The organism is Streptomyces sp. NPDC029836 (assembly GCF_055574495.1).
Genome location: NZ_JBVHZI010000008.1, coordinates 115344 through 228502 on the forward strand (window position 1 = coordinate 115344; position 113159 = coordinate 228502).

The window sequence follows — 113159 nt, forward strand, 5'->3', positions numbered from 1 at the left end:
TGATCGGCGCCGTCCTGTGCTTCGCCTTCTTCTCCTGGTACCCGATGGTGCGGGAGTTCCTGCTGGCCTTCCAGAAGACGGAAGGCGGAACCACCCGCTGGGTCGGCTGGGACAATTTCGCGTACGTCTTCGGGGACCCGAGCTTCTGGCAGGCCTGGCGCAACACCCTGCTCTTCACGGGACTCGCCCTGGTGCTCGGCTTCGCGGTCCCCTTCGTGATCGCGCTCGTGCTCAACGAGCTGCGCCACGCGCGTGGTTACCTGAGGCTGCTCGTCTACCTGCCGGTGATGATGCCGCCGGTGGCCTCGGTCCTGCTGTTCAAGTACTTCTATGACCCCGGGTACGGCCTGTTCAACCGGGCGTTGGAGTTCCTGCACCTGCCTCCGCAGGACTGGCTGCAGTCCACCGACACCGCGATGCTGTCCGTGGTCATCGCCTCGACCTGGATGAACATGGGCGGCGCGACCCTGATCTACCTGGCCGCCCTCCAGGGCATCCCCGGCGAGCTGTACGAGGCCGCGGAGCTCGACGGGGCGGGCCTGTTGCGCAAGATCTGGCACGTCACGATTCCGCAGACCAAGCTGATCCTCTCGCTGATGCTGCTGATGCAGGTCATCGCGACGATGCAGGTGTTCGTCGAACCGTTCCTGCTGACCGGCGGCGCCGGCCCCGAAGGCTCGACCACCACCGTCGTCGTCCTCATCTACCAGTACGCCTTCAACTTCAACCAGTACGGCGGCGCCGCGGCCATGGGCCTGTGCCTGCTGGTGCTCCTCGCGGGCTTCTCCGCCTTGTACGTCCGCCTCAGCCGCGACAACGAGAGCTGACCGGGAGCCTTCGGTCGACCGCCGACCGTCGAGTATCGCCCGCCGACCGTCGAGTATCGCCCGCCGAGCACCGACCGCCGACCACGAGCGCCGACAAGGAGTCCTTCCCGTGGCAGAGCGCACCCTGATATCGCCCGTCCGCCTCGGCCGCGCCCGGGGCAGGATCCTCTACTGGACCGTCCTCGCGCTGGTCGTCGCCGGCTTCACCCTCGTCTTCCTCGGACCCCTCTACTGGATGGTCGCCAACGGCCTCAAGAGCACCGAGGAGTTCGCACTGGTCCCGCCGACCCTGGTCCCGGACTCCCTGCACACCGCGAACTACACGGCCGCCTGGAAGGTCATGGACCTCGCGAAGCTGCTGTTCAACACCCTCTACTACGCCTTCGGCGCGCTCGCCTTCCAGCTCGTCCTGGACGTGGCCGCCGCGTACTCGCTGTCCAGGCTGCGCCCGGTCTTCGGCAAGGCCGTGCTCGGCATGATGCTCGCGACGCTGATGATCCCGGCGACCGTCCTGGTCGTCCCCCAGTACCTGACCGTCCTGGACATGCCGATCATCGAGCGGAACCTGATCAACACGCCCTGGGTGATCTGGCTGCCGGCCGTCACCAACGCCTTCTCCATCTTCCTGCTGAAGCGGTTCTTCGACTCCATCCCGAAGGAGATCCTCGACGCCGCCGCCATCGACGGCGCGAGCGCCCTGCGCATCCTGCGCTCGGTGGTCCTGCCGATGTCCCGGCCGGTCCTCGGCGTCGTCTCGATCTTCGCGATCGTCGGCGTCTGGAAGGACTTCCTCTGGCCGATGCTCACCCTCCCCGACCCCGCCCTGCAAACGCTCAACGTCGGCATCTACTCGCTGGCCAGCGGCGTTCCCGAGAACCACCTCATCGCCGCCCTCGCGATGGCCTCCGCGCCGACCCTCGTCATCTTCCTGATCTTCCAGCGCAACATCATGAGCGGCCTGACGGCCGGCTCCCTCAAGGGCTGACCGACCGTTCCGGGACCACCGCCGAGCCGCCCGGTTGCCCGCACCCGCCGTGAAAGGACCCTGACGTGGCCGACCTCCCCCTGCCCGACAGCGACGCCGACTGGTGGCGCTCCGCGGCCATCTACCAGGTGTACGTACGCAGCTTCGCCGACGGCGACGGGGACGGCACCGGCGACCTCGCGGGCGTCCGGGCCCGCCTGCCGTACCTCTGCGAACTGGGGGTGGACGCCCTGTGGTTCACGCCCTGGTACCTGTCCCCGCTCGCCGACGGCGGCTACGACGTCGCCGACTACCGCACCATCGACCCCGCCTTCGGCACCCTCGCCGAAGCGGAGAAGCTCATCGCCGAAGCCCGCGCGCTGGGCATCCGTACGATCATCGACATCGTCCCGAACCACGTGTCCGACCGGCACGCCTGGTTCCGCGCCGCTCTCGACGCCGGCCCCGGCAGCCCCGAGCGGGAGCTCTTCCACTTCCGCCCCGGCCGCGGCGAGCACGGCGAACTGCCGCCGGGCGACTGGCCCTCGCAGTTCAACGGCGCCGCCACCTGGACCCGCGTACCGGACGGCGAGTGGTACCTGCACCTGTTCACCCCACAACAGCCCGACCTCAACTGGGACCACCCCGAGGTACGGCGGGAGCACGAGGAGGTGCTCCGCTTCTGGTTCGAGCGGGGCGTCGCCGGCGTACGGATCGACTCCGCTGCCCTGCTGGCGAAGGACCCGGCCCTGCCCGACCTGGCCGGCAGGCCCGCCGGGCCCTGGACCGGGGAGCCCCACCCCTTCATCGACCGCGACGACCTCCACGCCATCTACCGCTCCTGGCGGGAGATCGCCGACGCGTACGGAGCCGTCTTCGTCGGCGAGGTCTGGCTGCCCGACTCCGAGCGCTTCGCCCGCTACCTGCGCCCCGACGAACTGCACACCGCCTTCAACTTCTCCTTCCTCAGCTGCCCGTGGGACGCCGAGCGGCTGCGCACCTCCATCGAGGAGACCCTCGCCGAACACGCCCCCGTCGGGGCCCCGGCCACCTGGGTGCTGTGCAACCACGACGTCACCCGGACCGTCACCCGCTACGGCCGCGCCGACACGGGCTTCGACTTCGCCACGAAGGCGTTCGGCATCCCGTCCGACCCGGCGCTCGGCACCCGACGGGCACGCGCCGCCGCCCTGCTGACCCTCGCCCTGCCCGGCTCCGTGTACCTGTACCAGGGCGAGGAACTGGGCCTGCCCGAGGCCGACGTCCCGCTCGACCGCATCCAGGACCCCATGCACTTCCGCTCCGGCGGCACCGACCCCGGCCGCGACGGCTGCCGGGTGCCGCTGCCCTGGAGCGCCGAGCCCTGGCAGGAACCCTGGCTGCCGCAGCCCGCGCACTGGGCGACGTACGCCGCCGACCGGCAGGACGGCGATCCGGAGTCGATGCTCACCCTCTACCGCACCGCCCTGCGGCTGCGCCGGGACGCGGCCGGGTTCGGTGGCGGCGGCCTGCGCTGGCTGCCCGCCCCGCCCGGAGTGCTGGCCTTCGCCCGCCCCGACGGCCTGCTCTGCGTGGTCAACCTCTCCCGCGACCCGGTGCCCCTCCCGGCCCGTACGAGACTCCTGCTGAGCAGCGCCGCCCTCGACGCCGAGGGGCTGCTCCCGCAGGACACGGGGGTCTGGCTGCGGACCTGACGCCGCAGCCGGACCGCCCCCGGCCGGTGGTCCCGCCCGTCACGGCAGCGGCTGCGGCGGGCGGGGTCCCTGGTACTGCCCGCTCGGCCGCATCCGCAGCGGCCGTTCCTGGTACTCCTCCAAGGCGTGCGCGATCCAACCCGCCGTCCGGGCCACCGCGAACACCGTCTCCCCGGCCTCGGCGCGCATCCCGCAGGACACCGTCAGCACCGCCAGCGCGAGGTCCACGTTCGCGTGCAGCCCGTGCCGGGCCATCACCGCCGTCACGTCCCGCGCCGCGGCGAGCGCCGGTGCCGCCTGCGGCAGGTCCGCCAACCGCCCGAACAGGGCTCCGGCCCGCGGGTCCTCGCCGCGGTACAGCCGGTGGCCGAGCCCGGGCACCGGGCGTCCCGCCCGCAGGTACTCCGCCACCACCGGCGCCGCGCCGCCCCGTTCCAGCACCTCTACCAGCATCCGGTGGGCGAGCCGGCCGGCGGCGCCGTGCAGCGGTCCCTCCAGTGCGCCGAGTCCGGCCGAGACGGCCGCGTACGGATGGGCCCGGGCCGACGCCGCCACCCGTACGGCCAGCGTCGAGGCGGCGAGGTCGTGGTCGGTCAGCAGCCCGAGGGCCAGGTCCAGCACCTCCAGCGCCCGCGGCTCCGGGTCCGCCGTGGTCAGCCGGGACCACAGCTCCCGGGCGACCGGTGCGCCGTCCCCGGCGGGCGCGCCCAGCTCGGGCAGGGCGCCGGCCAGCGTCGGGACCAGGGAGCGCGCGGAGCCCAGTACGGCCTCCTCGGACAGGTCGAAGCGCAACGGGTCCGTCACCGCGGCGGCGGCCACCGCCACCCGCAGCCGGTCGACGGGGCCGCTGTGCTCGGGAAGCGCGGCCACCGCCCGGCGGGCCGCGGCGAGCGCCTCCGGGGGAGCGGTGAAGCGGGCGCCGGGCCGCGGTCCGCCCGTCCAGAGCCACTCGGCGACCTCCTCGTACGGATACCGGGAGGCCAACTCGACGGCGTCCACGCCCCGGAACCAGTACCGGTCGTCCTCGATCAGGGTGAGCGAGGTGCGTACGGAGAGCTCCCCGGCCGGAGCCGCCGCCTCGCGCCGGCTGCGCAGGGCCAGGGCCTCCACCTCGCCCGCGTCGAAGGTGCTGCCGCGCCCGACCGGGTCGCGGCGGCTGGTGAGCTGGCCGCGGCTGACGTACGCGTACACGGTCGCCGGCTTCACGCCGAGCGCGCGGGCGGCCTCCTGGGTGGTGAGGCGGCGCGCGGTGTTGGCAGCGGGCTCATCGTTCATGACACACAGCCTATACAGATTGATGCGATCAACATTGACAAGGATTGATTCAAGGGTGGATGGTCGATCCATGAACACCACCGTCGCAGTACCCCGCGGCCTCGCCGGAGTCGTCGTCACCGAAACCCGACTCGGCGACGTCCGCGGCCAGGAGGGCTTCTACCACTACCGCGAGTACTCGGCCGTCGAGCTCGCCGCCGGCCGCACCTTCGAGGACGTGTGGCACCTGATGTTCCACGGCACGCTGCCCGCGGACGCCGCCGAACGCGCCGCCTTCACCGCGCGCGTCGCCCCGCTGCGCCGGCTGCCCGCCGCCGTCCGCGACGCCCTGCCCGGCCTCGCCCGCGCCACCGCCGCCTCGGGACCCCTCGCCGGACTGCGCACCGCGCTCTCGCTGCTCGGCGCCTCGGCCGGCTTCCGGCCCGTCTTCGACCTCGACGCCGACCGCCGCGCCGCCGACGCCCTCGCCGCCTGCGCCGCCGTACCCACCCTGCTCACCGCCCTGCACCGACTCGGCCGGGGCCTGGAACCGGTGGATCCGCGCGACGACCTCCCGTACGCGGCCAACTACCTCTGGATGCTGACCGGGCGGGAACCGGACCCCGTGCGCACCCGCGCCGTCGAGCGGTACCTGATCTCCACCGTCGACCACGGCTTCAACGCCTCCACCTTCACCGCCCGCGTGATCGCCTCCACCGGGGCCGACGTCGCCGCCTGCCTGACCGGTGCGATCGGAGCGCTGTCCGGACCGCTGCACGGCGGCGCCCCCAGCCGCGCCCTGGACACCCTCGACGCCATCGGCACCGTCGACCGCATCCGGCCCTGGATCCGGGAACGGGTCCTCGCCGGGGACCGGATCATGGGCTTCGGACACCCCGTCTACCGCACCGAGGACCCGCGCTCACGGATGCTGCGCGAGATCGCCCAGCAGTTCGGCGGGCCGCTGGTGGACTTCGCCGTCGAGGTCGAACGACAGGTGGAGGAGATCCTCGCCGAGCTCAAGCCCGGCCGCGAACTGCACACCAACGTGGAGTTCTACGCGGGGGTCGTCATGGAACTGTGCGGACTGCCCCGGGAGATGTTCACCCCGACCTTCTGCGCCGCGCGCGTGGTCGGGTGGAGCGCGAACGTCCTCGAACAGGCCGCCGACTCGAAGATCATCCGCCCGGCCGCCCGCTACATCGGCCCCACCCCGCCCCGGCCCGTGCCGCTGCTCGGCTGACCGGTCCCGCTGGCCATCGGCTGCTGGTTACCATCGGCCGGGTGAACAGCAGGCAGCCCGAGCGGACCGTCCCCGTCGTCGTCCTCGCCGGATTCCTCGGATCCGGCAAGACCACCGTGCTCAACCACCTCCTCGGCAACCGGGGAGGAACCCGGATCGGGGTCGTCGTCAACGACTTCGGATCGATCGAGGTCGACGCGATGTCCGTGGCCGGTCAGGTCGGCGACTCGATGGTCTCCCTCGGCGGCGGCTGCCTGTGCTGCGCGGTCGACGGCAGCGAACTCGACGCCTACCTGGACCGGCTCACCGCGCCCGCGCACCGGATCGACGTGATCGTCATCGAGGCCAGCGGGCTCGCGGAGCCGCAGGAGATGGTCCGGATGCTGATGGCCAACGAGAACCCGGCCGTCCGCTACGGCGGCATGGTGCACGTCGTGGACGCGGCCGAGTTCGACGCGACCCGCGAGAAGCATCCGGAGACCGACCGCCACCTCGCCGTCGCCGACCTGATCGTCCTCAACAAGTCCGACCGGGTCGACGCCGCCGAACGGACCCGGATCGAAACGGAACTCGACGCGCTCCGCGCCCCCGGGACCGCGGTGATCGCCACCGAACACGGTCGGATCGACCCGGAACTGCTCTTCGACCGCCGGCCCTGGACGGAGACCCGCGGCCAGCTCTCCTTCGAGGACCTGCTGGCCGAGGCGGACGAGGACACCCACGACCACTCGGCCCACGCGCACGCCGCCTACGAGAGCGTCGAGTTCACCTCCGACGAGCCCCTCTCCCCGCGCCGCCTCATGGACTTCCTCGACCGCCGCCCCGCCGGCCTCTACCGGATCAAGGGCTTCGTCCGGTTCGGCGTCCCCGGCCACGAGGAGCGCTACGAGGTCCACGCGGTCGGCCGCTTCCTGAGTTTCGAGCCCGGCCCCTGGCCGAAGGGCGAGCCCCGCCGGACGCAACTCGTCCTGATCGGCTCCGGCACCGACGGACCGGCCCTGCTGCGCGGGCTGGAGGCCTGCCGCGAGCAGGCCCCGCAGGACGCCCGGCCGGAGAGCATGTGGGGCGTGCTGCGGTACGTCCCGCGCAAGGGACCCGCGGAACCGGGGGAGGAGCCGGCGGACGAGCCGGACACCGACCGGCTCCACCCGCCCGAGACGGCCTAAGCCACGTCCACGCCGTACTCGCGCAGCAGGTCCTCCAGGCCGCCCCGGTAGCCCTTCCCGCCGATGACGAACTTCCAGTCGCCGTTCGGCCGCCGCCGGAAGGAGCCCAGCACCAGCGCGGTTTCGCCGGCCCGCCCGTCGGACACCTCCAGCCGGTCGATCTCCTCGCCGGCCGCGCCGAGCAGCCGGATCCGGGCGTCGGTGAACCCGGCCAGGTCGGCGTCCGGATTGACCTCGGGATCGATCGCGGCGACCAGGACCAGGCGGTCCGCGCGCTGCGGGAGGTCGTCGAAGCCGACCTCCACGGCGGCCTTGTCGGGGCCCCGGTGCGGGCGCGAGCGGACCGCGCCGTCCGGGGTCCGCGGGTTGTTGAAGAACACGAAGTGGTCCTCGCTCAGCACCCGGCCGCCCTCGCAGACCAGCGCGCACACGTCCAGCGCGACGGACCCCGCCCACGACATGCCCAATACGTTGCGGTCCGGCGCGAGGGCCTCCGGCTCGGCGGCGGCCCGCTGGGCGGGCACGCTCCGGGAGGCCGCCGCGGTCGGGCCGGTGGAAGCGCCGTCGCCCAGCCGGCCGCGCAGCCCGTACCGGTGCAGCAGGTCCACCAGCTCGACCCCGGGAACCAACTCCAGCGGTTTTCCGTTGGCGAAGGTGTACGACCCCGGTCCGAAGGACGAGGTGGTGACCAGCACCCCCTTGTTCGCCCCCGCGTCCTGCACGGTCCCGTACAAGTCCCGCACGGCCGTCGGCGGGACGGTGTTGCGGTAGCGCTTGACCTGTACGACGATCCGCCCGCCCCGGATCGGCGCCGGGTCCAGCGCCTCGACGTCGACGCCGCCGTCGCCCGACCGCTGCGTCGTCACCGCCTCCATGCCCATCGCCCGGAACAGTTCCCCGACCAGGTTCTCGAAGGCGATCGGGTCCATCGAGAACAGGTCGGGCTCCTCCTCGGCGCCCTCGCCGTGGCCGCCGTGCCGGACGACCCCGCTTCCCACCTCGCCGGGCCCCCGGCCCGCCCGTACCGCCGTCAGCTGGTCCGGCCGCGCCGACAACTGCCCCCGCAACCCGTCCACCAGGCAGTCCACCGCGCTCACCTGCTCCAGGCGCAGCCCGGAGAACGCCGTGCGCGAGGCCAGCACGGTGGCCAGTACGATCTGCGCCTCGCGTCCCGTCACCGGATCGTGGTCGTCCACGAACCCGTTGACCACCACCGAGTCCAGCGCGCCGAACTCGTCCGCCGCGTACAGCTCGCGCAGCACCAGCAGCACGCACTGGGCCAGTACGTCCCGGTACACCGCCCGGCGCTGCGTGGCCGGCCGGGCCGTCTCCTTGTCCTGGTCGGTACTCGGCAGGTACCGCACCGACTTCGCCTCCGGTACCACCGCGAAGCCCGGCAGCTCCCAGTCCAGCACCAACTGACGGGCCGCCGGATCGTAGGCCGCCGAGACCTGGCGGGGCAGGTCCTCGGGCCAGGCGGTGGAGGCGTACAGGGCCGCCGAGAAGTACTCGACGGCGGCCTCGGCATCGCCGGCGCCCAGCGCGCCGGCCAGTTCGGCGAGGCCGCCGTTGTGGCGGCGCACGTCGGCGAGCTGTCCGGCCGCCCACCGGTCGTACTGCTCCCGGTACGCCGCCAGCTGCCGCAGGCGCTGCTGGTCCGCGGCGTGCGCGGCCTGCCAGGCCTGGGTGTAGCGGTCGTGGGCCTCGCGCTCCGCCTGGGCGCGGCGACCCGCACCGAGCCCCCAACCGCCGCTCTGCTGCTGGAACTGCTGGAGCTGCGGCATGGGCAACGGATGGGCCAGCGTGCCCGGGTTGAACGGCTCCACCTGTTCGGAACGGACCAGGGCGGCCATCCCGAAGGCCGGCGCCCGGCACCCCGCGGCCAACATCCCCTGCAGGGCCGCCACCTCGGCTTCGAGCTCTTCCGTCCGGCGACGGGCCTCGGCCTCGCGGTGCTGCTTGTAAGCGGCCTGCTGTTCCCGCCGGCCCCGCGCCACGTCCCGTTCGTACGCCCGCTGCCGGCGCTCCGCCTCGCGCTGCTGGATCAGCTGCGCCCGCTGCTGCTGCCGTTGGGCCTCGGCCCACACCCCGATCAACCCGCTGGACCGACGACTCATCAGCTGTGTTCTCCCCCCACCCGCGTGTACGGGGAAAACAGTAGTCGGGGCACGGGGTGCGGGGTGAGCCCAACGGCCCACCCGGCGCAACCCGCGCCCCGCCCGTGCTACAACACGCCCCCCGCGAGGGCTTCGACGACCGCCGGCAGCGCCACCCCCGAGCCGTCACGACGCGGGTCCACCGCCGGCAGCGCGGCCGGGGTGCCGTTGGCCGACGCGGCCCGGACCGGCGCCCCACCGGCCCAGGCCAGCACCAGGACGTCCTCGCCCTTCAGGAAGCGCTGGCAGCGCACCCCGCCCGTGGCCCGACCCTTGCGCGGGTACTGGTCGAAGGGGGTGAGCTTGCCGGAGCGCACCGAGTCGTCCAGCGTCCCCTGCGATCCCGCCACGGTGAAGACCATGGCGTCCCGGGCCGGGTCCACGGCCGAGAAGTGGATCACCTTGGCGTTGTCGGCGAGCTTGATGCCCGCCATGCCGCCCGCCGGGCGGCCCTGGGGGCGCACCTGGGCCGCCGGGTAGCGCAGCAACTGGGCGTCGTCGGTGATGAAGACCAGGTCCTCCTCACCCGTGCGCAGCTCGACCGCGCCGACGATCCGGTCGCCCTCCTTGAGGGTGATGACCTCCAGCTCGTCCTTGTTCGCCGGGTAGTCCGGCACGACCCGCTTGACGACGCCCTGCTCGGTGCCCAGGGCCAGCCCCTGGGAGGACTCGTCGAGCGAGGTCAGGCAGATCAGCGTCTCGTCGGCCTCCAGCCCGGACAGGAACTCCGAGACGGGGGCGCCACCGGCCAGGTTCGGCGCGGCGTGCGTGTCCGGCAGCTGCGGCAGGTCGATCACCGACAGGCGCAGCAGTCGACCGTACGAGGTCACCGCGCCCACGTCGGCCCGTGCGGTCGCCGCGACCTGGGAGACGATCAGGTCGTGCTTGGCGCGGCCGCCGCCCTCCTCCTCGGGGAGCGGGTCGCCGTTGGCCGTACGGGCGAGCAGGCCGGTGGAGGACAGCAGCACGCGGCACGGGTCGTCCGCGACCTCCAGCGGAACGGCCGCGATGGCCGTACCCGCCGACTCCAGCAGCACCGTCCGCCGCTCGGTACCGAACTTCTTCGCCACCGAGGCCAGTTCGGACGAGACCAGCTTGCGCAGTTCGCCGTCCGAATCCAGGATGCCGGTCAGCTCGTCGATCTCGCCGGTGAGGCGGTCGCGCTCGGACTCCAGCTCGATCCGGTCGAAGCGGGTCAGGCGGCGCAGCGGGGTGTCGAGGATGTACTGCGTCTGGATCTCGCTGAGCGAGAAGTGCTCGATCAGCCGCTCCTTGGCCTGCGCGGAGTTGTCGCTCTCGCGGATCAGCCGGATGACCTCGTCGATGTCGATGAGGGCCACCAGCAGGCCCTCGACCAGGTGCAGCCGGTCGCGCCGCTTGGTGCGGCGGAACTCGCTGCGCCGGCGGACGACCTCGAAGCGGTGGTCCAGGTAGACCTCCAACAGCTCCTTGAGGCCCAGCGTCAGCGGCTGGCCGTCGACCAGGGCGACGTTGTTGATGCCGAAGGACTCCTCCATCGGCGTCAGCTTGTAGAGCTGTTGCAGCACGGCCTCCGGGTGGAAGCCGTTCTTGATCTCGATGACCAGGCGCAGGCCGTGCGAGCGGTCGGTGAGGTCCTTGACGTCGGCGATGCCCTGGAGCTTCTTCGAACCGACCAGGTCCTTGATCTTCGCGATGACCTTCTCGGGGCCCACCGTGAAGGGCAGTTCGGTGACGACGAGACCCTTGCGGCGCGGGGTGACGTCCTCCACCGCGACCGTCGCGCGGATCTTGAACGTGCCGCGACCGTTCTCGTAGGCGTCCTTGATGCCGGAGAGCCCGACGATCCGGCCGCCCGTGGGCAGGTCGGGACCCGGCACGAAGCGCATCAGCGCCTCCAGGTCCGCCTCCGGGTGACGGATCAGGTGGCGGGCGGCCGCGATGACCTCGCCCAGGTTGTGCGGGGCCATGTTGGTGGCCATGCCGACGGCGATCCCGGAGGCGCCGTTGACGAGCAGGTTCGGGTACGCCGCGGGCAGGACGACCGGTTCGCGTTCCTGGCCGTCGTAGTTGGCGTTGAAGTCGACGGTGGCCTCGTCGATCGACTCCGTCATGAGTGACGTGGCGTCGGCCATCCGGCACTCGGTGTAACGCATCGCGGCCGGCGGGTCGTCGTTGCCGAGGGAGCCGAAGTTGCCGTGGCCGTCGACCAGCGGCAGGCGCATCGAGAAGGGCTGCGCCATGCGCACGAGCGCGTCGTAGATCGACGCGTCGCCGTGCGGGTGCAGCTTGCCCATGACCTCGCCCACGACACGGGCGCACTTGACGTAGCCGCGGTCGGGACGCAGGCCCATCTCGTTCATCTGGTAGACGATGCGCCGGTGCACCGGCTTCATGCCGTCCCGGGCGTCCGGCAGGGCACGGGAGTAGATCACCGAGTACGCGTACTCGAGGAAGGAGCCCTGCATTTCGTCGACGACGTCGATGTCGAGGATCTTCTCCTCGAAATCCTCCGGCGGCGGGGTCTTCGTGCTGCGGCGGGCCATCGCTGCGCGGCTCCTTAACCAAGAAATCGGGTGTACGGGGTGTACGGGGTGTACGGGACGTACGGGTTCCGGCCGGGCGGTCCGGCAGGGGCGACGCGGACCATTGTGGCCCGGGCCGCCGACAATGCCGACTCCGACCCCGGGGGTCCCCCGGACGGAGTCCGCAGGCGGCATCCGGGAACTTCTCCGGTGGCCGACGCGCTTGCATACAGTGGCAGGTCTGACAGAAATCTCTGCATCGCGATCGAAGGGACCACATGCCCATGGGTCACACGGCCACAGCTCAGGCCGGCTCCGGCGGCCTGACAGCGACCGAGCACCGGCTGGCCAACGGCCTGCGCGTGGTGCTGTCCGAGGACCACCTCACCCCGGTCGCCGCCGTCTGCCTCTGGTACGACGTCGGCTCGCGCCACGAAGTCAAGGGGCGGACCGGTTTGGCTCACCTTTTCGAGCACCTGATGTTCCAGGGTTCGGCGAGCGTACCGGGCAACGGACACTTCGAGCTCGTCCAGGGCGCCGGCGGTTCCCTGAACGGGACCACCAGCTTCGAGCGCACCAACTACTTCGAGACCATGCCGGCGCACCAGCTGGAACTCGCCCTGTGGCTGGAGGCGGACCGGATGGGTTCGCTGCTGGCCTCGCTGGACGACGAGTCCATGGAGAACCAGCGCGACGTCGTCAAGAACGAGCGTCGCCAGCGCTACGACAACGTGCCCTACGGGACCGCGTTCGAGAAGTTGACCGCCCTCGCCTACCCCGAGGGCCACCCGTACCACCACACCCCGATCGGTTCGATGGCCGACCTGGACGCCGCGTCCCTGGAGGACGCGCGCACCTTCTTCCGTACGTACTACGCGCCCAACAACGCCGTCCTGTCGGTCGTCGGCGACATCGACCCCGAGCGCACCCTGGCCTGGGTCGAGAAGTACTTCGGGAGCATCCCGTCGCACGACGGCAAGCAGCCCCCGCGCGACGGCACGCTGCCCGAGGTCATGGGCGCGCAACTGCGCGAGGAGATCGTCGAGGAGGTCCCGGCCCGCGCGCTGATGGCCGCCTACCGCCTCCCGCACGACGGCACCCGCGAGTGCGACGCCGCCGACGTGGCGCTGACCGTGCTGGGCGGCGGCGAGTCCTCCCGGCTGCACAACCGCCTCGTGCGCCGCGACCAGAGCGCCGTCGCGGCCGGCTTCGGCATGCTGCGGCTCGCCGGCGCGCCCTCGCTGGGCTGGCTGGACGTCAAGACCTCCAGCGGCGTCGAGGTGCCCGCCATCGAGGCCGCCGTCGACGAGGAGCTCGCGCGGTTCGCCGCCGAGGGCCCCACGGCCGAGGAGATGGAGCGCGCCCAGGCGCAGCTGGAGCGGGAGTGGCTGGACCGGCTGAGCACGGTGGCCGGCCGGGCCGACGAACTGTGCCGCTTCGCGGTGCTGTTCGGCGACCCCCAGCTCGCCCTGACCGCCGTACAGCGCGTCCTGGACATCACCGCCGAGGAGGTGCAGGCCGTGGCCGCGGCCCGACTGCGCCCCGACAACCGGGCGGTCCTGGTCTACGAACCGCCGGCCGGGTCCGACGACGAGACCGACGCGAACGAAGCCGAGAACGAAGGGGCGGAGCAGTGAGCGACACCGCAGCCGTCACGATGACCTTCCACCCGCAGCCCCAGCCCGGCGAGGCCAAGCCGTGGGCCTTCCCGGCCCCCGAACGCGGCGCGCTGCCCAACGGCCTGACCGTGCTGCGCTGCCACCGCCCGGGCCAGCAGGTGGTCGCGGTCGAGGTCAACCTCGCGGCCCCGCTGGACGCGGAGCCCGAGGGCCTCGACGGGGTGGCCACGATCATGGCCCGCGCCCTGTCGGAGGGCACCGACAAGCACTCCGCCGAGGAGTTCGCCGCCGAGCTGGAGCGCTGCGGCGCCACGCTGGACGCGCATGCCGACCACCCCGGCCTGCGGGTCTCCCTGGAGGTCCCGGCCTCCCGCCTGCACAAGGCGATGAGCCTGCTCGCCGAGGCGCTGCGCGCGCCCGCCTTCGCCGACGGCGAGATCGACCGGCTGGTGCGCAACCGGCTCGACGAGATCCCGCACGAGCTGGCCAACCCGCAGCGGCGCGCGGCCAAGCAGCTCTCCAAGGAGCTGTTCCCGGCCTCCCTGCGCATGTCCCGACCGCGCCAGGGCACCGAGGAGACGGTGGCCCGCATCGACTCCGCGGCCGTCCGCGCCTTCTACGAGGCCCACGTACGCCCCGCCACCGCCACCGCGGTGGTCGTCGGCGACCTGACCGGCATCGACCTGGACGCCGTCCTGGCCGACACGCTGGGCAGTTGGACGGGCAACACCGCCGAGTCCCGCCCGGTGCCCCCGGTGACCGCCGACGACACGGGCCGGGTGGTCATCGTCGACCGGCCCGGCGCCGTCCAGACGCAGTTGCTGATCGGCCGGATCGGCGCGGACCGCCACGACCTCGTGTGGGCCCCGCAGGTGCTCGGCACGTACTGCCTCGGCGGCACGCTCACCTCGCGCCTGGACAAGGTGCTGCGCGAGGAGAAGGGGTACACGTACGGCGTGCGCGCCTTCGGTCAGGTGCTGCGTTCCACGGCCGACGGCAAGGGCGCCTCGATGCTCGCCATCAGCGGCTCGGTGGACACCCCGAACACCGGCCCCGCGCTGGAGGACCTCTGGAAGGTGCTGCGCACCCTCGCGGAGGGCGGTCTGACCGACGCCGAGCGGGACGTGGCGGTGCAGAACCTGGTGGGCGTGGCCCCGCTGAAGTTCGAGACGGCGTCCTCCGTGGCGGGCACGCTGGCGGACCAGGTCGAGCAGGAGCTGCCGGACGACTACCAGGCGCGGTTGTACGCGCGGCTGGCCGAAACCGGTACGGCGGAGGCGACTTCGGCGGTCGTGCGCGCCTTCCCCGTGGACCGTCTGGTGACGGTGTTGGTGGGCGACGCGGCGCAGATCGAGGAGCCCGTACGGGCGCTGGGCATCGGCGCCGTAACCGTCGTCACCAACTGACCCGTGGTCGACCGGGAATCGAGCGGCGGGCGACCGCCCCTCCACCGGTAACCGGCCGTTTCTGAAGGGGCTCTGATGGATTATCCGTCAGGGCCCCTTTTGTCCGATTAGTGGTTTGGTTGCTCGTATGCGGTGTGGCGTACGCAACAAAAGTGCTCGTGTGTTTGGCGATCCACTGATGATCCGCCTAGCGTCGGCCCTGCTGTTCGTCAGTTGTGCCCGCCGCACCCGCGGCACCGAACAGTGATCGCCGAGTCCCCGTCAGGCGCGAGCCTGGGGAGCCGGGGACCCACAGTCCCTGGGGTGAATCGGACCGCCTCGCAAGAGGAGGCCCGTAGGAGACCTTCCTGCTCCGAACCCGTCAGCTAACCCGGTAGGCGAGAGGGAAGGAAAGGACCACCCCCTTCATGGCGTTTGGCAGTCGTCCCACCGGCTCCGGCAAGCACCGCGGCTCCAGCCGTCTGAGCCGCAAGACCGCCGGCTACGCCGGTATAGCCGCCCTCGCCACCACGGGCGTGGTCGGCACCCTCGCCGCCCCGGCCTTCGCGGCGGACAACCCGGGACCCTCCATGGAGGACACCGGCCAGAACCCGGTGGTCGTCGCGAACGACCTCCAGGGCGACATCGTGGCCCAGGCCGATCTGCAGCAGCGCGCCGCCGACGCCGTCGCCGCCCAGGCGCAGGCCGAGGCCGACGCCAAGCAGCGCGCCTCCGAGGCCAAGCGCGTCGCCGAGGTCGCCGAGGCCAAGGCGAAGTCCGAGCGGGAGACCGCCGAGCGCGTCGCCCGCGAGGAGGAGCGCAAGCGCCTCAACACCTACGTCTCGCCCATCGCGGGCTCCTACGTCAGCACCTCCTACGGTGCGGGCGGCGCGATGTGGTCCTCCGGTAGCCACACGGGCATCGACTTCCACGCCTCCCTCGGCACCTCGGTCCGCACCGTCGGCGCCGGCACCGTCGTCGAGGCCGGCTGGGGCGGCGCGTACGGCAACAACGTGATCATCAAGCACAACGACGGCACCTACACGCAGTACGGCCACATGGACTCGCTGAGCGTGTCCGCCGGCCAGCAGGTCGCCCCGGGCCAGCAGATCGGCCTCGCCGGCACCACCGGCAACTCCAGCGGCGTGCACCTGCACTTCGAGGCCCGCACCAGTGCCCAGTACGGCTCGGACATCAACCCGCTGGCGTACCTGCGCTCGCACGGCGTGAACCTCTGATCCGAGCGGCACCGCACCACCACTTCCACGGAAGGCCCCGGCTCCCCGAGCCGGGGCCTTCCGCGTTCCCGGGAGCCGGCTCGCCTGCGAAGCCGGCCCTTGCCCTCGTCGGCTGCCCCGCTCACCCCTCACCGCTCCCCGCTGCGTGAAATGTTTCGGATTTCCAGCCGTCCTCGGAAATATTCGCGTGTTGCAATAGAGTCGCGACACGGTCACGATTCCGGCGACGGCGCCGGCAGCCGAATTCACGCGGAGGTCCGGTCTTGCGAATTCCCGCGCACGCGGTGTGCACAGCGATCCGCGACGATATCGTCTCCGGCTTCTTCGGGCCGGGCGGCCGCCTCACCGAGGAGGTCCTGGCCCGCCGCTACGGGGTCTCCCGCGTCCCGGTGCGCGAGGCCCTGCGCACCCTGGAGTCCGAGGGCTTCGTCACCACGCGCCGCCACGCGGGCGCCTGCGTGGCGGAGCCCACCGAACAGGAGGCGGCCGACCTCCTGGAGCTACGGATGCTGCTGGAGCCCCTCGCGGCCTCCCGGGCCGCCCGCCGGCGTACGGACGCCCACCTGAAGGTGCTGCGCGGGCTGGTCCGGCTGGGGCAGGAACGGGCCCGCAGGGGCCAGGGGGAGGATCTGCGGGACCTGGGGGGCTGGTTCCACGAAACCCTCTCCCAGGCCTCCGGCAGCCCGGGCCTGATCGCCCTGCTGACCCAGACCCGGCGCAAGATCGCCTGGATGTACACCGTGGAGGCCCCCGCGCGCCCCGTGGAGTCCTGGGCCGAACACGGGGGCATCGTCGACGCGGTGGCCCGCGGGGACGCCGAACGGGCCCGGACGCTGACCGCGCAGCACGCGGCGCGCGCCGCCGAGGCGCACCGGCCGCGGGTGAGGACTCCGCAACCTGCCGTAAACATGTCGAGCGTCCGGCATTAACACGGGCCGTATACAAAGGTGAGCGGATATTCTGCCGGCGCCGGCCGGTTCACGGTCCCGCGCATTTCTCGTGCTCCCATTCCGGATTCTTCTCCCGCGGGATTCCGGCTTTCGCGTCCGGCGTCGAATTCCCGCCTGCGCGGCCGAAAACAGAAGAGCCGCAGCCTCCGGGATCACCGGGGGCTGCGGCTCCGCCGCTCGTTCGAGGTGGTACCGGACCCGAAGGGTCAGACGGTCTCCGGAAGCTCGTCGAGGCCCTCGGCGACCAGCTTCGCGAGGCGGTCCAGGGCGGCGTCCGCACCCTCGGCCTCGGAAGAGAGGACGATCTCCTCGCCGCCCTGCGCGCCCAGGCCCAGGACCGCCAGCATGGAAGCGGCGTTGACGGGGTCGCCGCCCGCCTTGGCGATGGTCACCGGGACGCCGGAAGCGGTCGTCGCCCGGACGAAGATCGAGGCGGGACGAGCGTGCAGGCCCTCGGCCCAGCCGACGTTGACGCGGCGCTCTGCCATGGTGATGCCCTTCAGGTTCTTACGGTTGTCTAGACCAGTCTCTCACGGCGCCCCGAATGCTCGGACCGGCCTTCGGCCCCGATCCACCGCCGTTCGACCTTCCCCAGCTTGCACCGCTTCGCCCCGGACTGCCGCGTTCGCCGCGCGCTCGCGTCCGGGCCGGTCCGCACGGCCCGTCCGCCCCTTAGGGTGAGCCCATGACGACCGCGTCGGACCCCTCGTACCCGGCCCACTGGGAAGCGGACGTCGTGCTGCGCGACGGCGGCACCGCCCGCATCCGTCCCATCACCACCGAGGACGCGGGACGGCTGACCAGCTTCTACGAACAGGTCTCCGACGAGTCGAAGTACTACCGCTTCTTCGCGCCGTACCCGCGCCTGTCCGACCGCGACGTGCACCGCTTCACGCACCACGACTACGTGGACCGCGTCGGCCTCGCGGCGACCATCGGCGGCGAGTTCATCGGCACCGTCCGCTTCGACCGGATCGGCCCCGACGGCCGGCCGGCCTCCGTCCCGGCCGACGAGGCCGAGGTCGCCTTCCTCGTCCAGGACGCCCACCAGGGCCGCGGCGTGGCCTCCGCGCTCCTGGAGCACATCGGGGCCGTGGCCCGGGAGCGGGGCATCCGGCGGTTCGCCGCCGAGGTGCTGCCCGCCAACAACAAGATGATCAAAGTGTTCACGGACGTCGGCTACCAGCAGAAGCGCAGCTTCGAGGACGGCTCCGTCCACCTCACCCTCGACCTCGAACCCACCGCCGAATCCCTCGCCGTGCAGCGCGCCCGCGAACAGCGCGCCGAGGCCCGCTCCGTCCAGCGACTGTTGTCCCCCGGCTCGGTCGCCGTCATCGGGGTCAGCCGCTCCGGCTCGGGCGTCGGCGCGGCGGCCCTGCGCAACCTGCGCGACGGCGGCTTCCACGGGCACCTCTACGCCGTCAACGAAGCCCGCGCCCCCGGCATCGAGGGGGACCTGCTGGACGGCGTACGGGCCTACCGCACCGTCGCGGACATCGGCGCGCCCGTCGACCTCGCCGTGATCGCCGTCCCCGCCGAACGGGTCCCGGACGCCGTCGCCCGCTGCGGCGAACACGGGGTGCAGGGCCTGGTCGTGCTCTCCGCCGGCTACGGGGAGAGCGGCCCGCTCGGCCTGGCCCGCCAGCGCGAACTCGTGCGGCAGGTGCGCTCGTACGGGATGCGGCTGATCGGCCCCAACGCCTTCGGGGTGATCAACACCGCCCCCGAGGTCGAGCTGAACGCATCCCTGGCCCCCGGCCCCACCGCCCGCGGCCGCATCGGCCTGTTCACCCAGTCCGGAGCCATCGGGATCGCGCTGCTGGCCGGACTGCTCCGGCGCGGCGGCGGCCTGTCGTCCTTCATCTCCGCCGGGAACCGGGCCGACGTCTCCGGCAACGACATCCTCCAGTACTGGTACGACGACGAGGCCACCGATGTGGCCCTGCTCTACCTGGAAACCCTCGGCAACCCGCGCAAGTTCACCCGCCTCGCGCGCCGCACCTCCGCCGTCAAACCCGTCGTCGTCGCCCGTGGCGGCCGCCACACCCCGGCCGGCCACGTCGTCCCCGGTACGCGGCTCACCGACAGCACCGTCTCCGAGCTGCTGCGGCAGGCCGGCGTCATCCGGGTCGACACCGTCACCGAGCTGGTCGACGTCGGCCTGCTGCTCGCCGGGCAACCGGTCCCGGCCGGCCCCCGGGTGGCGATCCTCGGGAACTCCGAGTCCCTCGGCGTCCTCACCTACGACGCCTGCCTGACGGAGGGGCTGCGCCCGCGCCCCCCGCTCGACCTGACCACCGCCGCCGACCCCGCCGACTTCCGCGCCGCCCTGGCCACGGCCCTGGCCTCGCCCGACCACGACGCCGTCATCGTCACGGCCATCCCCGGGGTGGGCGAGCAGGCCCTGGCCGACGACCTCGCCGCCGCCCTGCGCGAGGCCGCCGCCCAGACGCCGGGCAAGCCCGTCGCGGTGGTCCACGTGGAACTCGGCGCCCTGGTGGAGGCCCTGTCCGCCGCGCGGGCCACCTCCCCGACCGCCGCCGCCCCGCGCGGCCCCGCGTGGACCGCGCCGGGCACCCCCGACCCGGGCCCGGCCCCCGACGCCGAAACCCCGACCCCCCGCACCGGCCCGATCCCGACCTACCCCGCCGCCGAACGGGCCGTGAAGGCCCTCGCCGAAGCCGTCCGCTACGGCCAGTGGCGCCGCGCCAACGCCGAGGGCGGCCAGGTCCCCGAGTACGAGGACATCGACGAAGCCGGGGCCGCCGGCCTGCTCGCCCGCCTCCTCGCGGACGTCGCCCCGGCCTCCGTCGCCACCCTGGACGAAGCCGACGGGCGCGACCTCCTCGGCCGCTACGGCATCCGCGTCCTGCCCGTCCTGCCCGCCCCCACCCCCGACGCCGCCGCCCGAGCGGCCCGCGTCCTCGGGTACCCCGTCGCCCTCAAGACCACCGCCCCGCACCTGCGCCACCGGGCCGACCTGGGCGGCGTACGCCTGGACCTCACCACCGAAGCCGAGCTGCGGCGCTCGTACGAGGAACTCACCGACACCCTCGGCAAGCCCGCCGAGCTGCTCCCCGTGGTCCAGACGATGGTGCCGCGCGGCGTGGACACCGTCGTCCGCTCGGTCATCGACCCCGTCGGGGGCGCCGTCCTCACCTTCGGACTCGCCGGCGTCGCCTCCGAGCTGCTCGGCGACACCGCCCACCGGCTGGTTCCGGCCACCGACCGGGACGCGGCCGCGCTGATCCGCTCCATCCGCACCGCCCCGCTGCTCTTCGGCTGGCGCGGCAGCGACCCCGTCGACACCCGCGCCCTGGAGGAACTCCTGCTCCGGCTGTCCCGACTCGTCGACGACCACCCCGAGGTCGTCGGGGTTTCCCTGGAGCCGGTCGTCGTCGCCACCGAGGGCCTCTCCGTGCTGAGCGCCACCGTCCGCGTCGCCCACCCGCCCGCCCGCAGCGACCTCGGCCCGCGCACCCTGCCCAGCTACTGAGCGCCGGGCAGGTAGGGGGACCCCGGAGGGGCCTTAGGATGGACCTCATGGCGAAATCCGGTACGACGACCCAGGGGCTGCGCGCGGCGATCGAGCGCAGCGGCTACTACCCGGCCCTCGTGGCCGAGGCGGTGGAGGCCGCCGTGGGCGGCGAGCCGATCTCGTCGTACCTGGTCCACCAGGAGACCACCTTCGACTCCAACGAGGTCCGCCGGCACGTGACCGTGCTGGTCCTCACCGGCAACCGCTTCATCGTCAGCCACACCGACGAGCAGGCCGCCGACGCCGGGTCCCCCTCCCCGTACGCGACCACCTCCACCGAGTCGGTCAAGCTCAGCAGCATCTCCTCCGTGGTACTCAGCCGCGTCGTCGCCAACCCGGAGTCGTACACCCCGGGCACCCTGCCGCGCGAGGTCGTGCTGACGATCGGCTGGGGCGCCGTCTCGCGCATCGACCTGGAGCCCGCCGCCTGCGGCGACTCCAACTGCGACGCCGACCACGGCTACACCGGCAACTCCACCGCCGACGACCTCAGCCTGCGGGTCAGCGAGGCCGGCGACGGCCCCGAGACCGTGCGCCAGACCCTGGTCTTCGCCCAGGCGCTGTCCGAGGCGACGGCCGCGACCTCCGGTCCCGCCCGCTGATGTCGTACTCCGCGCCGCCGAACTGGCAGGACGAACCGGAACTGCTCGACCTCGCCGGCGCCCCGGTCCCGCACTACGGGACGGGCTCGCTCGCCGACCTCCTGCCGACCCTCGCGGCCGGTCAGGGGGTGCCCGGCCTCGCCGCCGGGATCGCCGAGCTCACCCCGGCCGACCGGAACTGCGTCTTCCTCGTCGACGGCATGGGCTGGGAGCAGATCAAGGCCCACCCGGACGAGGCCCCGTACCTCACCTCCCTGCTCGCCGGCTCGCGCGGCGGCACCGGCCGCCCGATCACCTCGGGCTTCCCGGCGACCACCGCCACCTCCCTGGCCTCCGTCGGCACCGGCCTGCCGCCGGCCCGCCACGGCCTGCCGGGCTACGCGGTGCGCAACCCGGCCTCCGGCGAGCTGATGAACCAGCTCCGCTGGCAGCCGTGGACCGCGCCCAAGCCCTGGCAGCCCTACCCGACCGTGTTCCAGCTCGCGGACGCCGCCGGGGTGCACACCGCCCAGGTGTCCTCGCCCACGTTCCGCACCACCCCGCTCACCAAGGTCGCGCTCAGCGGGGGCACCTTCCACGGCCGGATGACCGGCGAGGAACGCATGGACCTCGCCGCGATCCAGCTCGCGGCCGCCGAACGGTCGCTCGTGTACACGTACTACAGCGAACTCGACGGGGCCGGACACCGGCACGGCGTGGACTCCGACGCCTGGCGCGGCCAGCTGATGTTCGTCGACCGCCTCGTGCAGCGCCTCGCCGAGCAACTGCCGCCGCGCACGGCGCTGTACGTGACCGCCGACCACGGCATGGTCGACGTCCCCTTCGACGAGGACTCCCGGATCGACTTCGACGACGACTGGGAGCTGGGCGCGGGCGTCGCCCTCCTCGGCGGCGAGGGCCGGGCCCGGCACGTGTACGCCGTACCCGGCGCGGAGGCCGACGTCCTCACCGTGTGGCGGGAGGTGCTCGGCGACCGCTTCTGGGTCGCGAGCCGCGAAGAGGCCCTGGAACTCGGCTGGTTCGGCGCTCCGGGGGAGTGCGACGAACGCGTGCTCGGCCGGATCGGCGACGTGATCGCCGCCGCCCAGGCGGACGTCGCGATCACCGCGTCCCGCAACGAGCCCAACGAGTCGGCGCTGGTCGGCATGCACGGCTCCATGACCGCGGCCGAGCAGCTGGTCCCGCTGCTCGAAGTCCGCACCTGACCGACCCCACCCCCTCCCCCCTCGCCGCCCACGACCCGAAAGGCCCCGTCCTGCCATGCCCGAGCTGGTGTTCTTCTCCGGAACGATGGACTGCGGAAAGAGCACCCTGGCGCTCCAGATCGCCCACAACCGGGACGCGCGGGGCCTGCAGGGCGTCATCTTCACGCGGGACGACCGGGCGGGCGAGGGCAAGTTGTCCTCGCGCCTGGGGCTGGTGACGGAGGCGGTCGAGGCGCCGGAGGGCCTGGACCTCTACGCCTACCTGGTGGCCCAGCTCTCCCAGGGCGGCAAGGCCGACTACGTGATCGTGGACGAGGCGCAGTTCCTGGCCCCCGACCAGATCGACCAACTGGCCCGGATCGTGGACGACCTCGGCCTGGACGTCTTCGCCTTCGGCATCACGACCGACTTCCGCACGAAGCTCTTCCCCGGCTCGCAGCGCCTGATCGAGCTGGCGGACCGCCTGGAACAGCTCCAGGTCGAGGCCCTGTGCTGGTGCGGCGCCCGCGCCACGCACAACGCCCGGACGATAGACGGGGAGATGGTGGTCGAGGGCGCGCAGGTCGTCGTCGGCGACGTGAACCGCCCGGCGGGGGAGATCGGCTACGAGGTCCTCTGCCGCCGCCACCACCGCCGCCGCATGACGAGCGGTTCAGCCCGGGCCGGAGCCCTCTCCCCGGATGTCCTCCCGGTCAACCACGCTTGACAGCCCGCCGCATGATCGTTCCCGGGGTGATGTGCTCGCCGGGGACGGCAGCGTGTGGCCGAGTGCCTAGAAGACACCTGGTGTGTGCCGGGACGATACGCCTCTGACCTGTACGAACGCTGCGGCACACGACCAGTCGCCGAATCCTTCCGCCGTTCTCGGGAAACCGAAACCCTCGTCCGGTCCTGCGGCCCCACCTGCATTGTCAGTGGCTAGGGCTAGCGTCCATCCCGCATGGATTCGAGGGTGGGAGGGTGCTCGTGGGAGCCAAGACAGGCCTGCTGGCGTACGCGGACGGGGACATCCAGGCCGCTCCGCGTCTGGTGACCGCAGCCGGAATCGCGGAGACGACCGAACTCGTCGGGCGGCTGTACCCGGGCTGGGGCATGGAGGCCGCGGAGGGCGAGATCTTGGTTGAGAGCACCTATCCCGCCGACGGACTCACCTACGCCGCGAGCTTCCCGGGCGTGGACATCGTCTGCGACCGGCGCCTGATGATCGACCGTCCGTCGCAGCTGCCCGAGCACCTGGTCGCGGCGAGTGCCGGACGCAGGATGGTCCTGCACGCGATGCACAGCGTGGTGGACTGGCTCGCCTTCGCGGTCTGGGAGGACGGCCGGCTCGTCCGCTCGCTGAGCCTGTCGCCTGAGAGCGGCGTCATCGAGGACATCGGCGAGCCGTTCCCCTTCGAGGCTCCGTACTGGGCCGGTGACCACCCGGTGGGGATGGACCCGGACTGGGAGGACGAGGCACCGTATCCGCTGCCCTTCCACCCACTCGAACTCGGGGAAGAAGCTCTCCGCGCATTCTTTGGCTTCATCCTGGAAGGCTGGTCGGCCCCCGACGACATCGACGCGGACGAGCTTCGGCTCCACGGCTTCCGCCTCATGGCGCCAGGCGGCACCATGCCGGGAGCGTCCACTCGCTGACCATGGGTCACTACGTTTGTGTTGCCCGCCAGGCATCGGTGACGCAGCCCTCCTCCACGTGCCACCACTCCCTCGCCACACCGTGATTGAGAAGCCTCTGCACCTTGGCCAGGTCAGCCTCCGGCGGTACGTCGAGAGCCACCATGCCGAACCGGTCGATGCCCTCGCCGCCCACACCCAGCTCCGCGAACGTGTTGAGAACGCTCTGCCGAGCCGCGCCGGAGCCGTTGTCGCGCAGCACGATCAGCCGGATCGTGCAGTTCTGCGATGGCTGGAGCACCTTGCCGGCCCACCGGAGGCCGTCCTCGTCGGCGTGGGCGGAGAGGATGTCACCGGTGGCCACACCGCGTACGAACCAGGGCGTGTTGTCCAGCTGCACGGTGCCGTCGCGACGGTCTATTGCCCACGGGCTCTCCACTGAGGCAGGCGGCCAGTCACCCTTGACTTCAAGGCGGAAGTGCACCTTCACGTGCTTGGCCACGGGCTCCGTCTTCGGGCCAGGATGCATGATGGTTACTCCACTTCCGCAATGGCCTAATGGCGTGCCAGAGGATACGAGCTGGGGCCATCCGGGCACCGTTCGGGCGGGGTAGCAGCTCTGAACTTGGAGGAGCATTGCAGCAGCTCTACGTGGTGGGATTTGAAGTGACCAGTGTGCCGTCTACGGTTGATGCGCAGGGTCGCCAAGGGGCGGCCTTCGAGCAAGTTATAGCCCACGTGGCGCAGCACGCCGGGCCGGGCCATGGTCTGTCTCTCATGGACGGGCCGGGCCAGGTTGTGCGCGCAGGTCACGGGCCCGGCCGGCCCGAACAGCACGTGCGCTGGGTGCCGACGATCGTCAATACGTCCACGCGTGCACTGCGGATGGAGATTGAAAACGACCTATCGGCGGGTGGCCGGTTCTCATGCCAGATGACAGTCAGCGAAGCCGACGCAACTACAGGATTCCGAGTCGTGATGGGGCGACAGAGCGGGGGGCCTCTCGCACCTGCGACGGTGGAGACCCTGAAGCCCCCGAGAGCTCTGACAGCAGTCACACTGGACCCCTCACTCCGCTGCAAGGACGCCAACGACATCGTCGCCGCCTCGGTCGCGACGGCCCTGACGGCGCAGGTCCCCTCCATCCACGCCCATTTGGCCGACCCCCTCCGGCGCCTCCCCGTTCTGGTTGTTTCCTCCATGCGACCTACCGGTCCGTCTGCGGCTTTGGCACGTAAGGCGGCAGTTCGCCTCGTGGGGCTGGCGCACGTGGTCGTTGTCTCTGGATGGCTCGCCTTCGACGTCTTCAACTCGGGCAATGCTGGGCCGCTTCTCCCGCGGGAAGGTGCGCGACTCTATTGGCCGGGAACGGGTTCACTTCGATCCCCGTGGTGGGACTCTGCCGCCCTATCCGGTGACCACGAGGTGGTGCTCCGTGACCTGACACGGCTGTTGGCCCCACTCAGCGTGGCGGCCCGGGGTCGGGACCGTATCTGGGGGGCTGTGCGCGCGGCTCGGACTGATACGGAAACCGAAGCGCTGCTCGTAGAGCTTACGAAGGACGCAGCCAGCGCAGTTGACAAGGTTCGTGCCCTCCTGGAGGACGAGCGTGAGGATCAGCTCCACCTCCTCGAGAAGAACGAGGCCCTTGAGAAGAGGGTTGGCGACCTCGAAATTGACGTTGCGAATCTCGAGGCCAGGCTTGGAGCGGCGATCGAGCCGGCGGCAACAGAGCCCGAGACCATGCCGGTGCAGGCGTCTGCCGCGCAAGCCCGTGACTTCACCGATGACTGGGGTCGGTGGCAGCGGGAGTCTGGCGGGGCGATGGCCTTCACTGAGAGAGCTGTGGATGGCTGGGCCAAGTGCACGTACCCCATGCCGGAGCGGATGAGGGAAGCGCTGGACTCCTTGGCTGACCTGGCTGGCGAATGGAAGAGGCGGCGGGGGAAGGTCGGCACGTCGTTGGTCTCCTGGATCGGAGATCAGACTGCTCTGGTCTACGCGCCTTCAGACGAACGACTGCGCAGGAGCGGGAGACACGAATTCGACTTCGAGGGTCAGACGTGGGACCGGCAGCCGCACATCAAGCTGGACGACCATGTCACCCCGGACCGCGTGGGGCGGATCTACTTCGCCATCGACAGTGGCGGGCTCAGGTGGATCGTGGACCACGTGGGGTTGAAGCTTTACGGGCTCTGATCCTGGACTCGTGAGGAGCGCCGCTGCTTTCGGCTCGGGCTGTGAGGCCATCAACGCCCGCGCCACGCACAACGCGCGGACGATGGACGGGGAGATGGTGGTCGAGGGCGCGCAGGTCGTCGTCGGCGACGTGAACCGCCCGGCGGGGGAGATCGGCTACGAGGTCCTCTGCCGCCGCCACCACCGCCGCCGCATGACGAGCGGTTCAGCCCGGGCCGGAGCCCTCTCCCCGGATGTCCTCCCGGTCAACCACGCCTGATAGCCCGCCGGTGCCGCCCGCCGATGTCGATCAGGATATTGAGGGCGGGGAAGGCCGCCAGGGCGGAGGCCCGGCTCGCAGGCCGTCCCGACCCCGTCCCACCGGCCCCGCCCGGGCCCTTAGGATGCGGTGTTCATGATCGTCAGGGGGGCGATGCCGTGCGCACCTACGCGCGCAGGACCAGAAGACCGCGGAACGACGACGCCCGTTCGGGGTGCGTCGGGTTCCTCATGCTGCCGTTCGTGTTCGCCGCCCGGGTGCAGCGCCCCGCGCGGCACGGGCGGCTGATCGATCCACAGATCGAGGCCGCCAAGGTGGCCCGTACCGTCATCGGCCTGGTGGCCACCGGATGGCTGCTCTACTCGTACCCGCTGAGCCGGTCGGCGGGCTCGGTGGTGCAGGACAAGTTCGTCGAGTTCTTCCTCAGCGCGGGCGTGCTGCTGGTCCTCGTACCGATCGCGCTGGCCGCCTTCGTCCTCGGCGCCCGCCCACCCGGCCCCGCCTTCTACCGGGCGCGGCTGCGCGGACCGCTCTCCGCCCTCGGGGCGCTCTTCGGAACGGTCCTGCTCCTCCTGCTGGCCGGACCCGCCGGCACTCTGATGACGGCGGACTTCATGGGCGCCGCCGGGTCCGTCCTGAGCATCGTGTTCGGCGCCGTCTACCTGTTCGCGCTGCCCTTCGGCCTGGCCTCGGTCATGTACGGGGTCCACCACACCTTCCGCACCGCCGACGTCCACGAGGTGCTCCCGCCGCTGATATCGCCGGCCCTGGTGTGGGCGATGTGCGCGGTCCAGGTCTTCGACGCGCCGCCCGTGCACGCCCCGCTCGCCGTCCGGCTCCTCTTCCTGATCGGCCCGCCGCTGTCGGTGACCGCGCTGTCGGTGTGGGAACTGCGCCGGCTGCGCGTCCAGTACGGGCTCACCCTGCGCTCCGCGCTCGGCCGATAGGGGGAACGGCCCCGGCGGGCGCTGCCGGGGCCCGCAACCCCGGGCAGGGATCGGGCACCGGCCCGACCGAGGGGGAGCGCGCATGGACCGGCTGCGGGAGCACGTCTTCGAGCCGTACCCCGAGCTCCTCGTCTTCCTCACCGTCGCCGTCGGGTTCCAGATCGGGCGGATCCGCTACAAGACCTTCGCCGTCGGCGCCGTCACGGCTGCCTCGTCGCCGGACTGATCATCGGCTCGCAGACCCACGTGGAGATCACCGGGCCGATCAAGTCCCTCTTCTTCCTGATGTTCCTCTTCGCCCTCGGCTACGACGTCGGCCCCAAGTTCTTCCGTTCGCTGCGCAAGGACGCCGTCCCCCAACTGCTGCTCACCCTGGTCGTCCGCATCGGCGGCCTCGCCGGCTGCCGGCTGCTCGCCTCCCTGCTCGGCTACGGCCCGGGCCTGGCGGCGGGCCCGCGGACGGTGCTGATGGCGACGGTGTCGCCGAGGCGCAGCCGGGTCTCCGTGTCGTGCTCGATGATCTGCCCGGCGCGACGGACGCGGGTGATGCAGATCCGGCGACCTCGTCGCCTTCGACGTGCGCACCAGCGCGGCGACACCCTGGTTCGGTGATGCCGGGCGGTGCGCGCCTGCGGCGCACTGCCCGGCATCACCGGACCGGCCCCGCGTCACCTCACGCCGGACCGCCCTCGCCGTAGGACCGGATCAGGGAGAACACCGCCCCTTCCGGGTCCGCCACCGTGGCCAGCCGACCCCGGATCCGGTCCCGGGCGGGGGTGACGATCCGTCCGCCCAGGTCCACCACCCGATCGGCGGCCGCGTCCGGGTCGCTCACCTCGAAGTACGTCATCCAGTGCGGCCCCCGGTCGCTGGGCAGCGCCCGGCCGACTCCGTGCACGGCGGCGACCGGCCGGCCGGCCAGCAGCAGCGTCAGGTAGTCCAGGCCGCCGGGGCCCTCGGCGTACCGCTCGGCGTCAGGGCCCTTGTACTCCTCGGCCTCGTGCCCGAAGACGTACGCGTAGAACGTGCCGACCGCCACGCTCTCCCGGGTGAGCAACTCGTTCCACACCGGCGTGCCGGGCAGCCCGAACGGCCGCGCTCCCGGCCGGCCCCCGGCCTGCCAGATCCCGAAGATCGCGCCCAGCGGGTCGGAGCAGATCGCCATCCGCTCCACCGGCCCGGCGTCCAGGGGCCCCACCGCGACCGTGCCGCCGCAGGACCGGATCGCCTCGGCGCTCGCATCGGCGTCGTCGGTGGCGAAGTACGTGGTCCAGGCGACCGGAAGGTTGCTGTCCGGCGGCAGCTGGCCGATGCCCGCCACCTCGTCGCCGTCGAGGAACGCCCGGACGTACGGGCCGAGGTGCTGCGGCCCCGGCTCGTACTCCCAGCCGAAGAGGTCGGCGTAGAAGGCCTCGGTGCTCCCGAGACCGTGCGCCATGAGGCTCACCCAACAGGGTGTGCCGGGCGGGCGCCGCGAAGCCCGCGCTGCCTCGGTCATGTCAGCAGTCTCCTCCGTCTCGTCCCCGTACCCGCCCGATGCTTGCACCCCGGGACACCCGTCGCGCCCCGACCGGGCCGGGTCGTCCGGACCTGGCGGAGAGATGACCGAATCCCTGCGGCCCACTGGTGTCGGCCTCGGTACGCGGGCCCCGCGATGGGTGCAGGATGAGCCCATGACTGCGATTGTTTCGGCCTCCGAACTGATGGACGAGCTGGCAGGCCCCCGGCCCCCGGTGCTCCTGGACGTCCGCTGGCAGCTGGGCGGCCCCGACCAGCGCCCCGCCTACGAGGCGGGCCACCTCCCCGGCGCCGTGTACGTCGACCTCGACCGCGAACTGGCAGGTCCGCCCGGGTCGGGCGGACGCCACCCGCTGCCGGACCCGGAGGCCTTCGCGGCGGTCATGCGCCGCGCCGGCGTGGGCTCCGAGACCCCGGTGGTCGTCTACGACGGGGGTCAGGGCTGGGCCGCCGCCCGCGCCTGGTGGCTGTTGCGCTGGACGGGCCACCCGGCCGTGCGCGTCCTCGACGGCGGTCTCGCCTCCTGGACCGCGGCGGGTGCGGCGGTGACCTCCGACGTTCCGCACCCCACGGAAGGCGATTTCAAGCCAAACCCGGGTGCCCTGGACCTGCTGGACGCGGACGGGGCGGCCGCGCTGGCCCGCGCCGGACTCCTCCTGGACGCCCGGGCGGGGGAGCGCTACCGAGGCGAGGTCGAACCGATCGACCGGATCGGCGGTCACATCCCGGGCGCGGTCTCGGCCCCGACCACGGAGAACGTGACGCCGGACGGCCGGTTCCTGCCGACCGGAACGCTGCGCGCCCGCTTCGAGGCCCTGGGCGCCGACGGGAACACCCCGGTGGGCGTGTACTGCGGCTCGGGCGTCTCCGGGGCCCACGAGGTACTGGCCCTGGAGGTGGCCGGAATCCCGGCGGCCCTGTACGCGGGCAGCTGGTCCCATTGGTCCTCGGACCCGGAGCGCCCCGTGGCGACGGGGCCGGACCCGCAGTAGGGCGGGCGCCGGCCGGTGGGAGGCAGGCCGTGCCGCGGCGCCGCCGACGGGCGGCGGCACGGCACGGACCGCGCTACTCCTGCTTCTTGCGTCGGGTGCCGAAGACGATCTCGTCCCAACTGGGGACCGCGGCGCGGCGGCCCGGTCGGACCCCGTCGGCCTCGGCCTGACGGTCGGTCGTCCCGGTGAGCCGGTCGCGGTGGCCCGCCACCGTGCGCGGCATCAGCACGTCCGCGTACGCCGCACCGGCACCCGCCGACGCCGCCGGGGCCGGCGGCTCCTCCGCCTCGATCTCCTCGACCGGGGCCTCGACGCGTTCCGGGACGACCATGTCGCCGCGGAAACTCGGGACGGCTTCCAGCAGGCTGGTCAGCGTGTCCCGTTCCTCCTCGGGCTCGGGCGGGGGCGGCGTCCGGGTGTCGGGCCGCTCCAACTGGCGGTCCAGGGCCCGGTCCAGCGGCCGGTCCCGGGGAAGCCGGGCGATCCGCGGTACGAACGGGAAGCTCGGCTCCGGAGTCGCCGGCAGGTCGTCGGACTCGCCGATCAGGGACCGGGCCTCGTCGTCCACGGCCACGACCAGCCGGCGCGGCGGGTCGTACGTCCAGCTCGCCGAGTGCATTTCGGTGGCGACCCGGTAGACGAGGAGGACCTCCCAGGTGCCGTCGTCGCGGCGCCAGGAGTCCCATTGGACGGATTCCTTGTCGGCCCCGCGCAGGGTGAGCCGTTCCTGTACGGCCTCGCCGAGTTGGGGTCCGGTGTTCTCGCCGGGGCGGCGGACCGGCGTCTTGCGGGCGCGCTCGGCCATGAAGGCGCGCTCGGCCAGTACGGGGCCCTCGAAGCGGCGGACCCGGTCGACGGGGATGCCGGCGAGCTGGGCGACCTCCTCCGCGGAGGCACCGGCTCGTATGCGGGCCTGGATGTCTCGGGGGCGGAGGTGGCTCTCCACCTCGATCTCGATCTGGTTCAGGCGCGCGCGGTCATTGCGCACGGCAGCCCGCAGCCGCTCATCGATCGGAAGCGTGTACTCCGTGCTGTCCGCAGCCTTGAGCACCAGTCGTGTGCCGTCATTTGAGACGGCCACGACACGCAGTTCGGGCATGGGGACCTCCCGGGTGGTGCCTGCCGACGTCACGTGCGTCGCTGCTTCCGCTAGTCGAGTGTGGCCTGCCCGGGTGCAGCCTGCCACAACCTTGCCGTGTTAAACCGGCGTGTCGGGCAAGCGCCCTTGATCGACGTTATGGCACGGTTACCTGTTGGGCACGCACAGTGACCGCTTGATTACTGTGCGCAGCAGGAATCCGAGCAATACCGCGGCATCACCGGTCTTGAGTGCCGTTTCTCCATCAGTCGGCTCCCTCTCCCGAGCCCGGACATCCGAAAGGAAGGACGGCCCCAGGGCTCGCCACAGTACTCCATTCGGGCCACCGGGGTGGACCGCCGCGCCGCCGAAGTTGTCCCGGGCGGCGGGAGTTGGGCTGCCCGAAATCGGCTCCGAATCCGTGCCGGCCTGCGGGCGCGCCCGATTTCGGGTGTTGTGCTTCACAGAATCCCCAAAAACGGAACTTTCCCCTTCGCTCAGGTGTCAGTAACTGCTGACGGACCACGAGCGCGAGAGGCGTGACACACAGGGGATGGCGATGGGTCAGAAGACGGCAGGGGAAACCGGACCGGAGCAGGCGGACGAGGTCAAGAAGCTCGATCTGAGCGTCGCCCAGATCGCGGGGACCTCACTCGCCACGGTCGGCGCGGCGCTGCTCGCCTCACAGCTCGGCGTCTACGGGACCATCGTCGGCGCCGGCGTGGTCAGCGTGGTCGCCACCGCCGGCGGGCCCGTCATCGGACACGTCTTCCGGCGCACCGGCGACCAGTTGCGCGAGGGCGCCCGCCCCAGGGGCCGTCAGGTCCCGCCGCTGCCGGGGCCGGACGCCCGGACGGCGGTGCTGCCGGCCGCCGCCGAGCCGGCGGGGGAGTTCGGCGAGGCCACCGTGCACGGCACCCGCGTACGGGGCTGGAAGCGCACGGCGGTGGCCTCGGCGGCCGCCTTCGTCGTCGCCATCGGCGGACTCGGGACGTACGAGGCCCTCGCCGGCACCTCCGTGAGCAAGGGCGGCGACACCCTCCTGTCCGCCGGTACCCGCAAGGCCGCCGACCACCGCCCAGCCCCGCCCGGGACGGGGCCGGGCGCGGGGGAGGAGGACGGCGAGCGGGGCGGCGGCGGGAAGGAGACCGGGGACGGGCGGAGCCCCGGGTCCGGGAGTTCGCCGAGCCCCTCGCCCTCGCACGGCGACGGGAGCCGCAGCCCCGAACCCGGCACCTCCCCGTCGGGCGACCCGTCGCCGCCGGTGTCCCCGAGCCCGTCGCGCACGCCGAGCGGCAAGTCGTCGTCCCCGTCGGCCCCGGGGCCGACGCCCGGCGCTTCGGGCGGCGCCACCGGCGGCGCCGGTTCCGCGCCGGGGGCGCCGGAGCCGAGCGGCTCCTGACCGACCGTCGGCGCGGTCAGGCTCCCAGGACGCGCCGCAGGTAGTCGTTGCCGAACAGCCGGTCCGGGTCGAGCCGGTCGCGCAGCGCGGTGAACTCGCCGAAGCGCGGGTAGACCCCGGCGAGGTACTCCGCGTCCCGGGTGTGCACCTTGCCCCAGTGCGGCCGACCGCCGTACTCGGTGAAGATCCGCTCGGCCGCCGTGAAGTAGGCCTGGTACGGGGTCCCCCGGTACATGTGCACCGCGATGTAGGCGCTCTCGCGCCCCGAGGCCGTCGACAGGGTGATGTCGTCCGCCGGAGCCGTGCGCACCTCCACCGGGAAACTGATCCGCAGCCCCGAGCGGTCGACCACGGACTTCAGCTCCCGCAGCGCCTCGACGGCGCGCTCGCGGGGCAGCGCGTACTCCATCTCCACGAACCGCACCCGGCGCGGGCTGGTGAACACCTTGTACGGGATGTCCGTGTAGGTGCGGGCCGACAGGGCGCGGCTGGCCACCTTGGCGATGCCGGGGATGGCCGCGGGCACCGCGCGACCCAGGGAGTTGACGGCCTGGAAGACGCCGTTGGACAGCAGCTCGTCCTCGATCCAGGCGCTGACCGGTCCGGGCGGGGCCGCGGGGCCCTGGCTGCGGTTGTTCCGCTTGGTGTTGCAGTTGCCGGTGTGCGGGAACCAGTAGAACTCGAAGTGCTCGTTCTCCGCGACGTGCTCGTCGAACTCGGCGGTCACCCGGTCGAAGCCCATGGGCTCCTCACGGGCGGTCAGGAAGAACAGCGGCTCCACGGCGAGGGTCAGCGAGGTGATGACGCCGAGCGCGCCGATGCCGAGCCGGGCGGCGGCGAAGACGTCCGGGTTCTCCTTCTCGGAGCAGTGCAGCAGCCGCCCGTCCGCGGTGACCAGGTCCAGGGCACGGATCTGCGCGGCGATGGAGGCGGAGTCGCGGCCCGTACCGTGCGTGCCGGTGCTGGTGGCGCCGGAGACGGTCTGCTCCATGATGTCGCCCATGTTCGTGAGCGACAGGCCCTGCGCCGCGAGGGCCAGGTTGAGGTCCTTCAGGACCGTGCCGGCCGCCACCGTGACGGTGCCGGCCGTCCGGTCGACCTCCTGGATGCCGGCCAGCGACTGCGGCCGCAGGAGCACGCCGTCGGTCGCGGCCGCCGCGGTGAAGGAGTGGCCGGTGCCGACCGCCTTCACCCGAAGCCCCTGTTCGGCGGCCCGGCGGACCGCCTCCTGAAGCTCGCCGACCGAGGTCGGTGTCACCACGCGGGTGGGCCTGGACCGGACGTTGCCCGCCCAGTTACGCCACTCGCCCGGCCCGCTCTTCCCCGCCGTCCGCACTGTCGGTGTCTGCGCCATCGCTAGAGGGCTCCTCCCCTTGCGCCGGCCTCGTCAGCCGGCGGTAACCCGCGAACGCCACCGCCGCCGCGGCCGCTCCCGCCGTGATGGAGACGACGTACCCCCGCTGCGCGCCGGCCGCGTCGATGACCAGACCGGTCACCGAGGAGCCGACGGCGACGCCGACCGCGAGCCCGGTGCTGATCCAGGTCATGCCCTCGGTGAGCTTCGCGCGAGGTACGTGCGCCTCGATCAGGGCCATCGTGGTGATCATCGTGGGAGCGATGGCGAGGCCCGAGACGAAGAGCGCCGCGGCCAGAAACGGAAGGTTCCCGGCCAGTAGGAGGGGGATCATACTCACGGCCATCGCACATACGCCCAGTACCCAGCGGGGTTCGGTCCGCCCCTTGAGATGGAGCAGGCCGAACACGATTCCGGCGAGGCAGGAGCCGAGGGCCCAGATGGCCAGCACGAAGCTGGCCGAGGACTTGCTGCCCTGCTCCTCGGCGAAGGCCAGGGTGGAGACGTCGATGGAGCCGAAGATCGCTCCGGTGGCCACGAACGTGGCCGTCAGCACCTGGAGTCCGGGGGAGCGCAGGGCCGAGGTGCGGTCGGTGTCCGCGCCGCGCGGGTGCGGCTCGGGCTCGGTGTCCCGCTGCGCGGTGAGCAGCCAGACGCCGACGAGCAGGCAGACGGCGGCGATCAGCGGGCCGGCCTCGGGGAACCAGATGGTGGACAGCCCGATGGCGAGGATCGGGCCGAAGATGAAGCAGACCTCGTCGATCACGGACTCGAAGGAGTACGCGGTGTGCAGCTCGCGCGGGGAGTCGCGGTAGATCGCGGTCCACCGGGCCCGGATCATCGAGCCGACGCTGGGCACGCAGCCGGCGACGACGGCGCACACGAACAGGGTCCAGTCCGGCCAGCCGTTGGCCGCGGCCAGCAGCATGACGGCGACGGCCAGGACGGAGACCAGCGTGGCGGGCCGCAGCACCCGGCGCTGCCCGTACTGGTCGACCAGGCGGGAGATCTGCGGGCCGAGGACGGCGGCGGAGAGGGCGAGCGCGCCGGTCAGGGCGCTGGCCATCGCGTAGCGGCCGGTGATCTCGGAGATCATGGTGAGGATGCCGACGCCCACCATGGAGAGCGGCAGGCGGCCTATGAGGCCCGCGGCACTGAACCCCTTGGTGCCGGGAGCAGCGAAGATCGCGCGGTAGGGACTGGGCAAGGGATCTCCGTAAGGGACGTCGTTCGCCCCCACAGATTACGGGCGGCGACGCGGAGCCCGCACGGGGACCGCCCGGCGGCCGACGTCCCGGGCGACTCGACCTGATGTTTCTTAGGTTCACCTTACCTGCGACGCGTCCGGGACGCGGCCCCGGCCGCTTCTCGTCGGCGGAGCCGTGGTGGCAGGATTCGAGGCATGTCAGACCAGCTCCGTGCCCCCGAAGCGCCCGTGGCCGAAGGCCCCGCCGCCCCCTACGACGCCCTCCTGCTGCTGTCCTTCGGCGGCCCCGAGGGACCCGACGACGTCGTGCCGTTCCTGGAGAACGTCACGCGCGGGCGCGGCATCCCGCGCGAGCGGCTGAAGGAGGTCGGGCAGCACTACTTCGGCTTCGGCGGGGTCAGCCCCATCAACGGGCAGAACCGTGAACTGCTGGACGCGCTGCGCAAGGACCTCGCCGAACACGGGCTGGACCTGCCGGTGTACTGGGGCAACCGCAACTGGGCGCCGTACCTGACCGACGTGCTGCGGGAGATGGCCGCCGACGGCCGTCGCCGCATCGCGGTCCTGGCGACCAGCGCGTACGCCTCGTACTCGGGCTGCCGGCAGTACCGGGAGAACCTGGCCGACGCCCTCGCCGCGCTCGCCGACGAGGGCGTGACCGAACTGCCCCGGGTGGACAAACTGCGGCACTACTTCAACCACCCCGGCTTCGTGGAGCCCATGATCGACGGGGTGCTCACCGCGCTGGCCGCCCTGTCCGATCAGGTGCGCGACGGGGCCCACCTGGTGTTCACCACGCACTCCATCCCCACCGCCGCCGCCGACGCCTCCGGCCCGACCGAGGAGCACGGCGGGGGCGGCGCGTACGTCAAGCAGCACCTGGACGTCGCGAAGGTGATCGTGGACGCCGTGCGGGAGCGGACGGGCGTCGAACGGCCCTGGGAGCTGGTCTACCAATCCCGCAGCGGCGCCCCGCACGTCCCCTGGCTGGAGCCGGACATCTGCGACCACCTGGAAGCGCTGCACGCCGCGGGCGCCCCGGCGGCGGTGATGGTGCCGATCGGCTTCGTGTCGGACCACATGGAGGTCCTGTACGACCTGGACACCGAGGCGACGACGAAGGCGGCCGAACTGGGCCTGCCGATCGCCCGTTCGGCCACGGTCGGCGCCGACCCGCGGTTCGCCGCGGCGGTCCGAGACCTCGTCCTGGAGCGGGCGGCCGGCGAGCGCGGCGAGCGCGTCGAGCGGTGCGCGCTCGGTCTGCTGGGGCCCTCTCACGACCTGTGCGCCGTGGGCTGCTGCCCGGCGCGGGCACCGCGGCCGGCGGCCGCGGGCGCCGACAGTCCCTACGCGTAGCCGACCAGGGGAGAAACGTTGATTTCCGAAGAGCTCAAGGCCGAACTGCTCGACGTGGGCCTGGAGGCCGCCCGGCGCGCCGGTGAACTCCTGCGGGACGGCCGACCCGCCGACCTGGCGGTGGCCGCCACCAAGAGCAGCCCGATCGACGTGGTGACCGAGATGGACATCGCGGCCGAGAAGCTGATCACCGGCATCCTCGCCGAACGCCGGCCCGCGGACGGCCTGCTGGGCGAGGAGGGCGCCGACAGCGCCGGCACCAGCGGGGTGCGCTGGGTCATCGACCCGCTCGACGGCACCGTGAACTACCTCTACGGGCTGCCCAGCTGGGGCGTGTCCATCGCGGCCGAGTACCGGGGCGAGACCGTGGTCGGCGTCGTGGAGGCGCCGATGCGCGGGGAAACGTTCCGGGCCGTCCTCGGCGGCGGGGCCTGGCTGGGCGCCGCCCGACTGGCCTGCCGGCCGGCCGCGCCGCTGGACCAGGCGCTGATCGGGACCGGCTTCGGCTACGTCCAGACCCGACGGGCCCACCAGGCCGCGGTCGCGGCGCGGATCATTCCGCGGGTGCGCGACATCCGCCGGGGCGGATCGGCGGCCCTGGACCTGTGCGACGTGGCCGCCGGCCGCATGGACGGGCACTACGAGCGCGGGCTGAACCCCTGGGACCTGGCGGCCGGCGACCTGATCGCCCGCGAGGCCGGCGCCCTCAGCGGCGGCAGGCCGGGCGAGCGGGCCTCCACGGAGCTGGCGCTGGTGGCCTCGCCGGCCGTCTTCGCCTCGCTCCAGCCGCTGCTGGAGGAAGCCGGCGCCTGGCACGACTGACGCCGGGACCGGGAACGAGTCGGCCCCGGCTGCCGAATGCGGCGGCCGGGGCCGGAAGCTGCGGGTCACGAGGTGCTGCGGTGGTGCGGCTCTCGATGGTGCGGGCCGTCCCGGTGGTGCGTACCGCTGGGGTGCTTGGGGTCGCGTGGTCAGGCCGCCGTGACGGGGACGCCGTGCTCCGCGGCGAGGCGCTGGAGATCCTCCAGTTCGGCCTGTTCCACGTCCGCGAGGAAGTCGTCGCCCGTTTCCCGGGCCTTGCTGAGGTCCGACTGGGTGTTCCTGATGCGCTGCAGGAGACCCGAGCTGAATGCGTCCATGGTGGGTGCGCCCCCTCTTCGTGGGCCGGCGGCGGACGAGCGCGTGTCGATCCGCCGTCAAGGAATGGTTGGGGTGTGGTGAGGTCCTCCCCGGCGCCCTGGTCCCAGAAACCTCGTAGGACGAGGGAATCCTCACGTCCGCGGCCCCCTCCCGGGCCCCCGCGGGGGCGCCCAGCGGCGCCTTACAGCCGGTTTACGGCTGAAACCGGCAGGATGGGCGGGCCATACACGTGTGCCCTTCTGGGCTCGAAGGAAGGAAACGACGTGCGCGTACTCGTCGTCGAGGACGAGCAGCTGCTCGCCGATGCGGTGGCCACCGGCCTGCGCCGGGAGGCCATGGCCGTGGACGTCGTGTACGACGGCGCCGCCGCCCTGGAGCGCGTCGGGGTGAACGACTACGACGTCGTCGTGCTCGACCGTGACCTTCCGCTGGTGCACGGCGATGACGTCTGCCGGAAGATCGTCGAGCTGGGCATGCCCACCCGGGTGCTCATGCTGACCGCCTCCGGCGACGTAAGCGACCGGGTCGAGGGCCTGGAGCTCGGCGCCGACGACTACCTGCCCAAGCCCTTCGCCTTCACCGAGCTGACCGCCCGCGTGCGCGCCCTGGGGCGGCGTACGACGGTGGCGCTGCCGCCCGTCCTGGAGCGGGCCGGGATCAAGCTCGACCCGAACCGGCGCGAGGTGTTCCGCGACGGCCGGGAAGTGCAACTGGCGCCGAAGGAGTTCGCGGTGCTGGAGGTCCTCATGCGCAGCGAGGGGACCGTGGTGTCCGCCGAGCAGCTCCTGGAGAAGGCCTGGGACGAGAACACCGACCCCTTCACCAACGTGGTCCGGGTGACCGTCATGACCCTGCGCCGCAAGCTCGGCGAGCCGCCGGTCATCGTGACCGTCCCCGGTTCGGGATACCGGATCTGACGCGGGTGGCAGCGACCCCGGCGCCACCGGCGGCGCCACCGAAACCCACCTGGGACCCCGGCCAGGCCGAGGGTCCCTTCCCGTGGCTGCGCCCGACCATCCGGATACGGCTCACCCTGTTGTACGGCGGCATGTTCCTCATCGCGGGCATCCTGCTGCTGTCGATCATCTACCTGCTGGCCGCGCAGGCCCTGCGGGAGGGCAACGCCCTCCCGTTCAAGATCGTCGGCGGCCAGAAGGTCGAGGTGTCCAGCAGCACATGTCCCGGTGTGGTCGGCATCGACCAGTCCTTCGACCAGTTCAACGCCGCCATCGGCAAGTGCATCATCGAACAGCGCCGGCACGCGCTGGACGATCTGCTGAGCCGGTCGCTGATGGCCCTGCTGGGCTTGAGCATCATCGCCTTCGCCTTCGGCTACGCGATGGCCGGCCGGGTGCTCTCGCCGCTGGGCAAGATCACCCGTACCGCCCGCCGGGTCGTCGGCTCCGACCTGACCCGGCGGATCGAGCTGGACGGGCCGGACGACGAGCTCAAGGAGCTCGCCGACACCTTCGACGAGATGCTCGACCGCCTGGAGCGGGCCTTCACGGCGCAGCAGCGCTTCGTGGCCAACGCCTCGCACGAGTTGCGGACCCCGCTGGCCATCAACCGGACGTTGCTGGAGGTGCACCTCTCGGATCCCGGGGCGCCGGTGGAACTCCAACAGCTCGGCAAGACGCTGCTGGCCACCAACGAGCGCAGCGAGCAGCTCGTCGAGGGCCTGCTGCTGTTGGCCCGCAGCGAGAACCAGATCGTCGAGCGCAAGCCCGTCGACCTGGCGGAGGTCGCTTCGCGCGCCATCGACCAGGCGCGCGGGGAGGCCCAGGCCAAGGGCGTGGAGGTGCGCGGCGAGCGCGCGTTGGTCGTGGTGCAGGGCAACGGCGTCCTGTTGGAGCGGATCGCCCTCAACCTGGTGCAGAACGCCGTCCGGTACAACGTCCCGGAGGGCGGCTGGGTGGAGGTCACGACCGAGGCCCAGCACGGCCAAGCGGTGCTCCTGGTATCGAACACGGGTCCCGTTGTTCCCGCGTACGAGGTGGACAACCTGTTCGAGCCCTTCAGGCGGCTGCGTACGGAGCGAACGGGCAGCGACAAGGGTGTGGGCCTCGGTCTGTCGATCGCGCGCTCCGTGGCCCGCGCTCACGGCGGTCGCATCCAGGCGACGCCCCGCGAGGGTGGTGGCCTGGTGATGCGTGTCACGTTGCCCCTTTGATCCACTGGGGGTGCGTTCGCTGTGAGCGGAACCACCCGGGAGGATGGTGGACGGTAGTTGTGTGATCGATCACATTGTCGAGTGTCGGGTCATGTGCGTTCAGTGACCCCGAGGCGGCCGGAAAGCCCGGGAAGTCCGGGTTTCCGGCCCCCCTGATGGCGGGAATCACACGGGGTGGCGTTTGTGCATGACGCCCCCCGGACCGTGTACGGTCCCGCTCGTCATCCCAGCTACAAGCCCTTCGGGCGTGCGGCTGGGTGTCGATTGAGTAACAGACCTTGATGTGAGGCAAAATCTCCGCCTCAGGTCGGGCACAAGTCCGGCCTCTCGCGCGTTACGTGCGCTGAGACACCGCTAAATCCCAGAGGGGGAGAGCGAAAAAATGGCAACGGACTACGACACCCCGCGCAAGACCGATGACGACGTCGACAACGACAGCATCGAGGAGCTGAAGGCCCGGCGCAGCGAGAAGTCCTCGTCAGTCGTCGACGTCGACGACTTCGACGGGGCCGAGAGCCTCGAACTGCCCGGCGCGGACCTTTCCAACGAGGAACTGGCCGTCCGGGTGCTGCCCAAGCAGGCCGATGAGTTCACCTGCATGAGCTGCTTCCTGGTGCACCACCGCAGTCAGCTGGCGCGCGAGAAGAACGGTCAGCCGATCTGCCGCGACTGCGACTGAGGCCTCGGCCGTGACGGGCTCGACGCCGTTTCGGAAGCGACGCTTCCGTAAATCTGGCGGTCAGGCGGAGACGCAGGCGGCAGCCACGGACCCGGTAACGGGCCCTGGGGCCTCCGGCGGCTCGGCCATCGAGAGGACTGCCGTGCCCAGCGACACCGCCCCCGCGGTGCCGTCGGACACGGACGTCGACGACAAGCCCCGGCACCTGTCCGGGGTGCGTCCGGTGCAGGCCGTCAGGAACGGCGTGCGCAGGGGCGGCGAGAGCGTGAAGGCCGCCGCCCTGTACATCAGCGACCGGATCATCGAGAACGCCCCGCGCGTTCCGGTGCGGGACCTCGCGACACTGCGCGCGCAGTTCCCGGACCTCGGTCCCGATCAGCTCGCCGACAAGCTGATCGCCGGCGCCGCCAACGCCACGTCCACCGTGGGCGCGGGCATCGGCGCCGCGGCGATGCTGCCGGTTCCGCCCGCCATGCCGGCGGAGCTGGCCGCGGAGATCACCGGCGTGGCGGTGATCGAGCTGAAGCTCATCGCCGAACTCCACGAGGTCTACGGACTCCGCCCGCCGGGGAACCTGAAGGAGCGCAGCCTCGCCTACCTCACGTCGTGGACGGAGGAGCGCGGGGTGGACCTGACCAAGCCGACGACGCTCAACGTGGCGCTGGGCGGTCAGATGAAGCGCGAACTGCGCCAACAGATCATGAAGCGGATGTTCCGCAACCTGCCGAACCTGATGCCCTTCATGGTGGGCGCCGCCGTCGGCGCCGTCATGAACCGCAAGGACACTAGGAAGCTCGCCGAGAAGGTGCGTGGGGACCTGCGCGGTCGCGCCGTGCCCTGGAGTGCCCTCCCGGCCCTGCCGCCCCTGGAACGGCCCTCCGGGCCCCTTCCCGAGGCCGCCAGGATCGCACTGGAAGGCCCCCCGGCACGCGGCGACGACTGAGGCCGGCCCCCGAGGGCGCCGGCCCCCGCGTTCAGGCCCCGGCGGGGGCCGCCTTCGCCGCCCGGATCGCCGCCGACAGGGCCTGAGGCTCCCGGGTGGAGAGGTAGACGTACGGGGTCGGGTCCGCCGGGTCCGTCACCTCGACGCGGACCGCCGTCGGCACGTAGCTGCGCATCAGCATGAACGCGCGGGTGTCGGCCTTGTACGTGCGCCAGGCGCGGGCTTCCTCCGCGTCCAGGACCTCGGGCTCGCCCAGAGCGCTCACCGGGATCCGGGCGGTGCCCGCCGCCAGCGAACCGTTCACCACGCGCACGCGCGCGGAACCGTACGAACTCACCAGCAGGCCCGTCAGCGCCGAGCCGCCGATCAGCCCCGCGAGCAGCGGCGTCGTCCCGAGCGGGAAGAGCATCAGCGCGCACGCGAGGCCCGCCAGCACGACGATGCCCCACCAGGAGCGGGGAGCGGACAGGCGTTCGTCGTGGTGCGCGGGGGAGAGCTGCATACGGGCAAGCCTGCCACGAGGCGACCGGCGGGTAGCCGCGCGGGTAAGGTCTGCGGCTGTGAGTGGACGAAACACAGCGTTGACGCCCCCGGCCGATGCCGCCGCACCGGTCCGGCACCCCGACGCGCCGGCACCCGGCGAGCTCCTCGGCGCGCACTACGAACACTGTTTCGGCTGCGGCGGCGGACAGCCGCACGGCCTCCACCTGGAGGCCCGCGCCGGCGAGGGCGTACGCGTCACCGCCGAGTTCACCGTCCGTCCCGCTCATCAGGGCGCGCCCGGCCTCGCCCACGGCGGCGTGCTGGCCACCGCGCTCGACGAGACGCTGGGCTCCCTGAACTGGCTGCTGCGGCTCATAGCCGTCACCGGCCGGTTGGAGACCGACTTCCTGCGGCCCGTCCCCGTGGACACCGTGCTGCACCTGGAGGCGGAGGTCACCGCCGTGGCCGGGCGGAAGATCTACTCCACGGCCGTCGGCCGGATCGGCGGCCCGCAGGGCCCGATCGCGGTCCGGGCGGACGCCCTCTTCATCGAAGTGAAGGTCGACCACTTCATCGACAACGGTCGGCCCGAGGAGATCCGGGCGGCGATGGCCGACCCGGACCAGGTCAGGCGCGCACGCGCCTTCGAGGTGAACCCCTGATGTCCCAGAACACCCATGCGCCCCGCCATGACGTCGACGTGCTGATCCGCAGGGTCGACCCCGAGGTGCCCCTGCCCGCCTACGGCCACCCCGGTGACGCGGGCTGCGACCTGGTCACCACCGTGGCCGCGGAACTGGCGCCCGGCGAGCGGACCGTCCTGCCCACCGGTGTCTCGATCGCCCTGCCCGATGGGTACGCCGCGTTCGTCCACCCCCGCTCCGGCCTGGCCGCCCGCTGCGGGCTCGCGCTCGTGAATGCCCCGGGGACGGTGGATGCCGGGTACCGTGGGGAAATCAAGGTGATCGTGGTCAATCTCGACCCTCGCGAGAGCGTCAGGTTCGAGCGTTTCGACCGCATTGCCCAGCTGGTTGTCCAGCGGGTCGAGAAGGTGCGCTTCCACGAGGTGGAGGAGCTTCCCGGCTCGGCCCGGGCCGACGGGGGGTTCGGCTCCACCGGCGGTCATGCGGCCGTGGCCGGATCCGGCGCTGGTCAGCAGGGTGGGAATGGCTACGCTTCGGTCGTAACCGACCGGGAAGGACAGTGACGTGTTCGGACGTCGCAAGAAGAACGACTCCGTCAAGGACGGCGGCGCGGCCGAGCAGGTCGACGGCGTGCGCGCCGATGAGCCGGACGACGCCGACGAGCTCGGCTCCGCCAAGCCGCGCAGGATGAACCTGCCGCCGGCCCCGCGGCCCGACGGCCCGTGGGACGTCGCCGAGGTGCTCGGCGACCCGGCCGACGGCCGCGTCGACCTGGGCGGCATCCTCGTGCCCGGTGTCGAGGGCATGGAACTGCGCGTCGAGGTCGCCGGTGACGCGATCGTGGCCGCCACCGTCGTCCTCGGGGACAGCGCGGTGCAGTTGCAGGCCTTCGCCGCCCCCAAGAAGGAGGGCATCTGGGGCGAGGTCCGTGACGAGATCGCCACGGGCATCACCCAGCAGGGCGGCATCATCGACGAGGTCCAGGGCCCCCTCGGCTGGGAACTGCGGGCGCAGGTGCCCGTACCCCTGCCGGACGGCCAGACCGGCGCCCAGCTGGTGCGATTCATCGGCGTCGACGGTCCCCGCTGGTTCCTGCGCGGTGTCATCTCCGGCCAGGGCGCGGTGCGCCCCGAGTCGGCCGGTGTGCTGGAGCAGATCTTCCGGGACACCGTGGTGCTGCGCGGCGACGGCCCGATGGCCCCCCGTGACCCGATCGTCCTGAAGCTGCCGAACGACGCCCAGATGGTGCCGGACGGCGTGCAGACCGCCGAGGACCAGGAGGGCTCCCGCTTCTCCGGCGGCATGGGCCAGCTGGAGCGCGGCCCGGAGATCACCGAGGTCCGCTGATCCCACGAGCAGTCCGCCGGCGGGCGGGTCGCGCTCCCTTCGGGGGGCGGGCCCGCCCGCGCGCGTTTTCGGCCACCGCCGGCGCCCGCGGCGGCGGGCGGGCGCGCGTCAGGGATGCGTCAGGGATGGGCGCACGGCGGCCCATCGGTGCGTGAACAGCGGTGACGTCCCCGAGAATGGGCGCATGGGACGCGGCAGGCTCAGGATCTATCTCGGCGCGGCGCCCGGCGTGGGCAAGACGTACGCCATGCTCTCGGAGGGCCACCGCCGGGTGGAGCGGGGCGGCGACTGCGTCGTCGGCTTCGTCGAGCACCACGGGCGACCGCGCACCGAGGTCATGCTGCACGGCCTCGAACAGGTCCCGCGCCGGGAGCTGCTCCACCGCGGCGCCGCCTTCACGGAGATGGACGTGGACGCGCTGCTCGCCCGCCGACCCGCCGTGGCGCTGGTGGACGAACTGGCGCACACCAACGTGCCCGGCTCCCGCAACGCCAAGCGCTGGCAGGACGTCGAGGAGCTGCTGCGGGCCGGCGTCGACGTGGTGTCCACGGTCAACATCCAACACCTGGAGTCCCTCGGGGACGTGGTCGAGGCGATCACGGGCGTCCGGCAGCGGGAGACGGTGCCGGACGAGGTGGTGCGGCGGGCCGACCAGGTCGAGCTCGTCGACATGTCCCCGCAGGCCCTGCGCCGGCGGATGGCGCACGGGAACATATACAAGCCCGACAAGGTCGACGCGGCCCTGTCCAACTACTTCCGCCCCGGCAACCTCACGGCGCTGCGCGAACTCGCGCTGCTGTGGGTGGCCGACCGGGCCGACGAGTACCTCCAGCAGTACCGGGGCGAGCACGACATCCGCTCCACCTGGCAGGCGCGCGAGCGGATCGTCGTCGGGCTCACCGGCGGGCCGGAGGGGCGCACGCTGATCCGTCGCGCCTCCCGGGTGGCGGCGAAGGGCTCCGGCAGCGAGATCCTCGCCGTCTACATCGCCCGCAGCGACGGCCTGACCTCCGCCTCCCCGAAGGAACTCGCGGTTCAGCGGACCTTGGTCGAGGACCTTGGCGGAACGTTTCACCATGTGATCGGGGACAACGTCCCCGACGGCCTCCTCGCCTTCGCCCGCGGGGTCAACGCCACCCAGATCGTCCTCGGCTCCAGCCGCCGCAAGGCCTGGCAGTACGTCCTCGGTCCCGGAGTCGGTGCCACCGTGGCCCGCGACTCGGGTCCCGACCTGGACGTCCACATCGTCACCCACGAGGAGGTCGCCAAGGGGCGCGGACTGCCCGTCGTCCGCTCGGCGGCCCGCCTCGGCAGGCCCCGCATCGTGGCCGGCTGGCTGGTCGGGGCGCTCTGCCCGGTCCTCCTGTGCCTCCTGCTCACGCACATCGACACCGATCCCGGCCTCGCCAACGACATGCTGCTGTTCCTGGCGCTGACCGTGGCGTCCGCGCTGCTCGGCGGCCTGTGGCCGGCCCTCGCCTCCGCCGCCATCGGCTCGTTGCTGCTGAACTGGTTCTTCGCCCCGCCGCTGCACCGGCTCACCGTCGCCGACCCCCGCAACATCATGGCCATCGCGGTGTTCTTCGGAGTCGCCGTGTCCGTCGCCTCCGTCGTTGACCTGGCCGCCCGGCGCACCCACCAGGCCGCGCGGCTGCGCGCCGAGTCCGAGATCCTCTCCTTCCTCGCCGGGAGCGTGCTGCGCGGCGAGACCGCCCTGGGGGCGCTGCTGGAGCGGGTACGGGAGACCTTCGCGATGGAGTCCGTCGCGCTGCTGGAGCGGCAGGGCGACGTCGAACCCTGGACCCGGGCCGGCAGCGTCGGACCCAACCCGGCGGCCCGGCCCGAGGACGCCGACGTGGACATGCCGATCGGGGACCACATGGCACTGGCCCTGTCCGGGCGGGTCCTGCCCGCGGAGGACCGCCGGGTGCTCGGCGCCTTCGCCGCCCAGGCCGCCGTCGTACTGGACCGCCAGCGGCTCGTCGGAGAGGCCGAGGAGGCCCGCCGGCTCGCCGAGGGCAACCGGATCCGTACCGCGCTGCTCGCCGCCGTCAGCCACGACCTGCGCACGCCGCTCGCCTCCATCAAGGCGTCCGTCAGCTCCCTGCGCTCCGACGACGTCGAGTGGTCCGAGGAGGACCGGGCGGAACTGCTGGAGGGCATCGAGGACGGCGCCGACCGGCTCGACCACCTGGTGGGCAACCTGCTCGACATGTCCCGGCTCCAGACCGGGACGGTGACCCCGCTGATCCGCGAGATCGACCTCGACGAGGTGGTCCCGATGGCGCTGGGCGGCGTACCGGAGGACAGCGTGCTGCTCGACGTGCCCGAGACCCTGCCCATGGTGGCGGTGGACCCGGGGCTGCTGGAGCGGACCGTGGCCAACGTGGTGGAGAACGCCGTCAAGTACAGCCCGGTCGGGCAGCCCGTGCTCGTCGCCGCCAGTTTCCTCGGCGACCGGGTCGAGGTACGGGTCGTCGACCGCGGCCGGGGGGTCCCCGACGAGGCCAAGGACCGCATCTTCGCCCCCTTCCAGCGCTACGGGGACGCCCCCCGCGGCGCCGGCGTGGGCCTCGGCCTCGCCGTCGCCCGGGGCTTCGCCGAGGCCATGGGCGGCAGCCTCGCCGCCGAGGACACCCCCGGCGGCGGGCTGACGATGGTGCTCACCCTGCGCGCGGCCGGCCGGGACCGGCCGCCGCCCGACGGCCCGCCGGCCGCGACCCGGGCCGGATCCCCGCGTGTGGACCCGGCAGCCGACCCCGAACGACAGAAAGCAGGACCCCGATGACCCGGGTGCTCGTGGTGGACGACGAACCGCAGATCGTCCGGGCCCTCGTGATCAACCTCAAGGCGCGTCGCTACGAGGTCGACGCCGCCTCCGACGGCGCGGGAGCCCTGGAGCTCGCCGCCGCCCGCCACCCCGACGTGGTCGTCCTCGACCTCGGGCTGCCCGACATGGACGGGATCGAGGTGATCAGGGGGCTGCGCGGTTGGACCCGGGTGCCGATCCTCGTGCTCTCCGCCCGCCACACCTCCGACGAGAAGGTCGAGGCCCTCGACGCGGGCGCCGACGACTACGTCACCAAGCCCTTCGGCATGGACGAACTGCTGGCGCGGCTGCGCGCCGCCGTCCGCCGGGCCGAACCCGCGGCCGGCGCGGGCGGGGACGAGGTGATCGTGCGGACCGAGGGGTTCACCGTCGACCTCGCCGCCAAGAAGGCGGTGCGCGCGGGGCGCGACGTACGCCTGACCCCCACCGAGTGGCACCTGCTGGAGGTGCTGGTCCGCAACGGCGGGAAGCTGGTCAGCCAGAAGCAGCTCCTCCAGGAGGTCTGGGGGCCCTCCTACGGCACGGAGACCAACTACCTGCGGGTCTACATGGCCCAACTGCGCCGCAAGCTGGAGGCCGACCCCTCGCACCCGCGGCACTTCATCACCGAGCCGGGCATGGGATACCGCTTCGAGAGGTAGCGGGGGCGCCGGTAGGCTTCCCGTATGAGTGCTGAACCGCGTCCAGACAAGCCCCAGAAGCCGGCCAGGCCGGCGGGCCGGTTCCGCCGGATGATGGAGCGGCTGTCCACCTCCCAGGAGGAGCTGCATTCGGCGGAGCTGCAGGAGGACGCAGAAGCGGCTGGGTGCACGCGGATCTGCGACTGCCACGACCGCCAGATAGTCAAGGTGACGGGCACCCTGCGGACCGTCACCCTGAGGCCGCGCGCGGGAGTGCCCGCACTGGAAGCGGAACTGTTCGACGGCTCGGCCGCGCTGGACGTGGTGTGGCTCGGACGTCGCTCGATCGTGGGAATCGAGCCCGGGCGGCGCATGATCGCCTCCGGGCGGATCTCGATGAGTCATGGGCGCCGGGTGCTCTTCAACCCGAAGTACGAACTCCGACCGCTCGGACAGGAGCACTGACGGTGACGTCACTCGACAAGCCCACCACGCCCGAGGGCCCGGTGGGGGACGACCAGAAGGCCGTGACGCAGGCGGCGCTGTTCGACGCCTTCGGCGGCATCCGCGGGACCGTGGAGACGATGCTCCCCGGCCTGCTGTTCGTCATGATCTACACGATCAACAAGGACGTGAAGTCGTCCGCCATCGCGGCGGGCGCGGTCGCGGTCCTCCTCGTGGTCGTGCGGCTGTTGCGCAAGGACACCGTCAAGCACGCCTTCAGCGGCGTCTTCGGCGTCGGCGTGGGCGTGGCCTTCGCCCTGTTCACGGGCGACGCCAAGGGCTTCTACCTGCCCGGCATGATCTACGGCGCCGGTCTCGGCGTCGCGTTCACCGTCTCCGCGCTGGCCGGCTTCCCGTTGCTCGGCGTCATGCTCGGACCGGTCTTCAAGGAGAACCTGTCCTGGCGCACCCGCAACCCCGGGCGCAAGAAGGCGTACACGAAGGCCAGCCTGGCCTGGGGCCTGATCTTCCTGGCCAAGTACGCGATCCTCTTCCCGCTGTACTGGTGGGGCGACGCGACCCAGCTGGGCTGGGTCCTGATCGCGCTCAAACTCCCGCCGATGGTGCTGGCCGTCTACTTCACCTGGCTGTTCCTGGCGAAGGCGCCGCCGCCGATCGACGTCATCGCCGAGTACGAGGCCGAGGAGGCCGCCGAGAAGGCGGCCAAGGCGGCGCGCGAACGCGGGGTCTGACGCGGCCCCGCACCGCGGGTGTACGCCGAAGGGGCGGAGCGGCCGACCGTCGCCGAAGGGGCGGAGCGGCCGACCGGCTGCTCCGCCCCTTCGGCGTACGCGGGTTCGGGTTCCCCGGCCCCGGTTCCTAGTTCCGGGCCTGGAGGAGGTCCTCCAGCTGTTCCTCGCGGGCCTGCGCCGCGACGAACAGCAGTTCGTCTCCGGGCTCCAGGGTTTCCTCGCCGTGCGGGGTGAGGACCCGGTTGCCGCGGATGATGGTGACGAGCGAGGTGTCCTCGGGCCAGGTGATCTCGCCGATCTGGGTGCCCGCGACCGAGGAGTCCGGGGGCAGGGTCAGCTCGACCAGGTTGGCGTCGCCGTGGCTGAAGCGCAGCAGCCGCACCAGATCACCGACGCTGACGGCCTCCTCGACGAGGGCGGACATCAGGCGGGGCGTGGAGACGGCCACGTCGACGCCCCAGGACTCGTTGAAGAGCCACTCGTTCTTCGGGTTGTTGACGCGCGCCACGACCCGGGGGACCCCGTACTCGGTCTTGGCGAGCAGGGAGACGACGAGGTTGACCTTGTCGTCACCGGTGGCGGCGATGACCACGTTGCAGCGCTGCAGCGCGGCCTCGTCGAGCGAGGTGATCTCGCAGGCGTCGGCCAGCAGCCATTCGGCCTGCGGCACCCGCTCCACGGAGATGGCGGTCGGTGCCTTGTCCACGAGGAGCACCTCGTGGCCGTTCTCCAGCAGCTCGCCCGCGATGGAACGACCCACGGCGCCGGCTCCGGCGATCGCGACCCTCATGCGTGTGCCTCCTCAGGCCCCTCGGCGAAGGCCGCCTCCACCTTGTCGATCTCGTCCGTACGCATCATCACGTGGACGAGGTCGCCCTCCTGGAGGACGGTCTGTGAAGTCGGCAGCATGGCCTCGCCCAGCCGGGTGAGGAACGCGACGCGGACGCCGGTCTCCTCCTGGAGCCGGCTGACCTTGTGCCCGATCCACGCGGCGGAGGTGTGCACCTCGGCGAGCTGCACACCGCCGCTCGGGTCGCGCCACAGGGGTTCGGCACCCGACGGCAGCAGCCGGCGCAGCATCTGATCGGCGGTCCACCGTACGGTCGCGACGGTGGGGATGCCGAGCCGCTGGTAGACCTCGGCGCGCTTGGGGTCGTAGATGCGGGCGGCGACGTTCTCGACGCCGAACATCTCGCGGGCCACGCGCGCGGCGATGATGTTGGAATTGTCACCACTGCTGACCGCCGCGAAGGCTCCCGCGTCCTCGATCCCGGCCTCTCGCAGCGTGTCCTGGTCGAAGCCGACACCGGTGACGCGACGGCCGCCGAACGATGCTCCGAGCCGGCGGAATGAGGTGGGGTCCTGGTCGACGACGGCGACCGTATGCCCCTGCTGTTCCAGGGTCTGCGCGAGGGCAGAGCCCACTCTTCCGCAGCCCATGATGACGATGTGCACGGCCGTCCTTCCGGCTGACAGCGACTCGCTGGTTTCCAGCCTCATTGCATGCTCTGGCTAAACAGGGTCTCAGACCATGGGCCAAGCTACACACGGGCGGTCACCAGTGTGACCATTTGGGGTCCAGGCGGTGCCTCATTGCCCCGAGAACGGGCGGGGGGTTCGTCAGCCCGATTTCGAACGCTTACGATCCTCTGCGTGTCCAAACTGACCGACGTGCCCAAACGGATCCTGATCGGCCGGGCGCTACGCAGCGACCGCCTCGGGGAAACGCTCCTCCCCAAGCGGATCGCCCTGCCCGTGTTCGCATCCGACCCGCTGTCCTCCGTGGCATATGCCCCCGGTGAAGTGCTGCTGGTCCTGTCGATCGCGGGTGTGTCGGCGTACCACTTCAGCCCCTGGATCGCGGCCGCCGTCGTCGTCCTGATGTTCACCGTGGTCGCCTCCTACCGGCAGAACGTCCACGCGTACCCCAGCGGGGGCGGCGACTACGAGGTGGCCAACACCAACCTCGGACCCAAGGCCGGCCTCACCGTGGCGAGCGCCCTGCTCGTCGACTACGTCCTCACCGTGGCCGTGTCGATCTCCTCCGGAGTCGAGAACCTCGGCTCGGCCGTCGATTTCGTCATCGAGCACAAGGTGCTCTCGGCGATGGTCATGATTCTGTTGCTCACGCTGATGAATCTGCGCGGAGTCAAAGAATCCGGAAACCTCTTCGCGATTCCGACGTACATCTTCGTCGGCGCCGTCTTCGTCATGATCGCCTACGGCGCCTACCGGGGCATCGTCCTCGACGAGACCATGAAGGCGCCCACGGCCGATCTGGAGATCAAACCCGAGCACCAGGGACTCGCCGGATTCGCCCTCGTCTTCCTGCTGCTGCGCGCCTTCTCCTCCGGCTGCGCCGCGCTCACCGGCGTCGAGGCCATCAGCAACGGCGTCCCCGCCTTCCGCAAGCCCAAGAGCAAGAACGCGGCCACCACCCTGGCCCTGATGGGCGCCCTGGCCGTCACGATGTTCTGCGGCATCATCGGCCTGGCCATGGCCAGCAACGTGCGGATGGCGGAGAACCCCGCCGCCGACCTCCTCCAGGACGGCGTCCCGGTCGGCTCCGACTACGTCCAGCACCCGGTGATCTCCCAGGTCGGCGAAGCCGTCTTCGGCGAGGGCAGCTTCCTGTTCATCGTCCTGGCGGCGGCGACCGCGCTCGTCCTCTTCCTGGCCGCCAACACCGCCTACAACGGCTTCCCGCTGCTCGGCTCGATCCTCGCCCAGGACCGGTACCTGCCGCGCCAACTGCACACCCGCGGCGACCGGCTCGCCTTCTCCAACGGCATCGTCCTGCTCGCGGGCGCCGCCATGCTGCTGGTGTGGCTCTACGACGCCGACTCCACCAAGCTCATCCAGCTCTACATCGTCGGAGTCTTCGTCTCCTTCACGCTGAGCCAGATCGGCATGGTCCGGCACTGGAACCGCCACCTGCGCACCGAGCGCGACGTCGCCGCCCGCCGCCGGATGCACCGTTCCCGGGCCATCAACACCTTCGGCGCCTTCTTCACCGGCATGGTGCTGGTCGTCGTCCTCGCCACGAAGTTCACCCACGGCGCCTGGGTCGCCCTGCTGGGCATGGTGATCTTCTACGGAACGATGACCGCGATCCGCAAGCACTACGACCGGGTCTCCGCCGAGATCGCGGCGGCCGAAGGCCCCAGCGACGACAGCGTCCGCCCCTCGCGCGTCCACTCCATCGTCCTGGTCTCCAAGGTCCACAAGCCCACGCTGCGCGCCCTCGCCTTCGCCAAGCTGACCCGCTCCGACACCCTCGAAGCGCTGAGCATCAGCGTCGACCCCGTCGAGACGAAGGCCCTGCGCACCGAGTGGGATCGGCGCGGGATCAACGTCCCGCTGAAGATCCTCGACTCGCCGTACCGCGAGATCACCCGGCCGGTCGTCGAGTACGTGAAGGGCCTGCGCAGCGAGAACCCGCGCGACGCCGTCAGCGTCTACATCCCGGAGTACGTCGTCGGCCGCTGGTACGAGCACCTGCTCCACAACCAGAGCGCGCTGCGGCTCAAGGGCCGGCTGCTGTTCACGCCGGGCGTGATGGTCACCTCCGTGCCCTACCAGCTGGAGTCCTCCGAGCTGGCGAAGCGGCGGGCCAAGAAGCGGCAGGAATGGAACGCCCCGGGCGCCGTCCGCCGCGGACCGGTCGACACGCCCCGACCGCCCCGGCCGCCGAAGCCGCCGCGGTCGCCGCGGTCGAAGGACTCGGCGGGGAAGTAGCGGCGGCGGGGGGCCTGGCGCCGGTGGTGAAGTAGCGGCGACGGGGGCCCGGCGCCGGTGGTGAACGGCCGGACGAGATCCACGTAAACTGGTGGGTCAGTCGTCCGGCCGTTTTCCTTTTGCCTTCCCTTGATCTCCTGGAGCCTCCCCACCATGACCGAGCAGAACGAGAAGCAGTCACTGGTCGGGGAGGAGTTCGAGGTCGAGGTCGGGCCCGTCGCGCACGGAGGCCACTGCATCGCGCGCAACGCGGACGGCCGGGTCCTGTTCGTCCGCCACACCCTGCCGGGCGAGAAGGTCATCGCGAAGGTCACCGAGGGCGACGTCGACTCCCGCTTCCTGCGCGCCGACGCCATCACCGTGCTGGACGCCTCCAAGGACCGCGTCGCGGCCCCCTGCCCGTACGCCGGCCCCGGCAAGTGCGGCGGTTGCGACTGGCAGCACGCCAAGCCGGGCGCCCAGCGCCGCCTCAAGGGCGATGTCATCGCCGAACAGCTGCTGCGCCTCGCCGGGCTCACCCCGGAGGACGCCGGCTGGGACGGCACCGTCATGCCCGCCGAGGGCGACAAGCTCCCGGCCGGCGAGGTCCCGCAGTGGCGCACCCGCGTCCAGTTCGCGATCGACGACGACGGCAACGCCGGCCTGCGCAAGCACCGCTCGCACGACATCGAGCTGATCGACCACTGCATGATCGCGGCGGCCGGGGTCTCGGAACTCGGCATCGAGAAGCAGGACTGGCCGCAGATGGCGTCGGTGGAGGCCATCGCGGCGACCGGCTCCCAGGACCGTCAGGTCGTCCTGACCCCCCGCCCCGGCGGCCGTCTCCCCCTCGTGGAGCTGGACAAGCCCGTCTCGGTGCTGCGCGTCGAGGAGAAGGACGGCGGCGTCCACCGCGTCCACGGCCGCCCCTTCGTGCGCGAGCGCGCCGACGGCCGCACCTACCGCGTCGGCATGGGCGGCTTCTGGCAGGTCCACCCGCAGGCCGCCGACACCCTGATCAAGGCCGTCATGCAGGGCCTGATGCCGCGCAAGGGCGAGATGGCCCTCGACCTCTACTGCGGCGTCGGCATCTTCGCGGGCGCCCTCGCGGAGCGCCTCGGCGAAACGGGCGCCGTGCTCGGCATCGAGTCCACGAAGCGCGCCGTGGAGGACGCCCGCCACAACCTGGCGGACTTCCCCCGGGTACGCATCGAGCAGGGCAAGGTCGAGCAGATCCTCCCGAAGACCGGCATCACCGAGTGCGACCTCGTCGTCCTCGACCCGCCCCGCGCCGGCGCCGGCAAGCAGACGGTCCGCCAGGTCGCCGGCCTCTCCCCGCGCCGCATCGCGTACGTCGCCTGCGACCCGGCGGCCCTGGCCCGCGACCTGGCGTACTTCGCCGAGGCGGGCTACAAGCCCCGCACCCTCCGCGCCTTCGACCTCTTCCCGATGACGCACCACGTGGAGTGCGTGGCGATCCTGGAGCGCGTGGCCAAGGACGCCTGAGCTGCAGGGTGGAGCAGTGCGCACGATGTGCGCTGTGCGCGTTGAGGGTGATGTCGTGACGCCCGGTTGACGCACACGAAGCGTTCTCTGATGGATCGTCAGTACGAAAAGCCGTCTCCCGCACCCGGGCTGCAGCCCGGGTGCGGGAGACGGCTTTTCCGCTGTTGGTGGCCCCGACGGCCGCCATGACGCCCAACCACCTCGGCCGCATCGACTACATCGACAAGTACGGTGTCGCGCTCCCGGAACCGAGGGACGCGCCCCGTTTCTGTTCACTGGTCCTGGAGTCGGCCCCGCGGTGGCTCGATCTCGTGCTGTCGGTACGCGACCGGGGGCTCGGTCTCCCTTCGGGTTCGGCTCCCAGGAACGGAACTACGGCCGGCCGGTCCACCTGGCGGTGGGGCGCAAGTTCGGGCCCCTGGTCATCGAGTCCGTGTCGCCGGATCTGGTGGTGTGCGGCCATACCGACAAGCACTTCGTGTTCCGGTCGTTGTTCGAGGTCGACCCGGTGCGCCAGTGCGGCAGCTTCACCACCTAGGTCAGGCGTCGATGGTCAGGGCCGCGGGGCCCGTGACACCCATCTTCGGCTCGCTGCCCCGGAGCTGGTCCTTGCCCTCCGAGCGCAGCTGGCGGATCGACTCCAGACCGGCTTCGGCCGCCGGGTCCTCGGCGGAGACGACCGTCGCGAGGGTCGTCTTCCCGTCCTTGGAAACCGCCTCGGGCGAGGTCGCGACGTTCCTCAGGGTCTCGTACCGTTTGGTCTGAAGGTCTCCGGTGATCTTCGCGACGGTGGCCTTGTCGGCATCCGTCAGTGCGGCGCCGTCGTTGCGCTGGAAGACCACGATGGCTGCCGGAGTCTCCTGCTGGGGGCCTTTGGAAGTGGATTGGGTGCGAAGCCGCGGGTTCGCGGCAGGTCAGCACCATTGGCCGCCCGTTGTCAGGGCGGCAGCGGCACAATGCTGGGCGCCAAGTCTTGGGCGATGGGACGGAATTGAAGGATCCGAGCTTGGTTGCCGACAGGTTGTTGACAGACACCCCGGAACTCCGGGGCCCCGTTCCTGGCGGTCTCGGCCCTCGCGTACCACCGGCGCCGGACGGTCGCGTCCCCGCGGCCGGAGCGGGTGCTCGAGCACCACTGAGCGGCAAGCCCTGCGGCGCCATTTCCGTCCGGCGCGGTGAAGCTCCATATGGAGGTATTCGATGGACGAATGCGCCACGACTGGTTGATATCCAGGGTTTAACCCATGTCGACTGACCTGCGGCGGTCCGAATTTCCGGTTCCCCGGGGCGGGGGCGAGAGGATTTCGCACACGCAGCGGCCTGGTCCGAGTGCCGCGGGAATACCCCGGGCCTGCCGTACCGCTGCTCAACGACCAGGGCACCGGGTATCCGATCGCGTGTCCTGAGTCCTCGATCATCAGCGCCGCCCGCACGGCGGCCTCCGCGGCCCTCGAGGCGGATGCTTTCACCCGGCACCACGGTCGCCCCCGCAGGGTCGGCTTCCTCGGCGTCCGCCTCATCGCGCGCTACGTCCACCTACCTCGCCGCCACGGGCTGGACGTCGGAGCCGAGGAAGCCACCCCGCACGACCGGGCCGAGGAGCTGATCCGCGGGTCCGACCTGGTGGTCTTCGCGATGGTGCCGGGGTCCCCCACGTCACGGATCCCGCGTGGTTCGACCACAACCCGCTGGTGCTGCACGTCTGCCTGAGGGACCTGTCGCCGGAGATCCTGCTGGCCTTGACCAATATCATCGGCGACGTCGACCACTGCCTGAGCTCAGCCGCTACGGGTCGGGGGGCTGAGACGTGCCCATCGTCGACGCCCCTGAGCAGCTCAAGACCTGCACTCCACGGTGGACCTCCTGGAGGGCCGCACCGGCCCCGTCACCTTCGGCTGAACCGCCCCGCCGTGGCGCAGGGGCCCGGTCAGCCGTCCACGTCCGGGTGCGACGTCGCGGCGGCGGCTGTTTGGTGCGTCGGGTGGGCTGAGGGATTCTTGTGGGGTGGGGAGGGGGAGCTGATGCCGGGGAAGCGTTATGACCAGCGGGTGTTGGTGCTCGTCGAGGTGCGGGGGGAGCGGCGCGACTGGGACGAGGCGGAGCGGGGGTTCGAGCTGCGGGGCTGGCCCGTCGTCGATTCCTTCGCGCGGGGCGAGGGCGCGTCGCGGGGTGTCCTGAGCGCGGACGTCCCGGCCCGGCTGTACTGCGTCGAGGTACGGTTCTTCGGGGCGCGCAATCGGCGTACCGAGCAGGCGGCCGTCTGGCAGGTGCAGCGGCTGGCCCGGGCGGCCAAGCTGGAGATGTACGCCCGGCGCAGTGATCCGATGGACCGGGATCGGGAGCAACTGACCGGCTGGCGCGCGCATACGGTGGCCGGCAGGCCGAGCCGGGTACCGGTTCCGAGGCCGGTGACACCGACGGAACGACTGCGCCGCGCCGGGGCGGTGGCACGTGCTCGATTCTCGGAGGGGCGCGGCCGGCGCGACACCGGAACGGTGGTGACGGGCACGGCCTCGGAGGCTCGCCGGCTCTCCCGCATGACGCTGCCCGGCGGTTCCGCCCACGACGCCGACACCGACGTGAGGGCGCAGTACGGCCGGGAGCGCCCGCACATCGTGATGCGTCGCGAAGAGGACCAGCACCGTCGCACGGCGCGCGTGATGGCCTGGACCCTCGCCATGATCTTCTGTGCCGTGGTCGCCCGGCAGCACGATGGGGTGCGGACGTGGGTGTGGTCGGGCCTCGCGGCGTGGTGTCTTGTCCGGGGCGCCCGACTCGCGCACGGCGTGTTCGCGGCCGGGGGCCGCGCGGGGAGCCTCCTGGTGTGGGGCGCCGCAGCGGGGTTCCTCCTCGCCGTCGCCTTCGGCGCGGACATGGGGGACAGGCGGGGCTGGACTCCCGTGCAGATAGTGTCGGTCGTCGCCGTCGCGGCGACGACCGGGGGAATCTGGCTGTTGGTCCGCCAGTGGACGTGGGGCGAATGGCTCGCCTGGGCGGCGCCGGTGGCGTTCGCGCTCGTGGCGTCCTGCGTGGTGGCCTCCGGGTCGGTGATGCACGCAATGTACGCGGACAGTCTCGATGTGACCCCCGATGACCTCGATGTCCCCGCGATCTGGCAGGCCGCTTCGGCGTTGAAGCTCCTGAGCCTGCTGAGCTTCATCCTGTTCGTACCGGCGGTGTGGGGCATCGCGAAGCACGTGCACGCGCCGATCGTCAGCCCCATCGAGCGGCTCGGGGTCCCCCTGTACGTCGTCACTCAGGCGGTGGTGGTGGTGTTGTGCGGGCTCTGGGCGTTGGACTCGGCGGGCGACGCGGTGAAGGACCTGCGCGCCGCCGCGGCGCAGAAGGCGGACCTGCCCTCCTACTTCGGCGTGGAGCCGGAGTGGATGTGCGTGGAGCCGACCGTCCCCGCGGCGAAACTCAGCAGCCGGGGCGGCACCCTCAACCCTGAGCGGCCGTACGTCTCGTTCGGCGAGGCCGGGGGAACGGTGTCGCTGTGGGACGAGCCGGCGGGCAAGGCGCTCCAGATGCCGGCGGAACAGGTACGCCTCGTGCCCGCGGGGGACGGTCGGGTCCGGTGCGCGTTCTCCTACGCGAGCCTGCCCAAGGGGGACTGACCCACCCTGCGGTCCCCGGGGCCGGGGCGTTGGACGGCGTGGCCGCGGTCGGGGCCCCCGTCGCGCTCGACTGACGGGCCTCGGACGGGGACGCGTAGCGTGGGGGGATGCGCAGACTTCCTTTGCTTGCCGTGGTGTTCGACCGGGGTTCCGCCAGCGCCGTTGAAGTGCTGGCCTCCGCACGCAAGTTGTGTGGTGTGGTGTTTGTTTGTGACGACGCGGGGGTCGCGACGGGGCTCGGGGAGGTGGGTGAGGTGTTGGACGTCTCCGGGCTCGGGGCGGAGAAACGGGCCAAGGCGCTCGCCGAGTTGGGCGTCGAGGGGATCACGACCTTCAGCGAGTACCGGCTGGCGTGGACGGCGGAGTTGGCCGCGGCCTGCGGGTTGGTGTTTCACAGCCCGGAGGTCGTCGAGGGGCTCGTCGACAAGGAGCGACAGCGGGCGCGGCTGCGGGAGGCCGGGGTGCAGTCGACGCGGTGCGTGGCCGTGAGGGTCGTGGAGGAGGTGCCGGGGGCCCTGGCCGAGGTCGGGCTGCCGGCGGTGATCAAGCCGCGGAGCGGCGCCGGGAGCGTGGACACCTGTCGGGTCGACACCCACGAGCAGGCGATGGAGCGGGCGGGTCGGTTCCTGGCGGGCGGGGAAGCGGAGTTCGTGGTGGAGGAGTTCCTGGCCGGGGATCCGGGGGCGGCCGGGCCGGGGTTCGGGGACTACGTGTCGGTGGAGTCGGTCAGTTCGGGCGGCGTGCTGCGCCACGTGTGCGTGACGGGGAAGTTGCCGCTCGCCGAGCCGTTCCGGGAGACCGGCATGTTTCAGCCGGCCTGTCTGTCGGGCGAGCTGGAGCGGGAGGTGTACGCGCTGACGGAGGCCTCCGTGCGGGGGCTCGGCATCACCGACGGCGTGACGCACGTGGAGATCAAGCTGACGCCCGACGGGCCGCGCCTGATCGAGGTCAACGGTCGGATGGGCGGCTACGTCGGCGCCCTGTTGCGGAGGTCGGCCCGCTTCGACCTGCTGCGGGCCGCGCTGCGGGCGGCGCTCGGGATGCCGTTGGAGGTGCCGGAACCGTCCTTCGGCGGCGTCGAGTTCGTGTACTTCGTGACCCCGCCGGCGACGGAGGGCGGGCAGACCCTCGCGGGGGTGCGCGGGCTGGACGAGGTGGCCGCGCTGGAAGGGGTCTGGCAGGTCAAGGTGGATGCCGAAGCGGGTCGGGAACTGCACTGGCGGGCCGGTACGGAGGGCCATCTCGGCACGGTGCACGGGGCCGTCGCCGACCACGCGGCGCTGCGGGAGACGGTCGCGGCCGTCGATGCCGCGATCGTGTTGGAGTACGTGTAGTCGACGCCGCACTCGGCCCGCACCCGGGCCGGCTGCGGCGTCGACCGGAGCTCCCCCCGCCCCCTACAGCGGGATCGTCGGGTCCAAGGGGTCGCGCAGCCGGCGGGTCACCAGGGGGCGGACCGGGGCGGCCCAGGGGGTGACGCGCCACCACGTGGTCGGGAGCATCGTGCGGAAGAGGCGGAAGTTGCGGCGGGCGGTGGGCGTCGGGCGCAGCGGGACGCAGGAGACCAGGAGGGCCGCGCGCAGGGCGCGCAGGTGGGTGGCGGGCCGGCGCGAGGCCAGCAGGGTCTGGGCGAAGGCGTTGCGGTAGGCCCACCACATCATCTCGTGCTGCTCCGCGCCGATCTGCTGGCGCGTGTTGGGCTCGCCGGCGTGCGGGTCGGCGGAGTGCGCGAGGTCGGCGGCGAGGTGGTGGACGTACCGGTAGCGGTCCGCGATGCGCCACAGGAGGGTGCCGTCGAGGCCGAGCCCGTGACTGAAGTCGAACGGCAGCCGGTTGGGGAGTACCTCCTCGAAGGCGTCGAGCAGGTCGGCGCGCCGGGCGAGGGTGCAGGAGGCGCTGACCGGTACCTGGTCCTCGACGGTGGCGGAGCGGATCAGGAACTCGAGGGAGTCCATGGGCCCCTCCTGCCGCCGGTAGCAGGTTTCGGGCTCCTGGTAGTGCCATGTCATCGCCGTGAAGACGAAGCCGGTGCGGGGCTCGCGGTCGAGGACCTCCACCGAGCGGGCGACGGCCTCGGGGGAGATCCAGTCGTCGGAGAAGAGCAGCTTGACGTATTCGCCCTCGGCGAGTTCCACGGCCCGGCGCCAGTTCCGCACCCGCGATATCACGGAATCGTTCCGGTATGCCCGGACACGCGGATCAGATGTGGCCAATTTGGTGATGACATCCCACGTGGAGTCGGTGCTCGCGTTGTCGACGACGATGACTTCAATGTCGCTAAAGGTCTGTTCGAGGGCGCTCCGCACCGCTCGCTCCACCTCCTGCGGGCGGTTGTACACCGGCACGCAGACGCTGACCCTGGCCATTTACGACACTCCTCGACTCGTGGGGCGTCATCTAACCACAGGAGCGTCAACCCTCCCCGGGTGAAGCGGTCTTGGTGATCCCTCCATGGATGATCTTGAGGTCTTGACCTTTCGTTCACCGCATGTTTGGTTTGGTCCGCACTCGGTTCGCACTTCTCCGTCCTGATTCGACCTAAATGGACGGATGGTTGTGTGCGGACCGTTGTCCATTTCTTGGGGGAAAGTCTCTTGCCGTCTGCTGATAATTCCTTCGCGTTCGTATTCTGTGGCGGCGGACCCGCCGGACTCGGACCGATCGTCACCGCGGCGAGGAACGGCCGGCTCGGCGAACTCCTCGACCGGGGAATCGCCCTCGTGGAGCCCGGACCGCTCGGCCCCGGCGGCCTCGCGCACTACCGCATCGGCGCGAACTCGCTCGGCGGCCCCTTCCTGGAGTGTCTCGACGGACTCGGGGACGACTCACCGTTCGCCGCGCTGCGCGACCTGCCCGAGACCGCGCTGCTGCGCGGGCACGCCGACGAACACCCGCCGCTGTCGGTCGTCGCGCCGTTCCTCACCCGCCTCGGCGCGGTGGTCCGCGCACTGCTGGAGGCCCACCCGCGCTGCGCGTACGTCGCCGACCGGGTCGACGCGATCGCCCTCACCGATGACGACGGGGTCGTCGTCACCACCGGCGAAGGTCGGCAACTGCGGGCCCGCCGTGCCGTGATCGCCACCGGCGGCCGGCCGCTCGCCGGGTTCGACCGCGCGGAGATCGTGCCCGGGCTGAGCCTGGCCCCGCACCAGGACCGGGTCTTCCACTCCGAGTCGTTCATCGACGCCCGCCGCCGGCTGCCCGCCGCGCACGGTCGGGCCGTGGTCGTGGGCGGCTCCCACAGCGCCTGGTCCGTCGTCGACCTGTTGGCGTCCGACGCGGCCGAGGTCACCCTGATCCACCGCAGCGACCTGCGCCTCTTCTACAGCGGCGCCGAAGAGGCGCGGGCCGACGGCTACGCCTTCGACCCGGTCCTCGACGTCTGTCCGGCCAACGGGCGCGTCAACCGCTACGGAGGCCTGCGCGGCCGGGCCCACGAGCTCGCCGCCGCCGCCCTCGGCCTGCGGGGCCCGGGCCCCGCCCCCGTACGCCTGGTCCGGGCCGGGGCGCCCGGGGCACCGGACGCCGCCCGGCAGGCCCTCGCCGAGGCCGACGTCATCGTCATGGCCAACGGGTTCGAGGCGAACCTGCCGCGACTCAGCCACCCGGACGGCGCCGTGCTCACCGCCGCCACCGGCCCCACCGGCACCGAGGTCACCGACCAGGGACACCTGGTCGACGTCCACGGAGTCCCGCACCCGCGCCTGATCGCCTACGGGCTCGGCGCCGGACTGGCCCCGTCCGCCGAGGTGGGCGGCGAGCCCAGCTACACCCGTCGGGCGGACGGCGTCTGGCTCTACCAGCACGACATCGGCGAGATCGTTCTCGCCGACCTGCTGCACCACGTGACGACTACGGGGGAGATCCACGCATGAACAGGCCCACCAAGGCCGTTGTCCTGGCGGCCGGCCTGGGCCGCCGACTCGGACTCGACACCGCCAAGCCGCTGCTGACGGTGGCCGGCAAGCCGATCCTGATCCGCACCCTGGAGAACCTCGCGGCGGCCGGCGTGCGCGAGGCCGTGCTCGTCGTCGGCTACCTCGCCGACGAGGTACGGACGACCGTCGGCGAGAGCTTCGCCGGCATGGACGTCAGCTACATCGAGTCCGACGCGTTCCGCACCACCAACAACGCGTACTCGCTGTGGCTGGCGCACAAGCACCTCGACCAGGACGTGTACCTGGTCGAGGGGGACGTCGTCTTCGACGGCGAACTGCTCGGCGCGCTCGTCGGGGCCGAGGGCGACGTGGTCACCGCCGTCGCCCCGTTCCGGCCGACCATGAACGGCACCGTCGTCACCCTCCGTGAGGACGGCACCGTCGAGGAGATGCTGCTGCCCGCGCGACAGGGACCCGAACTCGACCTGGCCACGACCTTCAAGACCGTCAACGTGCACCTGCTGCGCGAGCGGTACCTGCGCGAGGAGTTCGTACCGGCGCTGGAGGCCCTGATAGCCGACGGCGGGCACGGCGCCTACTACGAGTTGGTCATCGCCGACACCGTCACCGCCGGTCGCTTCCCGGTGCGCGGCGTCGACTGCGGGGCGGTGCGCTGGTACGAGGTCGACGACCTGACCGACCACGGCGCCGCCGAGTACCTGTTCTCCGCCTCCGACGACCGCCTCACCATGCTGGAGAACCTGCACGGCGGCTACTGGCGCTACGACCTCATCGACCACCGCCTGCTCTACAACCTGTACTTCCCGCCGACCGAGCTCGTCGACGAACTCGCGCGGGACTTCCGCGACGCGCTCGTGCACTACCCGATGGGCCACCAGGCGCTCCAGCGGCTGCTCGGCGCGGTGGTGCGCCAGCCGTCCGAACGGCTCGTCGTCGCCAACGGGGCCTCGGAACTCATCAAGATCCTGGGCGGTTTGCTCGGCCGCGTCGGGTTGGTCGTGCCCGGCTTCAACGAGTACGAGGCAGTCTTCGACGAGGCCGACATCCACCGCATCCACCTGCCGGCACCCGCCTTCACCATGGACGCGGCCCTGGTCGCCGAGGAGGCCCGCCGGGCCGGTGTCGCCGCGGTCATCATCACCTCGCCCAACAACCCCACCTCCATGGCCGTGCCCCGTGCCGACCTCGTCGACCTGGCCCACCGCCTCGCCGATCACGACATCCGCCTCGTCGTCGACGAGTCCTTCGTCGACTTCTGCGCGCCCGGCCACAGCCTGGAGCCGGACCTCGCCGAGCTCCCCGGCCTGACCGTGGTCAAGAGCATGAGCAAGGTCTACGGCATCGGCGGACTGCGCCTGGGCTACCTGCTCTCCGCCGACCTCGCGTTCGTCGCCGCCGTCCGCGCCGCGCTGCCCATCTGGAACGTCAACGGCTTCGCCGAGTGCTTCCTGCGCCTGCTGCCCCGCTACCGCGACGCGTTCACCGCGAGCTGCGCCCGGGTCCGCGACGACCGTGACGCGATGGCCGACCTGCTCGCCGGGCTGCCCGGCGTCGAGGTGTACCCGCCCGACGCCAACTACGTGATGGTGCGGCTGCCCGAAGGCGCCTCGGCCCTCGACGTCGTGCGCCGCACCTTCGCCGACCACGGCATCCTGATCAAGGACTGCGGCGGCAAGTCCATGCCGGACGGCGACCGTTACCTGCGGCTGTCCTGCCGCACCCCCGACGAGAACGCGGCGCTGACCGCCGCCCTCGCCGCCGTCCTCGCCGAACGCCCGGCCCCGATGGCCACGGGCGCCCCCTGATGGCCGCCGCGCCCCCGCCGGCCGTGCATCCGTCCCGACGCGACGAGATCCACGCCGCCCTGAGGTCCGTACTGGGCCCCACCGACCGCCTGTTGGTGCTGCACTCCTCACTGTTCGCGTTCCGCACCGACGTGCGGGGGCTGCGCGGCGACCTGCTCGCGGCGCTGCGCGCGCTGGTCGCCGAGGGCGTCACGGTGGCGCTGCCCGCGGTCACCTTCGAGTTCTGCCGCACGAAGGAGTACCACCACCGCACGTCGGCCCCCACCACGGGCGTCCTCGTGGAGTGGTTCCTCGGCCTGCCCGAGGTGCGCCGCACTCCGCACCCCGTGTACTCCTTCGCGGTCGCCGGCCCGCTCACCGACGAGCTGATGGCCTGCCCCCCGGACACCGCCTTCGGCGCCGGCACCGTCTTCGAGGTGTTCGAACGCCACGACGCGCGAATCGCCACCCTGGGCGCGTCCTGGAACTCCTGCACGCAGGTCCACCGCTACGAGGAACTCGCCGCCGTGCCCTACCGGCACCCGATGACCGTCAGCGGCACGGCGGACTTCGGCGCGGGCCCCGTCCCCGTCGACCTGGAGATGATCGTCCGCGACACCGCCCTGCGCTCCACCCTGGACTTCGCCCCGGTCTTCGACCGGCTGCGCGCCGACGGGGCGATGACCACCGGCGAACTCTGGGGCGCCGCCGTCGAGTCGGTCTCCACACGCGACCTCGCCCGGGTCTGCGACGCCCTGATGGGCGACGACCCCTGGGCCCTGTTGCGCGAGGCCCGCGTCATCGAGCACCGGGCCCGCACGCTCGCCGCCGAACCCGTACGGCTGGCCCTGCTGGGGTCGCGCAACCTGGAGATCCTGGCCGCCGAGACCGCCGCCGAGGCCCGGCGGGTCCTGGGCGACGCCCCGTACGCCCTGCACGTGCCCGAGTACGGGACGCTCGGCCGCGAGGTCCACGACCCGGGTTCGGCCCTGCGCGGCTTCGACCCGCACGCGAGCTTCTTCACCGACCGGCTGGAGGACGTCCTCGGCGTCGACGAACCCGGCACCGCCGACGGCGAGCGGCTCGGCGCGGCCCTGGAGCACTACACCGACCTGGTGCGCGCCTACGCCGCGACCACCGACCGGCCCGTGTTCGTTGTCTCGTTCGCCGAGGTCCAGCCGTACGCGGTCGACGCCGCCCCGGTCGTGCGCGAGGCCGGCCGGCTGCTGCGCGAGGCACTGGCCGACCTCGACCACGTCCACGTCGTCGAGCCCGCCGCGATCATCGCCCGCACCGGCGGCGGCCCGCTGGTGGACCAGCGGCTCTGGCTGGTCGGCCGCGTCCCGTACGGCGCCGCCATGAGCCGGGCCCTGGCCCGCAGGTTCTGGGGGCTCACCCTGTCGGTGACCGGCCGCACCGCGCGGGTCGTCGTCACCGACCTCGACAACACGCTGTGGCACGGCATCCTCGGCGAGGACGGCCTCGACGGCATCCAGATCGGCACCGACCACCCCGGCAACGCCCACCTGCGGCTCCAGCGGGCCCTGAAGTCGCTGCGCGCGCAAGGCATCGCCCTCGCGGTGTGCAGCAAGAACGACGAGGACCTCGCCCTGCGGGCGCTGCGCGAACACCCCGCGATGGAACTGCGCGAGGAGGACTTCGTCGCCACCGAGATCGGCTGGCGACCCAAGGCGGAAGCCATCGCCGACATCGCGGAGCGCCTCAACGTTGGCCTCGCCAACGTCCTGTTCCTCGACGACAACCCGGTGGAACGGGCCCGCGTCCGCGAGTTCCTCCCGCAGGTCGTCGTTCCCGAACTCCCCGAGGACCCCGCCGGATACGCCGACGCGCTGCTGGACAGCCCGTTCACCACCGTCTTCGGCGTCACCGACGCCGACCTGCGGCGCACCGAGCAGTACCGGGCCCGCGACCGGGTCGAGCGCCGGCGACGAGGCTTCGACCGGGTCGAGGAGTTCTACGCCTCCCTCGGCACCGAACTGCACGTCACGCCGCTCACCGAGGGCAACGCGGCCCGCGCCGCGCAACTGTGCGCCAAGACCAACCAGTTCAACACCACCACGCTGCGCCACACCCGCGCCGAGCTGCGCCGACTGGCCGACGCCCCCGACTCGGACGTGTTCGTCCTCGCCGTCGCCGACCGGTTCAGCGCGCGCGAGGACCTCGGCCTGCTGATCCTCTCCCACGAGGGCGCGCACACCACCGTGGACGGCTACCTGCTGTCCTGCCGGGTCCTGGGCCGCGGCGTGGAGGCCGGCGCCCTCGGCTGGCTGGCGGCCGCGACCACGGCGCGCGGAGGCACCCGGCTGTCCGGGCGGGTGACGCCGACCGAACGCAACGCGCCCTGCCGCACCGTGTTCGCGGACGCGGGCTTCGCCCCGGGCGAGGCCGACGGCAGCTGGCACCTGGACCTGACCGGCGAACACACCGCGCCCCCGTGGCTGCGCGTCACCGACCACACCGAGGCGGAGAACCACCGTGCATGACTTCGAGCCGGGCGACGTGGCCCACGGCAGCCACACCTTCACGGCGGCCGAGTTCACCGCCTTCGCCGCGGTCACCGGCGACCACAACCCCGTCCACCACGAAGCGGAGCACGCCGACGAGGCCGGTTTCGACGGCCCGATCGTGCCCCTGGTGATGGTCCTCGGACCGGTCTCGGCGCTGATCGGCATGGTCATCCCCGGGCCCGGCGCCGTCATCCTCGACACCGCCTTCCGGCCCGTGCGGGCCGTCGCCTTCGACCGGCCCGTCGACTACTCCCTCAAGGTGGACGCGGTCAGCCCGGGCACCGGGGTGCTGACCTGCCGGGTCGTCGCCCACCAAGGCCGCGAGGTCGTCCTCGAAGGGGAGGTCCGCACGACCGTACGGGCCCCGCGGCCCCGCCCCGACGACACCACCGGCGGCCGGTTGATCCCCGCGGGCGCCGCCCGGACCGCCGTGGTCACCGGCGCGGCCGGGGACATCGGCTCGGCCGTCGCCCTCGAACTGGCCCGCCGGGGCTGGGACCTGGCCCTGCTGCACCGCGGCGGGGCCGAGGACCTCGTACGCCGCTGCGAGGAGGCCGGCGCCCTCGTGCACTCGGTGACGGTCGACCTGGCCGAGCCCGCCGACCGGGCGAAGGCCGCCGCCGAGCTGGCCGCGCTGGCACCCGTCGCCCTCGTGCACGCGGCGGCCGCGCCGCTCGCCGCCGGACACCGGGAACACCTGGAGATCGGCTACGCCGCGCTGCGCGACCTCGCCGAGGTCGTGCTCGACGGGATGCTGGTGCGCCAACGGGGCAGCGTGGTCCTGCTCGGCTCCGAGGCCACCCGCTACCACCCGCGCGGCTGGTCCGACTACATCGCGGCGAAGGCCGCCGCCGAGAGCGTCCTGCACGGCATCGACCGCCGGCACGGGGCGTACGGGGTGCGGGCCGTCGTCATCGAACCCGGCTACGTCCAGGGCCGCTACTCGGCCGCCGTCCGGCCCGCCGGGATCGCCCTGATGCCCGAGGAGGTCGCGGAACTGGTCGCCGACGAGATCGGCGACACCCGGGCGCCGGCCCGCCGGGTCCGGCTGACCACCGACGGGATCACCACCGTCGACCTCGACGGGAACCCCGGGGCGGCCCCGGCCGCCGGCGCCCCCAGCGCCGCCGCCCGGACGGCGACCGCCGGGGCGCCCGCCGGCGCCGGACCGGGGCCGGCGGGACCGTCGGGCCTGGAGGACCGGGTCGAGGCCGCCGTACGCGGTGTCCTCAGGACGACGGCGGACGTGCGCGGCGGGGGCGTCGGGCTCACCGCGGGCTGGGACTCCCTGCGGCAGATCCAGATCGTGCTCGCCGTGGAGGCCGAGTTCGGGATCCGGTTGCCCGCGGCGAGCCTGACGAGCGCGGGGCGCTTCGACCGGCTGTGCCGGGCCGTCGCCGAGCGGACGGGTGCCTGAGCGTGCCGTCAGTGCCAGCAGCCGCAGCCGGCCGGTCCGGCGGTGAACGGCGTGTCCGCGTCCGGCTCGGCGGCGACCGCCCCGGGTGGCGGGGACAGGGTGAAGTCGCGGGCCGGGTCGACGTCGTCGAACGAGCCGAACAGGTGGGTCGCCGGGAACCAGTCGCCGAACGGCGCGCTCGATCCGCCTATCCCGATGAACTGGCTGCCGGTGGCCACCGCGGCCCGCAGGTCCCACGGCCCGTCGCCGACGCACACCACGCGCTCGAAGTCGCCGCCCGCGCGGTGGACGGCCTCGCGCACCAGGTGTTCGCGGTACGTGTGCTCGCTCGCGGTGGAGACCGGCCCGCTCGCGCCCAGCGGCGCCAGCTTGGCCGCCGTGACCTCGCGCATGCCGCCGGTCGCGAAGGCCACCTCGTACGCCTCGTCCTCGGCCAACCGGTGCAGGAACGCGGCGGCGCCCGGGAGTTGTTCCACGCCGTCCGCCGCGGTCGCCGCGACGAAACGTTCGTGCAGCAGGTCGGCGAAGCGCTGCGTCTGCGCCGCGTCGGGGAAGCGGCCCTCGTTCGCGCGGAACACCTCACGGAAGATCCACGAATCGGTGTGGTGACGGTATCCGCTCCACCGCGCGTCGATCTCGGTGAGTCCGCTGTCGCCCAACGCCCCGAGGAACGCCGCCTGATGGGCGGCGACGCTGTGCAACAGCGTGCCGTCGATGTCGAACACGATCAGGGTGGTCATGGCCTGCTCCCTCGGTCGAACGCACTGAAGATCCAAAAGCGTAGGGGAAGGGACTGGACATGTCGCTGAAGGAGAGTGGATCCGCCGTCCGGACGATCACACTGGACGCGTCGGCCGTCACCGCGGCGCGGGCCCTCGCCGCAGCGGCGGACACCACGGCGGAGGGGATCCTCGGCACGGCGTGCGCCGCCCTCGTGGCCCGGATCTGCCGCCTAGACGGCCCGGACGGGCGCGCCGGCGTCACCGCGCCCTCCGCCGCCCCGCCCGCGGTCCTCCTGCCCGACGGCGGCGCGGAGTTCGTCCTCGGCGCGGAGGTCGCCCCGCACGCGGCCGAGGTGATCGCCGCCCGCGCGGGCCGGTTCGTCGCCGCCGCGCTGGCCGCGCCGACGCGCCCCCTCGACGCGGCCGAACTCGTCGACGACGCCGACTGGGCGCTCCTGTCGCGGTGGTCGCGGCCGCGCACCGCGCCCGCCGCCACCGAGGGCGGGGCCGCGGCCGGCGCCGCCGCGCACCTGATGTTCATCGACCGGGCCCGCCGCCGGCCGGACGCCGTCGCCGTCTCCTCGCGGGGGGCGACGCTGACCTACCGCGAACTCCTCGCACGCGCCGCCGGCATCGCGGACGCGCTGATCGCCCGGGGCGTGCGCCCGGGGGATCCCGTGGGCCTGCTCTTCGAGCGCGGCGCGGACTCCGTCGCCGCGACGGTCGCCGTCGCCCTGGCCGGCGCCACCGCCGTACCGCTCGACCCCGGCTACCCCGAGCCGAGGCTCCGGCTGATGCTCGCGGGCCCGGGCGTACGCCTCACCCTGGCGGCCGGCCCCGTCGACATGCCGGTCGGCGAGGTCCTCCCGCTCACCGGGATCGCCCCGAGGGCCGGGGCCCTCGGCGAGGTCCCGCCGCCCGCGACCGGGCCCGGGTCCGGACCTGCGCCTGGTCTTGGAACCGCAGCCGGGCCCGGTCCCGCACCCACACCCGCACCGGCACCGGCACCCGCGACCATCATGTACACCTCCGGGTCGACCGGCCGGCCCAAGGGCGTACGCCTCACCCACCGGGGCATCGCCCGGCTCGTCCACGACGAGCGCCTCGACTTCGGACCCGGCGACCGCGTCCTGCACCTGGCCCCCGCCACCTTCGACGCGGCGCTCCTGGAGGTGTGGTGCACGCTGGCGCGCGGCGCCCGACTGGAGATCGCCCCGCCCGGGCCGCTGACGCTGGCCGAGCTCGCCGAGGTGATCACCGACCGGGGCGTCACCGCGCTGTGGCTGACCGCCGGCCTGTTCCACCAGATGGCGGAACACCGGCCGGAGGCCTTCGCGGGCGTACGGCGGCTGTTCACGGGCGGCGACGTCGTCTCGCCGCACCACGTGAACGCCGTCCTGTCCCGACACCGGGGCCTCTCCCTGGTCAACGGCTACGGCCCCACCGAGAACACCACGTTCACCTGCTGCCACCTGCTGGACGCGCCCCTGCCCGAGGGCACGCCCACCGTGCCCGTCGGCACCCCCGTGCACGGCACCCGCGTGCACGTCGTGGACCGCGCCGGCCACCCCGTACCGCCCGGTGTGCCCGGCGAACTGTGGGCCGCGGGCGAGGGCCTCGCCGACGGCTACCTGAACCTGCCGGAGCAGAGCGCGAAACGTTTCCCCGTGCCCACCACCGGCCGGCTGGCCGGCACCCGCTGCTACCGCACCGGCGACCTGGTCCGCTTCCGACCCGACGGCTCCCTGGAGTTCCTCGGCCGGGAGGACGGCCAGGCCAAGATCAACGGCCACCGCGTCGAACCCGGCGAGATCGAACAGGCCGTGCTGGCCCAGCCCGGGGTGCGCGGCGCCTGCGTCCTGGTGGAGACCGACCCGCTGGGCGGCAAACGCCTGGCCGCCTACATCGCCGGCGACGACCGGGGCCTGGCCAAGAGCGTGCGCGCGGGACTGCGCGCCGCGCTCCCCGGCTACCTGGTGCCCGCACGCTACGTCGTCGTCGACAGACTTCCGTTGACCGCCAACGGCAAGACCGACCGGAACCGGCTGCGCGCCGGAGAGAGCGAGTCCCGATGAGCACGACCGCACGCGAGACCACCCGGGGGATCTGGACCGAGGTCCTGGGCACCCCCATCGACGACGAGGCCGACTTCTTCCTGCTCGGCGGCCACTCCCTGCTGGCCACCCAGATGGTGGCCCGCCTGGAGGCGGCGCTGGGCGTCAAGGTCACCATGCGCGAGGTTCTCGACCACCCCGAGTTCGGCGAGTTCGCCGACCTGGTCGCCGAACGCGCCGACACCGCAGCCCGAACCGTCTAGCCGAACCGTCTAGCCGAACCGTCTAGGAGCCACCGCACATGTCCGCACCCCTGCCCCTGCCCACCCTGAGCTACCAGGAGGGCAGGCTGCTGATGGACGAACGCGGCCGCGCCCTGGGCGTGCCGTCCGTCCGCACCATCTCCCAGGCCTACCGGGTCCGCGGCCGGCTCGACCTGCCGCTGCTCGACCGGGCCCTGGAACTGCTCTCGCAGCGGCACGAGGCACTGCGCACGCGCTTCGACGGGCCGCGCGCGCAGACCGTGCACGCCGACGTCGTCGTGCGCGGCGTGACCTTCGACGCGGCGGGCGACGAGGCGGCGGCCATCGAGCGGGTGCGGACCGAGGCGGAGGTGCCGCTGCCCGCGGAGCGGCCCGAGCGGCTGCGGGTCGCCGTGGTGCGCGTGGCCGACGACGACCACTTCGTCGTCCTCGTCTTCGACCACCTCGTGGTCGACGGTTGGGCCCGCGGCGTCCTGATGGAGGAACTCTCCACCCTCTACGCGGACCTCGCCGCCGGCCGGGCGCCCTCCCTGCCGGAGGTGGCGTACAGCTACCGGGACCACGTCCGCGACCAGCGCGACCTCCTGACAGGCCCGGACAGCGAGCGGATGCGGGAGTTCTGGCACGCGCGCCTCGCCGGCGTCGGCGCGATACCCCGCCTGGAGGTGCCCAAGCGTCCCGCCGGCGCCACCCCGGAGGGCGGCTACGAGACCCGGAACCTCTCGCCGGCCGTCGCCGCCGAGATCCGCGGGTTCGCCGCCCGGGAACGGGTCACCCTCTTCATGCTGGTCCTGTGCGGCCTGTTCGTGGTGCTGCGCGAGCACACCGGCAAGGACGACCAGGCCGTCGCCGTCAACGTCTACAACCGGGAGAGCGCCGGCCGCGAGAACCTCGTGGCCCCGCTGGCCGAACTCCTCGTCGTCCGTTCGGACCTGGCCGGCGCCGACACCTTCCGGGCCGCGCTGCGCCGCGTCCGCGGCGACAGCCTGGACGCGCAGGAGCACGGGGAGATCCCCTTCGCCGAACTGGTGAAGACCTTCAACCCGGACGAGTACGCCGACCCCGACGCCCCCATCGGCGTCGTCCTCAACATGCTCTACGCGCAACTCCACGGCGGTGGCATCGACTTCGCGCCCGCCACGACGACCGTCTTCCCGCTCTCCGACGAGGGCTTCCGCCCCCGCAGCGAACTGATGCTCGTCGGCGAGGCCGGCGTCGACACGCTGTCGCTGTCCGCGTACTACCAGGCCGACCGGCTGCCGGCGGAGTTCGTCGCCGGGCTGCTCGACCGGCTCGTCGTCCTGTTGGAGAAGGTCGTCGCCGACCCGCTGCTGCCGTTGGAGGTCCGCGGTGTCCGAGCGTCGTGACGAGACGCTGCTGAGGGCGGCGTTCATCGTCTCCACCGGCGGCGACTGGGTGTTCCGCTTCGCCCTGCCGGTCCTGGTGCTCCAGCTGACCGGCTCGGCCTTCCTCGCCGCGTTCACCTACGCGCTGGAGTTCGTGCCGTTCGTCCTCGTCGGCCTCTTCAGCGGAGTCGTCGCCGACCGCGTCGACCGACGCAACCTGATGATCCGCTGCGACGTGTGCTCGGCCGCCGTGGTCGGGGCGATCGGCCTGCTGTGCCTGCTGGATCGCCCGCCGGTGTCCGCCGTCTACGTGGCCGCCTTCGTACTGGCCTGCATGCGGCCGCTGTACTTCCCCGCGTTCCAGGGGTTCCTGATGGAACGGGTGCCGGCCGAGCGCCGACCGGTGATGAACGCCTGGGTGCAGGGGTCGGAGAGCCTGCTCAACATGCTCGGTCCGATCGCCGGCATCAGCGTCGTCGCCTTCCTGGGGCCGGCCGCGGCCAGTGGCGTCAACGCGCTGTCGTTCGGGCTGTCCGCCGTGCTCATCCTGCTGACCACGGCCTCTCCCGTGACCAGGGCGACCACGGCCCTGCGCGAGGCGGTGCGGGGGATGGGCCCGGACCTGCTGACCGGCTTCCGACTGCTGTTCGCCGATCCGGTGCTGCGCTCGGGCACCCTCCTGCTCACCCTCACGAACTTCGCGGTGCACGCCGTCGAGGCGAACCTCGTGTACGTGGTCACGGAGGCGACCGACCAGTCGAAGTTCGTGCTCGGCGTGGTCGTCGCGGCGCAGGGCGCCGGCGCGGTCGCGGGCGCTGCGGCCGTGCCGCGGCTGCTGAGGCGCTACCGGGAGGGGACGCTGCTGTCCGTCGGCATGGGCGCGCTGGCCTTGGCGCTGCTGACGCCGGCCGTCTCGGCCGACGTGTGGGTGCTGGCCCCGGCGTGGGCCCTGGCCGGGGCGGCGACCTCGTTGATCGTGGTGGGCTGGTTCACCTACCGGCAAACCGTCATCGACGCCGAGTACATGGGGCGGGTCGTCGCCGTGAACCGGGCCGTCTCCTTCACCGCGATCCTCCCGGCCTCGCTGCTGGGCGGTTGGATGGCGGCGGAGCTGGCCCCGGGCTGGCTGTTCGCCACCGCGGGGGCCGTGCAGGCGCTCGCCTGGATCGCGACGGCCGCGGGACTCGTGGGCAAGGCCGGCCGGCGCGACGGCGACGCCGGCCCGGGCGGGACCGGGTCGGCCGGGGAGCCCAAGGCGGCCGTCGGCTGACGGCGCCCGGCCGGGCGGCGCGCTCCCGCGCCCGACCCGCCGCCCGGATCCGACGGGTCTCACCGGTCCACGGGGAGGCCCGTCGGCTCCTTGATGCGCTTCATGATGATCTGCGAGTTGACCTCGGTGACGCCGGAGAGGGCCGTCAGCTGCTCGATCCACAGGCGTTCGTACGCGCGCAGGTCCGCGACGGCGATGCGCAGCAGGCAGCCGGGGCTGCCGAACAGGCGGTAGGCCTCGATGACGTCGGGGATGTCCTGGAGCGCGGCTTCGAAGGCCTCGACGGCGGCGCGGTCGCGGCGGACCTCGACGGACACCAGCACCTCGAAGCCGCGGCCCACCGCCTCGGGGTCGATGACGGCGCGGTAGCCCTGGATCACCCCGTCCTCCTCCAGCTGCCGGACCCGGCGCATGCAGGGGGAGGGGGTCAGCCCCACGCGCTGGGCGAGCTCCTGGTTGCTGAGCCGACCGTCCTTCTGTAGCTCGCGCAAGATTTCTCGATCGATCGCGTCCATGGCGCAATTATCACCCACCGAATGTAACGGGATGAGACGAAGAGGCAATCTCATTGCGCGTAGATCTCACTATCATTGCCGTGAATGGAATGTCTGTGCGAGATCTCGTGAGGGAAGGGTGGCCATGGGGCGCATCGTCGTCATCAGCACCGGCGGAACGATAGCCAGTCGCTGGATGGGATCGGGCTTCGCCGCGGAGGCCGACGGCCGTGAGGTGATGGCCACCGCCCCGCTGCCCGAGGGCGTCAGCATCGAGGTGGTGGACCTGTTCCGGGTGAACAGCCCCCGGCTCACCACCGCCCACCAGCTGACCCTGCTGCGCACCGTCCACGAGGTGCTCGCCGACCCCGACGTGGACGGCATCGTCGTCACGCACGGCACCGACACCCTGGAGGAGTCGGCCTTCCTCGTCGACCTCCACCACCACGACGCCCGCAGCGTCGTGTTCACCGGCTCGCAGCTGCCCATGGGCTCCGCCGACGGGGACGGGCCCGGCAACCTCTACGACGCCCTGCTGACCGCCGCCGGCACGCGCGGACTCGGCGTCCTGATCACGTTCGCCGGTCGGGTGCACGCCGCCCGCGGCACCGTCAAGACGCAGGCCGTGGCTCTGGACGCGTTCGCCGACCCCTCGAAGGAGCTCCTCGGGAAGATCGGCTTCGGCAAGGTCACCATGCTGCGCGAACCGCAGCGTCCGGCGCCGCTCGCGCTGCCCGCCATGCCGGAGCTGCCGCCCCGCGTCGACATGGTGATGCACCACGCCGACGCCGACCCGCTGCTGCTGAACGCCGCCGTCGAGGCGGGCGCCCGGGGCATCGTCCTGATCGGCACCGGGGCCGGCAACGCCACCCCCGAGATCGTGGACGCGGTCGCCGCCGCCGTCGCCCGGGGCGTGCTGGTCGCGCTGACCACCCGGGTCGCGGCCGGTCCCGTCACCGAGATCTACACGCACGGCGGCGCCGTCGACCTCGTCGCCGTCGGGGCCGTTCCGACCGGGACGCTGCGGGCCGGGCAGGCCCGGATCGCCGTGCTCTCCGCGCTGCTCGCCGGCTCCGACCCGGCCGAGCAGAACCGGATCCTGCGCCGCACCCTGGCCGCCGAGGACCAGGCCCTCACCTCCGCCTGAGCCGGACACCGAGCCGCCGCCGACCGCCCTGACCACCGGGCGCACACGGCCGAGCCGCCGCCGACCCCCGGAACAGCGGGGTCGGCGGCTCCCGGCCCGTTCGCCGGCCTTCGGGGCGGTCGGCCGTTCTCAGGCCCGGTTGCCGAAGGCGCCGAGGATGCGGTCCGCCGCCGAGGTGGCCGTCACCGTACCCGCCCTGACCTCGGCTTCGAGGGTCGGCGCGAGTTCCCGTACGGCCGGGTCCGCGCGGAGCCGCTCCAGCAGCGCGTCACGGACCATCGACCACGTCCACTCCACCTGCTGCGCCGCCCGCTTGGCCGCCAGCCGGCCACCGGCCTCCAGCAGCGTCCGGTGCTGTTCGAGGCGGTTCCACACCTCGTCCAGACCGATGGACTCCCGCGCGCTGCACGTCAGCACGGGCGGCGTCCACGCCGCGTCGGCCGGGTGCATCAGCCGCAGCGCGCCCGCCAGTTCGCGGGCGGCGGCCTTCGCGTCCCGTTCGTGGGGGCCGTCGGCCTTGTTCACGGCCAGGACGTCGGCCAGTTCCAGGACGCCCTTCTTGATGCCCTGGAGCTGATCGCCCGTCCGGGCCAGGGACAGCAGCAGGAAGGAGTCGACCATGCCGGCGACGGTGGTCTCCGACTGGCCGACGCCGACCGTCTCGACGAGGACCACGTCGTAGCCCGCCGCCTCCATCACGATCATCGACTCGCGGGTGGCCTTGGCGACCCCGCCCAGCGTGCCCGCCGAGGGGGAGGGCCGCACGAACGCCGCCGGGTCGACGGAGAGCCGCTCCATCCGGGTCTTGTCGCCGAGGATGGACCCGCCCGTCCGCGTCGAGGACGGGTCCACGGCGAGCACGGCCACGCGATGGCCCAACCCGGTGAGCATCGTGCCGAACGCGTCGATGAACGTGGACTTGCCGACCCCGGGCACCCCGCTGATGCCGATCCGCCGGGCGTGCCCGGCGTGCGGCAGCAGACGGGTCAACAGGCCCTGGGCCAGGGCGCGGTGGTCCGCCCGGGTGGACTCGACGAGGGTGATGGCGCGCGCGATGTGCGCGCGCTTCCCGTCGAGCACGCCCTTCACGTACACGTCGAGGTCGATCTTCGGGGGCATCCGCGCGGCCGCTTACAGCTCGTGGCCCAGTTCCGCGGCCAGCCGCGTCACCAGGTCGTGGGCCGCGTCCGGGATCACGGTGCCCGGCGGGAAGACCGCCGTCGCGCCCATCTCCAGCAGGGTCGGGACGTCCGCCGGCGGGATGACCCCGCCCACGACGATCATGATGTCCTCGCGCCCCTCCTCGGCGAGCTGCTGCCGCAGCGCCGGCACGAGGGTCAGGTGACCGGCCGCCAGCGACGACACGCCCACCACGTGGACGTCCGCCTCGACGGCCTGCCGGGCCACCTCCGCCGGGGTCTGGAACAGCGGGCCGACGTCCACGTCGAAGCCCAGGTCGGCGAAGGCCGTCGCGATGACCTTCTGGCCGCGGTCGTGACCGTCCTGGCCCATCTTGGCGACCAGGATGCGCGGACGCCGTCCCTCCGCCTCCTCGAACCGGTCGACGAGCGCACGGGTGCGCTCCACGGACGGGGACTCGCCTGCTTCCATGCGGTACACACCCGAGATCGTACGGATCTGGCTCGCGTGACGCCCGTACACCTTCTCCAGGGCGTCGGAGATCTCGCCCACCGTGGCCATGGCCCGGGCCGCGTCCACGGCCAGCGCCAACAGGTTGCCCTCGCCGCTGCCGGCCGCGTTCGTGAGCGCCCGCAGGGTGTCCTGCGTGACGGCCTCGTCGCGTTCCTCGCGCAGCCGGCGCAGCTTGGCGATCTGCTGGGCGCGGACCGAGGAGTTGTCCACCTTGAGGACGTCGATCTCCTCGTCGGTGGCCACCCGGTACTTGTTCACGCCGATCACGGGCTGTCGGCCGGAGTCGATGCGGGCCTGCGTCCGGGCCGCGGCCTCCTCGACGCGCAGCTTCGGGATGCCCGCGTCGATGGCCTGCGCCATGCCGCCGGCCGCCTCGACCTCCTCGATGTGCTGCCACGCCCGTCGCGCGAGGTCGTAGGTGAGCTTCTCGACGTAGGCGCTGCCGCCCCACGGGTCGATGGAGCGGCAGGTCCCCGACTCCTGCTGGAGCAGCAGCTGGGTGTTGCGGGCGATGCGGGCCGAGAAGTCGGTCGGCAGGGCGAGGGCCTCGTCGAGGGCGTTGGTGTGCAGCGACTGGGTGTGCCCCTGGGTCGCCGCCATCGCCTCGATGCAGGTGCGCGTCACGTTGTTGAAGACGTCCTGCGCCGTCAACGACCAGCCGGAGGTCTGCGAATGGGTGCGCAGCGAGAGCGACTTGGCGTTCTTCGGGTCGAACTGCTTGACCAGGCGCGCCCACAGCAGGCGGGCCGCGCGGAGCTTCGCGACCTCCATGAAGAAGTTCATGCCGATCGCCCAGAAGAACGAAAGGCGCGGCGCGAACGCGTCCACGTCCAGCCCGACCGCCTGACCCGCCCGCAGGTACTCCACGCCGTCGGCGAGGGTGTACGCCAGCTCCAGGTCGGCCGTGGCCCCGGCCTCCTGGATGTGGTAGCCGGAGATGGAGATCGAGTTGTAGCGGGGCATCTTCTGCGAGGTGAACGCGAAGATGTCCGAGATGATCCGCATCGAGGGCTTGGGCGGGTAGATGTAGGTGTTGCGGACCATGAACTCCTTGAGGATGTCGTTCTGGATGGTCCCGGCGAGCTTGTCGGGGGAGACGCCCTGCTCCTCCGCCGCCACGATGTAGAGGGCGAGGACCGGCAGCACCGCGCCGTTCATCGTCATCGACACCGACATCTTGTCCAGCGGGATCCCGTCGAACAGTTGGCGCATGTCGTAGATCGAGTCGATCGCCACGCCCGCCATGCCGACGTCACCCGTGACGCGCGGGTGGTCGCTGTCGTAGCCGCGGTGCGTGGGCAGGTCGAAGGCGACCGACAGGCCCTTCTGGCCCGAGGCCAGGTTGCGCCGGTAGAAGGCGTTCGACTCCTCGGCCGTGGAGAAGCCGGCGTACTGCCGGATCGTCCAGGGCTGGTTGACGTACATCGTCGGATAGGGCCCGCGCAGGTACGGGGCCACGCCCGGGTAGGTGCCGAGGAAGTCCAGGCCCTCCAGGTCCCGCCCGGTGTACAGCGGCTTCACGCCGATGCCCTCGGGGGTCTCCCACAACAGGTCGCCGGTGGCGTTCCCGGTGGACTCCTTCACCGCCGCGCGCCACTGGTCCTCGGTGATCCCGGTGGACGGGCCGTCGCCGAGCGCGAGTTCGGAGAAATCGGGGATGCTCATGACGAGACTCCCATCCGGTCGAGTACGGAGGACAGCACGGCGACCGCGTCACAGCCGGCGAAGACGTACTCGTCCACGGCCTGTCCGGCGCTGCCGGGCCTGCCCGCGAGGAACACGGTCGTCGCGCCCGCCGAGCGCAGCGCGTCGGCCACCGCCACCGCCTGCTCCTCGTACAGCGCGTCGCTGGAGCAGAGCACCGCCATCCCGTCGGCGCCGCTCGCGGCGTAGGCCGCGGCGGCCGTGTCCGGGTCCACCGAGACCGGGTCGTGGACGGGTTCGATGCCGCCCGCCTGGAACAGGTTCGAGGCGAAGGTGGCCCGCCCCGTGTGCGCGGCGGCCGGGCCGAGCGCGGCGAGGAAGATCCGCGGCCGGGCGCCGGTCGCGGCGAGGTGGGCGTCGCTGCGGGCGCGCAGCGCCTCGTACGCCTCGTCCCGGCGGACCCGCGGCAGGCCGCCCGCCGGCGCCGCCGGCAGGGGCTCGCGCACGACCGGCTTCTCCGACAGGGACGGGAACTCGCTGACGCCGGTGATCGGTTCGCGGCGCGTCGCCAGCTTCTTCGAGCGGGCCGCCCACGTCCCGGCGAGCCGCTCGGCGACCAGGCCCGAGCGCAACGCGGCCTCCTGGCCGCCTGCCTTCTCGACGGTGCGGAAGAACTCCCAGGCGGCGTGCGCCAGTTCGTCGGTCAGCGTCTCGACGTAGTACGAGCCGCCGGCCGGGTCGATGACCCGCGCCAGGTGCGACTCCTCCACCAGCACGGTGGAGGTGTTGCGGGCGATCCGTCGCGCGAAGGCGTCCGGCAGGCCCAACTCGCTGTCGAAGGGGAGCACGGTGACGGAGTCCGCGCCGCCCACTCCGGCGGCCATGCAGGCCACCGTGGTGCGCAGCATGTTCACCCACGGATCGCGACGGGTCATCATCACGGGCGAGGTCACGGCGTGCTGGCGCTGCGCCCCCGACTCGGGGCTGTCGCAGGCCTCGGCGACACGGGCCCACAACCGGCGGGCGGCGCGCAGCTTGGCGATCGTCAGGAACTGGTCGGCGGTGGCGGCGTAGCGGAACTCGATCTGGCCGAACGCGGCGTCGGCGCCGAGGCCGGCTTCGGTGAGGGCCCGCAGGTAGGCGACCCCGGTGGACAACGACAGGCCGAGTTCCTCGGCGGCGCTGCCGCCCGCCTCGTGGAAGGGCAGGGCGTCGACGGTCAGGGCGCGGACGCCGGGCCAGGCGGCGGCCGTCTCCCGGGCCAGGGCGGCGGCCGCCGGCAGGTCCAGGGCCTCACCGGTGCGGGCCTCGTGGCCCAGCGGGTCGATGCCGAGCGAGGCGCGGGCGTCCTGCGGGGCGACGCCGCGCTCCGCGTACAGGGAGAGCAACGCGCGGGTGGCCGCCGGGTACGCGGCGCCCGCGTCCAGGGCGATGGGGGCGAGGTCGAGGTAGACCCCGTCCAGGGCCCGGCCCAGGTCCTCGGCGGGCAGTCCGCCCGGCCCGACGGTCAGCCACAGGGAGGTGGTGCCGTTCTCCAGGTCCGCGAGGGCCGCCTCGTTCACCCGTACGGGGTCGCTGCCGGCGATCCGCTGGCGCACGTCCCAGCCGGAGGCAGTGGTGCCCTCCGGGGTGCCGCCGCGGACGAAGGGCGCGAACCCCGGGAAGCCGGTGCCGTCACCGTCCCCGTCGTCGGGGGGCGCCGTGTACAGCGGGCGGGTGATGAGCCCGTCCTCTAGCTTCGTGGAAAGGGCTGCTTCCGCCGCCTCGCCGGATACTTCCTTGCCCGACTTGCGCAGTACGCCTTCAACCAGGCGCTGCCACTGCTCATGTGTCGCGTCAGGAAACTCGGCGGCCAGGGAGAGCCCGTCGTCAGGCTGGACCGTCATGGCTCGAATGCTAGGGGGGCCGCTCAGGCGAGACCATAACCGCCGGATGTGATCTCGCACTCCCAGGTCAGATAGGGGTCGGAGTGGCGCGGAACCCTCCCCGGACGGGGCCCGCGGGGGTTGCGGCCGCGCTCGGGCCGGCGCTCAGCCGGCGGTGGGGCGGCCCGGGTCGCGGAACAGCGGGTCCAGCAGGACGGTCGCCGCAGCCTGCGGCAGGACGGCCGGCCCGGCGTGCGGGGAGATGATCCGTCCGGGCTCGTCGCACACGTGGGACCGCTCGACGGCGGCAGCGCGGATCTCGTCCAGGTAGCCCTCGTGCAGGACGCTGGACAGTTCGGTGACGACCATGACGGCCGGATTGAACACGTCGAGGAGCAGCGCCGCCGCCCGACCCACGGCCCGGGCGCGCTCGCGCAGCAGCCGGTCGGCGCGCGGGTCGCCGGTGGCGGCGGCGTCCACGAGGAGCGACACGGACGGATCGGGGACGATCCCGCGTCGGACGGCTTCGGCGCCCAGCGCGGTGTCGGACGCGGTCGCCTGGAGGCAGCCCGTACGGCCGCACCCGCAGGCCGCCCGCGACCCGGGCACCGGCAGGTGGGCCACGTCGCCCGCGGCGGAACCGGGGCCCCGGTGGACGGTGCCCTCGATCCCGAACGCCGCGTCGACCACGTTCCCGACGAAGAGGTGGACCAGGCTCCGACGGGCCGCGGGCGGGCCGTAGAGCATCTCGGCGCCGGCGACGGCCCGGGCGTGGTTGTCCACCCGCACCGGCAGGCCCAGCGCCCGGGACAGGTCGGCGGCCAGCGGCATCCCCCGCCACCCGAGCGCCGGATGCCGTACGACGGTCCCCGTGTCGGGGCGGACCCAGCCCCCGAGGGCGACTCCGACCCCGAGCAGGGGCCGGCCGGTGTCGAACCGGGCCAGGAATCCGGCGAGTTCGTGGGCGATGCGGGCCGGGAGCCGCGGATCGGTGGGGTCCTGGTAGGGGAACGCGCGCCGGGCGAGGACCTCCCCGCGCAGGTCGACGAGGCTGAAGGTGGAGGACGGCACCCCTATGTGCAGCCCCGCCGCCACCGGCCCGCCGACGGCCCCGGTGTGCAGGTCCAGCGGGATCCGCGGTCGCCCCGAGGCGATCGGGCCGGTCGGTTCGGGCAACTCGCGCAGCAGGCCGCCGCGCAGCAACCCGGTGGTCTGCCGGGACACGGCGGCGGGGCTCAGCCCGCACAGCTCGGAGATCCCGCTGCGCGCCACGGGCCCGTGCTCCAGCACCGTGCGCAGCACCGTGGCGGCGTTGGCGGCCCCGCGCCGGTCGCCGGTGCGGTCGCCGGTCCGGTCGCCGGTCCTGTCGGTCACGGGGCCTCCTCGGGGCGCGGCGGTCGGATTCCCCCCGATCATGCCGGACCGGGCACCGGGTACCGGGCGGTCCGTGGCGGCCGCATTGCGGGACCGTGAAATCAGGCCACCGTTTCCGGCCGTCGGGGGGTGCCGCAGAAGTCTTATGAGGTCGCTGAACGTACTGGTCAGAGCCGGTTTCGGGGGACCGGCGGCGGCCGGTTTCGCCGACCCCGGCCGGGGGTTGACCGGCGGCGGGGCCGCTGACAGGCTCCGGGACATGTCCGCGAACGAACGCCTCGCCCCGCGGCTCCGCACCTCCGGCCTCTGTACCGCGCCGGGTGGGTGTCCGGGCCGCTGTCCGGCCCACCGCCGCGCCTGAGCCTCCCGCCCGGGCCCATCGTGGGCCGGGTCCGGATCCGCCCCGCCCGGGTTCGACCCGGTGCGTACGGGTCGGACCCGCTGGGAGTCGCCTCCGTGGGGTCGCCTCCGACGGGGTCGACTCCGACCGGGTCCGACTCCGCCCCGATCCGGTCCGGCTCCGGTGCCGCCGGGTCCCGGCCGTCGGGTCCGGTCCGGTCGGGCCCCGGTCCTTCGGATGCCGTTCGGTCCGATTCCGGCCGTCCCGTCGGGTTGCGGCCGGGCCGGGTGACCCCGACCGGGCGTCATCCGGGCGGCCCGCCGGTTCCGGGAGGCCCGCCGACCCCGCCCACCGCGCACGGGTCCGTCCGCCCCGAGCGGCGGGAACTCCCGTCCGGGCCCCGGTGCGATCGACCCCGCGCAGCGCCGCGCGGGGCGCCGACCCGCCGGGGGAGCACCCACCGCCGTCGTCGGATCCTGCCGCGCCCCGCTCCGTCGGCCCACCGTCCCGTCGTCCTCCCCACCCCGAGACCGCCGCGTTCCGCGGCGCCCCGTGCTTCCCGTAACGCCATTTCTTCCGCTGCGGAAATAATCTCCGCACGTCTGTGACCAGGGAGTTCCCATGACCACTGCGCTCCGTACCACCGTGACGAAGATCGGCGGCCGGATCGGTGCCGAGATCGGCGGCGTCCGGCTCGGCGGCGACCTCGACGCCGGGACCGTGGCCGAAATCCGCTCAGCGCTCCTCGCCCACAAGGTCGTCTTCTTCCGCGGCCAGGACCACCTCGACGAGGCCGGCCACGAGGCGTTCGCCCAGCTGCTCGGCGCCCCCGTCGCGCACCCCACGGTCCCCTCCGCCGACGGCCGCTACGCGCTCGGCATCGACTCCCACCACGGCGCCCGCGCCAACCAGTGGCACACCGACGTCACCTTCGTCCCCGCTTACCCGGCCTTCTCCATCCTGCGCGCCGTCACCATCCCGCCCTACGGCGGCAACACCCTGTGGGCCAACACCGCCACCGCCTACTCCCACCTCCCCGAACCGCTGCGCGTCCTCGCGGACGGCCTGCGCGCCGTCCACTCCAACGCCTACGACTACGCCGCGCTCAGGCCGGACGCCCTGCCCGAGGCGCTGGCCCAGTACCGCGAGGTCTTCACCTCCACCGAGTTCCTCACCGAACACCCGGTGGTCCGCGTCCACCCCGAGACCGGCGAACGCACCCTGCTCCTCGGCAACTTCGTCCAGCGCATCCAGGGCCTGACCGGCCGTGACTCCCGCGTCCTGCAGGACCTCTTCCAGGCCCACATCGAAAGCCCCGAGAACACCGTCCGCTGGCAGTGGCAGGACGGCGACGTCGCGATCTGGGACAACCGCGCCACCCAGCACTACGGCGTCGACGACTCCGACGACCACGAGCGCACCCTGCGCCGCGTCACCGTCGACGGCGACGTCCCCGTCGGCCCCGACAGGGCGCCCTCCCGCCTGATCAGCCCGGAAGCCGTGCCGGACCCGGCCTTCGGCATCGCGTCCGGCGCCTCGAACGGAGCCGCCGACGCCCCGAACGGCGTCCCGGCCGGCGCCTCCGCCTGATCCACGGCCGTCGAAGCCGAAGCCCCGTACGCCGCCCCGCCAAGGAGCCCCCGTGCCCAGACTGCTCGCCCTCACCGGCAGCCCCTCCGTCCACTCCCGCACCGCGGTCGTCGCCGACCACGTGCTGCGCCGCCTCTCCCACGCCGGGTTCGAGACCGCGCACCTCGCGGTGCGTGACCTCCCGGCCGCCGACCTGCTGGCCGCCCGTCGCGGCGAACCGGACGTACGCCGCGCCCTCGAAGCCGTCGCCGCGGCCGACGGCCTGGTCATCGCCACCCCGGTCTACAAGGCCTCGTACACCGGCCTGCTCAAGGCCTTCCTCGACCTGCTCCCGCAGGACGGTCTGGCCGGCAAGACCGTGCTGCCCCTCGCCACCGGCGGCAGCCTCGCCCACGTCCTGACCATCGACTACGCGCTGCGCCCGGTCCTCGCCGCCCTCGGCGCCCGGCACGTCACCGCGGGCCGGTTCGTCCTGGACTCCTCCGTCGAGCGCGGCAACGGCCCCGACCGGCTGCTGCCCGAGGCGGAACTCGACCTCTTCCAGGCCGTCGACGAGTTCGCCGACGCCCTGCGCGGCGTCGGGGCCGCGGTCCTGACCGCCGCCCCGTAACCCCGTTTCCCGTACCCCCGTACGTACCGACAAGGACCAGCCATGCCCGCAGCCTTCACCTCGAAGACCACCTCCCGGCGCCAGTTCCTCACCCTGCTCGGCATCTCGGCGGCCGCGGTGAGCTGCGGCACGGCCACCGCCAACGGCGGGTCCGGATCCGGCAAGCAGATCACCGCCCTGAAGTACCAGGGCGCGGTCGGGGCGGTCACCCTGCCCGAACTCGCCGCGGACCTCGGGTTCCTGAACGGCCTCACCCTGGACTGGGTGGGCAACACCATCAGCGGCCCGCAGGACATCCAGTCCGCCGCGACCGGCCAGACCCACTTCGGCGGGGCCTTCAACGGGGCGGTCGTCAAGCTCGCCGCGGGGAAGGCCCCCGTCAAGGCCGTCATCTCGTACTACGGCTCCGACAAGGAGACCAACCTGGGCTACTACGTCCTGGAGGACAGCCCGATCCGCTCCGCCCGCGACCTCATCGGCAAGAAGGTCGGCATGAACACCCTGGGCGCCCACGCCCAGGCCCTCCTGGACATCTACCTGGGCCGCGGCGGCCTCTCCCGGGCCGACTCCGACAAGGTCGAGGCGCTGGTCGTCCCGCCCGTCAACACCGAACAGGCCCTGCGGCAGAAGCAGATCGAGGTCGGCGTGCTCAGCGGCGTCCTGCGCGACAAGGCCCTCGCGGCCGGTGGCATCCGCCCGCTGTTCAGCGACTTCGACCTGCTGGGCGCCTTCAGCGGCGGCACGTACGTGATGACCCAGCGCTTCATCAAGGAGAACCCGGACACCGTACGCACCTTCGTGACGGGGGTCGGCAAGGCCATCGAGTGGTCCCGCACCACCCCCCGCGAGCAGGTCATCGCCCGGATGACCGAGATCGTCAAGAAGCGGGGCCGCAACGAGGACACCTCGACGCTCCAGTACTGGCGCTCCTACGGCGTCGCCGCGCCCGCCGGCCGGATCGAGGAGAAGGAGTTCCAGCTCTGGATCGACTGGCTCGGCGACCGGGGCGAGGTCAAGAAGGGTCAGCTGAAAGCGGCGGACCTGTTCACCAACGAGTTCAACGGCAACGGAAAGGGCTGAGGACCCCACCATGGCGAAGATCGCCTTCGAGTCGGTCACCAAGACCTTCCCGACGAAGGACAAGAAGGCCAAGGAGGAGTTCACCGCCCTCGACGGCATCGACCTGGAGATCGAGGCGGGCGAGTTCGTGGTCGTCGTGGGCCCCAGCGGCTGCGGCAAGTCCACCCTCCTCGACCTCCTCGGCGGCCTGACCCGGCCGACCTCCGGACGCATCCTGCTGGACGGCAAGCCCGTCACCGGGCCGGGCCTGGACCGGGGCATCGTCTTCCAGCAGTACGCGCTGCTGCCGTGGCGCACGGCACTGGGCAACGTCGAGTTCGGCCTGGAGGCCACCGGCGTCCCGCGCCGCCAACGGGCGGCGAAGGCACGGGAGTTCCTGGACCTGGTCGGCCTCACCGGCTTCGAGGACCGGCACCCGCACGAACTGTCGGGCGGCATGCGCCAGCGCGTCGCCATCGCCCGCTCGCTGGCCTACGACCCGGACGTCCTCCTGATGGACGAACCGTTCGCCGCGCTCGACGCGCAGACGCGCGAGTCCCTCCAGGACGAACTGCGCCGGATCTGGCAGAGCACCGGCAAGACGGTCGTCTTCATCACCCACGGCATCGAGGAGGCCGTGTACCTCGGGCAGAGGGTCGCCGTCATCACCTCGCGCCCCGGACGGATCAAGGAGGTCGTCCCGGTCTCCTTCAAGGACCGCGCCGCCGCCGCCACCGGTGAGGACCTGCGCTCCAGCCCCGAGTTCGCCCGCTACCGCCACGAGATCTGGACCCTGCTCCACGACGAGGTGGCCCGCGCCCAGCAACTGGAGAAGGAAGAGGCCACGGTATGACCACCGGAACCGAAGCCGCGGCCCCCGCCGCCGCGCAGAGCGCCGCGCCGAACGCGTCGGCCGTCGCGCCGCCGCCCGTACTGGCCGCGCAGGCGCGGGTACCGGCCGCGCAGGCGCCCGTACCTGTGGCCGCGCCGCCCGTACCAACCGCTCAGGCGCCCGTACCGGCCGTGACCGGTGCGGACGCGACCTCCGACGAGGTCGCGGTCCCCGACGCGGCTCCCGTCAAGGCCGCGGCGCCCGTCCGAAAGGCGTCCGTACCGGCCACCGCGCTCCGGTGGCTGCGGGCCGCGCTGCTGCGGTCGGCGGCCGTCATCGGCCTCCTGGCCGTGTGGGAAACGGCGCCGCGGCTCGGGCTGGTCGACGCGACCTTCCTGCCGCCGGTCTCCGAAGTGGCCGTGGCCTGGTGGGAGTTGCTCGGCGACGGGCAGCTCGGGGAGCACGCCCGGGCCAGCCTCACCCGATCGTTCGGCGGGTTCGCCATCGCCGTGGTCGTCGCGGTCCCGCTCGGGCTGCTGATCGGCTGGTACCGGCCCGTCGCGGCGTTCCTCGGTCCGCTGTTGGAGCTGTTCCGCAACACGGCGGCGCTCGCGCTGCTGCCGGTCTTCGTCCTGCTGCTCGGCATCGGTGAGACCTCGAAGGTGTCGATCGTCGTCTACGCCTGCGTGTGGCCGATCCTGCTGAACACCATCAGCGCCGTCGGCAACGCCGATCCCACGCTGGTGCGGCTGGCCCGCTCGATGGACCTGTCCACCCCGAGGCTGTTCCAGAAGGTGATCCTGCCGTCCTCGGTCCCGGCCATCTTCACCGGCATCCGGCTGGCGGGCGCCGTCTCGATCCTGGTCCTGGTCGCCGCCGAGATGATCGGGGCAAAGGCGGGCCTCGGCTACCTGATCAACGCCTCGCAGTACAACTTCGCCATCCCGCAGATGTACGCGGGGATCATCACGATCTCCGCCATCGGCGTGGCCTTCAACCAGGTCCTGGTCACGATCGAACGCCGCCTCAGCGTCTGGCGCGTCCCGGCCTGACCCCCCGCTCCAGGTCCGGGGCCGGCCCCCCGCACCCCGGGGTCCGGCCCCGGCCCTGGCCCCTCCACCCGAAGCCCGCACCGCACCCGGAGCCCGCACCGCATCGGGACCCCGCACCGCACCCGGAGCCCGCACCGCATCGGGACCCCGCACCGCACCCGGAGCCCGCGCCCATCCGGGTCGCGACCCCGCCGCGTCAGGCCGGGGTCCGGGTCCCGGCCTCCCGTCCCGCCCGGCGCCCCGCCCCGCGCCCACCACCGAACACAGGGAACAGACATGTCCGCACCCCGCACCCTCCACCTCAACGCCTTCCTGATGAACGCCGGCCACCACGACGCCGCCTGGCGCCACCCGGACAGCGCCCCGGAGCGCGTCACCGACCTGCGCTACTTCCAGGACCTGGCCCGCACCGCCGAGCGCGGACGGCTCGACTCCATCTTCTTCGCCGACGGCCTCGCCCTGTGGGGCAAGGCCCGCTACAACGCCCTCGGCGGCTTCGAGCCGCTGACCCTGCTCTCGGCGATCGCCGCCGTCACCGAGCACATCGGGCTGATCGCGACCGTCTCGACGACCTTCAACGAGCCCTTCCACACCGCCCGCAAGTTCGCTTCCCTCGACCACATCAGCAACGGGCGCGCCGGCTGGAACATCGTCACCTCCGGCACCGTCGACGAGGCCCGCAACTTCAACCGGGACGAGCACCTGGAGCACGGCCTGCGCTACCAGCGGGCCCGCGAGTTCCTCGACGTCGCCACCAAGCTCTGGGACAGCTGGGAGGACGACGCGATCGTCCTCGACAAGGAGCGCGGCATCTACGCCGACACCGACAAGCTCCACCCGGCCGCCCACCGGGGCGAGCACTTCGGCGTCGCCGGCCCGCTCAACGTGCCCCGCTCGCCGCAGGGTTACCCGCTGCTCGTCCAGGCCGGCTCCTCCGAGGCCGGCAAGGAGTTCGCCGCCCAGTACGCCGAGGCCGTCTTCACCGCCCAGCAGACCCTCGCCGACGGCCAGACCTTCTACAAGGACCTCAAGTCCCGCCTCGCCCGCCACGGCCGCGCCGAGGGCGACCTCCTCGTCCTGCCCGGCATCGCCCCCGTCATCGGCTCCACCGAGGCCGAGGCGAAGGCGCTGGAGCAGCAGCTCACCGACCTCCAGGTGCCCGAGTACGGGCTCGCCCAGCTCTCCGGGATGCTCGGCATCGACCTGACCGGCGCCGATCTCGACGGCCCGCTGCCCGAGCTGCCCGAGGAGCGGGACATCAACGGCAACAAGAGCCGTTTCACGCTGGTCGCCGAACTCGCCCGCCGTGACGGGCTCAGCCTGCGCGAGCTGATCGCCCGCCTCGGCGCCGGCCGCGGCCACCGCGTGTTCGCCGGTACCCCCGAGCAGATCGCCGACCAGCTGGAGGAATGGTTCACCCAGGGGGCCGCCGACGGGTTCAACATCATGGCGCCCGTGCTGCCCACCGGACTCACCGACTTCGTCGACCACGTGGTGCCGATCCTCCAGCGGCGCGGACTGTTCCGCACCGAGTACACCGGCGCCACCCTGCGCGAGAACTACGGCCTGCCCCGCCCCGCCAACCGGTACGCGAAGGGGACGGCATGAGCGATCTCCTCGCCGACGTCCTCGTCGTCGGCGGTGGACCGGCCGCGACCTGGGCCGCGCTGAAGGCGGCCGAGGACGGAGCCCGCGTCGTCCTCGCCGACAAGGGCTGGTGCGGGACCAGCGGAGCCACGGCCGCGGGCGGCACCGGCGTCTGGTACGTGCCGCCCGAACCCGTCGCCCGGGAGGCCGCCATGGCCTCCCGGGAGGGTCTCGGCGGCCACCTCGCCGACCGGCGCTGGATGGCCCGGGTCCTCGACGAGACGTACGAACGGATCAACGAACTGGCCGTCGAGGGCCGCTACCCCTTCCCCACCGGCCCCGACGGACAGCCGCTGCGGGGCGGCCTCCAAGGCCCCGAGTACATGCGGCGGATGCGGATCCGGGTCCGCCGCGCCGGGGTCCGCGTCCTCGACCACAGCCCCGTCACCGAACTGCTCACCGACCGGGACGGAGCCGTCGCTGGAGCCGCCGGGCACCGGCGCCAGGCCGGCGGTTGGGCATCGACCCCTTCACCGACAGGTTCGCCGTGACCCTGCTGGCCGAGGGCACCGTCCGGGGCACCGGCGGGATCCGGATCACCGGCGACGACTGCGCCACCGGGATCCCCGGCCTGTACGCCGCCGGCGACGCGGCCACCCGCGAGGAGATCTGCGGCGGCTTCACCGGGGGCGGCAGCCACAACGCCGCCTGGGCGATCTCCTCCGGCAGTTGGGCCGGGCGGGGCGCCGCCCGGCACGCGCGCTCCCTCGGCTCGGGCAGCGCCGCCGCCCGGCGGATCGGCGGGGCCGGAGGAGCGGGGCTCCGCCCGACGGGGAGCGCCGCCGCGCCCCTCGACCACCGAGAGGCCGTGGAACTCGTACAGCGGGAGGTGCTGCCCTACGACAAGAACTACCTCCGCCACGGGGAGGGGCTCACCGCGGCGCTGCGGTCCCTCGACGCCGGCTGGGCGCAGTCGCGCGCCCGCTTGCACGGCGAGGGGCCGCGCTGGTCAAGGCCCGGCAGGCGGCGGCGATGACGGCGCACGCGCGGTGGATGTACGCCTCCGCGTTGGCCCGCACCGAGTCCCGCGGCATGGCCCGGCGCCTGGACCATCCGGGGCAGGACCCGACGCAGCACCACCGGATCCTGGCGGGCGGGCTCGACCGGGTGTGGGCCCGCCCGGCGGTCGGGCACGGGGCGGGGGTGGCGGTGTGATCGAGCTGGTCTCCGCCGAGCGTTGCATCGCCTGTGACAAGTGCGTCGAGGTCTGCCCCACCGACGTCTTCGAGCGGGGCCCGGACGGGATCCCGTTCCTGGCCCGGCACGAGGACTGCCAGACCTGTTTCCTGTGCGAGGCCAACTGCCCGGTCGACGCCCTGTTCGTGTCCCCGCTCACCCGACCGCAGCCCGAGGACCCGGCCGTACGGGACGAGGGTGCCCTGGCGGGCAGCGGCCTCGGCGGTTACCGGCGGGAGATCGGCTGGGGGCACGGTCGTACCCCCGGGACGCTGAGGGCGGTCGGCCCCTCGTTGGGCGGTCCCGGGAGGCCGATCATCTCCTGACGGCGGCGCGCGGTCCGCCGGAGCGGCCTGCTCCGGCGGACCGTCGGCGCGTCGTGGGGCGGGGCGCCTCAGACGGTGAGGACGATCTTGCCCCGGGTCCGGCCCCTGGCGCTCAGTTCCCAGGCCTCGGCGGCCTCCGCGAGCGGCAGGGCGTGCTCGACGTTGACGGTGAGCCGGCCCGATTCGGCGAGTTCGGCGAGGGCCGTGAGGTGGGCCGTGTCGGCCCGGGCCCAGATGTGCCGGGCGCCCTTGGACCCCGCGTCGTTGTCGGCGATGGAGATCACCGGGCCGCCCGCGCGGACCACCGACTGGAGGAGTTCGACGCCGCCCTCGCCGTAGAAGTCGAGTCCGGCGTCCACGCCCTCGGGGGCCAGCGCGCGGATCCGGTCGGCGACGCCCTCCCCGTACAGCACCGGTTCGGCGCCGAGGCCGCGCAGGTAGTCGTGGTTGTGGGCGCCGGCGGTGCCGATGACCCGGGCGCCGAGGGCGACCGCGATCTGTACGCCCAGCGAGCCGGTGCCGCCCGCCGCGGAGTGGATGACGACGGTCTGGCCGGCCGTGACGCCGGCGCGGGTGATGGCCTGGTACGAGGTCAGACCGGCGAGCGGCAGGCCCGCGGCCTGCTCGAAGGTGAGCCCGCGCGGTTTGCGGGCGATCGTGCGGACGGGGGCGGCGACGAGCTCGGCGTAGGTGCCGAGCTGCACCCATTCCTTGCGGACGTAGCCGTAGACCTCGTCGCCGACGGCGTAGTCGTCGGTGTCCGGGCCGACGGCCTCGACGACGCCGGCCACGTCCCAGCCGGGGATCACGGGGTGGCGCACTTCGAGGACCTGCCCGAGGAAGCCCGCGGCGAGCTTCCAGTCGACGGGGTTCACCCCGGCCGCCTTGACCCGGATCAGCACCTCGCTGGGGCCGACCTTCGGTTCCGGTACGTCAACCAGCTCTAACCGGGTGGGGGTTCCGTACGCGTTGTATGTGATTGCCTTCATGGTCATCCCAACCCGGCTGCCAGGTCGGCTATTCCGCTTTTCTTCGCGCGTGACGCCGTGCCAACGCCCTCAGGCGGGCAGCGTGTTGCGGTGGGAGCGCCGGCGGGCGGCGCTGAGCAGGGCCTGGATCTGGGCGCCCGACTGTTCCACGTCGTCCAGGGGCGAGGGGAACGCCAGCCGGACGTCGCGGTGGCCGCGCCGCTCCTCCAGCCGCAGGGTGATCCCGTACCGGTCGAGGGCGAGCGGCAGGGCCCGCACGACCGCGGCCGACGGTAGCGGGCTGACCAGCCGCAGCAGCAGGGTGACCAGCTCGGGGTGGTCGTCGAGGAGGTGGGTGAGCATGCCCGCCTCGTAGGGGGCGAGCGGGTCGGGCCAGGCCTCGTCCAGCTCCGTCAGCCCGATGTACGAGGTCCCCTCCGAGGTCTCCAGGACCGCCCGGCCGTACTCCACGCAGGTGCTGTCCCCGGGGGCCGAGTTCTCGTCGGCGTAGGGGGTGAGCAGGTGGCCCAGGACGGTGACGCGGGCCCGGACCCGGTCGCGCACCGGGGTGGGCGCGATGTCGGTGAACTCCAGCCGGATCGCGGAGCGGTCGTCGGCCGCGGGGGAGGAGTGTCCGGCGGCCGGCGCGGCCGGGTGCAGGTGGAGCCGGCCGAGCACGTCGCCGCCGTCGAGTTGGCGCACCTCGCTGCGCACCCCGTCGACGACCACCGTCATCGAGTGGGCGGCGGCCAGGATGGACCGGACCCGCTCGGCGTCGGTCGGCCGGGCGGCGGGCGTGGCGGCGGGGGCACCGGGCAGGCGCATGCGGATCTCTCCCTCTCGTAGTGAGTTAGGTATGCCTAACCTAACCTATTCGTTATTCGGGAGTACCCCTCGTACGAGCCGCCCGAGGGTCTCGGCGATGCGTTCGGGCGGGAAGCCGGGGGCGTGCCGCCTGACCGGGTACGCGCCGGCCCCGCGCGTGGGCGCGCCCCGCCCCGTACGTCGCCGACGCGAACCGACGACCCAACAGGACGCCCCGTGCCGGCGGAAGGTACCGCTCCGGATGTTCGACCGCGGCGGCGTGGACGACCCCGGCGACCTGGTGATCCGATCCATCGTCACGCCGCGGGGGTGCGCGTTCCGTGAGCAACCGCTCGGCGGCGGCCCGGATCCGGGCGCGCACGCCGCCGCGGCGGCCCGCGCGCGGGGCAGGGTGATCGGGGTGCGACGACCGGGCCGGGAGGCGGCCCGCCGTGCGCCCCCGGCGTCCGCGATGTCGCGTACCGTACGGACCTCGTCGCCATTGGTCAGGGCGGCGGCCCCACGTGCTTCGTGTCGCTGTTGGGCTGAACGGGTGAAACACGAGAGGATGGGCGGATGCACATGAAGCGCACGGCCGAGGCGGCCCGGTGAGCAGGTACGACGTCACGGACGAACAGTGGGAGGGACTCGCGCAGGTGGTGCCCCTGCGCAGTCGCAACGAATGGCCCTCCCGGGTGGACCACCGCACCATCCCCAAGGGTCCCGGGGCGGCGGCGGCCGAACAGCGGCGCTTCGTGGTGATCCGGGTCCAGATCTTCGCCGACGCGCGCGAGGTCGCGGAGTACCTGATCGCGCAGATCCCCGTCCTGCTGGACCTCACGGGCGCGGACGGCGAAGTGGCCAAGCGGATCCTCGACTTCAGCAGCGGCGTGGTCTTCGGACTGGGCAGCGGGATGCACCGGGTCGACAGGAACGTCTTCCTGCTGGCCCCGGTCGGCACCGAGGTCGAGGGAATCGCGGCCGCGGCCGTCCCCCGATCGTAGGAAGGTCGCGGCGGCGGAACGGTTCGCCGCGTCCCCGGGTGGTCCGGCGGCCCGTACCGTCCGGCCATGGACGTCACCTTGGACGTGCGCCGCCCCCCGGCCGCCGCGACCGAAACCCCCACACGCCCGACCGCAGCCCCGACGGACGCCCGGCCGCGCCCGACCGGCGCTCCGGACACCCCCACCTGCCCGACCGCAGCCCCGACGGACGCCCCGCCGCGCGGGGCCGGCGCTCCGACGGATACCTCCACACCTACGGCCGCAGCTCCGGCGGACGCCCCGCCGCGCCAAGCCGGCGCGACGGACACCCCCACCGTTCCCGGCATTGCCGCGCCCGCCGCTTCCGGCGCTGCCGCGCCCACCGTTCCCGGCGCTGCCGCGCCCGCCGTGCCCGCCGCTTTCGGCGCTGCCGCGCCCACCGTTCCCGGCGCCGCCGCGCCCGCCGCTTTCGGGGCTGCCGCGCCCACCGTTCCCGGCGCTGCCGCGCCGACCGTGCCCGCCGCTTCCGGCGCTGCCGCGCCCACCGTTCCCGGCGCTGTCGCGCCGCCCACGCCCACCGTTCCCGGCGCTGTCGCGCCGCCCACGCCCACCGCCCCCGCCTTCCCCGGCGCCGCCTTCCCCGGCGCCGCCTTCCCCGCCCCCGCCGTTCCCGCCCCCGCCGTTCCCGCCCCCGCCGTTCCCGCCCCCGCCGTGCGCGGCGCTTCGGCGGGGCCGACGCATCAGCGGCCCACCGTCACCGAATTACGGCTCTCCGCCTTCGCGTCGCACCGGGCCGCGGTGTTCCCGCTCGGGCCCGTCACCCTCTTCGCCGGACCGAGCGGCAGTGGCAAGTCCCAGGCGCTGGCCGCCTACCAGGCCCTGGCCGCGCTCGGCAGCGGAAGCCCGCTCGACGACGTGTTCCGGGACCCGGTGGCCCGGGTCCCCGAGACGGCCGTCCCCGACGCCGACGGGCGGCGCGGGTTCCGGATCGGCTGCACCGTCGACGGCCCCGTCGGACCCGTCCGTCTCGACCTCGCCGTACAGGCCGAGCCCGAACTGCGCGTCGTCGGCGAACGGCTCTCGCAGGACGGACAGATCCTGCTCAGCACCGCCCTGCGCGACCCCCGGCGGCGCTCCGTCCAGGCCGGCTGGTTCACCGGCGGCGCCGTCGGGGTCACCCGCGCCCCGTTCCCGGACGACCGGCTCGGCACCGCCCTGCTGCCCCTGCGCGTCGCCGGATCCACCGCCGGGCAGCGGCGCGTCCTGGCCGCGGCCGAGCAGGTGGTGGTGGCGCTGCGCTCGGTGTTCCCGTGCGACCCCCGCCCCGAGCGGATGCGCGGACCCGTCACGCCCGGCGAGGGCCGGCTGCGCGGCGACTGCGCCAACCTGGCCGACGTGCTGCGCCGGACCCGCCACGAATGCGGCACCCGGCACGCCCTGCTCGCCGCGGCGGCGCGCACCGGCTGCGCGGGCCCGGTGGCCGCACTCGACGTACGGGTCTGCGAGGGCGAACCGGGAGGCGGCGACGGCGCCTTCGGCGCGTTCCAGGCGGCGCGCACCGGCCTCGTCACCGGCCTGCTGGACCGCGGCCCGGGACGCCCCGCCACCGAACTCGGCCGGCTCGCGGCGGGCGAACTCCGCTTCCTGGCACTGGCCCTGGTCCTGCTCACCGGCCCCGGCGTGCTGGCTGTGGACCCGGCGGCGGAACTGCTGTCCGCCCGACAGGCGCTGACCGTGCTCGCCGACGACCTCGACCGCGGGCTCGACCGGCGCCAGAGCGCCGAACTGCTGCGGCTGGCCCTGCTGTCCGGGGCGCGCGGCCACATCCGACTGGTCGCCGCCATCGGGGAGGACACGGCGGAAACCGCCCGGGAGCTGCCGGGCGTCTCGGTGGTAGACCTGTCCCCATGAACGCCGTACCCATGGACGACAGTCAGGACTTCCCCGCGGACTGTTCGGAGAACTTCACCGCGTCCTCCCGGGAGGGCTCCCACGAGGCCTGCGGGGAGGCCGCCTCCGAGGACGCGTCGCGGGGGCCCGCGGGGGAGGAGCGGCTCCACCGGCTCCAGCGGCGGCTCGCCGCGTTCGCGGACGCCCGGGGCTGGGGTCCCTACCACACGCCCAAGAACCTGGCCGCGGCCCTGAGCGTGGAGGCGTCGGAACTGGTCGAGATCTTCCAGTGGCTGACACCGGAACAGTCCGCCGCGGTGATGGAACAACCCGAAACCGCAGACAAGGTGGCCGATGAGGTGGCCGACGTATTGGCGTATCTGCTGCAATTCTGTGAGGTCCTGGGGGTGGACGTGCTGGACGCGCTCGCCGCGAAGATCGAGCGGAACGAGGTTCGTTTCCCGGTGACCGGAACCTCGACCATTGATCGTCACTCTTCGGAGTGATGGCGTCGTCCACAACCACGTTTTGTGTCCACAGATTTCCGAATACCCCTGGCTTTACTGGCTCGTTGCCTTCACTCTGGGTAGTGGAGGACGGCGGATGTCGTGCGGACGGGGGACGGCATATGGATGCGGTACGGCTCATCGCGGCCGGCCGGCACGCGCTGGCACAGAGCGGGGCTGCGTGGGACATCGTGAGCGAGGCCTGGCAGGCGCAGGCGCTCGCCCAAGGAGTGGGGAGCTGGCTGGCGGTCACCGGGCCGCCGGAGCTCAGAGCGGAGGCACGAGGCCTGGGAGAAGCGGGAGGCAGAGGCTGCGGGGTGATCGACCGGGCGGCGCTGCGGGGCGAGGGCACCGCGCCGCAGCAGCCGCCGAGGGCGGCGCAACTGACCGGCGTGGCCGAGATACGTCCGGCGCTCCTGGGACTGCAGGCGCTGCTCGGCGAGGTCGGCATAGCACTCGTCGGAGTGGCCTGCGGGACGGACGACGAGAGCCTGTACTGGCAGTCCATGGAGTCCATCGACGCCGCGGACGAGTCGAGCGACCGGGTACGGGCACTGCTGCGCCGGATGACCGTCCGGGAACGCGGATCGGCCTCGGGCGTCGCCTGAGGCCGTCGCCGGGTTCGCCCGGGGTCCCGTAGCGGGCGACGGGACCCCGCACGGTCAGCGGGACCGGTCGCGGTCGCGCTCGTCCTCGTACGCGTGGTGGCCCGGAACGGGCGCGGCGGCCGGCTCGGCGCGGTCCGTGGCGTGCTGGAGGTCGGCGTCGAGCTGCGACAGGTCGGCGTTCAGCGCCGCCATCAGCTCCTCCATCTGCTGGAGCAGGCCCTTCGGGGCGCCGCCCGGGGCGGGAACCGCCCCCTCCTGGCGTGCGCCGTCGTGGGTCGCCCGGCCGGTCGGCGCGGTCTGGTGGCGGGTTTCCGGCACGGCCTCGTGGGACATGGCGGCCTCCTCGGCCCTGGGCCCTTCCCCGGGGGGAAGGGGGCGGTGGACGCACCGGACGGTGGGCCGCCGGCGCGCGGGCCGGCGGTCCGGCTCCGTCCGAGCCAACGATCCCCATCGGTGCCGGTCACTGGCGGGCCGGCGGGCGCCGCGTCGGGTTGACGCAGATTCACCCCGCGGGGGTGGCGGACGGGCAGGATGGGAGGCATGGATCTTCGCATTTTCACCGAACCCCAGCAGGGCGCCGACTACGAGACCCTCCTGACCGTCGCCAAGGCCACCGAGGACCTGGGCTTCGACGCGTTCTTCCGTTCCGACCACTACCTGCGGATGGGCTCCGCCGACGGCCTGCCCGGCCCCACCGACGCCTGGATCACCCTCGCCGGCCTGGCCCGCGAAACCAAGCGCATCCGGCTCGGCACGCTGATGACGGCCGGCACCTTCCGGCTGCCCGGCGTCCTCGCGATCCAGGTGGCGCAGGTCGACCGGATGTCGGGCGGTCGGATCGAGCTGGGCCTGGGCGCCGGCTGGTTCGAGGAGGAGCACAAGGCGTACGGCATCCCCTTCCCGGCGGAGCGGATGTCCCGACTGGAGGAGCAACTGGCCGTCATCACCGGCCTGTGGGCCACCGCCCCCGGCGCCACGTTCGACCACCGGGGCACCCACTACCAGCTGGAGAACTCGCCGGCCCTGCCCAAGCCCGCCCAGGCCAAGGTGCCCGTCCTCATCGGCGGACACGGCGCGAAGCGCACCCCGCGCCTCGCCGCCCGCTACGCGGACGAGTTCAACATGCCGTTCGCCTCGATCGACGACAGCCGCCGACAGTTCGCCCGCGTCCGGGCCGCCGCCGCCGAAGCGGGCCGCAAGGCCGAAGAACTCGTCTACTCCAACGCCCTCGTCGTGTGCGTCGGCAAGGACGACGCGGAAGTGGCCCGCCGGGCCGCCGCCATCGGCCGCGAGGTGGACGAGCTGAAGGCCAACGGCCTGGCCGGCTCGCCGGACGAGGTCGTCGAGAAGCTCGGCACCTACGCCGCCATCGGCTCCTCCCGCGCCTACCTCCAACTCCTCGACCTCGACGACCTGGACCACCTGCAACTGATCTCCGACCGGGTGCTGTCCCAACTCGACTGAACCACCGGGAGCCACCGACATGCCCCGTGCGACCGGCCCGCTCGCCGCCGCCCTCGCCCAACGCACCCTGCTCCTGGACGGCGGACTGAGCAACCAGCTCGCCGACCAGGGCTGCGACCTGTCCGGCGCCCTCTGGACGGGCCGGGTCCTCGCCGAACGCCCGGACCAGGTCGAGGCCGCCCACACGGCGTACGCGCGGGCCGGCGCCGAGGTACTGACCACCGCCGGCTACCAGATCGGCCCCGACCACCCGGACGCCACCACCCTGCTGCGCCGGGGCGTCGCCCTGGCCGACGCCGCGGCCCGGGCGGCCGACCACGAGGTCTGGGTGGCCGCCTCGGTGGGCCCGTACGGGGCCGTCCTCGCGGACGGCTCGGAGTACCGGGGCCGGTACGGGCTCACGGTGCGCCGACTCGCCGCCTTCCACCGCCCCCGCATCGAGGCGCTCGCCGCCCCCGGCCCCGGGGCGCCGGACGTACTGGCCCTGGAAACCGTCCCGGACACCGACGAGGCCCGGGCCCTGGTCGACGTACTGGCCGGGACCGGGGCCCGCGCCTGGCTGAGCTACACCGTCGCCGCCGGCCGCACCCGGGCCGGCCAACCCCTCGCCGAAGCCTTCGCGCTCGCCGCCGCGTCCCCGCAGGTGATCGCGGTCGGCGTCAACTGCTGCGATCCGGCCGAGGTGCTGCCCGCCCTCGAAGCGGCCGCCGCCGTGACGGACAAGCCGCTGCTGGCCTACCCCAACGACGGCTCCCTCTGGGACGCGGCCACCCGGACCTGGCACGCCCCGCCCCCCGGCGCCCCCTGGCCCACCACGGCCTGGCGGCGCGCCGGAGCCCGACTCCTCGGCGGCTGCTGCCGGATCACCCCGGACCACATCGCGCGGCTGCGCGCCGCCCTCGCGCGGGAACCGACGGGCGGCGGGGACGGCACCCGGCGCGACCACCCCCGACCGGAGTGAAAAGCAGTGGGCCGCGAGCGCGCCGGGACACATACTGAAGCGCATGTTCCTGACGATCAGCGCGACCGGCTCGACCGAGAAACCTGCCACTGACCTGGGCTTCCTGCTGCACAAGCATCCCGAGAGGACGCAGGCGTTCTCCACCTCCCACGGCACGGCCCACGTGTTCTATCCGGAAGCCACGGCCGAGCGGTGCACGGCCGCCCTGCTCTTGGAGGTGGACCCCGTCGCCCTAGTGCGGCGCGGTCAGGGCAAGGGCCGCGGCGGAGCCCCCGACTCCGCCCTCGCGCAGTACGTCAACGACCGCCCCTACGCGGCCTCCTCCCTGCTCGCCGTCGCCCTCAGCGGGGTGTTCCGCAGCGCCCTCAAGGGGGTGTGCGCGGCCCGCCCCGAGCTGCCGGGCCGGCCGCTCCCGCTGCGCATCGAGATACCGGTCCTGCCGGCCCGCGGCGGCGAGCAGCTCGTGCACCGCCTCTTCGACCCGCTCGGCTGGGAGTCCGTACGGACCGAGCCGATCGCGCTCGACGAGCGGTTCCCCGCATGGGGGGACAGCCGGTACGTGCGCCTCGTCCTCGAAGGCGAACTCAAGCTGGACGACGCCCTGCGCCAGCTGTACGTCCTGCTGCCGGTGCTCGACGACGGAAAGCACTACTGGATCGCCCCCGACGAGGTCGACAAACTGCTGCGCGCCGGAGACGGTTGGCTGGCCGCGCACCCCGAGCACGCACTCATCACCGCCCGCTACCTGGCCCGTCACAAGCGCCTCACCCAGGACGCCCTGGAGCGCCTGGAACTGGCCCGGCTGGCCGAAGCCGACGGCAGCGAGGTCGAGGAGCTCGACAACGCGATCGACGAGTCCCGGGACACCGAGGACCGGCCGGTGCCGCTCGCCGTCCGGCGCCGCGACGCCATCCTGGCCGCGCTGCGCGCCGCCGGCGCGGCCCGCGTCCTGGACCTGGGCTGTGGCCAGGGCCAGCTGGTCCAGGCCCTGCTCAAGGACGTCTCGTTCACCGAGATCGTCGGCGTCGACGTGTCGATGCGGGCCCTGGGCACCGCCGCCAAGCGGCTGCGGCTGGAGCGGATGGGGGAGCGGCAGGCCTCCCGCGTCCGGCTGCTGCAGGGCTCGCTCGCCTACACCGACAAGCGGCTCGTCGGCTACGACGCGGCGGTGCTCAGCGAGGTCATCGAGCACCTCGACCTGCCGAGGCTGCCCGCGCTGGAGTACGCCGTCTTCGGCGCGGCCCGCCCGCGCACCGTCATCGTGACCACCCCGAACGTCGAGTACAACGTCCGCTGGGAGTCCCTGCCCGCCGGGCACGTCCGCCACCGCGACCACCGCTTCGAGTGGACCCGGGAGGAGTTCCGCACCTGGGCCGGCGAGGTCGCCGACCGGTACGGGTACACCGTTGTCCACCTGCCCGTCGGGGACGACGACCCCGAGGTCGGGCCGCCGACCCAGATGGCGGTCCTCACCCAGGCGCACGGCGCCCCGGACGCCATCAACACCACGACCGGCACCACCACCACCACCGAGACCCCGAAGGAGGGCGAGGCGGCATGAGCGTCACCGAGACCCCCCGCGGCACCCGTCGCGTACTTCCCGTCACCGACCTGTCCCTCGTCGTGCTGATCGGGGCCACCGGATCGGGCAAGTCCACCTTCGCCCGCACGCACTTCAAGCCGACCGAGGTCCTCTCCTCCGACTTCTGCCGCGGCCTGGTCGCCGACGACGAGAACGACCAGAGCGCCAGCAAGGACGCCTTCGAGGTCCTGCACCACATCGCCGGCAAGCGCCTCGCCGCCGGACGCCTCACCGTCGTCGACGCCACCAGCGTCCAGGCCGAGGCCCGCCGCGGGCTGGTCGCCCTGGCCCGCGCACACGACGTGCTGCCCATCGCCATCGTCCTCGACCTGCCCGAGGCGGTCTGCGCCGAACGCAACGCCGCCCGCCCCGACCGGGCCGGCCTGCCGCGCCGGGTCATCCAGCGCCACCGCAGCGAGCTGCGCCGTTCGCTGCGCGGACTGGAGCGCGAGGGCTTCCGCAAGGTGCACGTCCTGCGCTCCGTGGAGGAGGTCGAGTCGGCCGAGGTGGTGCTGGAGAAGCGCTTCAACGACCTCACCCACCTCACCGGCCCCTTCGACATCATCGGTGACATCCACGGCTGTTCCTCCGAGCTGGAGACCCTGCTCACCAAGCTCGGCTACCGCGACGGCGTCCACCCCGAGGGCCGCACCGCCGTCTTCGTGGGCGACCTCGTCGACCGCGGCCCGGACAGCCCCGGCGTCCTGCGCCGCGTGATGGGCATGGTCGCCTCCGGCCACGCCCTGTGCGTCCCCGGGAACCACGAGAACAAGCTCGGCCGTTACCTGAAGGGCTCCAAGGTCCAGCAGACCCACGGCCTCGCCGAGACGATCGAGCAGCTCGGGCGCGAGTCCGAGGAGTTCGTCAAGGAGGTACGGGAGTTCATCGCCGGCCTGGTCAGCCACTACGTCCTCGACGGCGGCCGACTGGTGGTCTGTCACGCCGGGCTGCCCGAGAAGTACCACGGCCGCACCTCCGGCCGGGTCCGCTCGCACGCGCTGTACGGCGAGACCACCGGCGAGACCGACGAGTTCGGCCTGCCCGTGCGCTACCCGTGGGCCGAGGACTACCGCGGCAAGGCCGTCGTCGTCTACGGCCACACCCCCGTCCCGAACACCAGCTGGATCAACAACACCATCTGCCTCGACACCGGAGCCGTCTTCGGCGGCCGGATGACCGCCCTGCGCTGGCCGGAGCGCGAACTGGTCGACGTACCGGCCGAGAAGGTCTGGTACGAGCCGGTCAAGCCGCTCGTCACCGAGGTCCCGGGCGGACACGACGGCCGTCCGCTCGACCTCGCCGACGTCCACGGTCGCCGGATCGTGGAGACCCGGCACGTGGGCAACGTCAACGTCCGCGAGGAGAACGCGGCCGCCGCCCTGGAGGTCATGAGCCGCTTCGCCGTGGACCCCCGACTGGTGCCCTACCTCCCGCCCACCATGGCGCCGACCGCCACCGCGAAGGACGACGCCCGCGCCGGAGCCGACGGCGGGTCCTTCCTGGAGCACCCGACCGAGGCCTTCGCCCAGTACCGCGCCGACGGCGTCGAGCGCGTCGTGTGCGAGGAGAAGCACATGGGCTCCCGCGCCACCGTCCTGCTGTGCCGCGACGCGGCCACCGCCCGCGGGCGGTTCGGCGTGAGCAGCGGGGTCACCGGCTCCCTCTACACCCGCACCGGCCGACCCTTCTTCCAGGAGACCGAGGTCACCGAGGAGTTCCTCGGCCGGCTGCGCGCCGCCGTCGACGCCGCCGGGCTCTGGGAGGAGTTGGACACGGACTGGCTGCTCCTCGACGGGGAGCTGCTGCCCTGGTCGCTGAAGTCCACCGGCCTGCTCCGCAACCAGTACGCCGCCGTCGGCGCCGCCGCGCGCGCCGTCTTCCCGGACGCCGTGGCCGCGCTGGAGGCGGCCGCCGCCCGGGGCGTGGCGACCGGCCCGCTGCTGGAGCGGCAGCGGGGCAGGGCCGCCGACGCCGCCGCCTTCACCGAGGCGTACCGGCGCTACTGCTGGACCACCGAGGGGCTGGACGGCGTACGGTTCGCGCCGTTCCAGCTGCTCGCGGTGGCCGGGCGCTCCCTGGCCGCCGTACCGCACGACGAGCAGTTGGCCTGGCTGGACCGGCTCGCGTCGGCGGACGAGGAGGCCGGTATCGGCCTGCTGCGCCGCACCGGCCGGGTGTTCGTGGACACCGGCGACGAGGCGTCGGTGAAGGCGGCCACCGACTGGTGGCTCGATCTGACGGCGACGGGCGGCGAGGGCATGGTCGTCAAGCCGCTCCAGGCGTATGCCCGCGACGGCAAGGGCCGGTTGGTCCAGCCCGGCGTCAAGGTCCGCGGCCGTGAGTACCTGCGGATCATCTACGGGCCGGAGTACACCCGCCCCGACCACTTGGAGCGCCTGCGCGGCCGGTTCCTCGGGCACAAGCGCTCCCTGGCCCTGCGCGAGTACGCGCTGGGGCTGGAGGCCCTGGACCGGCTGGCGGCCGGGGAGCCGCTGTGGCGGGTCCACGAGGCCGTCTTCGCGGTCCTCGCCCTGGAGTCGGAGCCGGTCGACCCCCGGCTGTGAGGGCGCGGGGCGCCGGGCGGACCCCGGGGCCGGTCCGGGGCCCGCCCGGCGCCCGCGGCCGGCCGGACCCTGCACCGACGGGCGTTCCCCTGGCGCCGGCTCACTTACGCGGCCGCGCCCGGCCCCGTACACACGATGCCCGCCAAGTAGGCCGTATGGGGGAACTTGTGGGGAGAACGCCGGGGAAACCCCCGGCGGGATCGTTCATCCAGGGCAGCGGAATGTCCGCGACCCTGGAAGGACGGAACGTCACTTATGAAGATGACCGCGCGCGGAAGCCTTGCGGCACTCATGACCTGCATGGCCGCGGCCGGTGCGGCCTCACCGGCCGTCGCCCAGTCGGTTCCGGTGGGTGTCCCGTTGGACGCCGTGGAGACCACGCTGGGCGTGGCCACCCCGCGCGTGGCCACCTCGGTGCCGGTCCCGGTCGTCGGCGCCCCCGAGGCGCCCCGCCACCACACCGGCGACCTGCTCCCGACCCCACTGATCCCGGTGGTGCCCATCGGCACCGACCTCGGCGGCACGAACGTCACCTCGCCGGTGCCGAACCTGGCGGGCACTCCCGAGACGGACGGCGAGGGGTCCCTGGAGTCCCCGGCTACGACCCTGTTGGCCCGGAGCCCCGGTGCGATCGTCGGCGCCCCGCTGTCGATGCCCGACGGCGGCAACTACGGGATCCCGAACCTGACGACGCCCAAGTTGGGCCTGACGACCCCGGAGTTGATCGGCGCCCCGACCGCGCTTCTCGGACTGCGCTGAGACCGCTGGGCCGCAGCGCGTTCGAAAGGCGGCCCGGTCTGGGAACGTGTAGGGCATGGGATTCCATGTCGACTCCGAGACCGGGCGGCTTCGCCGCGTCATCCTCCACCGGCCCGACCTGGAGCTGAAGCGGCTCACACCGACCAACAAGGACGCACTGCTCTTCGACGACGTGCTGTGGGTGCGCAGGGCCCGTCAGGAACACGACGGCTTCGCCGACGTCCTGCGTGACCGGGGCGTCGCCGTGCACCTGTTCGGCGACCTGCTGCGGGAGTCCCTCGGGATCACCGAGGCGCGACACCTCGTACTGGACCGGGTCTTCGACGAGAAGGAGTACGGGCCGCTCGCCACCGACCACCTGCGAGCGGCGTTCGACGGGCTCTCCCCGGGCGACCTGGCCGAGGCGCTCGTCGGCGGCATGACCAAGCGGGAGTTCCTGGAGCGGCACCCCGAACCGGTGTCGGTGCGCTTCCACGCGCTGGACCTCGACGACTTCCTGCTGGGGCCGTTGCCCAACCACCTCTTCACCCGGGACACCTCCGCCTGGATCTACGACGGGGTGTCGATCAACGCGATGCGCTGGCCGGCCCGGCAGCGCGAGACCGTCCACTTCGAGGCGATCTACCGGCACCACCCGCTGTTCACCGGCTCCGGCGCCTTCCACTACTGGTCGCAGGGGCAGTCCGACTACCCGTCGACGATCGAGGGCGGGGACGTCCTGGTCATCGGCAACGGCGCCGTGCTGATCGGGATGAGCGAGCGCACCACCCCGCAGGCGGTGGAGATGCTCGCGCGGGGACTGTTCGCCGCCGGGTCGGCGACCGTCATCGTCGCGCTCGACATGCCCAAGCGGCGGGCCTTCATGCACCTCGACACGGTGATGACGATGGTCGACGCGGACACCTTCACCCAGTACGCGGGCCTCGGCATGCTCCGCTCCTACACGATCCGGCCGGGGGAGGGGAGCCGTGAACTCCAGGTCAGCGACCACGCTCCGGAGCACATGCACAAGGCGATCGCGGACGCCCTCGGGCTCGGCAAGATCCGCGTCCTGACGGCCACGCAGGACGTGCACTCGGCGGAGCGCGAGCAGTGGGACGACGGCTGCAACGTGCTGGCCGTCGAGCCGGGGGTGGTCGTCGCGTACGAGCGGAACGTGACCACCAACACCCACCTGCGTCGGGAGGGCATCGAGGTGATCGAGATCCCCGGCAGCGAACTGGGCCGCGGCCGCGGCGGGCCGCGCTGCATGAGCTGCCCGGTCGAGCGGGACGCGATCTGAACTCCACCGGCCGGCGGGCGGACTGCCCCAGGGGTATGTATATCAATACAGGGCGTCGTATAGACTTCCATCATTCCCTGTCAGCGTCACACTGGAGAGTCCCCATGGCCACCGACCTCTTCGGCCGCAGTTTCCTCAAGGAGCTCGATTTCACCGCCGCCGAGTTCCGCGGTCTGGTCGAGCTGGCGGCCGAGCTCAAGGCGGCGAAGAAGGCCGGGACCGAGGAGCGGCGCCTGGTGGGCAGGAACATCGCGCTGATCTTCGAGAAGACCTCCACGCGCACCCGCTGCGCCTTCGAGGTGGCCGCCGCCGACCAGGGCGCCGGCACCGTCTACCTTGACCCCTCCGGCTCCCAGATGGGGCACAAGGAGTCCGTCCGCGACACCGCCCGCGTCCTCGGCCGGATGTTCGACGGGATCGAGTACCGGGGCGACAGCCAGGCCGCCGTCGAGGAGCTCGCCGCCCACGCCGGCGTACCCGTCTTCAACGGACTGACGAACGACTGGCACCCCACCCAGATGCTCGCCGACGTGCTCACCATGACCGAGCACGGCACCAAGCCCCTGGAGCGGACCGCCTTCGCCTACCTCGGCGACGCCCGCTTCAACATGGGCAACTCCTACCTGGTGACCGGCGCGCTGCTGGGCATGGACGTACGGATCGTCGCGCCGAAGGAGTACTGGCCCGCCGAGGCCGTCGTGACCCGGGCCCGGGAGCTGGCCGCGGCCTCCGGGGCGCGGATCACCCTCACCGAGGACGTCGCCGAGGGCGTGGCGCAGGCCGACTTCGTGGCCACCGACGTGTGGGTGTCGATGGGCGAGCCCAAGGAGGTCTGGGCCGAACGGATCGAGGCGCTGGCCCCGTACGCGGTAACCACGGACGTGCTGCGGGCCACGGGCAATCCGGACGTGAGGTTCCTGCACTGCCTGCCCGCCTACCACGACCTCGGAACCGAGGTCGCGCGGGACGTGCACGAGCGGTACGGCCTGGACTCGCTGGAGGTCACGGACGAGGTGTTCGAATCGGCGCACTCCGTCGTCTTCGACCAGGCCGAGAACCGGCTCCACACGATCAAGGCCGTACTGGTGGCCACGCTGGCCAAGCCGCGCGCATAGTCATGCGCGGGGGCGCGGAACGCATGCGTCCGCGCCTGCCGCGGCGCGCGCCGCGAGGGTGAACCAGACGGCCTTGCCGTGTGCGGTGCGGCGGTGACCGCAGGCGGAACTCAGGGTCCGGATCAGCAGCAGACCCCGCCCGTGCTCCTGCCAGAGGTCCGGGTGCGTGTCGTCCGGCCGGGCGGTCAGGTCGCCCGGCGGGAACGGGTCCCCGTCGTGGACCTCGACCCGGCAGCCGTTCGCCAGCAACTCCACGACCAGCTCGATCCCCGCGCCCGCGACGGTGTGTTCCACGGCGTTGGCGACCAGCTCGGCCGTCAGCAGCTCCGCGGTGTCGCTGTCGGCGGCCGGCTCGGCCTCCGTGAGCGCGGTCCGCACCAGCGCCCGGGCGAGGGGCACGGCGGCGGCCGTGTGCGGGAGGGCGATCCGCCAGGCGGCGGGCTCGGGCACGACAGGCCTCCGTTCCGTGGGTGTGCGATGACGCGCGGGGCGGATCGTCCCGGCGCGGGAGGGACCGCCCGGTTGCGGGAAAGGGAACTCCCGGTTTCAACCATACGAACCGTCGGCGCGGCCCCGTAGGGCACCCCGTCCGAACGGCACGCAACCACGGTCACCGATCGCTCGGGACCTTCGTCGTTCCCCCCCGGACCGTGCCCCGCATCCGCGTGTGCCCCGGCCCCGCGCCCGCATGTGCTCCGCCCCGTAACCCACCTGTCGCGTTTTCGTGACGGCAGTCAATACTCGGTGATACCGTCGGTTTCGTGAGCCCCTTCACCGGTTCCACACCAGCGACCGAACGGTGGCGCCACCTGCGGGTGACCCGGCAGGACGGCGTGGCCACCGTCACCCTCGACCGCCCCGAGAAGCTGAACGCGCTCACCTTCGGCGCCTACGCCGACCTGCGCGACCTGCTCGCCGAACTGTCCCGCGAACGCTCCGTGCGCGCCCTGGTCCTGGCGGGCGAGGGGCGCGGCTTCTGCTCCGGCGGAGACGTGGACGAGATCATCGGCGCCACCCTCGCCATGGACACCGCCGAACTCCTCGACTTCAACCGGATGACCGGCCAGGTCGTCCGCGCGATCCGCGAATGCCCCTTCCCGGTGATCGCCGCCGTGCACGGGGTGGCCGCCGGGGCCGGCGCCGTCCTCGCCCTCGCCGCCGACTTCCGGATCGCCGACCCCACCGCCCGCTTCGCGTTCCTCTTCACCCGCGTCGGCCTCTCCGGCGGCGACATGGGCGCCGCCTACCTACTGCCCCGGGTCGTCGGCCTCGGCCACGCCACCCGGCTCCTCATGCTCGGAGAGCCCGTACGCGCCGCCGAGGCGGAGCGCATCGGACTGCTCAGCGAACTCGTCGACGAGGGCGAGGCGGACGCCCGGGCCGCCGAACTGGCCGCCCGCCTCGCCGCCGGACCCGCCCTCGCCCACGCCCAGACCAAGGCCCTGCTGACCGCGGAACTCGACATGCCGCTGGCCGCGTCGGTCGAGCTGGACGCCAACACCCAGGCCCTCCTCATGCACGGCCAGGACTACGCGGAGTTCCACGCCGCCTTCACCGGGAAGCGTCCGCCGCAGTGGAAGGGCAGGTAGCCGGATGACCGCGAGCGCCCTTCGGGTGGCCGTCGTCGGCGGGGGGCCCGGCGGCCTCTACACCGCCGCACTCCTGGCCCGGCAGGGCCACCTCGTCGAGGTCTGGGAGCGCCGGGCCCCCGACGACACCTTCGGCTTCGGCGTCGTCCTCTCCGACGAGACCCTCGGCGGCATCGAACGCGCCGACACCGTCGTCCACGCCGCGCTCGGCGCCGAGTTCGTCCGCTGGGACGACGTGGACGTCGTCCACCGCGGCCGACTGCTCACCTCCGGCGGCCACGGCTTCGCCGCCCTCGGCAGGCGCCGACTGCTGGAGATCCTGCACGAGCGCTGCGCCGGCCTCGGGGTCCGGCTCCGCTTCCGCACCGAAGCCCCCGACGCCTTCGCCCTCGCCGCCGGCCACGACCTGGTCGTCGCCGCCGACGGGGTGCACAGCGCCACCCGTACGGCCGGCGCCGCGCACTTCCGGCCCACCGTCACCGAAGGCCGCTGCCGCTACATCTGGCTCGCCGCCGACTTCGCCTTCGAAGCGTTCCGCTTCGAGATCGCCGAGACCGAGCACGGCGTCATGCAGCTGCACGCCTACCCGTACGCCGCCGACGCCTCCACCGTGATCGTCGAGATGCGCGAGGAGGTGTGGCGGGCGGCCGGGTTCGACCTCCGCGACGAGGACGAGTCGGCGGCCCGCTGCGCCAAGATCTTCGCCGACGCCCTGCGCGGCCGGCCCTTGCGCGGCAACCGCTCGGCCTGGACCCGCTTCCCGACCGTGACGTGCGGGCAGTGGTCGCACCGGAACGTCGCCCTGGTCGGCGACGCCGCGCACACCGCGCACTTCTCCATCGGCTCCGGCACGAAACTCGCCGTCGAGGACGCCCTCGCGCTCACCGAAGCCCTGGAAGCGGCGCGGGCCGCCGGGCACGGGGTACCGCAGGCCCTCGCGGCGTACGAGCGGGACCGGCGCCCGGCGGTGGCCAGCACCCAGCGGGCGGCCGCCGCCAGCATGCGCTGGTTCGAGGGGATCGACTCGTACGTCGGCCAACCGGCCCGGCAGTTCGCCTTCAACCTGCTCACCCGCAGCCGCCGCGTCACCCACGACAACCTCCGGCTGCGCGACCCCCGCTTCACCCGCGCGGTCGAACGGGACTTCGGCTGCCCGCAACAGGAGGCGCCCGATCAGCGGGACCCGGGGGACGCGGGGGGCCCGGGCGACGCCGGCGGTACGGGAACGCCGCCGATGTTCACCCCGTTCACCCTGCGCGGGCTGACCCTGCGCAACCGCGTCGTCGTCTCGCCCATGGACATGTACTCCGCGCGGGAAGGGGTGCCCGGGGACTTCCACCTCGTGCACTTGGGCGCGCGGGCCCTGGGCGGGGCCGGACTCGTCATGACCGAGATGGTCTGCGTGAGCCCCGAGGGCCGCATCACGCCCGCCTGCGCCGGCCTGTGGACGGCCGACCAGGCCACCGCCTGGAAGCGGATCGTGGACTTCGTGCACACCTCCGCCCCCGGCGCTGCCCTCGGCGTCCAACTCGGCCACTCCGGCCGCAAGGGCTCCACGCGCGTCATGTGGGAGGGCATGGACGAACCCCTCCCGCAGGACAACTGGCCGCTCGTCGCGGCCTCCGCCCTGCCGTACAAGCCGGGCCTGTCCGCCGTCCCGCGCGCCCTGGCCGCCGACGACCTCGGCGCGATCCGCTCCGACTTCGCGGCGGCCGCCGTACGCGCCGCGGACTGCGGCTTCGACCTGCTGGAACTGCACTGCGCGCACGGCTACCTGCTGTCCGGCTTCCTGTCCCCGCTCACCAACCACCGCGACGACGTCTACGGCGGCCCCCTGGAGAACCGGCTGCGGTTCCCGTTGGAGGTCTTCGACGCGGTCCGCGAGGTCTGGCCGCAGGACCGCCCGATGACCGTGCGGCTCTCCGCGACCGACTGGGCCCCCGGCGGCACCACGCCCGAGGAGGCCGAACGGATCGCCGCCGCGTTCGCCGCCCACGGAGCCGACGCCGTCGACGTGTCCACGGGCCAGGTCGTGGCCGACGAACAGCCCGAGTACGGGCGCTCCTACCAGACCCCGCACGCCGACCGGATCCGCAACGCCCTGGGCATCCCCGTCATCGCGGTCGGCGCCATCTCCTCCTGGGACGACGTCAACTCCCTGCTCCTCGCCGGCCGCGCCGACCTGTGCGCGGTCGGCCGCCCCCACCTCTACGACCCGAACTGGACCCTGCACGCCGCCGCCGACCAGGACTGGGCGGGCCCGGCCGCCCCCTGGCCGGAGCCGTACCGCGCGGGCAGCCGGAAACCGCCGACGGGCCGGGTCCGGTCACAGGACTAGGCCGCGGCGGACACCGCTTCCAGGTGGAGCCGGTCGTCGATCGGGACGTAGCCGAGGCGCTGGTAGACGCCGTTGCTGGTCGGGTTGGCCAGGTCGGTGAAGAGCAGCACCTCGGTCGCGCCGGCCGCGTGCGCCCCCTCGGTCGCGGCGTGCGTCACCCCGGCCGCGTATCCCCGGCCGCGTTCCCCGGGCGGCGTGTAGACGGGGCCGATCCGGGAGGCGGAGCCGATCGGGCGGGAGAAGCCGGCCACGGACACCGGGGTGCCCGCGTGCTCCCACAGCAGGAACCCGCCGTACGAGATCCGGTCGCGCAGGGCCGTCGGGGAGGCCGTGCCGGGGCTGTCGACCTCCCGGTTGAACTCCGTGACCCACTCCAGCAGCAGCGGCAGGTCCGCCTCCCGCGCGGGGCGGGCCCGCCCCGGCGGCAACGGGTGCGGGGCGGCCAGGGTGCCCAGCCGGTACAGCCGGGTCTCGTCCACGACCCGGACCGGCGTCCCCCACACCCCGGCCAGGGTCCGCGCGTCCGCGCTGCGGGCGTCGAAACCGGCGACGTCCGCGAGCAGCGGCTCCGAGGTGAGGGCGGCGCCCAGCGCCGGTAAGGCCTCCGGGGGCAGCGCGCCGAGCAGCAGGGGAAACGGTGGCGTGCGCAGCAGCCCACCGGCGACGACCCCGTCGGAGCCGGTCCACCACCCGAAGACGGGATCGGCGGGGCCGTGGGCGTGCGGGCCGCGCCGCTCCAGGGCGTCGGCGACGGTCAGCAGGATGGTGTTGACGACGGGCTGCGCGGCCACGGCCGGGCGCGCGACGGCCAGGAAGGCCGCCAGATCATTGCTGAAGGTCCAGGTCATGACCCATCGTGCCCGGCCCGCGGGGCCCCGCGCACCGGAGTTTCCGCCCGACCCCGGCCGGCGTTCGGGCCGTCCCGAGCGCCCTACTCCCGTACGAACAGCGCGCCCGTCTCCCGCAGCCGGGCGTGGAGCTCGGCGAAGACCGCCGCCGCCCGGTCGCCCGGCCAGTCGGCGGGCAGCAGCTCGCGCGGCAGCCCGGGGTCCGCGTACGGCAGCCGCCGCCAGGTGTCCAGAGCCGGCAGGTACGTCCGGTACGCCTCCTCGGGCGTCGGCTCGGAGCCCGATTGCAGGGCCCGGAGGGCCGGTTCGTGCAGGTCGAGGAACTCCTCGTGCTGCTTGGCCAGAGCCGCCAGGTCCCACCAGCGGGCCACCGCCTCGCCCCTCGGGGCGAAACCGAGGTGACCGCCCCGGAACAGCTCCACGTACGCCGTCAGGTGCAGCCGCTCCAGAGTGCGGCCGGTCTCCCCGGCCAGGTGCGCGGGGGCGATCCACACGCCGGGGGCCACGGCCCCGAAGCCCAGCCGGGCCAGCCGCGAGCGCAGCAGGTGCCGCTTGTGCCGCTCCTGCTCGGGCACGGAGAAGACGGCGACCAGCCACTCCTCCGAGACGGGCACGGCGCCGTAGATCCGCCGGTCGCCGTCCTCCAACAGTTGGCGGGCCTCCTCGGACAGCACGTAGCCGGGGGCGCCGTCCGTCGCCCGCGCGGGCTCCAGGAAGCCGCGCCGTTTCAGGCGGGACACCGAGGAACGGACGGAGGGCGCGTCGACCCCGGCCGCGCCCAGCAGGCGGACCAGGGCGGACACCGGTACGGGACCCTCGAAGGACCGTCCGTAGGCGCCGTAGAAGGTGACGATCAAAGAACGCGGAGTGTGCTGCTCGGCCACGGGTTCACTCTAGATCGCGCAGCCGGAACCGTTGGAGTTTGCCGGTCGCGGTCCGCGGCAGCGCCGGCAGGAAGACGAAGGAGCGCGGGCACTTGTGCGGGACCAGCTCGCCCCGCACGAAGGTCCGCAGCGCCTCCTCGCCGAGCACCGCCCCCTCGCGCAGCACCGTGTACGCCACGACCACCTGCCCGCGCCGCTCGTCGGGCCGGCCGACCACGGCCACCTCCACCACGTCCGGGTGGCGCAGCACGGCCTCCTCGACCTCCGGGCCGGCGATGTTGTACCCCGAGGAGATGATCATGTCGTCGGCGCGGGCGACGTACCGGAAGTAGCCCTCCGGGTCGCGGACGTAGGTGTCGCCGGTCAGGTTCCAGCCGTCCCGTACGTACTCGCCCTGCCGGGGGTCGGCCAGATAGCGGCAGCCCACCGGCCCGCGCACCGCCAGCAGCCCCGGCTCGTTGTCCGCCACCGGCCGCCCCGAGGGGTCCACCACCCGGGCCTGCCACCCCGGCACCACCCGGCCGGTCGTCCCGGGCCGGATGTCCTCGTCCGCCGCCGAGATGAAGATGTGCAGCAGCTCGGTCGCCCCGATCCCGTTGATGATCCGCAGGCCGGTGCGCTCGTACCAGGCCCGCCAGGTCGCCTCGGGCAGGTTCTCGCCCGCCGACACGCAGCGGCGCAGCGCGGACAGGTCGTAGGCGCCGGCGTCGTACGGGCCGAGCGTGTCCAGCATCGACCGGTAGGCGGTGGGCGCGGTGAACAGCACGGTCACCCCGTGCTCGGCGAGCGCGGGCAGCAGCACCCGGGGCGCGGCCTGCTCCAGCAGCAGCGCGCAGGCACCGGCCCGCAGCGGGAACACCACCAGCCCGCCCAGCCCGAAGGTGAACCCCAGCGGGGGGCTGCCCGCGAACACGTCGTCGGGGCGGGGTCGCAGCACACCGGCCGAGAAGGTGTCGGCGACGGCGAGCAGGTCCCGGTGGAAGTGCATGCAGCCCTTGGGGCGGCCGGTGGTCCCCGAGGTGAACGCGATCAGCGCCACGTCGTCGGCCGAGGTCTCCACCGCCTCGTACGGCGCCGGATGCGCCTCGGCCAGCCGCAGCAGGTCGTCCGCGGCGTCACCGCCGTACGCGGTGATCCGCAGGCCCGGAACCTCGGCCTTCGCCAGGTCGTCGAGGGCGCTCACATGACACACGGCGTGCCGCACCCGGGCCATGGCGCACACCGTGGCCAGCTCCTGCGCCCGCTGCTGGGCCAGTACGGTCACGGCCACCGCGCCCGCCTTCATGACCGCCAACCAGCACGCGGCGAGCCAGGGCCCGGTGGGGCCGCGGAGCAGCACCCGGTTGCCGGGGACCACTCCCAGGTCGACGGTGAGGACGTGGGCCAGCCGGTCCACGCGCTCGCGCAGTTCCCCGTACGACCACACCTCGCCCGCACCGCTGCGGAACGCCGGCCGGTCCGGGCCGAACCGGGCGATCGTGGCGTCGAGCAGCTCGGCCCCGCAGTTCAACCGGTCGGGGTAGGCCAGTTCGGGCAGTTCGAACAGCAACTGCGGCCAGGCGTGCGCCGGCGGCAGGTGGTCCCGGGCAAAAGTGTCGGCGTGGGCGGAAGGCATGAGCTCCAAGGCGGGTTCGCCCCCTTGCAACGTCCGGATTGAGGTGGAGCCGGCCGTGCGGTCGCGTCACGAGCGTATCGTGACGGTGACGACAGTCAACAGGACGCGATAGAACTGGGGCATTCGGATGACCGGATTCGCGCTCGGGCCGGAAGAAGAGGAAGGGTGCGCCCGGCTGCGCACCCTGGCGGGGGAGCGGCTCAGGCCGCTCGCCGAGAAGGGCGAACCCGGCCGGGTGAACCGGCCGCTGCTCGCGGCCCTCGGTGAACTGGGCCTGCTGGACAAGGTGTTCACCTCCGGGGCGTTGGAGCTGTGCCTGCTGCGGGAGTCCCTGGCCTACGGTTGCACCGAGGCGGAGACCGCGCTGGCCCTCCAGGGCCTCGGCGCCCACCCGGTGCTCGCCGCCGGCAGCGCGGCGCAGCGGGAACGCTGGCTGCCGGGCGTACGGGAGGGCAAGGCGGTGGCGGCCTTCGCGCTCAGCGAGCCGGGCGCCGGCTCGGACGCGGCGGCCCTGGCCCTGGCGGCCGAACCGGACGGGCCGGGTTGGCGGCTGACCGGCGCCAAGTGCTGGATCTCCAACGCCCCCGAAGCGGACTTCTACACCGTGTTCGCCCGGACGGGTGAGGCGCCGGGCGCCAAGGGCATCACCGCCTTCCTGGTCCCGGGGGACCGGGGGGGCCTCACCGGCGAGGCCCTCGACATGCTGTCGCCGCACCCGATCGGCTCCCTCGCCTTCGACGCCGTCGCCGTCGGACCCGAGGACGTGCTCGGGGAACCCGGGCAGGGCTTCCGCGTCGCGATGGGCACGCTGAACCTGTTCCGGCCGAGCGTCGGCGCGTTCGCCGTGGGCATGGCCCGGGCGGCCCTGGACGCCACCCTCGCGCACACCGCCGGACGTGCCGCGTTCGGCGGGGTCCTGGCCGACCTCCAGGCCGTCGCCCACCGGGTCGCCGAGATGGCCACCCGCACCGAGGCCGCCCGGCTGCTGGTCTACGCCGCCGCCGGAGCCCACGACCGGGGCGCGCCCGACGTCCCGCGCCGGGCGGCGATGGCCAAACTGCTCGCCACCGAGACCGCCCAGTACGTCGTCGACCACGCCGTCCAACTGCACGGGGCGGTCGCCCTGCGCCGCGGCCACCTCCTG

General features: G+C 72.8%; 97 protein-coding genes, 4 pseudogenes and 1 riboswitch (2 of these 102 cut by a window edge). Of the genes and pseudogenes, 73 read left to right on the forward strand and 28 right to left on the reverse strand.

Annotated elements, in window-relative coordinates; genetic code table 11:
• The 3 genes from ACZ4XJ_RS23195 to ACZ4XJ_RS23205 form a co-directional block, all read left to right on the forward strand.
• A protein-coding gene (locus tag ACZ4XJ_RS23195; RefSeq protein ID WP_383993590.1) for a carbohydrate ABC transporter permease crosses the window boundary here: on the forward strand, positions 1–827 show its 3' portion. The gene continues 82 nt to the left of window position 1, outside the view; the window shows 827 of its 909 coding nt (coding positions 83–909); its start codon lies off the left edge, out of view; its stop codon occupies positions 825–827.
• Between the two features lie 109 nt (positions 828–936).
• Positions 937–1812, forward strand: a complete 876-nt coding sequence (locus tag ACZ4XJ_RS23200; protein WP_362877978.1) for a carbohydrate ABC transporter permease — start codon at positions 937–939, stop codon at positions 1810–1812.
• Positions 1813–1877: 65 nt separating this feature from the next.
• Positions 1878–3485: a glycoside hydrolase family 13 protein gene (locus tag ACZ4XJ_RS23205; RefSeq protein ID WP_362877979.1), complete on the forward strand. Its 1608-nt coding sequence runs from the start codon at positions 1878–1880 to the stop codon at positions 3483–3485.
• A gap of 39 nt (positions 3486–3524) precedes the next feature.
• On the opposite strand, the gene ACZ4XJ_RS23210 is transcribed toward ACZ4XJ_RS23205, so the two are convergent.
• Positions 3525–4760 carry a citrate synthase gene (locus ACZ4XJ_RS23210; RefSeq protein WP_468497200.1) on the reverse strand — a complete coding sequence of 412 codons (1236 nt, stop codon included), beginning with the start codon at positions 4758–4760 and terminating at the stop codon, positions 3525–3527.
• Between the two features lie 70 nt (positions 4761–4830).
• On the opposite strand from ACZ4XJ_RS23210, the gene ACZ4XJ_RS23215 reads away from it, so the two are divergent.
• Both ACZ4XJ_RS23215 and ACZ4XJ_RS23220 read left to right on the forward strand, forming a co-directional pair.
• On the forward strand, positions 4831–5982 hold the full coding sequence (locus tag ACZ4XJ_RS23215; protein WP_468497201.1) for a citrate synthase: 1152 nt from the start codon (positions 4831–4833) through the stop codon (positions 5980–5982).
• A gap of 41 nt (positions 5983–6023) precedes the next feature.
• Positions 6024–7148 carry a CobW family GTP-binding protein gene (locus tag ACZ4XJ_RS23220; RefSeq protein ID WP_468497202.1) on the forward strand — a complete coding sequence of 375 codons (1125 nt, stop codon included), beginning with the start codon at positions 6024–6026 and terminating at the stop codon, positions 7146–7148.
• On the opposite strand, the gene ACZ4XJ_RS23225 is transcribed toward ACZ4XJ_RS23220, so the two are convergent.
• A complete protein-coding gene (locus ACZ4XJ_RS23225) occupies positions 7145–9265 on the reverse strand; it encodes a restriction endonuclease (protein WP_468497203.1) in 2121 nt (706 codons plus the stop codon). The genes ACZ4XJ_RS23220 and ACZ4XJ_RS23225 overlap by 4 nt on opposite strands.
• 107 nt (positions 9266–9372) lie before the next feature.
• Positions 9373–11829: a DNA gyrase/topoisomerase IV subunit A gene (locus ACZ4XJ_RS23230; RefSeq protein ID WP_362877984.1), complete on the reverse strand. Its 2457-nt coding sequence runs from the start codon at positions 11827–11829 to the stop codon at positions 9373–9375.
• 263 nt (positions 11830–12092) lie between these two features.
• Here ACZ4XJ_RS23230 and ACZ4XJ_RS23235 point away from each other — a divergent pair, with 263 nt between their 5' ends.
• From ACZ4XJ_RS23235 to ACZ4XJ_RS23250, 4 genes are all read left to right on the forward strand, one after another.
• Positions 12093–13445 carry a M16 family metallopeptidase gene (locus tag ACZ4XJ_RS23235; protein ID WP_362877985.1) on the forward strand — a complete coding sequence of 451 codons (1353 nt, stop codon included), beginning with the start codon at positions 12093–12095 and terminating at the stop codon, positions 13443–13445.
• A gap of 20 nt (positions 13446–13465) precedes the next feature.
• Positions 13466–14833, forward strand: coding sequence for a M16 family metallopeptidase (locus tag ACZ4XJ_RS23240; protein ID WP_468497323.1), 1368 nt, complete (start codon positions 13466–13468; stop codon positions 14831–14833).
• A gap of 238 nt (positions 14834–15071) precedes the next feature.
• Positions 15072–15228, forward strand: a riboswitch (cyclic di-AMP (ydaO/yuaA leader).
• Between the two features lie 12 nt (positions 15229–15240).
• A complete protein-coding gene (locus tag ACZ4XJ_RS23245; protein ID WP_468497204.1) occupies positions 15241–16050 on the forward strand; it encodes a M23 family metallopeptidase in 810 nt (269 codons plus the stop codon).
• A 263-nt stretch (positions 16051–16313) separates the two neighbouring features.
• Positions 16314–16979 (forward strand): GntR family transcriptional regulator, encoded by a 666-nt coding sequence (locus tag ACZ4XJ_RS23250; protein WP_468497205.1) that lies wholly within the window; start codon positions 16314–16316, stop codon positions 16977–16979.
• Positions 16980–17206: 227 nt separating this feature from the next.
• On the opposite strand, the gene ACZ4XJ_RS23255 is transcribed toward ACZ4XJ_RS23250, so the two are convergent.
• Complete coding sequence (locus ACZ4XJ_RS23255; RefSeq protein ID WP_362877988.1) at positions 17207–17488, reverse strand: HPr family phosphocarrier protein; 282 nt, start codon at positions 17486–17488, stop codon at positions 17207–17209.
• 197 nt (positions 17489–17685) lie between these two features.
• Here ACZ4XJ_RS23255 and ACZ4XJ_RS23260 point away from each other — a divergent pair, with 197 nt between their 5' ends.
• The 5 genes from ACZ4XJ_RS23260 (at position 17686) to ACZ4XJ_RS23280 (ending at position 23980) form a co-directional block, all read left to right on the forward strand.
• Positions 17686–20496, forward strand: coding sequence for a bifunctional acetate--CoA ligase family protein/GNAT family N-acetyltransferase (locus ACZ4XJ_RS23260; protein ID WP_468497206.1), 2811 nt, complete (start codon positions 17686–17688; stop codon positions 20494–20496).
• Between the two features lie 47 nt (positions 20497–20543).
• Positions 20544–21140 (forward strand): DUF5998 family protein, encoded by a 597-nt coding sequence (locus tag ACZ4XJ_RS23265; protein ID WP_362877990.1) that lies wholly within the window; start codon positions 20544–20546, stop codon positions 21138–21140.
• The gene (locus tag ACZ4XJ_RS23270; RefSeq protein WP_362877991.1) at positions 21140–22345 is read left to right on the forward strand and encodes an alkaline phosphatase family protein; all 1206 of its coding nucleotides are present in this window, start codon (positions 21140–21142) and stop codon (positions 22343–22345) included. Before ACZ4XJ_RS23265 ends, ACZ4XJ_RS23270 begins: the two co-directional genes overlap by 1 nt.
• A gap of 55 nt (positions 22346–22400) precedes the next feature.
• Positions 22401–23051, forward strand: a complete 651-nt coding sequence (locus ACZ4XJ_RS23275) for a thymidine kinase (RefSeq protein WP_468497207.1) — start codon at positions 22401–22403, stop codon at positions 23049–23051.
• A gap of 260 nt (positions 23052–23311) precedes the next feature.
• The gene (locus tag ACZ4XJ_RS23280; RefSeq protein ID WP_468497208.1) at positions 23312–23980 is read left to right on the forward strand and encodes a DUF6928 family protein; all 669 of its coding nucleotides are present in this window, start codon (positions 23312–23314) and stop codon (positions 23978–23980) included.
• Between the two features lie 10 nt (positions 23981–23990).
• Here ACZ4XJ_RS23280 and ACZ4XJ_RS23285 read toward each other — a convergent pair whose 3' ends face one another.
• Entirely contained in the window at positions 23991–24461 is a 471-nt protein-coding gene (locus ACZ4XJ_RS23285) for a DUF4265 domain-containing protein (protein ID WP_468497209.1), read from the reverse strand.
• 515 nt (positions 24462–24976) lie between these two features.
• Here ACZ4XJ_RS23285 and ACZ4XJ_RS23290 point away from each other — a divergent pair.
• From ACZ4XJ_RS23290 to ACZ4XJ_RS23310, 5 genes and pseudogenes are all read left to right on the forward strand, one after another.
• Positions 24977–26158, forward strand: a complete 1182-nt coding sequence (locus ACZ4XJ_RS23290; protein ID WP_362877995.1) for a hypothetical protein — start codon at positions 24977–24979, stop codon at positions 26156–26158.
• 55 nt (positions 26159–26213) lie between these two features.
• A pseudogene (locus ACZ4XJ_RS23295) lies at positions 26214–26417 on the forward strand (thymidine kinase); the annotation flags it as partial.
• A 230-nt stretch (positions 26418–26647) separates the two neighbouring features.
• Positions 26648–27364, forward strand: coding sequence for a hypothetical protein (locus ACZ4XJ_RS23300; protein WP_468497210.1), 717 nt, complete (start codon positions 26648–26650; stop codon positions 27362–27364).
• 82 nt (positions 27365–27446) lie between these two features.
• Positions 27447–27590: a hypothetical protein gene (locus ACZ4XJ_RS23305; protein ID WP_362877997.1), complete on the forward strand. Its 144-nt coding sequence runs from the start codon at positions 27447–27449 to the stop codon at positions 27588–27590.
• Between the two features lie 20 nt (positions 27591–27610).
• Positions 27611–27976: an aspartate-alanine antiporter-like transporter gene (locus tag ACZ4XJ_RS23310; protein WP_468497211.1), complete on the forward strand. Its 366-nt coding sequence runs from the start codon at positions 27611–27613 to the stop codon at positions 27974–27976.
• A gap of 61 nt (positions 27977–28037) precedes the next feature.
• On the opposite strand, the gene ACZ4XJ_RS23315 is transcribed toward ACZ4XJ_RS23310, so the two are convergent.
• A complete protein-coding gene (locus ACZ4XJ_RS23315) occupies positions 28038–28862 on the reverse strand; it encodes a VOC family protein (protein WP_362877999.1) in 825 nt (274 codons plus the stop codon).
• Positions 28863–29037: 175 nt separating this feature from the next.
• Between ACZ4XJ_RS23315 and ACZ4XJ_RS23320 the strand changes: the two genes are divergently transcribed.
• Positions 29038–29874, forward strand: a complete 837-nt coding sequence (locus ACZ4XJ_RS23320; RefSeq protein WP_468497212.1) for a sulfurtransferase — start codon at positions 29038–29040, stop codon at positions 29872–29874.
• A 73-nt stretch (positions 29875–29947) separates the two neighbouring features.
• Here ACZ4XJ_RS23320 and sepH read toward each other — a convergent pair whose 3' ends face one another.
• Positions 29948–30973 (reverse strand): septation protein SepH, encoded by a 1026-nt coding sequence (gene sepH, locus ACZ4XJ_RS23325; protein ID WP_362878001.1) that lies wholly within the window; start codon positions 30971–30973, stop codon positions 29948–29950.
• 538 nt (positions 30974–31511) lie between these two features.
• Between sepH and ACZ4XJ_RS23330 the strand changes: the two genes are divergently transcribed.
• Positions 31512–32354 (forward strand): hypothetical protein, encoded by an 843-nt coding sequence (locus ACZ4XJ_RS23330; protein WP_468497213.1) that lies wholly within the window; start codon positions 31512–31514, stop codon positions 32352–32354.
• A gap of 16 nt (positions 32355–32370) precedes the next feature.
• Here ACZ4XJ_RS23330 and ACZ4XJ_RS23335 read toward each other — a convergent pair whose 3' ends face one another.
• Positions 32371–33708 (reverse strand): D-arabinono-1,4-lactone oxidase, encoded by a 1338-nt coding sequence (locus ACZ4XJ_RS23335; RefSeq protein ID WP_468497214.1) that lies wholly within the window; start codon positions 33706–33708, stop codon positions 32371–32373.
• Positions 33650–34915 (reverse strand): MFS transporter, encoded by a 1266-nt coding sequence (locus ACZ4XJ_RS23340; protein WP_362878004.1) that lies wholly within the window; start codon positions 34913–34915, stop codon positions 33650–33652. The genes ACZ4XJ_RS23335 and ACZ4XJ_RS23340 overlap by 59 nt, the downstream gene beginning before the upstream one ends.
• A gap of 195 nt (positions 34916–35110) precedes the next feature.
• Here ACZ4XJ_RS23340 and ACZ4XJ_RS23345 point away from each other — a divergent pair, with 195 nt between their 5' ends.
• Both ACZ4XJ_RS23345 and ACZ4XJ_RS23350 read left to right on the forward strand, forming a co-directional pair.
• Positions 35111–36271, forward strand: coding sequence for a ferrochelatase (locus tag ACZ4XJ_RS23345; RefSeq protein WP_468497215.1), 1161 nt, complete (start codon positions 35111–35113; stop codon positions 36269–36271).
• Positions 36272–36289: 18 nt separating this feature from the next.
• A complete protein-coding gene (locus tag ACZ4XJ_RS23350; protein WP_384003637.1) occupies positions 36290–37093 on the forward strand; it encodes an inositol monophosphatase family protein in 804 nt (267 codons plus the stop codon).
• A 149-nt stretch (positions 37094–37242) separates the two neighbouring features.
• On the opposite strand, the gene ACZ4XJ_RS23355 is transcribed toward ACZ4XJ_RS23350, so the two are convergent.
• Positions 37243–37410 (reverse strand): hypothetical protein, encoded by a 168-nt coding sequence (locus tag ACZ4XJ_RS23355; protein ID WP_362878006.1) that lies wholly within the window; start codon positions 37408–37410, stop codon positions 37243–37245.
• Between the two features lie 264 nt (positions 37411–37674).
• Here ACZ4XJ_RS23355 and ACZ4XJ_RS23360 point away from each other — a divergent pair, with 264 nt between their 5' ends.
• The 4 genes from ACZ4XJ_RS23360 (at position 37675) to ACZ4XJ_RS23375 (ending at position 41203) form a co-directional block, all read left to right on the forward strand.
• The gene (locus tag ACZ4XJ_RS23360) at positions 37675–38328 is read left to right on the forward strand and encodes a response regulator transcription factor (RefSeq protein WP_281206972.1); all 654 of its coding nucleotides are present in this window, start codon (positions 37675–37677) and stop codon (positions 38326–38328) included.
• Positions 38329–38333: 5 nt separating this feature from the next.
• Positions 38334–39581, forward strand: a complete 1248-nt coding sequence (locus tag ACZ4XJ_RS23365) for a sensor histidine kinase (protein ID WP_362878007.1) — start codon at positions 38334–38336, stop codon at positions 39579–39581.
• Between the two features lie 382 nt (positions 39582–39963).
• Positions 39964–40260 carry a DUF4193 domain-containing protein gene (locus ACZ4XJ_RS23370; RefSeq protein ID WP_362878008.1) on the forward strand — a complete coding sequence of 99 codons (297 nt, stop codon included), beginning with the start codon at positions 39964–39966 and terminating at the stop codon, positions 40258–40260.
• 10 nt (positions 40261–40270) lie between these two features.
• Positions 40271–41203, forward strand: coding sequence for a hypothetical protein (locus ACZ4XJ_RS23375; protein ID WP_362878009.1), 933 nt, complete (start codon positions 40271–40273; stop codon positions 41201–41203).
• A 31-nt stretch (positions 41204–41234) separates the two neighbouring features.
• Here the strand turns inward: ACZ4XJ_RS23375 and ACZ4XJ_RS23380 are convergent, their stop codons facing one another.
• Positions 41235–41705 carry a DUF3093 domain-containing protein gene (locus ACZ4XJ_RS23380; protein ID WP_362878010.1) on the reverse strand — a complete coding sequence of 157 codons (471 nt, stop codon included), beginning with the start codon at positions 41703–41705 and terminating at the stop codon, positions 41235–41237.
• Positions 41706–41763: 58 nt separating this feature from the next.
• On the opposite strand from ACZ4XJ_RS23380, the gene ACZ4XJ_RS23385 reads away from it, so the two are divergent.
• From ACZ4XJ_RS23385 to ACZ4XJ_RS23415, 7 genes are all read left to right on the forward strand, one after another.
• Positions 41764–42348 (forward strand): PaaI family thioesterase, encoded by a 585-nt coding sequence (locus tag ACZ4XJ_RS23385; protein ID WP_362878011.1) that lies wholly within the window; start codon positions 41764–41766, stop codon positions 42346–42348.
• A complete protein-coding gene (dut, locus tag ACZ4XJ_RS23390; RefSeq protein ID WP_362878012.1) occupies positions 42348–42893 on the forward strand; it encodes a dUTP diphosphatase in 546 nt (181 codons plus the stop codon). The genes ACZ4XJ_RS23385 and dut overlap by 1 nt, the downstream gene beginning before the upstream one ends.
• A 1-nt stretch (position 42894) precedes the next feature.
• Positions 42895–43677 carry a DUF3710 domain-containing protein gene (locus ACZ4XJ_RS23395; RefSeq protein WP_362878013.1) on the forward strand — a complete coding sequence of 261 codons (783 nt, stop codon included), beginning with the start codon at positions 42895–42897 and terminating at the stop codon, positions 43675–43677.
• A 184-nt stretch (positions 43678–43861) separates the two neighbouring features.
• On the forward strand, positions 43862–46465 hold the full coding sequence (locus ACZ4XJ_RS23400; RefSeq protein WP_468497216.1) for a DUF4118 domain-containing protein: 2604 nt from the start codon (positions 43862–43864) through the stop codon (positions 46463–46465).
• Positions 46462–47148: a response regulator gene (locus tag ACZ4XJ_RS23405; RefSeq protein ID WP_362878015.1), complete on the forward strand. Its 687-nt coding sequence runs from the start codon at positions 46462–46464 to the stop codon at positions 47146–47148. Before ACZ4XJ_RS23400 ends, ACZ4XJ_RS23405 begins: the two co-directional genes overlap by 4 nt.
• A 24-nt stretch (positions 47149–47172) precedes the next feature.
• Complete coding sequence (locus ACZ4XJ_RS23410) at positions 47173–47592, forward strand: OB-fold nucleic acid binding domain-containing protein (RefSeq protein ID WP_362878016.1); 420 nt, start codon at positions 47173–47175, stop codon at positions 47590–47592.
• A 2-nt stretch (positions 47593–47594) separates the two neighbouring features.
• Positions 47595–48323 (forward strand): DUF3159 domain-containing protein, encoded by a 729-nt coding sequence (locus ACZ4XJ_RS23415; protein ID WP_362878017.1) that lies wholly within the window; start codon positions 47595–47597, stop codon positions 48321–48323.
• Between the two features lie 127 nt (positions 48324–48450).
• Here the strand turns inward: ACZ4XJ_RS23415 and ACZ4XJ_RS23420 are convergent, their stop codons facing one another.
• Positions 48451–49113 carry a potassium channel family protein gene (locus tag ACZ4XJ_RS23420; protein WP_362878018.1) on the reverse strand — a complete coding sequence of 221 codons (663 nt, stop codon included), beginning with the start codon at positions 49111–49113 and terminating at the stop codon, positions 48451–48453.
• Positions 49110–49778, reverse strand: coding sequence for a potassium channel family protein (locus ACZ4XJ_RS23425; RefSeq protein WP_362878019.1), 669 nt, complete (start codon positions 49776–49778; stop codon positions 49110–49112). Before ACZ4XJ_RS23425 ends, ACZ4XJ_RS23420 begins: the two co-directional genes overlap by 4 nt.
• 198 nt (positions 49779–49976) lie before the next feature.
• Between ACZ4XJ_RS23425 and ACZ4XJ_RS23430 the strand changes: the two genes are divergently transcribed.
• The 3 genes from ACZ4XJ_RS23430 to ACZ4XJ_RS23440 all read left to right on the forward strand — a co-directional run bounded on the left by ACZ4XJ_RS23430 (position 49977) and on the right by ACZ4XJ_RS23440 (position 54084).
• The gene (locus tag ACZ4XJ_RS23430; protein WP_468497217.1) at positions 49977–52061 is read left to right on the forward strand and encodes an APC family permease; all 2085 of its coding nucleotides are present in this window, start codon (positions 49977–49979) and stop codon (positions 52059–52061) included.
• A 153-nt stretch (positions 52062–52214) separates the two neighbouring features.
• On the forward strand, positions 52215–53546 hold the full coding sequence (locus tag ACZ4XJ_RS23435; protein ID WP_468497218.1) for a class I SAM-dependent RNA methyltransferase: 1332 nt from the start codon (positions 52215–52217) through the stop codon (positions 53544–53546).
• Positions 53547–53943: 397 nt separating this feature from the next.
• Complete coding sequence (locus tag ACZ4XJ_RS23440) at positions 53944–54084, forward strand: hypothetical protein (protein ID WP_362878022.1); 141 nt, start codon at positions 53944–53946, stop codon at positions 54082–54084.
• Between the two features lies 1 nt (position 54085).
• Here the strand turns inward: ACZ4XJ_RS23440 and ACZ4XJ_RS23445 are convergent.
• Positions 54086–54412 (reverse strand): annotated as a pseudogene (locus ACZ4XJ_RS23445) (MMPL family transporter); the annotation flags it as partial.
• A gap of 453 nt (positions 54413–54865) precedes the next feature.
• On the opposite strand from ACZ4XJ_RS23445, the pseudogene ACZ4XJ_RS23450 reads away from it, so the two are divergent.
• The 3 genes and pseudogenes from ACZ4XJ_RS23450 to ACZ4XJ_RS23460 all read left to right on the forward strand — a co-directional run.
• Positions 54866–55351, forward strand: a pseudogene (locus tag ACZ4XJ_RS23450) (2,3-diaminopropionate biosynthesis protein SbnB); the annotation flags it as partial.
• A gap of 216 nt (positions 55352–55567) precedes the next feature.
• Complete coding sequence (locus ACZ4XJ_RS23455) at positions 55568–57163, forward strand: NnrS multi-domain protein (RefSeq protein ID WP_468497324.1); 1596 nt, start codon at positions 55568–55570, stop codon at positions 57161–57163.
• 107 nt (positions 57164–57270) lie between these two features.
• Positions 57271–58497, forward strand: a complete 1227-nt coding sequence (locus ACZ4XJ_RS23460; RefSeq protein WP_468497219.1) for an ATP-grasp domain-containing protein — start codon at positions 57271–57273, stop codon at positions 58495–58497.
• Positions 58498–58560: 63 nt separating this feature from the next.
• Here the strand turns inward: ACZ4XJ_RS23460 and ACZ4XJ_RS23465 are convergent, their stop codons facing one another.
• Positions 58561–59529 (reverse strand): glycosyltransferase family 2 protein, encoded by a 969-nt coding sequence (locus ACZ4XJ_RS23465; protein WP_468497220.1) that lies wholly within the window; start codon positions 59527–59529, stop codon positions 58561–58563.
• 228 nt (positions 59530–59757) lie between these two features.
• On the opposite strand from ACZ4XJ_RS23465, the gene ACZ4XJ_RS23470 reads away from it, so the two are divergent.
• From ACZ4XJ_RS23470 to ACZ4XJ_RS23485, 4 genes are read left to right on the forward strand one after another with little or no spacing between them, the layout of a single operon-like run.
• The gene (locus tag ACZ4XJ_RS23470) at positions 59758–61038 is read left to right on the forward strand and encodes an FAD-dependent oxidoreductase (RefSeq protein WP_362878027.1); all 1281 of its coding nucleotides are present in this window, start codon (positions 59758–59760) and stop codon (positions 61036–61038) included.
• Positions 61035–62867, forward strand: coding sequence for an aminotransferase class I/II-fold pyridoxal phosphate-dependent enzyme (locus tag ACZ4XJ_RS23475; RefSeq protein ID WP_362878028.1), 1833 nt, complete (start codon positions 61035–61037; stop codon positions 62865–62867). Before ACZ4XJ_RS23470 ends, ACZ4XJ_RS23475 begins: the two co-directional genes overlap by 4 nt.
• Positions 62867–65350: an HAD-IIIC family phosphatase gene (locus tag ACZ4XJ_RS23480; RefSeq protein WP_468497221.1), complete on the forward strand. Its 2484-nt coding sequence runs from the start codon at positions 62867–62869 to the stop codon at positions 65348–65350. Before ACZ4XJ_RS23475 ends, ACZ4XJ_RS23480 begins: the two co-directional genes overlap by 1 nt.
• Positions 65343–66791: an SDR family NAD(P)-dependent oxidoreductase gene (locus ACZ4XJ_RS23485; RefSeq protein WP_468497222.1), complete on the forward strand. Its 1449-nt coding sequence runs from the start codon at positions 65343–65345 to the stop codon at positions 66789–66791. The genes ACZ4XJ_RS23480 and ACZ4XJ_RS23485 overlap by 8 nt, the downstream gene beginning before the upstream one ends.
• A gap of 8 nt (positions 66792–66799) precedes the next feature.
• Here ACZ4XJ_RS23485 and ACZ4XJ_RS23490 read toward each other — a convergent pair whose 3' ends face one another.
• Positions 66800–67531, reverse strand: coding sequence for an HAD family hydrolase (locus tag ACZ4XJ_RS23490; protein WP_468497223.1), 732 nt, complete (start codon positions 67529–67531; stop codon positions 66800–66802).
• Between the two features lie 59 nt (positions 67532–67590).
• On the opposite strand from ACZ4XJ_RS23490, the gene ACZ4XJ_RS23495 reads away from it, so the two are divergent.
• Genes ACZ4XJ_RS23495 through ACZ4XJ_RS23510 form a run of 4 tightly spaced genes read left to right on the forward strand, consistent with a single transcriptional unit; the run spans position 67591 to position 72446 of the window.
• A complete protein-coding gene (locus tag ACZ4XJ_RS23495; protein WP_468497224.1) occupies positions 67591–69588 on the forward strand; it encodes an amino acid adenylation domain-containing protein in 1998 nt (665 codons plus the stop codon).
• Entirely contained in the window at positions 69585–69830 is a 246-nt protein-coding gene (locus tag ACZ4XJ_RS23500; RefSeq protein ID WP_362878033.1) for a phosphopantetheine-binding protein, read from the forward strand. Before ACZ4XJ_RS23495 ends, ACZ4XJ_RS23500 begins: the two co-directional genes overlap by 4 nt.
• Positions 69831–69868: 38 nt before the next feature.
• Positions 69869–71197 (forward strand): condensation domain-containing protein, encoded by a 1329-nt coding sequence (locus ACZ4XJ_RS23505; protein WP_468497225.1) that lies wholly within the window; start codon positions 69869–69871, stop codon positions 71195–71197.
• Positions 71181–72446, forward strand: a complete 1266-nt coding sequence (locus ACZ4XJ_RS23510) for an MFS transporter (RefSeq protein WP_468497226.1) — start codon at positions 71181–71183, stop codon at positions 72444–72446. The genes ACZ4XJ_RS23505 and ACZ4XJ_RS23510 overlap by 17 nt, the downstream gene beginning before the upstream one ends.
• Positions 72447–72505: 59 nt before the next feature.
• Here ACZ4XJ_RS23510 and ACZ4XJ_RS23515 read toward each other — a convergent pair whose 3' ends face one another.
• Entirely contained in the window at positions 72506–72961 is a 456-nt protein-coding gene (locus ACZ4XJ_RS23515) for an Lrp/AsnC family transcriptional regulator (protein ID WP_281206988.1), read from the reverse strand.
• Between the two features lie 124 nt (positions 72962–73085).
• On the opposite strand from ACZ4XJ_RS23515, the gene ACZ4XJ_RS23520 reads away from it, so the two are divergent.
• The gene (locus ACZ4XJ_RS23520; RefSeq protein WP_362878036.1) at positions 73086–74087 is read left to right on the forward strand and encodes an asparaginase; all 1002 of its coding nucleotides are present in this window, start codon (positions 73086–73088) and stop codon (positions 74085–74087) included.
• Positions 74088–74216: 129 nt separating this feature from the next.
• Here ACZ4XJ_RS23520 and meaB read toward each other — a convergent pair whose 3' ends face one another.
• The 4 genes from meaB to ACZ4XJ_RS23540 form a co-directional block, all read right to left on the reverse strand.
• A complete protein-coding gene (gene meaB / locus ACZ4XJ_RS23525; protein ID WP_468497227.1) occupies positions 74217–75206 on the reverse strand; it encodes a methylmalonyl Co-A mutase-associated GTPase MeaB in 990 nt (329 codons plus the stop codon).
• A gap of 12 nt (positions 75207–75218) precedes the next feature.
• Positions 75219–77405 (reverse strand): methylmalonyl-CoA mutase, encoded by a 2187-nt coding sequence (scpA, locus tag ACZ4XJ_RS23530; RefSeq protein ID WP_362878038.1) that lies wholly within the window; start codon positions 77403–77405, stop codon positions 75219–75221.
• On the reverse strand, positions 77402–79270 hold the full coding sequence (locus ACZ4XJ_RS23535) for a methylmalonyl-CoA mutase family protein (RefSeq protein WP_468497228.1): 1869 nt from the start codon (positions 79268–79270) through the stop codon (positions 77402–77404). The genes scpA and ACZ4XJ_RS23535 overlap by 4 nt, the downstream gene beginning before the upstream one ends.
• 144 nt (positions 79271–79414) lie before the next feature.
• Positions 79415–80623, reverse strand: a complete 1209-nt coding sequence (locus ACZ4XJ_RS23540) for an ROK family protein (protein ID WP_468497229.1) — start codon at positions 80621–80623, stop codon at positions 79415–79417.
• A 961-nt stretch (positions 80624–81584) separates the two neighbouring features.
• Between ACZ4XJ_RS23540 and ACZ4XJ_RS23545 the strand changes: the two genes are divergently transcribed.
• From ACZ4XJ_RS23545 to ACZ4XJ_RS23590, 10 genes are all read left to right on the forward strand, one after another.
• Positions 81585–82553 carry a TauD/TfdA dioxygenase family protein gene (locus ACZ4XJ_RS23545; protein ID WP_362878041.1) on the forward strand — a complete coding sequence of 323 codons (969 nt, stop codon included), beginning with the start codon at positions 81585–81587 and terminating at the stop codon, positions 82551–82553.
• 52 nt (positions 82554–82605) lie between these two features.
• Positions 82606–83163, forward strand: a complete 558-nt coding sequence (gene ssuE, locus ACZ4XJ_RS23550; RefSeq protein WP_362878042.1) for an NADPH-dependent FMN reductase — start codon at positions 82606–82608, stop codon at positions 83161–83163.
• A gap of 42 nt (positions 83164–83205) precedes the next feature.
• Positions 83206–84243, forward strand: coding sequence for an ABC transporter substrate-binding protein (locus ACZ4XJ_RS23555; protein ID WP_468497230.1), 1038 nt, complete (start codon positions 83206–83208; stop codon positions 84241–84243).
• A gap of 10 nt (positions 84244–84253) precedes the next feature.
• Positions 84254–85075, forward strand: coding sequence for an ABC transporter ATP-binding protein (locus tag ACZ4XJ_RS23560; protein ID WP_468497231.1), 822 nt, complete (start codon positions 84254–84256; stop codon positions 85073–85075).
• Positions 85072–86106: an ABC transporter permease gene (locus ACZ4XJ_RS23565; protein ID WP_468497232.1), complete on the forward strand. Its 1035-nt coding sequence runs from the start codon at positions 85072–85074 to the stop codon at positions 86104–86106. Before ACZ4XJ_RS23560 ends, ACZ4XJ_RS23565 begins: the two co-directional genes overlap by 4 nt.
• Before the next feature lie 276 nt (positions 86107–86382).
• A complete protein-coding gene (locus tag ACZ4XJ_RS23570; RefSeq protein ID WP_468497233.1) occupies positions 86383–87714 on the forward strand; it encodes an LLM class flavin-dependent oxidoreductase in 1332 nt (443 codons plus the stop codon).
• Positions 87711–88244, forward strand: a complete 534-nt coding sequence (locus ACZ4XJ_RS23575) for an FAD-dependent oxidoreductase (protein ID WP_362878047.1) — start codon at positions 87711–87713, stop codon at positions 88242–88244. The genes ACZ4XJ_RS23570 and ACZ4XJ_RS23575 overlap by 4 nt, the downstream gene beginning before the upstream one ends.
• Positions 88241–88729, forward strand: a complete 489-nt coding sequence (locus ACZ4XJ_RS23580; RefSeq protein ID WP_362878048.1) for a hypothetical protein — start codon at positions 88241–88243, stop codon at positions 88727–88729. Before ACZ4XJ_RS23575 ends, ACZ4XJ_RS23580 begins: the two co-directional genes overlap by 4 nt.
• Entirely contained in the window at positions 88726–88908 is a 183-nt protein-coding gene (locus ACZ4XJ_RS23585; protein ID WP_362878049.1) for a hypothetical protein, read from the forward strand. Before ACZ4XJ_RS23580 ends, ACZ4XJ_RS23585 begins: the two co-directional genes overlap by 4 nt.
• Positions 88905–89255, forward strand: a complete 351-nt coding sequence (locus ACZ4XJ_RS23590) for a ferredoxin family protein (RefSeq protein WP_362878050.1) — start codon at positions 88905–88907, stop codon at positions 89253–89255. Before ACZ4XJ_RS23585 ends, ACZ4XJ_RS23590 begins: the two co-directional genes overlap by 4 nt.
• Positions 89256–89323: 68 nt before the next feature.
• Here the strand turns inward: ACZ4XJ_RS23590 and ACZ4XJ_RS23595 are convergent, their stop codons facing one another.
• Entirely contained in the window at positions 89324–90244 is a 921-nt protein-coding gene (locus tag ACZ4XJ_RS23595; RefSeq protein WP_362878051.1) for an NADP-dependent oxidoreductase, read from the reverse strand.
• A 69-nt stretch (positions 90245–90313) separates the two neighbouring features.
• A complete protein-coding gene (locus ACZ4XJ_RS23600; protein ID WP_362878052.1) occupies positions 90314–91048 on the reverse strand; it encodes a DUF2470 domain-containing protein in 735 nt (244 codons plus the stop codon).
• A gap of 587 nt (positions 91049–91635) precedes the next feature.
• Here ACZ4XJ_RS23600 and ACZ4XJ_RS23605 point away from each other — a divergent pair.
• From ACZ4XJ_RS23605 to ACZ4XJ_RS23620, 4 genes and pseudogenes are all read left to right on the forward strand, one after another.
• Positions 91636–92031, forward strand: coding sequence for a cell division protein SepF (locus tag ACZ4XJ_RS23605; protein ID WP_362878053.1), 396 nt, complete (start codon positions 91636–91638; stop codon positions 92029–92031).
• A 690-nt stretch (positions 92032–92721) separates the two neighbouring features.
• The gene (locus ACZ4XJ_RS23610) at positions 92722–93921 is read left to right on the forward strand and encodes an AAA family ATPase (protein WP_468497325.1); all 1200 of its coding nucleotides are present in this window, start codon (positions 92722–92724) and stop codon (positions 93919–93921) included.
• Positions 93922–94073: 152 nt separating this feature from the next.
• A pseudogene (locus ACZ4XJ_RS23615) lies at positions 94074–94406 on the forward strand (nucleotide pyrophosphohydrolase); the annotation flags it as partial.
• A 122-nt stretch (positions 94407–94528) separates the two neighbouring features.
• Positions 94529–95014, forward strand: coding sequence for a DUF6099 family protein (locus ACZ4XJ_RS23620; RefSeq protein ID WP_362878055.1), 486 nt, complete (start codon positions 94529–94531; stop codon positions 95012–95014).
• 54 nt (positions 95015–95068) lie between these two features.
• Here the strand turns inward: ACZ4XJ_RS23620 and ACZ4XJ_RS23625 are convergent, their stop codons facing one another.
• On the reverse strand, positions 95069–95347 hold the full coding sequence (locus ACZ4XJ_RS23625; RefSeq protein WP_362878064.1) for a hypothetical protein: 279 nt from the start codon (positions 95345–95347) through the stop codon (positions 95069–95071).
• 207 nt (positions 95348–95554) lie between these two features.
• On the opposite strand from ACZ4XJ_RS23625, the gene ACZ4XJ_RS23630 reads away from it, so the two are divergent.
• The 7 genes from ACZ4XJ_RS23630 to argF all read left to right on the forward strand — a co-directional run bounded on the left by ACZ4XJ_RS23630 (position 95555) and on the right by argF (position 104741).
• Positions 95555–96478: an LLM class F420-dependent oxidoreductase gene (locus ACZ4XJ_RS23630; protein ID WP_362878056.1), complete on the forward strand. Its 924-nt coding sequence runs from the start codon at positions 95555–95557 to the stop codon at positions 96476–96478.
• Positions 96479–96497: 19 nt separating this feature from the next.
• Entirely contained in the window at positions 96498–97439 is a 942-nt protein-coding gene (gene mmuM / locus ACZ4XJ_RS23635) for a homocysteine S-methyltransferase (protein WP_468497234.1), read from the forward strand.
• A 43-nt stretch (positions 97440–97482) separates the two neighbouring features.
• Positions 97483–99000: a 3' terminal RNA ribose 2'-O-methyltransferase Hen1 gene (locus ACZ4XJ_RS23640; protein ID WP_468497235.1), complete on the forward strand. Its 1518-nt coding sequence runs from the start codon at positions 97483–97485 to the stop codon at positions 98998–99000.
• Positions 98997–101585 carry a polynucleotide kinase-phosphatase gene (locus ACZ4XJ_RS23645; protein ID WP_468497236.1) on the forward strand — a complete coding sequence of 863 codons (2589 nt, stop codon included), beginning with the start codon at positions 98997–98999 and terminating at the stop codon, positions 101583–101585. Before ACZ4XJ_RS23640 ends, ACZ4XJ_RS23645 begins: the two co-directional genes overlap by 4 nt.
• Before the next feature lie 291 nt (positions 101586–101876).
• Positions 101877–102344: a hypothetical protein gene (locus tag ACZ4XJ_RS23650; RefSeq protein ID WP_468497237.1), complete on the forward strand. Its 468-nt coding sequence runs from the start codon at positions 101877–101879 to the stop codon at positions 102342–102344.
• A gap of 55 nt (positions 102345–102399) precedes the next feature.
• Positions 102400–103626 (forward strand): arginine deiminase, encoded by a 1227-nt coding sequence (locus ACZ4XJ_RS23655; protein ID WP_468497238.1) that lies wholly within the window; start codon positions 102400–102402, stop codon positions 103624–103626.
• Positions 103627–103730: 104 nt separating this feature from the next.
• Positions 103731–104741 (forward strand): ornithine carbamoyltransferase, encoded by a 1011-nt coding sequence (argF, locus tag ACZ4XJ_RS23660; RefSeq protein WP_468497239.1) that lies wholly within the window; start codon positions 103731–103733, stop codon positions 104739–104741.
• Here the strand turns inward: argF and ACZ4XJ_RS23665 are convergent, their stop codons facing one another.
• Positions 104742–105191, reverse strand: coding sequence for an ATP-binding protein (locus ACZ4XJ_RS23665; protein ID WP_468497240.1), 450 nt, complete (start codon positions 105189–105191; stop codon positions 104742–104744).
• Positions 105192–105502: 311 nt separating this feature from the next.
• Here ACZ4XJ_RS23665 and ACZ4XJ_RS23670 point away from each other — a divergent pair, with 311 nt between their 5' ends.
• Positions 105503–106330: an enoyl-CoA hydratase family protein gene (locus tag ACZ4XJ_RS23670; protein ID WP_468497241.1), complete on the forward strand. Its 828-nt coding sequence runs from the start codon at positions 105503–105505 to the stop codon at positions 106328–106330.
• A 4-nt stretch (positions 106331–106334) separates the two neighbouring features.
• The gene (locus tag ACZ4XJ_RS23675) at positions 106335–108668 is read left to right on the forward strand and encodes a bifunctional salicylyl-CoA 5-hydroxylase/oxidoreductase (RefSeq protein ID WP_468497242.1); all 2334 of its coding nucleotides are present in this window, start codon (positions 106335–106337) and stop codon (positions 108666–108668) included.
• Here the strand turns inward: ACZ4XJ_RS23675 and ACZ4XJ_RS23680 are convergent.
• The 3 genes from ACZ4XJ_RS23680 to ACZ4XJ_RS23690 form a co-directional block, all read right to left on the reverse strand.
• Positions 108665–109516: a GNAT family N-acetyltransferase gene (locus tag ACZ4XJ_RS23680; RefSeq protein WP_468497243.1), complete on the reverse strand. Its 852-nt coding sequence runs from the start codon at positions 109514–109516 to the stop codon at positions 108665–108667. The two genes, ACZ4XJ_RS23675 and ACZ4XJ_RS23680, sit on opposite strands and share 4 nt — an antisense overlap.
• Before the next feature lie 83 nt (positions 109517–109599).
• Complete coding sequence (locus ACZ4XJ_RS23685; RefSeq protein ID WP_468497244.1) at positions 109600–110400, reverse strand: PaaX family transcriptional regulator; 801 nt, start codon at positions 110398–110400, stop codon at positions 109600–109602.
• 4 nt (positions 110401–110404) lie between these two features.
• Entirely contained in the window at positions 110405–112015 is a 1611-nt protein-coding gene (locus ACZ4XJ_RS23690; protein ID WP_362882175.1) for an AMP-binding protein, read from the reverse strand.
• A 127-nt stretch (positions 112016–112142) separates the two neighbouring features.
• Between ACZ4XJ_RS23690 and ACZ4XJ_RS23695 the strand changes: the two genes are divergently transcribed.
• Positions 112143–113159 carry the 5' portion of an acyl-CoA dehydrogenase family protein gene (locus ACZ4XJ_RS23695; RefSeq protein ID WP_468497245.1) on the forward strand. 108 nt of this gene lie beyond the right edge of the window, so only the first 1017 of its 1125 coding nucleotides appear in the window; its start codon is at positions 112143–112145; the stop codon falls past the right edge of the window.

What these genes read in the sequence shown, in the direction of transcription:
- ACZ4XJ_RS23520 (WP_362878036.1), top strand. Translation starts at nt 73,086, where the DNA reads ATGGGGCGCATCGTCGTCATCAGCACCGGCGGAACGATAGCCAGTCGC.
- ACZ4XJ_RS23315 (WP_362877999.1), bottom strand. Translation starts at nt 28,862, where the DNA reads ATGACCGAGGCAGCGCGGGCTTCGCGGCGCCCGCCCGGCACACCCTGT.
- ACZ4XJ_RS23270 (WP_362877991.1), top strand. Translation starts at nt 21,140, where the DNA reads ATGTCGTACTCCGCGCCGCCGAACTGGCAGGACGAACCGGAACTGCTC.
- ACZ4XJ_RS23380 (WP_362878010.1), bottom strand. Translation starts at nt 41,705, where the DNA reads ATGCAGCTCTCCCCCGCGCACCACGACGAACGCCTGTCCGCTCCCCGC.
- ACZ4XJ_RS23480 (WP_468497221.1), top strand. Translation starts at nt 62,867, where the DNA reads ATGGCCGCCGCGCCCCCGCCGGCCGTGCATCCGTCCCGACGCGACGAG.
- ACZ4XJ_RS23535 (WP_468497228.1), bottom strand. Translation starts at nt 79,270, where the DNA reads ATGACGGTCCAGCCTGACGACGGGCTCTCCCTGGCCGCCGAGTTTCCT.
- ACZ4XJ_RS23355 (WP_362878006.1), bottom strand. Translation starts at nt 37,410, where the DNA reads ATGGACGCATTCAGCTCGGGTCTCCTGCAGCGCATCAGGAACACCCAG.
- ACZ4XJ_RS23625 (WP_362878064.1), bottom strand. Translation starts at nt 95,347, where the DNA reads ATGTCCCACGAGGCCGTGCCGGAAACCCGCCACCAGACCGCGCCGACC.
- ACZ4XJ_RS23560 (WP_468497231.1), top strand. Translation starts at nt 84,254, where the DNA reads ATGGCGAAGATCGCCTTCGAGTCGGTCACCAAGACCTTCCCGACGAAG.
- ACZ4XJ_RS23210 (WP_468497200.1), bottom strand. Translation starts at nt 4,760, where the DNA reads ATGAACGATGAGCCCGCTGCCAACACCGCGCGCCGCCTCACCACCCAG.
- ACZ4XJ_RS23555 (WP_468497230.1), top strand. Translation starts at nt 83,206, where the DNA reads ATGCCCGCAGCCTTCACCTCGAAGACCACCTCCCGGCGCCAGTTCCTC.
- ACZ4XJ_RS23675 (WP_468497242.1), top strand. Translation starts at nt 106,335, where the DNA reads ATGACCGCGAGCGCCCTTCGGGTGGCCGTCGTCGGCGGGGGGCCCGGC.
- ACZ4XJ_RS23620 (WP_362878055.1), top strand. Translation starts at nt 94,529, where the DNA reads ATGGATGCGGTACGGCTCATCGCGGCCGGCCGGCACGCGCTGGCACAG.
- ACZ4XJ_RS23410 (WP_362878016.1), top strand. Translation starts at nt 47,173, where the DNA reads ATGAGTGCTGAACCGCGTCCAGACAAGCCCCAGAAGCCGGCCAGGCCG.
- ACZ4XJ_RS23235 (WP_362877985.1), top strand. Translation starts at nt 12,093, where the DNA reads ATGGGTCACACGGCCACAGCTCAGGCCGGCTCCGGCGGCCTGACAGCG.
- ACZ4XJ_RS23545 (WP_362878041.1), top strand. Translation starts at nt 81,585, where the DNA reads ATGACCACTGCGCTCCGTACCACCGTGACGAAGATCGGCGGCCGGATC.
- ACZ4XJ_RS23500 (WP_362878033.1), top strand. Translation starts at nt 69,585, where the DNA reads ATGAGCACGACCGCACGCGAGACCACCCGGGGGATCTGGACCGAGGTC.
- dut (WP_362878012.1), top strand. Translation starts at nt 42,348, where the DNA reads ATGTCCCAGAACACCCATGCGCCCCGCCATGACGTCGACGTGCTGATC.
- sepH (WP_362878001.1), bottom strand. Translation starts at nt 30,973, where the DNA reads ATGCCCGAACTGCGTGTCGTGGCCGTCTCAAATGACGGCACACGACTG.
- ACZ4XJ_RS23575 (WP_362878047.1), top strand. Translation starts at nt 87,711, where the DNA reads ATGAGCGATCTCCTCGCCGACGTCCTCGTCGTCGGCGGTGGACCGGCC.
- ACZ4XJ_RS23600 (WP_362878052.1), bottom strand. Translation starts at nt 91,048, where the DNA reads ATGCGCCTGCCCGGTGCCCCCGCCGCCACGCCCGCCGCCCGGCCGACC.
- ACZ4XJ_RS23225 (WP_468497203.1), bottom strand. Translation starts at nt 9,265, where the DNA reads ATGAGTCGTCGGTCCAGCGGGTTGATCGGGGTGTGGGCCGAGGCCCAA.
- ACZ4XJ_RS23475 (WP_362878028.1), top strand. Translation starts at nt 61,035, where the DNA reads ATGAACAGGCCCACCAAGGCCGTTGTCCTGGCGGCCGGCCTGGGCCGC.
- ACZ4XJ_RS23300 (WP_468497210.1), top strand. Translation starts at nt 26,648, where the DNA reads ATGCTGCCGTTCGTGTTCGCCGCCCGGGTGCAGCGCCCCGCGCGGCAC.
- ACZ4XJ_RS23655 (WP_468497238.1), top strand. Translation starts at nt 102,400, where the DNA reads ATGGGATTCCATGTCGACTCCGAGACCGGGCGGCTTCGCCGCGTCATC.
- ACZ4XJ_RS23345 (WP_468497215.1), top strand. Translation starts at nt 35,111, where the DNA reads ATGTCAGACCAGCTCCGTGCCCCCGAAGCGCCCGTGGCCGAAGGCCCC.
- ACZ4XJ_RS23455 (WP_468497324.1), top strand. Translation starts at nt 55,568, where the DNA reads ATGCCGGGGAAGCGTTATGACCAGCGGGTGTTGGTGCTCGTCGAGGTG.
- ACZ4XJ_RS23435 (WP_468497218.1), top strand. Translation starts at nt 52,215, where the DNA reads ATGACCGAGCAGAACGAGAAGCAGTCACTGGTCGGGGAGGAGTTCGAG.
- meaB (WP_468497227.1), bottom strand. Translation starts at nt 75,206, where the DNA reads ATGCCCCCGAAGATCGACCTCGACGTGTACGTGAAGGGCGTGCTCGAC.
- ACZ4XJ_RS23215 (WP_468497201.1), top strand. Translation starts at nt 4,831, where the DNA reads ATGAACACCACCGTCGCAGTACCCCGCGGCCTCGCCGGAGTCGTCGTC.
- ACZ4XJ_RS23420 (WP_362878018.1), bottom strand. Translation starts at nt 49,113, where the DNA reads ATGAGGGTCGCGATCGCCGGAGCCGGCGCCGTGGGTCGTTCCATCGCG.
- ACZ4XJ_RS23490 (WP_468497223.1), bottom strand. Translation starts at nt 67,531, where the DNA reads ATGACCACCCTGATCGTGTTCGACATCGACGGCACGCTGTTGCACAGC.
- ACZ4XJ_RS23240 (WP_468497323.1), top strand. Translation starts at nt 13,466, where the DNA reads ATGACCTTCCACCCGCAGCCCCAGCCCGGCGAGGCCAAGCCGTGGGCC.
- ACZ4XJ_RS23335 (WP_468497214.1), bottom strand. Translation starts at nt 33,708, where the DNA reads ATGGCGCAGACACCGACAGTGCGGACGGCGGGGAAGAGCGGGCCGGGC.
- argF (WP_468497239.1), top strand. Translation starts at nt 103,731, where the DNA reads ATGGCCACCGACCTCTTCGGCCGCAGTTTCCTCAAGGAGCTCGATTTC.
- ACZ4XJ_RS23595 (WP_362878051.1), bottom strand. Translation starts at nt 90,244, where the DNA reads ATGAAGGCAATCACATACAACGCGTACGGAACCCCCACCCGGTTAGAG.
- scpA (WP_362878038.1), bottom strand. Translation starts at nt 77,405, where the DNA reads ATGAGCATCCCCGATTTCTCCGAACTCGCGCTCGGCGACGGCCCGTCC.
- ACZ4XJ_RS23630 (WP_362878056.1), top strand. Translation starts at nt 95,555, where the DNA reads ATGGATCTTCGCATTTTCACCGAACCCCAGCAGGGCGCCGACTACGAG.
- ACZ4XJ_RS23640 (WP_468497235.1), top strand. Translation starts at nt 97,483, where the DNA reads ATGTTCCTGACGATCAGCGCGACCGGCTCGACCGAGAAACCTGCCACT.
- ACZ4XJ_RS23275 (WP_468497207.1), top strand. Translation starts at nt 22,401, where the DNA reads ATGCCCGAGCTGGTGTTCTTCTCCGGAACGATGGACTGCGGAAAGAGC.
- ACZ4XJ_RS23230 (WP_362877984.1), bottom strand. Translation starts at nt 11,829, where the DNA reads ATGGCCCGCCGCAGCACGAAGACCCCGCCGCCGGAGGATTTCGAGGAG.
- ACZ4XJ_RS23370 (WP_362878008.1), top strand. Translation starts at nt 39,964, where the DNA reads ATGGCAACGGACTACGACACCCCGCGCAAGACCGATGACGACGTCGAC.
- ACZ4XJ_RS23265 (WP_362877990.1), top strand. Translation starts at nt 20,544, where the DNA reads ATGGCGAAATCCGGTACGACGACCCAGGGGCTGCGCGCGGCGATCGAG.
- ACZ4XJ_RS23245 (WP_468497204.1), top strand. Translation starts at nt 15,241, where the DNA reads ATGGCGTTTGGCAGTCGTCCCACCGGCTCCGGCAAGCACCGCGGCTCC.
- ACZ4XJ_RS23515 (WP_281206988.1), bottom strand. Translation starts at nt 72,961, where the DNA reads ATGGACGCGATCGATCGAGAAATCTTGCGCGAGCTACAGAAGGACGGT.
- ACZ4XJ_RS23645 (WP_468497236.1), top strand. Translation starts at nt 98,997, where the DNA reads ATGAGCGTCACCGAGACCCCCCGCGGCACCCGTCGCGTACTTCCCGTC.
- ACZ4XJ_RS23650 (WP_468497237.1), top strand. Translation starts at nt 101,877, where the DNA reads ATGACCTGCATGGCCGCGGCCGGTGCGGCCTCACCGGCCGTCGCCCAG.
- ACZ4XJ_RS23465 (WP_468497220.1), bottom strand. Translation starts at nt 59,529, where the DNA reads ATGGCCAGGGTCAGCGTCTGCGTGCCGGTGTACAACCGCCCGCAGGAG.
- ACZ4XJ_RS23495 (WP_468497224.1), top strand. Translation starts at nt 67,591, where the DNA reads ATGTCGCTGAAGGAGAGTGGATCCGCCGTCCGGACGATCACACTGGAC.
- ACZ4XJ_RS23585 (WP_362878049.1), top strand. Translation starts at nt 88,726, where the DNA reads ATGACGGCGCACGCGCGGTGGATGTACGCCTCCGCGTTGGCCCGCACC.
- ACZ4XJ_RS23505 (WP_468497225.1), top strand. Translation starts at nt 69,869, where the DNA reads ATGTCCGCACCCCTGCCCCTGCCCACCCTGAGCTACCAGGAGGGCAGG.
- ACZ4XJ_RS23320 (WP_468497212.1), top strand. Translation starts at nt 29,038, where the DNA reads ATGACTGCGATTGTTTCGGCCTCCGAACTGATGGACGAGCTGGCAGGC.
- ACZ4XJ_RS23305 (WP_362877997.1), top strand. Translation starts at nt 27,447, where the DNA reads ATGGACCGGCTGCGGGAGCACGTCTTCGAGCCGTACCCCGAGCTCCTC.
- mmuM (WP_468497234.1), top strand. Translation starts at nt 96,498, where the DNA reads ATGCCCCGTGCGACCGGCCCGCTCGCCGCCGCCCTCGCCCAACGCACC.
- ACZ4XJ_RS23570 (WP_468497233.1), top strand. Translation starts at nt 86,383, where the DNA reads ATGTCCGCACCCCGCACCCTCCACCTCAACGCCTTCCTGATGAACGCC.
- ACZ4XJ_RS23690 (WP_362882175.1), bottom strand. Translation starts at nt 112,015, where the DNA reads ATGCCTTCCGCCCACGCCGACACTTTTGCCCGGGACCACCTGCCGCCG.
- ACZ4XJ_RS23405 (WP_362878015.1), top strand. Translation starts at nt 46,462, where the DNA reads ATGACCCGGGTGCTCGTGGTGGACGACGAACCGCAGATCGTCCGGGCC.
- ACZ4XJ_RS23460 (WP_468497219.1), top strand. Translation starts at nt 57,271, where the DNA reads ATGCGCAGACTTCCTTTGCTTGCCGTGGTGTTCGACCGGGGTTCCGCC.
- ACZ4XJ_RS23255 (WP_362877988.1), bottom strand. Translation starts at nt 17,488, where the DNA reads ATGGCAGAGCGCCGCGTCAACGTCGGCTGGGCCGAGGGCCTGCACGCT.
- ACZ4XJ_RS23260 (WP_468497206.1), top strand. Translation starts at nt 17,686, where the DNA reads ATGACGACCGCGTCGGACCCCTCGTACCCGGCCCACTGGGAAGCGGAC.
- ACZ4XJ_RS23680 (WP_468497243.1), bottom strand. Translation starts at nt 109,516, where the DNA reads ATGACCTGGACCTTCAGCAATGATCTGGCGGCCTTCCTGGCCGTCGCG.
- ACZ4XJ_RS23565 (WP_468497232.1), top strand. Translation starts at nt 85,072, where the DNA reads ATGACCACCGGAACCGAAGCCGCGGCCCCCGCCGCCGCGCAGAGCGCC.
- ACZ4XJ_RS23400 (WP_468497216.1), top strand. Translation starts at nt 43,862, where the DNA reads ATGGGACGCGGCAGGCTCAGGATCTATCTCGGCGCGGCGCCCGGCGTG.
- ACZ4XJ_RS23330 (WP_468497213.1), top strand. Translation starts at nt 31,512, where the DNA reads ATGGGTCAGAAGACGGCAGGGGAAACCGGACCGGAGCAGGCGGACGAG.